The sequence below is a fragment of the Burkholderia sp. APQ4-4ca genome (genome assembly GCF_057837105.1).
The window spans coordinates 61,758-174,340 of sequence record NZ_JBYQCG010000220.1; the positions used below are offsets into that span (position 1 = coordinate 61,758).

Annotated in this window: 103 protein-coding genes, 2 tRNA genes, 1 other RNA gene and 3 pseudogenes (1 of these 109 only partly in view); 65 read left to right on the top strand and 44 right to left on the bottom strand. The window is 67.7% G+C overall.

The features are described 5' to 3' along the window. Positions 1-146: 146 nt before the first annotated feature. The 3 genes from AC3IFE_RS23955 to AC3IFE_RS23965 all read left to right on the top strand — a co-directional run bounded on the left by AC3IFE_RS23955 (position 147) and on the right by AC3IFE_RS23965 (position 2,454). Positions 147-222: transfer RNA gene (locus AC3IFE_RS23955), tRNA-Val, on the top strand. Between the two features lie 23 nt (positions 223-245). Further along, positions 246-322, top strand: a tRNA-Asp gene (locus AC3IFE_RS23960). Positions 323-516: 194 nt separating this feature from the next. Beyond that, entirely contained in the window at positions 517-2,454 is a 1,938-nt protein-coding gene (locus AC3IFE_RS23965) for a SurA N-terminal domain-containing protein (protein ID WP_489192412.1), read from the top strand. A gap of 72 nt (positions 2,455-2,526) precedes the next feature. On the opposite strand, the gene AC3IFE_RS23970 is transcribed toward AC3IFE_RS23965, so the two are convergent. Next, on the bottom strand, positions 2,527-3,195 hold the full coding sequence (locus AC3IFE_RS23970) for an arylesterase (RefSeq protein ID WP_089467665.1): 669 nt from the start codon (positions 3,193-3,195) through the stop codon (positions 2,527-2,529). On the opposite strand from AC3IFE_RS23970, the gene AC3IFE_RS23975 reads away from it, so the two are divergent. Then, entirely contained in the window at positions 3,194-3,907 is a 714-nt protein-coding gene (locus tag AC3IFE_RS23975; protein ID WP_489192414.1) for an ABC transporter ATP-binding protein, read from the top strand. The two genes, AC3IFE_RS23970 and AC3IFE_RS23975, sit on opposite strands and share 2 nt — an antisense overlap. Positions 3,908-3,974: 67 nt before the next feature. On the opposite strand, the gene pgi is transcribed toward AC3IFE_RS23975, so the two are convergent. The 3 genes from pgi to AC3IFE_RS23990 form a co-directional block, all read right to left on the bottom strand. Further along, on the bottom strand, positions 3,975-5,597 hold the full coding sequence (pgi, locus tag AC3IFE_RS23980; RefSeq protein WP_489192416.1) for a glucose-6-phosphate isomerase: 1,623 nt from the start codon (positions 5,595-5,597) through the stop codon (positions 3,975-3,977). Positions 5,598-5,708: 111 nt separating this feature from the next. Continuing rightward, positions 5,709-7,253 carry an NAD(P)H-hydrate dehydratase gene (locus AC3IFE_RS23985; protein WP_489192418.1) on the bottom strand — a complete coding sequence of 515 codons (1,545 nt, stop codon included), beginning with the start codon at positions 7,251-7,253 and terminating at the stop codon, positions 5,709-5,711. A gap of 52 nt (positions 7,254-7,305) precedes the next feature. Continuing rightward, a complete protein-coding gene (locus tag AC3IFE_RS23990) occupies positions 7,306-8,607 on the bottom strand; it encodes an FAD-dependent oxidoreductase (RefSeq protein WP_489192420.1) in 1,302 nt (433 codons plus the stop codon). A gap of 329 nt (positions 8,608-8,936) precedes the next feature. On the opposite strand from AC3IFE_RS23990, the gene purL reads away from it, so the two are divergent. Both purL and AC3IFE_RS24000 read left to right on the top strand, forming a co-directional pair. Beyond that, on the top strand, positions 8,937-13,001 hold the full coding sequence (gene purL, locus AC3IFE_RS23995) for a phosphoribosylformylglycinamidine synthase (protein ID WP_489192422.1): 4,065 nt from the start codon (positions 8,937-8,939) through the stop codon (positions 12,999-13,001). Between the two features lie 5 nt (positions 13,002-13,006). Further along, complete coding sequence (locus tag AC3IFE_RS24000; RefSeq protein WP_489192546.1) at positions 13,007-13,555, top strand: GNAT family N-acetyltransferase; 549 nt, start codon at positions 13,007-13,009, stop codon at positions 13,553-13,555. A gap of 169 nt (positions 13,556-13,724) precedes the next feature. Here the strand turns inward: AC3IFE_RS24000 and AC3IFE_RS24005 are convergent, their stop codons facing one another. The 5 genes from AC3IFE_RS24005 to AC3IFE_RS24025 form a co-directional block, all read right to left on the bottom strand. After that, positions 13,725-14,507 carry a peptidylprolyl isomerase gene (locus tag AC3IFE_RS24005; protein ID WP_089467659.1) on the bottom strand — a complete coding sequence of 261 codons (783 nt, stop codon included), beginning with the start codon at positions 14,505-14,507 and terminating at the stop codon, positions 13,725-13,727. Between the two features lie 18 nt (positions 14,508-14,525). Then, positions 14,526-14,834, bottom strand: a complete 309-nt coding sequence (locus tag AC3IFE_RS24010) for a BolA family protein (RefSeq protein WP_050013273.1) — start codon at positions 14,832-14,834, stop codon at positions 14,526-14,528. A 1-nt stretch (position 14,835) separates the two neighbouring features. Beyond that, entirely contained in the window at positions 14,836-15,366 is a 531-nt protein-coding gene (locus AC3IFE_RS24015; RefSeq protein WP_069617784.1) for a septation protein A, read from the bottom strand. 129 nt (positions 15,367-15,495) lie between these two features. Then, entirely contained in the window at positions 15,496-15,927 is a 432-nt protein-coding gene (gene msrB, locus AC3IFE_RS24020; RefSeq protein WP_031399272.1) for a peptide-methionine (R)-S-oxide reductase MsrB, read from the bottom strand. A gap of 43 nt (positions 15,928-15,970) precedes the next feature. After that, positions 15,971-17,539: a protein adenylyltransferase SelO gene (locus AC3IFE_RS24025; protein WP_489192426.1), complete on the bottom strand. Its 1,569-nt coding sequence runs from the start codon at positions 17,537-17,539 to the stop codon at positions 15,971-15,973. A gap of 177 nt (positions 17,540-17,716) precedes the next feature. On the opposite strand from AC3IFE_RS24025, the gene AC3IFE_RS24030 reads away from it, so the two are divergent. The 5 genes from AC3IFE_RS24030 (at position 17,717) to AC3IFE_RS24050 (ending at position 25,222) form a co-directional block, all read left to right on the top strand. Beyond that, entirely contained in the window at positions 17,717-19,360 is a 1,644-nt protein-coding gene (locus AC3IFE_RS24030) for a 3-(methylthio)propionyl-CoA ligase (RefSeq protein ID WP_489192428.1), read from the top strand. 217 nt (positions 19,361-19,577) lie between these two features. Next, a complete protein-coding gene (locus AC3IFE_RS24035) occupies positions 19,578-21,662 on the top strand; it encodes a 3-hydroxyacyl-CoA dehydrogenase NAD-binding domain-containing protein (RefSeq protein WP_489192430.1) in 2,085 nt (694 codons plus the stop codon). A gap of 46 nt (positions 21,663-21,708) precedes the next feature. Beyond that, entirely contained in the window at positions 21,709-22,341 is a 633-nt protein-coding gene (gene pncA, locus AC3IFE_RS24040; protein ID WP_023475610.1) for a bifunctional nicotinamidase/pyrazinamidase, read from the top strand. Between the two features lie 39 nt (positions 22,342-22,380). Continuing rightward, positions 22,381-23,559 carry an acetyl-CoA C-acyltransferase gene (locus AC3IFE_RS24045; RefSeq protein ID WP_489192432.1) on the top strand — a complete coding sequence of 393 codons (1,179 nt, stop codon included), beginning with the start codon at positions 22,381-22,383 and terminating at the stop codon, positions 23,557-23,559. Positions 23,560-23,821: 262 nt separating this feature from the next. Further along, positions 23,822-25,222 (top strand): sensor domain-containing diguanylate cyclase, encoded by a 1,401-nt coding sequence (locus AC3IFE_RS24050; RefSeq protein WP_489192434.1) that lies wholly within the window; start codon positions 23,822-23,824, stop codon positions 25,220-25,222. A gap of 103 nt (positions 25,223-25,325) precedes the next feature. Here AC3IFE_RS24050 and AC3IFE_RS24055 read toward each other — a convergent pair whose 3' ends face one another. Next, on the bottom strand, positions 25,326-27,467 hold the full coding sequence (locus tag AC3IFE_RS24055) for a glucosidase family protein (RefSeq protein WP_489192436.1): 2,142 nt from the start codon (positions 27,465-27,467) through the stop codon (positions 25,326-25,328). A gap of 598 nt (positions 27,468-28,065) precedes the next feature. Between AC3IFE_RS24055 and AC3IFE_RS24060 the strand changes: the two are divergent. Together AC3IFE_RS24060 and AC3IFE_RS24065 are read left to right on the top strand one after the other, a co-directional pair. Further along, positions 28,066-28,338, top strand: a pseudogene (locus tag AC3IFE_RS24060) (IS3 family transposase); the annotation flags it as partial. A gap of 178 nt (positions 28,339-28,516) precedes the next feature. After that, positions 28,517-29,995, top strand: a complete 1,479-nt coding sequence (locus AC3IFE_RS24065; RefSeq protein ID WP_489192438.1) for a sensor domain-containing diguanylate cyclase — start codon at positions 28,517-28,519, stop codon at positions 29,993-29,995. Here the strand turns inward: AC3IFE_RS24065 and AC3IFE_RS24070 are convergent. Beyond that, the gene (locus AC3IFE_RS24070; RefSeq protein WP_489192440.1) at positions 29,941-30,444 is read right to left on the bottom strand and encodes an Arm DNA-binding domain-containing protein; all 504 of its coding nucleotides are present in this window, start codon (positions 30,442-30,444) and stop codon (positions 29,941-29,943) included. The genes AC3IFE_RS24065 and AC3IFE_RS24070 overlap by 55 nt on opposite strands. Here AC3IFE_RS24070 and AC3IFE_RS24075 point away from each other — a divergent pair. The 4 genes from AC3IFE_RS24075 to AC3IFE_RS24090 all read left to right on the top strand — a co-directional run bounded on the left by AC3IFE_RS24075 (position 30,425) and on the right by AC3IFE_RS24090 (position 32,826). Beyond that, positions 30,425-30,739 (top strand): Dabb family protein, encoded by a 315-nt coding sequence (locus tag AC3IFE_RS24075; RefSeq protein WP_012328683.1) that lies wholly within the window; start codon positions 30,425-30,427, stop codon positions 30,737-30,739. The genes AC3IFE_RS24070 and AC3IFE_RS24075 overlap by 20 nt on opposite strands. Further along, positions 30,736-31,215 carry a PaaI family thioesterase gene (locus AC3IFE_RS24080; RefSeq protein ID WP_489192443.1) on the top strand — a complete coding sequence of 160 codons (480 nt, stop codon included), beginning with the start codon at positions 30,736-30,738 and terminating at the stop codon, positions 31,213-31,215. Before AC3IFE_RS24075 ends, AC3IFE_RS24080 begins: the two co-directional genes overlap by 4 nt. A 163-nt stretch (positions 31,216-31,378) precedes the next feature. Next, positions 31,379-32,338: an alpha/beta hydrolase gene (locus tag AC3IFE_RS24085; RefSeq protein ID WP_489192548.1), complete on the top strand. Its 960-nt coding sequence runs from the start codon at positions 31,379-31,381 to the stop codon at positions 32,336-32,338. A gap of 41 nt (positions 32,339-32,379) precedes the next feature. Next, positions 32,380-32,826: a GNAT family N-acetyltransferase gene (locus AC3IFE_RS24090; RefSeq protein WP_489192445.1), complete on the top strand. Its 447-nt coding sequence runs from the start codon at positions 32,380-32,382 to the stop codon at positions 32,824-32,826. A 16-nt stretch (positions 32,827-32,842) separates the two neighbouring features. Here AC3IFE_RS24090 and AC3IFE_RS24095 read toward each other — a convergent pair whose 3' ends face one another. Both AC3IFE_RS24095 and ygfZ read right to left on the bottom strand, forming a co-directional pair. Continuing rightward, positions 32,843-33,688 (bottom strand): NRDE family protein, encoded by an 846-nt coding sequence (locus AC3IFE_RS24095; RefSeq protein ID WP_089467633.1) that lies wholly within the window; start codon positions 33,686-33,688, stop codon positions 32,843-32,845. A 76-nt stretch (positions 33,689-33,764) separates the two neighbouring features. Then, positions 33,765-34,799 carry a CAF17-like 4Fe-4S cluster assembly/insertion protein YgfZ gene (gene ygfZ / locus AC3IFE_RS24100; RefSeq protein ID WP_489192447.1) on the bottom strand — a complete coding sequence of 345 codons (1,035 nt, stop codon included), beginning with the start codon at positions 34,797-34,799 and terminating at the stop codon, positions 33,765-33,767. A 77-nt stretch (positions 34,800-34,876) separates the two neighbouring features. Between ygfZ and mltG the strand changes: the two genes are divergently transcribed. The 9 genes from mltG to AC3IFE_RS24145 all read left to right on the top strand — a co-directional run bounded on the left by mltG (position 34,877) and on the right by AC3IFE_RS24145 (position 43,527). Then, positions 34,877-35,896: an endolytic transglycosylase MltG gene (gene mltG, locus AC3IFE_RS24105; RefSeq protein ID WP_089467631.1), complete on the top strand. Its 1,020-nt coding sequence runs from the start codon at positions 34,877-34,879 to the stop codon at positions 35,894-35,896. Further along, positions 35,897-36,517, top strand: coding sequence for a dTMP kinase (tmk, locus tag AC3IFE_RS24110; protein WP_489192450.1), 621 nt, complete (start codon positions 35,897-35,899; stop codon positions 36,515-36,517). It abuts the gene before it with no gap. A gap of 19 nt (positions 36,518-36,536) precedes the next feature. After that, entirely contained in the window at positions 36,537-37,565 is a 1,029-nt protein-coding gene (locus AC3IFE_RS24115) for a DNA polymerase III subunit delta' (RefSeq protein ID WP_489192452.1), read from the top strand. Between the two features lie 126 nt (positions 37,566-37,691). Beyond that, complete coding sequence (locus tag AC3IFE_RS24120) at positions 37,692-38,471, top strand: TatD family hydrolase (protein WP_489192454.1); 780 nt, start codon at positions 37,692-37,694, stop codon at positions 38,469-38,471. A 43-nt stretch (positions 38,472-38,514) separates the two neighbouring features. Continuing rightward, entirely contained in the window at positions 38,515-39,225 is a 711-nt protein-coding gene (locus AC3IFE_RS24125) for an ankyrin repeat domain-containing protein (protein ID WP_089467627.1), read from the top strand. Between the two features lie 121 nt (positions 39,226-39,346). After that, positions 39,347-39,703: a Rap1a/Tai family immunity protein gene (locus AC3IFE_RS24130; protein ID WP_006485939.1), complete on the top strand. Its 357-nt coding sequence runs from the start codon at positions 39,347-39,349 to the stop codon at positions 39,701-39,703. A gap of 89 nt (positions 39,704-39,792) precedes the next feature. After that, positions 39,793-40,965 (top strand): mechanosensitive ion channel family protein, encoded by a 1,173-nt coding sequence (locus tag AC3IFE_RS24135; RefSeq protein WP_489192457.1) that lies wholly within the window; start codon positions 39,793-39,795, stop codon positions 40,963-40,965. Between the two features lie 33 nt (positions 40,966-40,998). Further along, positions 40,999-42,174, top strand: coding sequence for an AAA family ATPase (locus tag AC3IFE_RS24140; protein WP_489192459.1), 1,176 nt, complete (start codon positions 40,999-41,001; stop codon positions 42,172-42,174). Positions 42,175-42,462: 288 nt separating this feature from the next. Continuing rightward, positions 42,463-43,527 carry a glycosyltransferase family 4 protein gene (locus AC3IFE_RS24145; RefSeq protein WP_089467624.1) on the top strand — a complete coding sequence of 355 codons (1,065 nt, stop codon included), beginning with the start codon at positions 42,463-42,465 and terminating at the stop codon, positions 43,525-43,527. 113 nt (positions 43,528-43,640) lie between these two features. On the opposite strand, the gene AC3IFE_RS24150 is transcribed toward AC3IFE_RS24145, so the two are convergent. The 3 genes from AC3IFE_RS24150 to AC3IFE_RS24160 form a co-directional block, all read right to left on the bottom strand. Continuing rightward, complete coding sequence (locus AC3IFE_RS24150; protein ID WP_050013250.1) at positions 43,641-44,228, bottom strand: BPSL1445 family SYLF domain-containing lipoprotein; 588 nt, start codon at positions 44,226-44,228, stop codon at positions 43,641-43,643. Positions 44,229-44,467: 239 nt separating this feature from the next. After that, positions 44,468-44,917 (bottom strand): hypothetical protein, encoded by a 450-nt coding sequence (locus AC3IFE_RS24155; protein WP_489192462.1) that lies wholly within the window; start codon positions 44,915-44,917, stop codon positions 44,468-44,470. 259 nt (positions 44,918-45,176) lie between these two features. Next, complete coding sequence (locus tag AC3IFE_RS24160) at positions 45,177-45,467, bottom strand: PsiF family protein (RefSeq protein ID WP_059233960.1); 291 nt, start codon at positions 45,465-45,467, stop codon at positions 45,177-45,179. A 270-nt stretch (positions 45,468-45,737) separates the two neighbouring features. Between AC3IFE_RS24160 and AC3IFE_RS24165 the strand changes: the two genes are divergently transcribed. After that, positions 45,738-46,760: an asparaginase gene (locus AC3IFE_RS24165; RefSeq protein ID WP_301739008.1), complete on the top strand. Its 1,023-nt coding sequence runs from the start codon at positions 45,738-45,740 to the stop codon at positions 46,758-46,760. 88 nt (positions 46,761-46,848) lie between these two features. Here the strand turns inward: AC3IFE_RS24165 and lysM are convergent, their stop codons facing one another. The 4 genes from lysM to gcl form a co-directional block, all read right to left on the bottom strand. Then, positions 46,849-47,319 carry a peptidoglycan-binding protein LysM gene (gene lysM / locus AC3IFE_RS24170; RefSeq protein WP_089467972.1) on the bottom strand — a complete coding sequence of 157 codons (471 nt, stop codon included), beginning with the start codon at positions 47,317-47,319 and terminating at the stop codon, positions 46,849-46,851. Between the two features lie 462 nt (positions 47,320-47,781). Then, entirely contained in the window at positions 47,782-48,675 is an 894-nt protein-coding gene (locus AC3IFE_RS24175) for a 2-hydroxy-3-oxopropionate reductase (protein WP_089467621.1), read from the bottom strand. Positions 48,676-48,716: 41 nt separating this feature from the next. After that, positions 48,717-49,526 (bottom strand): hydroxypyruvate isomerase, encoded by an 810-nt coding sequence (gene hyi, locus AC3IFE_RS24180; protein ID WP_489192466.1) that lies wholly within the window; start codon positions 49,524-49,526, stop codon positions 48,717-48,719. A gap of 44 nt (positions 49,527-49,570) precedes the next feature. After that, the gene (gcl, locus tag AC3IFE_RS24185) at positions 49,571-51,346 is read right to left on the bottom strand and encodes a glyoxylate carboligase (protein ID WP_489192468.1); all 1,776 of its coding nucleotides are present in this window, start codon (positions 51,344-51,346) and stop codon (positions 49,571-49,573) included. 170 nt (positions 51,347-51,516) lie between these two features. Here gcl and AC3IFE_RS24190 point away from each other — a divergent pair, with 170 nt between their 5' ends. The 10 genes from AC3IFE_RS24190 (at position 51,517) to AC3IFE_RS24235 (ending at position 59,135) form a co-directional block, all read left to right on the top strand. Beyond that, positions 51,517-52,428: a LysR family transcriptional regulator gene (locus AC3IFE_RS24190; protein WP_089467618.1), complete on the top strand. Its 912-nt coding sequence runs from the start codon at positions 51,517-51,519 to the stop codon at positions 52,426-52,428. A 167-nt stretch (positions 52,429-52,595) separates the two neighbouring features. Beyond that, complete coding sequence (locus tag AC3IFE_RS24195; RefSeq protein WP_489192470.1) at positions 52,596-53,237, top strand: RNA polymerase sigma factor; 642 nt, start codon at positions 52,596-52,598, stop codon at positions 53,235-53,237. Further along, on the top strand, positions 53,227-54,117 hold the full coding sequence (locus tag AC3IFE_RS24200; RefSeq protein ID WP_489192472.1) for an anti-sigma factor family protein: 891 nt from the start codon (positions 53,227-53,229) through the stop codon (positions 54,115-54,117). Before AC3IFE_RS24195 ends, AC3IFE_RS24200 begins: the two co-directional genes overlap by 11 nt. A gap of 232 nt (positions 54,118-54,349) precedes the next feature. Next, positions 54,350-54,724 carry a 30S ribosomal protein S6 gene (rpsF, locus tag AC3IFE_RS24205; RefSeq protein ID WP_006486255.1) on the top strand — a complete coding sequence of 125 codons (375 nt, stop codon included), beginning with the start codon at positions 54,350-54,352 and terminating at the stop codon, positions 54,722-54,724. Positions 54,725-54,764: 40 nt separating this feature from the next. Beyond that, complete coding sequence (gene priB, locus AC3IFE_RS24210; protein ID WP_011549649.1) at positions 54,765-55,064, top strand: primosomal replication protein N; 300 nt, start codon at positions 54,765-54,767, stop codon at positions 55,062-55,064. 4 nt (positions 55,065-55,068) lie between these two features. After that, positions 55,069-55,344, top strand: a complete 276-nt coding sequence (rpsR, locus tag AC3IFE_RS24215) for a 30S ribosomal protein S18 (protein ID WP_004193360.1) — start codon at positions 55,069-55,071, stop codon at positions 55,342-55,344. 27 nt (positions 55,345-55,371) lie between these two features. Then, positions 55,372-55,824: a 50S ribosomal protein L9 gene (rplI, locus tag AC3IFE_RS24220; RefSeq protein WP_006486256.1), complete on the top strand. Its 453-nt coding sequence runs from the start codon at positions 55,372-55,374 to the stop codon at positions 55,822-55,824. Between the two features lie 142 nt (positions 55,825-55,966). Continuing rightward, on the top strand, positions 55,967-57,349 hold the full coding sequence (locus tag AC3IFE_RS24225) for a replicative DNA helicase (protein ID WP_006486249.1): 1,383 nt from the start codon (positions 55,967-55,969) through the stop codon (positions 57,347-57,349). Between the two features lie 138 nt (positions 57,350-57,487). Then, the gene (locus AC3IFE_RS24230) at positions 57,488-58,114 is read left to right on the top strand and encodes a DUF47 domain-containing protein (protein ID WP_089467615.1); all 627 of its coding nucleotides are present in this window, start codon (positions 57,488-57,490) and stop codon (positions 58,112-58,114) included. Between the two features lie 10 nt (positions 58,115-58,124). Next, complete coding sequence (locus AC3IFE_RS24235; RefSeq protein WP_489192482.1) at positions 58,125-59,135, top strand: inorganic phosphate transporter; 1,011 nt, start codon at positions 58,125-58,127, stop codon at positions 59,133-59,135. Positions 59,136-59,269: 134 nt separating this feature from the next. Here AC3IFE_RS24235 and AC3IFE_RS24240 read toward each other — a convergent pair whose 3' ends face one another. After that, entirely contained in the window at positions 59,270-60,358 is a 1,089-nt protein-coding gene (locus tag AC3IFE_RS24240; RefSeq protein WP_489192484.1) for a C40 family peptidase, read from the bottom strand. A gap of 235 nt (positions 60,359-60,593) precedes the next feature. Next, on the bottom strand, positions 60,594-62,396 hold the full coding sequence (locus tag AC3IFE_RS24245; RefSeq protein ID WP_489192486.1) for a PhoH family protein: 1,803 nt from the start codon (positions 62,394-62,396) through the stop codon (positions 60,594-60,596). On the opposite strand from AC3IFE_RS24245, the pseudogene AC3IFE_RS24250 reads away from it, so the two are divergent. After that, positions 62,292-62,533, top strand: a pseudogene (locus AC3IFE_RS24250) (hypothetical protein); the annotation flags it as partial. The gene AC3IFE_RS24245 and the pseudogene AC3IFE_RS24250 sit on opposite strands and share 105 nt — an antisense overlap. 198 nt (positions 62,534-62,731) lie before the next feature. Here AC3IFE_RS24250 and AC3IFE_RS24255 read toward each other — a convergent pair. From AC3IFE_RS24255 to AC3IFE_RS24295, 9 genes are all read right to left on the bottom strand, one after another. Then, positions 62,732-63,193 (bottom strand): peroxiredoxin, encoded by a 462-nt coding sequence (locus AC3IFE_RS24255; protein WP_089467611.1) that lies wholly within the window; start codon positions 63,191-63,193, stop codon positions 62,732-62,734. 109 nt (positions 63,194-63,302) lie between these two features. After that, the gene (locus tag AC3IFE_RS24260) at positions 63,303-64,199 is read right to left on the bottom strand and encodes a polysaccharide deacetylase family protein (protein WP_489192488.1); all 897 of its coding nucleotides are present in this window, start codon (positions 64,197-64,199) and stop codon (positions 63,303-63,305) included. Positions 64,200-64,212: 13 nt separating this feature from the next. Beyond that, positions 64,213-65,268, bottom strand: coding sequence for a bifunctional UDP-4-keto-pentose/UDP-xylose synthase (locus tag AC3IFE_RS24265; RefSeq protein WP_011352307.1), 1,056 nt, complete (start codon positions 65,266-65,268; stop codon positions 64,213-64,215). Beyond that, positions 65,265-66,212: a formyltransferase gene (locus AC3IFE_RS24270; RefSeq protein ID WP_489192490.1), complete on the bottom strand. Its 948-nt coding sequence runs from the start codon at positions 66,210-66,212 to the stop codon at positions 65,265-65,267. Before AC3IFE_RS24270 ends, AC3IFE_RS24265 begins: the two co-directional genes overlap by 4 nt. Next, positions 66,209-67,252, bottom strand: a complete 1,044-nt coding sequence (locus AC3IFE_RS24275) for a glycosyltransferase (protein WP_489192492.1) — start codon at positions 67,250-67,252, stop codon at positions 66,209-66,211. The genes AC3IFE_RS24270 and AC3IFE_RS24275 overlap by 4 nt, the downstream gene beginning before the upstream one ends. A 6-nt stretch (positions 67,253-67,258) precedes the next feature. Then, on the bottom strand, positions 67,259-68,410 hold the full coding sequence (locus AC3IFE_RS24280; protein ID WP_489192494.1) for a DegT/DnrJ/EryC1/StrS family aminotransferase: 1,152 nt from the start codon (positions 68,408-68,410) through the stop codon (positions 67,259-67,261). Positions 68,411-68,539: 129 nt separating this feature from the next. Further along, on the bottom strand, positions 68,540-68,911 hold the full coding sequence (locus AC3IFE_RS24285) for an EamA family transporter (RefSeq protein WP_050013231.1): 372 nt from the start codon (positions 68,909-68,911) through the stop codon (positions 68,540-68,542). A gap of 13 nt (positions 68,912-68,924) precedes the next feature. Then, complete coding sequence (locus AC3IFE_RS24290; RefSeq protein ID WP_489192496.1) at positions 68,925-70,601, bottom strand: glycosyltransferase family 39 protein; 1,677 nt, start codon at positions 70,599-70,601, stop codon at positions 68,925-68,927. Positions 70,602-70,724: 123 nt separating this feature from the next. After that, a complete protein-coding gene (locus tag AC3IFE_RS24295) occupies positions 70,725-71,099 on the bottom strand; it encodes an Mth938-like domain-containing protein (protein ID WP_012328660.1) in 375 nt (124 codons plus the stop codon). A 316-nt stretch (positions 71,100-71,415) separates the two neighbouring features. On the opposite strand from AC3IFE_RS24295, the gene AC3IFE_RS24300 reads away from it, so the two are divergent. From AC3IFE_RS24300 to AC3IFE_RS24325, 6 genes are all read left to right on the top strand, one after another. Then, positions 71,416-72,654 (top strand): pyridoxal phosphate-dependent aminotransferase, encoded by a 1,239-nt coding sequence (locus AC3IFE_RS24300; protein WP_089467606.1) that lies wholly within the window; start codon positions 71,416-71,418, stop codon positions 72,652-72,654. 53 nt (positions 72,655-72,707) lie between these two features. After that, complete coding sequence (locus AC3IFE_RS24305; RefSeq protein ID WP_089467605.1) at positions 72,708-74,036, top strand: homoserine dehydrogenase; 1,329 nt, start codon at positions 72,708-72,710, stop codon at positions 74,034-74,036. Between the two features lie 10 nt (positions 74,037-74,046). Then, entirely contained in the window at positions 74,047-75,498 is a 1,452-nt protein-coding gene (gene thrC, locus AC3IFE_RS24310) for a threonine synthase (RefSeq protein ID WP_089467604.1), read from the top strand. A 247-nt stretch (positions 75,499-75,745) separates the two neighbouring features. Then, the gene (locus AC3IFE_RS24315) at positions 75,746-76,993 is read left to right on the top strand and encodes a molybdopterin molybdotransferase MoeA (protein ID WP_301738997.1); all 1,248 of its coding nucleotides are present in this window, start codon (positions 75,746-75,748) and stop codon (positions 76,991-76,993) included. Positions 76,994-77,012: 19 nt separating this feature from the next. Further along, complete coding sequence (moaD, locus tag AC3IFE_RS24320; RefSeq protein WP_011352296.1) at positions 77,013-77,270, top strand: molybdopterin converting factor subunit 1; 258 nt, start codon at positions 77,013-77,015, stop codon at positions 77,268-77,270. 10 nt (positions 77,271-77,280) lie between these two features. After that, on the top strand, positions 77,281-77,757 hold the full coding sequence (locus AC3IFE_RS24325; RefSeq protein ID WP_089467602.1) for a molybdenum cofactor biosynthesis protein MoaE: 477 nt from the start codon (positions 77,281-77,283) through the stop codon (positions 77,755-77,757). Positions 77,758-77,837: 80 nt separating this feature from the next. On the opposite strand, the gene AC3IFE_RS24330 is transcribed toward AC3IFE_RS24325, so the two are convergent. Further along, positions 77,838-78,398, bottom strand: coding sequence for a group III truncated hemoglobin (locus AC3IFE_RS24330; RefSeq protein WP_489192500.1), 561 nt, complete (start codon positions 78,396-78,398; stop codon positions 77,838-77,840). 252 nt (positions 78,399-78,650) lie between these two features. On the opposite strand from AC3IFE_RS24330, the gene AC3IFE_RS24335 reads away from it, so the two are divergent. Beyond that, the gene (locus AC3IFE_RS24335) at positions 78,651-79,169 is read left to right on the top strand and encodes an Rrf2 family transcriptional regulator (RefSeq protein WP_489192502.1); all 519 of its coding nucleotides are present in this window, start codon (positions 78,651-78,653) and stop codon (positions 79,167-79,169) included. Between the two features lie 157 nt (positions 79,170-79,326). Then, positions 79,327-81,924: an ATP-dependent chaperone ClpB gene (clpB, locus tag AC3IFE_RS24340; RefSeq protein WP_089467599.1), complete on the top strand. Its 2,598-nt coding sequence runs from the start codon at positions 79,327-79,329 to the stop codon at positions 81,922-81,924. 111 nt (positions 81,925-82,035) lie between these two features. Here the strand turns inward: clpB and AC3IFE_RS24345 are convergent, their stop codons facing one another. Then, entirely contained in the window at positions 82,036-82,467 is a 432-nt protein-coding gene (locus tag AC3IFE_RS24345; protein WP_301738993.1) for a YidB family protein, read from the bottom strand. Between the two features lie 88 nt (positions 82,468-82,555). Then, the gene (locus AC3IFE_RS24350) at positions 82,556-83,167 is read right to left on the bottom strand and encodes a ComEA family DNA-binding protein (protein ID WP_489192504.1); all 612 of its coding nucleotides are present in this window, start codon (positions 83,165-83,167) and stop codon (positions 82,556-82,558) included. Positions 83,168-83,464: 297 nt separating this feature from the next. Here AC3IFE_RS24350 and AC3IFE_RS24355 point away from each other — a divergent pair, with 297 nt between their 5' ends. Continuing rightward, on the top strand, positions 83,465-83,926 hold the full coding sequence (locus tag AC3IFE_RS24355; RefSeq protein WP_489192506.1) for a MerR family transcriptional regulator: 462 nt from the start codon (positions 83,465-83,467) through the stop codon (positions 83,924-83,926). After that, positions 83,910-84,344 carry a carboxymuconolactone decarboxylase family protein gene (locus AC3IFE_RS24360; RefSeq protein WP_489192508.1) on the top strand — a complete coding sequence of 145 codons (435 nt, stop codon included), beginning with the start codon at positions 83,910-83,912 and terminating at the stop codon, positions 84,342-84,344. Before AC3IFE_RS24355 ends, AC3IFE_RS24360 begins: the two co-directional genes overlap by 17 nt. Positions 84,345-84,363: 19 nt before the next feature. Here the strand turns inward: AC3IFE_RS24360 and AC3IFE_RS24365 are convergent, their stop codons facing one another. Then, positions 84,364-86,280 carry a sigma-54-dependent Fis family transcriptional regulator gene (locus tag AC3IFE_RS24365; RefSeq protein ID WP_489192510.1) on the bottom strand — a complete coding sequence of 639 codons (1,917 nt, stop codon included), beginning with the start codon at positions 86,278-86,280 and terminating at the stop codon, positions 84,364-84,366. A gap of 535 nt (positions 86,281-86,815) precedes the next feature. Between AC3IFE_RS24365 and AC3IFE_RS24370 the strand changes: the two genes are divergently transcribed. The 6 genes and pseudogenes from AC3IFE_RS24370 to lipA all read left to right on the top strand — a co-directional run bounded on the left by AC3IFE_RS24370 (position 86,816) and on the right by lipA (position 92,245). Further along, a complete protein-coding gene (locus tag AC3IFE_RS24370) occupies positions 86,816-87,874 on the top strand; it encodes an ATP-NAD kinase family protein (protein ID WP_489192512.1) in 1,059 nt (352 codons plus the stop codon). A 57-nt stretch (positions 87,875-87,931) separates the two neighbouring features. Beyond that, positions 87,932-88,018 (top strand): annotated as a pseudogene (locus AC3IFE_RS24375) (SDR family NAD(P)-dependent oxidoreductase); the annotation flags it as partial. A gap of 96 nt (positions 88,019-88,114) precedes the next feature. After that, positions 88,115-89,098 carry a thiamine pyrophosphate-dependent dehydrogenase E1 component subunit alpha gene (locus tag AC3IFE_RS24380; protein ID WP_089467591.1) on the top strand — a complete coding sequence of 328 codons (984 nt, stop codon included), beginning with the start codon at positions 88,115-88,117 and terminating at the stop codon, positions 89,096-89,098. 54 nt (positions 89,099-89,152) lie between these two features. Then, positions 89,153-90,157 carry an alpha-ketoacid dehydrogenase subunit beta gene (locus AC3IFE_RS24385; protein ID WP_089467590.1) on the top strand — a complete coding sequence of 335 codons (1,005 nt, stop codon included), beginning with the start codon at positions 89,153-89,155 and terminating at the stop codon, positions 90,155-90,157. Positions 90,158-90,161: 4 nt separating this feature from the next. Next, a complete protein-coding gene (locus AC3IFE_RS24390; RefSeq protein WP_489192515.1) occupies positions 90,162-91,277 on the top strand; it encodes an acetoin dehydrogenase dihydrolipoyllysine-residue acetyltransferase subunit in 1,116 nt (371 codons plus the stop codon). Between the two features lie 2 nt (positions 91,278-91,279). Further along, complete coding sequence (gene lipA, locus AC3IFE_RS24395; RefSeq protein ID WP_489192516.1) at positions 91,280-92,245, top strand: lipoyl synthase; 966 nt, start codon at positions 91,280-91,282, stop codon at positions 92,243-92,245. 11 nt (positions 92,246-92,256) lie between these two features. Here the strand turns inward: lipA and AC3IFE_RS24400 are convergent, their stop codons facing one another. The 8 genes from AC3IFE_RS24400 to trxA all read right to left on the bottom strand — a co-directional run bounded on the left by AC3IFE_RS24400 (position 92,257) and on the right by trxA (position 100,852). Beyond that, positions 92,257-93,609, bottom strand: a complete 1,353-nt coding sequence (locus AC3IFE_RS24400; RefSeq protein WP_301738986.1) for an MATE family efflux transporter — start codon at positions 93,607-93,609, stop codon at positions 92,257-92,259. A gap of 2 nt (positions 93,610-93,611) precedes the next feature. After that, positions 93,612-95,444, bottom strand: coding sequence for an ArnT family glycosyltransferase (locus AC3IFE_RS24405; RefSeq protein ID WP_489192518.1), 1,833 nt, complete (start codon positions 95,442-95,444; stop codon positions 93,612-93,614). A gap of 144 nt (positions 95,445-95,588) precedes the next feature. Continuing rightward, positions 95,589-95,855, bottom strand: a complete 267-nt coding sequence (locus AC3IFE_RS24410; RefSeq protein WP_050013208.1) for a type B 50S ribosomal protein L31 — start codon at positions 95,853-95,855, stop codon at positions 95,589-95,591. A gap of 160 nt (positions 95,856-96,015) precedes the next feature. After that, positions 96,016-96,849: a M90 family metallopeptidase gene (locus AC3IFE_RS24415; RefSeq protein ID WP_489192521.1), complete on the bottom strand. Its 834-nt coding sequence runs from the start codon at positions 96,847-96,849 to the stop codon at positions 96,016-96,018. Positions 96,850-96,887: 38 nt separating this feature from the next. Then, on the bottom strand, positions 96,888-98,441 hold the full coding sequence (locus tag AC3IFE_RS24420; RefSeq protein WP_489192522.1) for an MFS transporter: 1,554 nt from the start codon (positions 98,439-98,441) through the stop codon (positions 96,888-96,890). Next, the gene (locus tag AC3IFE_RS24425; RefSeq protein WP_089467583.1) at positions 98,438-98,938 is read right to left on the bottom strand and encodes a MerR family transcriptional regulator; all 501 of its coding nucleotides are present in this window, start codon (positions 98,936-98,938) and stop codon (positions 98,438-98,440) included. The genes AC3IFE_RS24420 and AC3IFE_RS24425 overlap by 4 nt, the downstream gene beginning before the upstream one ends. Positions 98,939-99,067: 129 nt before the next feature. Further along, complete coding sequence (gene rho / locus AC3IFE_RS24430; protein ID WP_006478662.1) at positions 99,068-100,330, bottom strand: transcription termination factor Rho; 1,263 nt, start codon at positions 100,328-100,330, stop codon at positions 99,068-99,070. Between the two features lie 195 nt (positions 100,331-100,525). After that, on the bottom strand, positions 100,526-100,852 hold the full coding sequence (trxA, locus tag AC3IFE_RS24435) for a thioredoxin TrxA (protein ID WP_006402348.1): 327 nt from the start codon (positions 100,850-100,852) through the stop codon (positions 100,526-100,528). Positions 100,853-101,242: 390 nt separating this feature from the next. Here trxA and ffs point away from each other — a divergent pair. The 10 genes from ffs (at position 101,243) to AC3IFE_RS24485 (ending at position 110,832) form a co-directional block, all read left to right on the top strand. Next, positions 101,243-101,341, top strand: an RNA gene (ffs, locus tag AC3IFE_RS24440) — signal recognition particle sRNA small type. Between the two features lie 127 nt (positions 101,342-101,468). Then, positions 101,469-103,844: a DNA polymerase III subunit gamma/tau gene (locus AC3IFE_RS24445; protein ID WP_489192527.1), complete on the top strand. Its 2,376-nt coding sequence runs from the start codon at positions 101,469-101,471 to the stop codon at positions 103,842-103,844. 95 nt (positions 103,845-103,939) lie between these two features. After that, positions 103,940-104,266 (top strand): YbaB/EbfC family nucleoid-associated protein, encoded by a 327-nt coding sequence (locus tag AC3IFE_RS24450; RefSeq protein ID WP_006482124.1) that lies wholly within the window; start codon positions 103,940-103,942, stop codon positions 104,264-104,266. Between the two features lie 31 nt (positions 104,267-104,297). Continuing rightward, positions 104,298-104,894 (top strand): recombination mediator RecR, encoded by a 597-nt coding sequence (recR, locus tag AC3IFE_RS24455; protein WP_006478665.1) that lies wholly within the window; start codon positions 104,298-104,300, stop codon positions 104,892-104,894. A 48-nt stretch (positions 104,895-104,942) separates the two neighbouring features. Beyond that, positions 104,943-106,148 carry a CaiB/BaiF CoA transferase family protein gene (locus AC3IFE_RS24460; RefSeq protein WP_050013203.1) on the top strand — a complete coding sequence of 402 codons (1,206 nt, stop codon included), beginning with the start codon at positions 104,943-104,945 and terminating at the stop codon, positions 106,146-106,148. 217 nt (positions 106,149-106,365) lie between these two features. Further along, on the top strand, positions 106,366-107,127 hold the full coding sequence (gene surE / locus AC3IFE_RS24465) for a 5'/3'-nucleotidase SurE (protein WP_489192531.1): 762 nt from the start codon (positions 106,366-106,368) through the stop codon (positions 107,125-107,127). Next, positions 107,124-108,056, top strand: coding sequence for a protein-L-isoaspartate(D-aspartate) O-methyltransferase (locus AC3IFE_RS24470; protein ID WP_089467970.1), 933 nt, complete (start codon positions 107,124-107,126; stop codon positions 108,054-108,056). Before surE ends, AC3IFE_RS24470 begins: the two co-directional genes overlap by 4 nt. A gap of 5 nt (positions 108,057-108,061) precedes the next feature. Then, positions 108,062-108,952: a peptidoglycan DD-metalloendopeptidase family protein gene (locus AC3IFE_RS24475; protein WP_489192533.1), complete on the top strand. Its 891-nt coding sequence runs from the start codon at positions 108,062-108,064 to the stop codon at positions 108,950-108,952. 11 nt (positions 108,953-108,963) lie between these two features. After that, the gene (gene rpoS / locus AC3IFE_RS24480) at positions 108,964-110,052 is read left to right on the top strand and encodes an RNA polymerase sigma factor RpoS (protein ID WP_089467579.1); all 1,089 of its coding nucleotides are present in this window, start codon (positions 108,964-108,966) and stop codon (positions 110,050-110,052) included. 3 nt (positions 110,053-110,055) lie between these two features. Then, positions 110,056-110,832, top strand: coding sequence for a 3'-5' exonuclease (locus AC3IFE_RS24485; RefSeq protein WP_059645787.1), 777 nt, complete (start codon positions 110,056-110,058; stop codon positions 110,830-110,832). Between the two features lie 30 nt (positions 110,833-110,862). Here the strand turns inward: AC3IFE_RS24485 and AC3IFE_RS24490 are convergent, their stop codons facing one another. Further along, complete coding sequence (locus AC3IFE_RS24490) at positions 110,863-111,717, bottom strand: endonuclease/exonuclease/phosphatase family protein (protein ID WP_489192536.1); 855 nt, start codon at positions 111,715-111,717, stop codon at positions 110,863-110,865. 327 nt (positions 111,718-112,044) lie between these two features. Between AC3IFE_RS24490 and rlmD the strand changes: the two genes are divergently transcribed. Further along, on the top strand, positions 112,045-112,583 hold the beginning of the coding sequence (rlmD, locus tag AC3IFE_RS24495) for a 23S rRNA (uracil(1939)-C(5))-methyltransferase RlmD (protein WP_489192550.1). Its footprint extends 766 nt past the window's final position; 539 of the gene's 1,305 nt are visible here — the first part of the coding sequence; it begins with the start codon at positions 112,045-112,047; its stop codon lies beyond the right edge, outside the window.

Consider the following 112,583-nt stretch of genomic DNA (forward strand, 5'->3'; position numbering starts at 1 on the left):
TTTTTATGCGCATCGGAGTCGTGCGAGCATGTGCGTTAAAAAATTCGCGCGCAGGCTTGGCAAAATGTTCGGGGATGAATTAAACTTGCGGGCTCGCTGATTGTTGATGCGCAAAACGCAGATCGCAGTCGGAACGAATCGGAAACGGGTGCTTAGCTCAGCTGGTAGAGCGGCGCCCTTACAAGGCGTAGGTCGGGGGTTCGAACCCCTCAGCACCCACCAGTTTCACGATTCAGCCAGACCAAGGAGCGGTAGTTCAGTCGGTTAGAATACCGGCCTGTCACGCCGGGGGTCGCGGGTTCGAGTCCCGTCCGCTCCGCCAGAAATAAGAAAGCCCGCCTTGTGCGGGCTTTTTCATTTGTATCGTTCGTTGTGCCCGCTTGCGGGCACGTGACCGCGGAGTGGAGGAGCGGCTGCGGAATTCCAGTTCCATTCGCGCACGGCATGACCTGCTTTTTTCCCGTCCCACCCCGTATGTTGTAATATCGGTCGTTTTGTCCAATTTTTCCGTCACGCATGCTCGATTTCTTCCGTAATCACCAGCGCCTGATGATGGCGCTCCTGCTCCTGATCGTGTTGCCGGGGCTGGGTTTCGTCGGGATCCAAGGCTTCCGCGGCTTCTTCGACGACAGTGCGAACGTCGCGGCGGTCAACGGGCACAAGATCACGCGGGTCGAATTCGACGGCGCGTTCCGCCAGCAGATCGACCAGGCGCGCCAGGCGCTTGGCGGACAGTTCGACATCAAGATGTTCGATACGCCCGAGCACCGCAAGCAGGTGCTCGACGGCCTGATCCAGCAACGCGTGCTGGCCGACGAGACGCAACGTCTGCACCTGACCGCGTCCGACAACGCGGTGCGCGACGCGCTGATGAGCGACCCGATGATCGCGTCGCTGAAGAAGCCCGACGGCACGATCGACGTCGAACGCTATGCGCAACTGCTGTCGTTCCAGGGGATGACGCCCGAGCAGTACCAGGAGCGCGTGCGTTACAGCCTCGCGCTGCAGCAGATTCCGGCCAGCATCGTGTCGAGCGCGTTCACGCCTAAGAGCCTCGCGCAACGCCTGTCCGAACTCGCCGCGCAGCAGCGCGAAGTGCAGGCGCTCGTGCTGAAGACGAGCGACTTCGCAGCGAAGGTCCAGCCGACTGACGCGCAGCTCACCGCGTACTACGACGCGCACAAGCAGAGCTTCGCGACGCCGGAAACCGCGACGATCCAGTACCTCGTCTATTCGCCGGCCGCGGCGGCCGCGAGCGCGCAACCGACGGAAGCGGACATCAAGAAGTTCTACGACGACAACCCGACGCACTTCCGTACCGAAGCGCAGGTGCGCGTGAGCCACATCTTCATCGCCGCGCCGGGCAGCGCCAGCGCGGCCGACAAGGCGGCCGCGAAAGCGAAGGCCGAGCAACTGCTCGCCGACGTGAAAGCGCATCCGGATCAATTCGCGCAGATCGCGCAGAAGAACTCGCAGGACGCACCGTCGGCGGCGAAGGGCGGCGACCTCGGCTTCATCACGCGCGGCTCGGCCGCGGGCGGCAAGGCGTTCGACGATGCCGCGTTCTCGCTCAAGCAGGGCGACGTGAGCGGAATCGTGCAGTCGGATCTCGGTTTCCACATCCTGAAGGCGACCGAAGTGAAGCCGGCCGTCGTCAAGCCGTTCGCGGAAGTGAAGGACCAGATCGCGGTCGACCTGAAGCAGCAGTACGCAGCGAAGGCGTTCTCGGACAACGCGGAAGGGTTCACGTCGACCGTCTACGAAAAGGCGAAGACGCTGCAGCCGGCCGCGGACAAGTACAAGCTGACGATCCAGACGGCCACCGTCACGCCGACGCCGAATCCGCAGCTGCCGCCGACGAGCCCGTTGAACAATCCGAAGTTCCTGGCCGCCGTGTTCGCGAACGACTCGGTGAAGAACCAGAACAACACGCAGGCGATCGACGTCGGCAACAACACGCTGATCTCGGCGCGCGTGACCGACTACAAGCCGGCGGCGGTGCCCGCGCTCGACGCGATCAAGGACGTCGTGCGTCAGAAGGTCATCGCCGAGCAGGCGGCGGAACTCGCGAAGAAGGACGGTGCGGCGAAGCTGGCCGAGTTGCAGAAGTCGAAATCCACCGACGGGTTCGCGCCCGTGCAGAAGGTGTCGCGCACGCAGTCGCAGGGCCTGACGCCGGCTGCGCTGAGCGCCGTCTACAAGGTCGACGCGAAGACGCTGCCGGCTTACGTCGGTGTCGACCTCGGCGCGGACGGCTATGCGATCTACCGCGTGAACGCGGTGATCCCCGGTTCGGCGGTCGATCCGCAGCAACTGGCGGCCGCGCAGCAACAGATGGCGCAGGTCGATGCGCAAAGCGAAGGCGAAGCGTACCTCGCCGCGCTGCGCGATCGCTCGAAGGTGAAGCTGTACGGCAGCACGACGGCCAGCCAGCAGCAGGACGGCGACAACTGAGCATCGTTTCGCCCGCAACCATCGAAAAGCCCCGCTCGAAGCGGGGCTGTTCGTTTTCCGGTGCGGCCGCGGTCAGCCGTGCGGCTTGCCGAGTAGCGGCTTCAGCGCCGGCCATACATTGTCGAGCAGGACGCCCTGGGCCTGCTGCGCGGGGTGCATCTGGTCGGCCTGGAACATGTCCGGCTTGTTCTCGATGCCGGCGAGCAGGAACGGCACGAGCGGCACGCCGAGATCCTTCGACAGCCGCGTATAGACCGCATGGAACTTCTGCGTGTAGTCGGGGCCGTAATTGGGCGGCACGTACATGCCGACCAGTACGACTTTCGCCTGCGCACGTCGCGCGCCGGCGATGATGTCGCGCAGGTTCTGCTCGGTCGTCGCGAGCGGCACGCCGCGTAGCGCATCGTTCGAACCGAGCTCGACGACGACGATCGACGGCTTGAGCCGCTGCAGCACCGCGGGCAGCCGCGCACGGCCGCCGCTCGTGGTGTCGCCGCTGACGCTGGCGTTCGCGACGCTATAATCGATTCGCTCGGTCGCGAGCCGTTGCCGCAGCAGCGCCACCCAGCCGGTATCGCGCGGCAAGCCGTATTCGGCCGACAGACTGTCGCCGAGCACGACGATCACGGGCGTGTTCGATGCCGGCGCCGTCGCGGCGCGTGCGGGCACGGTGACGGCCAGCAGGGTGCCCAGCAGCGCGGCGGCCGCCGCGCGTCTTTTCCAGCGAAATGTGGTGTCCATGTTCAAGATTACCGATCCGATCATCGAAGTCCATGACGTGTGCAAGCGGGTTGCCGATGCAACGGGCGAGTTGACGATCCTCGACGGCATCACGCTCGCCGTGCAGCCGGGCAGCAGCCTCGCGATCGTCGGCGCGTCGGGGTCGGGCAAATCGACGCTGCTCGGCCTGCTCGCAGGATTGGACAGCGCGACGAGCGGCACGGTTCGCCTGCTCGGCCGCGCGCTCGATCAGCTCGACGAGGACGAACGCGCGGCGCTGCGCAACGGCGCGGTCGGTTTCGTGTTTCAGTCGTTCCAGTTGATGCCGCACCTGACCGCGCTCGAAAACGTGATGCTGCCGCTTGAACTGCAGGGCGGCATCAGCGCGCGCGACGCGGCCGACCGCGCCCGGGCGCTGCTCGTGCAGGTCGGTCTCGGCGAGCGCACCGCGCATTACCCGAAGCTGCTGTCGGGCGGCGAACAACAGCGCGTCGCACTCGCACGCGCGTTCGTCACGCGCCCGGCGATCCTGTTCGCCGACGAGCCGACCGGCAGCCTCGACGCGGCAACCGGCCATGCGGTCATCGACCTGATGTTCGCACTGAACCGCACGCACGGCGCGACGCTCGTGCTCGTCACGCACGATGCCGAACTCGCGCGCCGCTGCGCGACGACCGTCACCATCGACGCCGGGCGCATCGTCGCGCCGCACGCGGCGTCGCGCAACGCGTGAACGTCCGTGCCGGCCGCGTAGCGCGGAGCGCGCGGTCGACACGGCATGACGCCGTCGCGTCAGAGATTCAACGCTCGAGCGCCGCGCGGGCGCGCTCGATCAGCGCGGTGGTCGACGAGTCGTGCTTGGCCGGATCGACCGAGTCCGCCGACAGGTCGGCCTCGACGACCTTGCCGAGAATCTTGCCGAGCTCGACGCCCCACTGGTCGAATGGATTGATGTCCCACACCGTCGCCTGCACGAGCACCTTGTGCTCGTAAAGCGCGATCAGCGCGCCGAGCGTGCGCGGCGTCAGCGCATCGACGAGCAGCGTCGTGGTCGGGCGGTTGCCGGGGAACGTCAGGTGCGGCGCGAGCGCTTCCTTGCCGGGCCCGGCGACCTTGCGCGCTTCCTCGAGCGTGCGGCCGAGCATCAGCGCTTCGCTCTGCGCGAAGCAGTTCGCGAGCAGCTTCGGATGGTGGCTCGCGAGCGGATGCTCGGGCGTCAGCACCGCGATGAAGTCGATCGGCACGATCGTCGGCCCCTGGTGCAGCATCTGGAAGAACGCGTGCTGGCCGTTGGTGCCCGGCTCGCCCCACGTGACGGCCGACGTCGGGTAGTCGACGAAGGTGCCGTCCAGGCGCGCGGATTTGCCGTTGCTCTCCATTTCGAGCTGCTGCAGGTACGACGGCAGGTAGTGCAGCGCTTCCGAATACGGCGCGACGAGATAGCTCTGCGAGCCGAAGAAATTCCGGTACCAGATGCCGATCAGGCCGAGCAGCACCGGCAGGTTGCGCTCGAGCGGCGCTTCGCGGAAGTGGCGGTCCATGTCGTTCGCGCCGGCCAGCAGTTCGTCGAACTGTTCGGGGCCGACCGCGATCATGATCGACAGGCCGACCGCCGACCACAGCGAATAGCGGCCGCCGACCCAGTCCCACATTTCGAACACGTTGTCGGCGGCGATGCCGAACTTCACGACTTCGGCCGGGTTCGCCGACACGCCGACGAAGTGCTTCGCGAGCGCCTCCTCGGGGCAGCCGCGCGCGACGAACCAGTCGCGCAGCGAGCGTGCGTTCGTCATCGTCTCGAGCGTCGTAAACGTCTTCGACACGATGATCGCGAGCGTTTCCTCGGGATCGACCTGTTCGAGCACGCGCGCGAGATCGGCGCCGTCGACGTTCGACACGAAGTGCGTCGAGATCTCGGGCGTCGCGACGTGGTGCAGCGCATGCACGACCATCTTCGGGCCGAGATCCGAGCCGCCGATGCCGATGTTGATCACGTGGCGGATGCGCTTGCCCGTATAGCCCGTCCACGTGCCGCTGCGCACGGCGCGCGCGAACGTCGCCATCTTCGCGCGCTCGGCGCTCACCTGTGCGTGGAACGGCGCCTGCGGATCGGTCGCGCGCAGCGCGGTGTGCAGCGCCGCGCGGCCTTCGGTCGGGTTGACGATCTCGCCCGCGAACATCGCGTCGCGGCGCGCCTCGACGCCAGCCTCGCGCGCGAGCTGCACGAGCAGGCGCAGCGTTTCGTCGTCGATGCGGTTCTTCGAGAAATCGGCCGCGAGACCGCCGCCCGGAATCGTGAAGCGTTCGGCGCGGGTCGGCGCGCGGTCGTTTTCCGGCGCGAACCAGTCGCGCAGCCGCGCGTGGCGGATCTGTTCGAAGTGGGATTGAAGGGCAGTCCAGGCGGGGAGCGATTTCAGCGTCATGGCGGTTCGAGTGAAGCGTGAATCGGGAGGAATGCCGCGCCGGCTCATCGTGATCGGAAAGCCGGCGGACGAGAAGGCCCGCCGTGCGGCGGGGCAGTCAGTATAGCGGCGTTACGTGTCGGCGCGCGGCGACGGATAAAAAAGGCGATTGATCAGCGTGCGCACCATCGGCGCGAGCTCGCCCGCGGTGAGCCCGGCCGGGCCGGCGCCGTTCGCGGTCAGCGTGTCGGCCGCGAGGCCGTGCAGGTAGACGCCGGCCAGCGCGGCTTCGTACGGCGCGATCCGCTGCGCGAGCAGCGCGCCGATCAGGCCGCCGAGCACGTCGCCGGTGCCGCCGGTGGCGAGCGCCGCGTTGCCGGTCGGATTGATCGCCACGCGGCCGTCGGGCGCCGCAATCACCGTGCCCGAGCCTTTCAGCACGACGATGGCCGCGTAACGGGCGGCGAGCGTCTGCGCGGCCGCGACGCGATCGCGTTGCACGGCGGCCGTGTCGCCGCCGAGCAGACGCGCGGCTTCGAGCGGATGCGGCGTCAGCACGCACGGATGGCCGCGGGCGCCGCGCGCGGCGACGGCGGCCGCGAGGTCCGCGTGCGTCGCGACGAGGTTCAGCGCGTCGGCATCGAGCAGCGCCGCCGTGTCGAGCGCGAGCACGTCGCGCACGAGCGTCGCCGCGGCCTCGCGCGTGCCGAGCCCGCAACCGGCCGCGATCGCGGTCATCGCGCCGAGGTCGACGGTGTCGGCCGGATGCAGCATCAGTTCCGGAAACGGCGGGTCGTACGGTGGCGCACCCGCGCCAAGGAAGCCGACGTGTACCTTGCCGGCGCCCGCGAACAGCGCGGCGCGGGCGGCCAGGATCGGTGCGCCGCACATGCCCGTGTCGCCGCCGAGCACCGCCAGGCTGCCGTACGTGCCCTTGTGCGATGCGAAGGCGCGTGCGGGCAGCGCCGCGGCGAATCGCGCGGGCGCATTCAGCACGATGGCCGGTGCGGCGGGCGGCGCGACATCGAGCGACGCGACATGGATCTCGCCGGCGAGATCGCGGCCGTCGCCCGTGTAGAGGCCGGGTTTCGCGCCGATGAAGGTGAGCGTGTGGGTGGCCGCGACGGCGATGCCCGTGTCGACGATGCGGCCCGTGTCGCTGTCGAGCCCGCTCGGCACGTCGAGCGCGAGCACGCGGCCGCCGCTGCGCGCATGGGCGGCGATGCGTTCGGCCTGTTCGGCGAACACGCCGTCGAGCGCGCGGCCGAGACCGATGCCGAACAGCCCGTCGACGACCCACGCGTAGCCGTCCAGCGACGCGGGCGGGGTGGCCGACAGCGGCACGCCGGCCGTGCGTGCGAGACCGAGCGCCCATTGCGCGTCGTCCGGCTTGACCGGCACCGGCATCCACGCATGGGTCGCGACGCCGAGCTGCTGGAGCCGCGCGGCGGCCACGAGCGCGTCGCCGCCGTTGTTGCCGGGGCCGACCGCGAACCAGACGGGGCGGTCGTCGCCGGCGACGCGTTCGGACAGCCAGCGCGCGGCGGCCGCGCCGGCGCGGCCCATCAGTGTGTGCGGCGGCAGCGCGGCGGTGGCGTCGGCTTCGGTGGCGCGCAGGTCGGCGACGCGCAAGAGCGCGATCGGATCGGAATCGGGGAACGGGTGGGTAACGGTCATCGCGGAATCGTGGCGGCTGGCAAGGACGCCGCCACGGGCGGGCCCGCGGCGGTCAGGTCGTGAAGCGGCCGGCGTTCAGCGCGGCAAGCGTGTCGGCGGGCCAGTGCTGGACGTTGCCGCCCAGATAGTCGCTCACCACTTTAGCAGACCCGCACGCGAGGCCCCAGCCGGCCGGGCCATGGCCGAAATTGACGAACACGCGCGGATGCGGGGTCGGACCGACGACGGGCAAGCCGTCCGGCGACAGCAGTTGCGTGCCTTGCCACGACAGCGCGGCCGAGATCTTTGCGGCGCCGGGCACCCAGTCGTGGACGGCCTGGCCGAGCAGCGCGAGCGCGGCCTCGGACAGCGGCTCGGCGAGCGGCTTCGCGGTATCGGCGAGGCTCTGCAGCACGGCGGCCCCGCCGATGCGCAGCCGCTGATGGGTGCGCGTGATGGAGATCCGCTTGATCGAATCGACGATGCTCAGATGCGGCGCATGTTCTTCGTACGCGACCGGCGCGGTGAGCGTATGGACGCGCACCGGGTGCAGCGGCAGGCGCCAGCCGAGTCGATCGAGCAGCGGGAGGCTGCCCGCGCCGGCGGCGACCACGATCGCGTCGGCGGACATCACGTCGACTTCGCGCGCGTGCGCCGCGCTCCGGTTGCCGGGCGGCGCGAGCTCGACCGCGACGCGGCCGTTGTCGACGCGGATCGCGGCGACGTCCGCGCCGAAGCGGAACTGCACGCCGTGCTCGTCGAGCGTCTGCTTGACCAGTTTCGCGAACAGCGGGCAGTTGCCGGTGCGCTCGGTTTCGAGCAGCACGCCGCCGGCAAAGCCGGGTTCGGCCGGCACCGACGGTTCGAGCGCCACGCATTCGTCCGCGGTGAGCGTGCGATACGGCTGGTCGAGCGTGCGCAGCAGGTCGAGCGCGGGTTGCAGCGCGTCCCAGTCGCGCGGATCGCGCACGACGTGCAGGATACCGGGCTTCTGCTCGAATTCGAGCTCGAGGCGCGCCTCGATATCGGCGAGCGTGGCGCGCGCCACGTCGATCAGCGGGCGCAGCCGCGCGTACTGCGCGGCGAACGCGTCGGGCTCGCGCAGCATGCCGAGCTGCTTGACGAAGCGGCGCACGCCGCCGTTGAAGCCCGGCTTGTAGACGATGCCGCTGTCGCGCGGCTGGCGCTCGCGCATGAAAGTCGGGCCGAACCAGACGTCGAGCGGGCTCGGCAGCAGCGCGCCGCCGTCGCCGTAGGTCGCGCCTTGCGCGACGGTCGCGTGGCGTTCGACCACGCACACGCGATGGCCGGCCGCGCGCAACTGGTAGGCGGTGGCGACGCCGCTGATTCCGCCGCCGATGACGATGACATCCATTGGATTGCTTCGATGACGGGCGGCGCGCACGCCGCCCGGTGAGAATTCGCTGAGGGCCCGGGCCCGGTGAACCCGGAATGATAGCGCCAAAAGTGCGCGAACCGGCGGCGGCCGAGCAGGGGCCGTGCGGCCGCGCCACGGCGGCCGGCGCGCGGGCCCGCGCAGGCTGGCCCCGCGGGCGGGCGGGTGCGCCGCCCGCCCGGGCATCGTGGCGGTGCGTGCGGACTACCGATTGGCCGGTCTTGGGCGGCCGACTTCCGGGTATAATTACGGCCTTCCTTTCGCCCCACGTCGCCACCTCGCGCGACTCATCGACGTCAGTCCAGCCCATGGCTCACTTCTCGTGTTTTCCCGGCGCTTCGGCCCTCTCCGATTTCCGTCAAACCCGTCTGCTCGACACGCTCAGGCAAATCGACGCCAACATCGTCGCGGTGCGCGGCCAGTTCCTGCACTTCGTCAATGCGGCCGAGCCGCTGTCGGCGGACGACAGCGCGCGCATCGACGCGTTGATGCACTACGGCGCGCCGTTCCAGCCGGCGGGCGAGAAGGGCGCGACCGAGACCTTCGTCGTGCTGCCGCGCTTCGGCACGGTTTCGCCGTGGGCGAGCAAGGCGACCGACATCGCGCAGCATTGCGGCCTCACACAGGTGCGCCGCATCGAGCGCGGCGTCGAATTCACGGTCACGCTGAAATCGGGCCTGCTCGGCGGCAAGAAGGCGCTGTCGGACGACGCGCGCGCGGCCGTCGCGGCCGCGCTGCATGACCGGATGACCGAAAGCGTGGTCGCGGCGCGCGACGACGCGAAACACCTGTTCGACGAACTGCCGGCCAAGCCGCTGTCGACCGTCGACGTCCTGGGCGTCGGCCGCGGCGCGCTGGAGCGCGCGAACGTCGAGCTGGGCCTCGCGCTCGCCGACGACGAGATCGACTACCTGGTCGACGCGTTCCGCAAGCTCGAACGCAACCCGACCGACGTCGAGCTGATGATGTTCGCGCAGGCGAACAGCGAACACTGCCGCCACAAGATCTTCAACGCGCAGTGGACGATCGACGGCGAAGCGCAGGACATGTCGCTGTTCGCGATGATCCGCAACACCGAGAAGCTCAGCCCGCAGGGCACGATCGTCGCGTATTCGGACAACTCGTCGATCATGGTCGGCGCCGAAGCCGAGCGCTGGTTCCCGCGCAAGACGGGCGCGGCCGGCGAGCCGGGTGAACGCTACGGCCGTCACACCGAATTGACGCACACGCTGATGAAGGTCGAGACGCACAACCACCCGACGGCGATCTCGCCGTTCCCGGGTGCCGCGACCGGCGCGGGCGGCGAGATCCGCGACGAAGGCGCGACGGGCCGCGGCGCGCGTCCGAAGGCCGGCCTCACGGGCTTCACCGTGTCGAACCTCGACCTGCCCGATGCCCGCCAGCCGTGGGAAAACGCGCGCGACGCCGCACAGCCGGTTAGCGAGCGCAACCCGAACGAGCAGCATGGCCCGTACGGCCGTCCGGACCGCATCGCGTCGCCGCTGCAGATCATGATCGACGGCCCGCTCGGCGGCGCCGCGTTCAACAACGAATTCGGCCGCCCGAACCTCGGCGGCTACTTCCGCGTGTACGAGCAGAACGTCGGCGGCACGGTGCACGGCTATCACAAGCCGATCATGATCGCGGGCGGCCTCGGCAACATCGCGGATCAGCACACGCACAAGCACGACGTGCCGGCCGGCTCGCTGCTGATCCAGATCGGCGGCCCCGGCATGCGGATCGGGATGGGCGGCGGCGCCGCGAGCTCGATGGCGACCGGCGCGAACACCGCCGAACTCGACTTCGACTCGGTGCAGCGCGGCAACCCCGAAATCGAGCGTCGCGCGCAGGAAGTGATCAACGGCTGCTGGCAGCTCGGCGCGGAAAACCCGATCCTGAGCATCCATGACGTCGGCGCGGGCGGCCTGTCGAACGCATTTCCCGAAATCGTCGACGGCGCGGGCAAGGGCGCGCGCTTCGAACTGCGCAAGGTCGCGCTCGAGGAGTCGGGCCTGTCGCCGCGCGAAATCTGGTCGAACGAGGCGCAGGAGCGCTACGTGCTGGCGATCGCGCCGGCCGACCTGCCGCGCTTCGAGGCGATCTGCGCGCGCGAGCGCTGCCCGTTCGCGGTGGTCGGTGTCGCGACCGACGAACGGCAGCTGAAGCTCGTCGACGACGAAGCGACGGGCGCCGACGCATACCCGGTCGACATGCCGATGGAAGTGCTGCTCGGCAAGCCGCCGCGCATGCATCGCGATGTCACGCGCGTCGCGGCCGAGCGTGCGCCGGTCGACGTGACGGGCATCGCGCTGTCGGCCGTCGCGCTCGACGTGCTGAAGCACCCGACGGTCGGCAGCAAGTCGTTCCTGATCACGATCGGCGACCGTTCGGTCGGCGGCACGTCGGTGCGCGACCAGATGGTCGGCCCGTGGCAGGTGCCGGTGGCCGACTGCGCGATCACCGCGCTCGACTACGCGGGCTTCAAGGGCGAGGCGATGACGATGGCCGAGCGCACGCCGCTCGCGGTGATCGACGCGCCGGCATCGGGCCGCATGGCCGTCGGCGAAGCGATCACGAACATCGCGAGCGCGCCGATCGCGTCGCTCGACAAGCTGAAGCTGTCGGCGAACTGGATGGCCGCGTGCGGCACGGTCGGCGAGGACGCCGCGCTGTTCGACACGGTCAAGGCGATCGGCATGGAGCTGTGCCCGGCGCTCGGGATCGGCATCCCGGTCGGCAAGGACTCGCTGTCGATGAAGACGAAGTGGGACGAGCAGGGCGTCGCGAAGGAAGTCGTGTCGCCGGTGTCGCTGATCATCTCGGCGTTCGCGCCGGTCGAGGACGTGCGCCGTCATCTCACGCCGCAACTGCGCCGCGTGGCCGACGCGGGCGACACCGTGCTGATCGCGATCGATCTCGGCCGCGGCAAGAATCGCATGGGCGGCAGCATCTTCGCGCAGGTCACGCAGCAGGTCGGCGACACGACGCCGGACGTCGACGACGCGGAAGACCTGAAGCGCTTCTTCAACGCGATCCAGTCGCTCAATGCGCAAGACAAGCTGCTCGCGTACCACGACCGCTCGGACGGCGGCCTGTGGGCGACGGTGTGCGAAATGGCATTCGCGGGCCATGCGGGCGTGTCGCTGAACGTCGACATGCTGACGCTCGACCCGAACCACGAATCCGACTACGGCGACGCGAAGGACTGGGCGAAGCAGACGAGCGGCCGTCGCGACGACCGCACGCTGCGCGCGCTGTTCTCCGAAGAACTCGGCGCCGTCGTGCAGGTGCGCGCGTCCGACCGCGACGCGGTGCTGAGCGCGCTGCGCGAGTTCGGCCTGTCGACGTGCTCGCACGTGATCGGTTCGGTCAACGATCGCGACGTGATCGAGGTGTACCGCGATGCGAAGAAAATCTTCGACGCGCCGCGCACCGAACTCCATCGCGCCTGGAGCGAAGTGAGCTGGCGCATTGCGCGCCTGCGCGACAACCCGGCCTGCGCGGATGCCGAATACGACGCGCTGCTCGACGCGGCCGATCCGGGCATCTCGCCGGTGCTGACGTTCGATCCGGCCGACGACATCGCCGCGCCGTTCATCGCGACGGGCGCTCGGCCGCGCGTCGCGATCCTGCGCGAACAGGGCGTGAATTCGCATCTGGAAACCGCGTATGCGTTCGATCGCGCAGGTTTCGATGCGCACGACGTGCACATGAGCGACCTGCTCGCGGGCCGCGCGTCGCTGGCCGATTTCGCGGGTGCGGTGGCGTGCGGCGGTTTCTCGTACGGCGACGTGCTGGGTGCGGGCGAGGGCTGGGCGAAGACGATCCGCTTCAACGCGAATCTCGCCGACATGTTCTCGGCGTTCTTCGCGCGTCCCGATACGTTCGCGCTCGGTATCTGCAACGGCTGCCAGATGCTGTCGAGCATCGCGTCGATGATCCCGGGCGCGGAAGCCTGGCCGAAGTTCACGCGCAACAAGTCCGAGCAGTTCGAGGCTCGCTTCTCGTTCGTCGAAGTGGAGAAGTCGCCGTCGATCTTCTTCGCGGGGATGGAAGGCTCGCGGATTCCGGTCGCGGTCGCGCACGGCGAAGGCTATGCGGACTTCTCGCAGCAAGGCGACATCGATCGCGTCGCGGTCGCGATGCGTTACGTCGATCACCGCGGCGAGGCGACCGAGCGCTATCCGTTCAACCCGAACGGGTCGCCGGCCGGCATCACGTCGGTCACGACGGCCGACGGCCGCTTCTCGGTGCTGATGCCACACATGGAGCGCGTGCATCGCACGGTCACGATGAGCTGGCACCCGGAAGGCTGGGGTGAAGCAAGCCCGTGGCTGCGCGTATTCCGCAACGCGCGCCGCTGGATCGGCTGATCGGGATGATGTTCGACCCGAACGCGCCGGTCGAGGTCGTCACGCTGCGTGACGCGCGTGCGAGCGAGGCCGACGCGATCGGTCGCGTGATCCGGGCGGCGTTCGCGGGCGAGCCGCAGGGCGGCGAGTTCGAGCAGCGCATCGTCGACACGCTGCGCGCCGACGGTGCGCTGAGCGTATCGCTCGTCGCGGAGCGCGACGGACGTATCGTCGGGCACGTCGCATTCTCGCCGGTCTCGATCGGCGGCGAGCCGGCCGGCCGCCAGCAGTGGTACGGGCTCGCGCCGCTCGCGGTGCGGCCCGATTGCCAGCGGCAGAGCATCGGCGCGGGGCTCGTGCGCACGGGGCTCGACGCGTTGCGTCGGCTCGGCGCGCGCGGCTGCGTGGTGCTCGGCGAGCCCGCGTATTACACGCGTTTCGGGTTCGAACCGCACGGCGACATCGTGTTTCCGGGCGTGCCGTCCGAGTATTTCCTCACGTTGTCGTTCGACGAATCGGCTCCGCTGCCGGCGGGCGACGTGCGTTATCACGACGTGTTCTATCCCGCCGCGTAGCGAACGCTGCGGCCGGTAACGCCGGGCATGGAAAGCCGCTCTCCGGAGCGGTTTTTTATTGCGCGTCGGCTTGGCACCATCGCGTCGCGGTACATCTGTTTCGTGCACGCCAAAAGAAAAAGCCGCTCCGGAGAGCGGCTTTTCGATGCACGTATGACGCGCGCCGGCGTTACTGGATCTTCGCCTGCTGGCGCAGACCTTCCTCGAACGCCTGCAGCTTCTGCTGCACGAGCTGCTGCGCGATCTGCGCCTTCACCTGGTCGAACGGCGGCGGCGCGATGTCGCGGATGTCGTCGACGCGGATGATGTGCCAGCCGAACTGCGTCTTCACCGGCGTGTCGGTCATCTGGCCTTTCTGCAGCTTCTGTGCCGCCGCCGCGAATTCCGGCACGTACGCCTTCGGGTCCGACCAGTCGAGGTCGCCGCCGTTCTTGCCCGAACCCGGATCCTTCGAGTATTGCTTCGCGAGATCCTCGAACTTTGCGCCGGCCTTGATCTTCGCGATCAGGTCCTTCGCCTGCTGCTCGTCGCTGACGAGGATGTGGTGCAGGTGATATTCGCGGTTGCCGCCCGCGCCCTTGACGAGTTCGTCGTAGCGCGCCTTCACTTCGGCGTCGGTCGGCTGGTTCTTCTTCAGGAAGCTCTCGATCATCGAGCGCAGCACTACGGTCTGCTGTGCGACGGCGACTTGCGCCTTCACGTCCGGACGGTTCGGGATGCCTTCGCGGATCGCTTCCTGCATCAGGATTTCGCGGTTCACGAGTTCCTGGCGCACGGCCTGCTGCAGTTGCGGGCCGTCGGTCTGGCCTTGCTGGACGAGTTGCGCGACCATCGCGTCGGCGCGCGACTTCGGAATCGGCGTGCCGTTGACGACGGCGATGTTCTGGGCAAATGCCGGTGCCGCTGCAAACGCAGCCGCCGCGACCCACAGGCGGGGGGATTTCAGGATCATCGGGAATTCCTAATGAGACTAGATTGAAGATTCGTTGAATTCTTCGGGCGTGTAAGCCACGATCGCGAGCGCGTGAATGCCGCGCTGCATCGCATCAGCGAGCGCATCATACACCAGCCGGTGCCGCGCGACGCGCGGCTTGCCCGCGAACGCGGACGATACGATCGTGACCGTGAAATGGCCGCCGGCGGCCGCGCCCGCATGGCCCGCGTGTTGCGCGCTGTCGTCGCGCACGGTGAGCGACAGCGGTGCGAGCGACGCGGTGAGGCGCGCCTCGATCAGCGCGATGCGTTCGTCGGCGGAGGCGTGGAGAAAGGCGTCGCTCATGTCATTCGTCCTTGAGATATTTCGTGAGCCACAGGCTCTGCAGGATGATGAACACGACCATCGCGCCCGTCGTACCGAACAGCTTGAAGTTCACCCATTGCGATTCGGTGAAGTTGTGCACCACGTACAGGTTCGCGACGCCGAGCACCGCGAAGAACAGCGCCCATGCGACGTTCAGCTTGTCCCACACGGGGTGCGGCAGCGTGAGCTGCTTGCCCATCATCTTCTCGATCAGGTTCTTGCTGAACGCATAGCGCGCGGCGAGCAACCCGATCGCAAACAGCCAGTACAGCACAGTCGGTTTCCATTGAATGAATTTCTCGTCATGCAGCACGAGGGTGGCGCCGCCGAACACGACGATGACGCCGAGGCTGACCCACAGCATCGTGTCGACCTTCCGGTGCCGGAAGGCGACCCAGGCGACCTGGGCCAGCGTCGCGACGATCGCGACGGCGGTGGCGGTAAAGATGCCCCAGACCTTGAAGGCGACAAAAAACAGGATGATCGGAAACAGATCGAACAGGAATTTCATGGCGCTCGCAGCTGCGTGACGGGCCGCTGGCGCAGCCTGTCACCGTTGTAGGGACCCGCCAGGCATCGCCGTCGCGGAGCGGGGCGGCCGGCCCGCGGCTGGCCGCCCGGCAGATCCGCCCGGCGCCGCTCATTCGTTTTCGGGTCGGGACTCGAAGTTTAACGCAGCCGAATTGATGCAGTACCGCAAACCGGTCTGGTCGCGCGGGCCGTCCTCGAACACGTGGCCCAGATGGGCGCCGCAGTGGTTGCAGCGCACCTCGACGCGCACCATCCCGTGCGAGTAGTCGACCTTCTCGTCGATCACCTCGCCGTTGAGCGGCTTGAAGTAGCTGGGCCAGCCGCAGCCCGAATGAAACTTGGCGCCGGATTCGAACAGCGGCGTGCTGCACACGACGCACTTGTAGATGCCGGCATCCTCGGTGTCGGTGTATTCGCCGGTAAACGCGCGCTCGGTCGCCGCGTGCTGCGTGACCTCGTACTGCATCGGCGTGAGCCGGCGGCGCAGCTCGGCGTCGTCCTTCCGGTACGGGAAGGTCTTGTCGTCGGAATCGTGGGACATGGGGTTCTCCTGATCGGTCGGTCGAGATGCGCGGGTTGCGGGCTCAGGACGAGCAGCTCACTTCGAGCGTGCCGGCCCAGTCGGGCGGCAACGCCGCGTACGCTTCATGCTCCGGTTGTTCGTCGAACGGGCGGCGCAGGATCCGCGCGAGCCGCTCGACTTCCGAAAAATCCTTTTCCTTCGCGCGCCGGATCGCCACTTCGGCCAGATGGTTGCGAAGCACGTATTTGGGGTTCGCGCGGTTCATTGCAACCGCGCGCGCCGCGTCGTCGCGCGTTTCCTCGGACAGCCGCGCGCGGTAGAGGTTCGCCCATGCGTCGAACGCTTCGCGGTCGATGAACAGGTCGCGCACGGGCGCGTCGCGGCTCGCGTCGTGCTTCGAGAGTTGCGCGAGCCGGCGGAACGTCAGCGTGAAATCCGCGTGGCTCGCGTGCATCGTCTCGAGCAGCTTGTTCGCGAGGTCGGCGTCGCCCTCGCGTTCGAGCGCGAGGCCGAGCTTCGCGCGCATCACGCGTTCGAGCGCGGGGCCGAAGCGTTCGGGGAAGGTCGCGAGCACAGCCTGTGCGTCCTCCACCGCGCGCTCGGCGCGCGCGTCGTCGTCGGCGATGCCGTGCTGCAGCCCGATCAGCGGCAGCAGCGCCTGTGCGAGGCAATAGCAGTTCCAGTGCGCGATGCGCGGCTGCATCCGGTACGCATAGCGGCCGCTCGTGTCGGAGTGGTTGCAGATGTGGTTCGCGTCGAATGCATCGACGAAGCCGAACGGACCGTAGTCGATCGTCACGCCGAAGATCGACATGTTGTCGGTGTTCATCACGCCGTGGCAGAAGCCGACGGCCTGCCATTGCGCGACGAGGTCGGCCGTGCGCAGCGTCGCGGCCTCGAGCAGCGCGAGGTACGGATCGTCCGCGTCGCGGCACGCCGGATAGAAGCGGTCGATCACGTGATCGGCCAACTGGCGCAGCAGGTCGGGGCGATCGTTCGAGAAGAAGTGCTCGAAGTGGCCGAAGCGCACGAAGCTTTCCGACACGCGCGTGACGACGGCCGCCGTCTCGATCTCCTCGCGCACCACCGGTTGGTCGGAGCCGATCACCGTCAGCGCGCGCGTGGTCGGGATGCCGAGGTGATGCATCGCTTCCGAGCACAGGAATTCGCGAATCGACGAGCGCAGCACCGCGCGGCCGTCGCCCATCCGCGAATACGGCGTGCGGCCGCCGCCCTTGAGCTGCAGTTCGTAGCGCCGGCCGTCGGCGCCGGGCAACTCGCCGATCGTCAGCGCGCGGCCGTCGCCGAGCTGGCCGGCCCACACGCCGAACTGATGGCCGGAATAGACCGACGCGTACGGCATCGCGTGCGCGGGCCAGTCGCGCGTCGGGTTGCCGGCGAACAGCTCGGCGAAGCCGGGCTGCGCGGCGATCGCGGGCGGCAGGTCGAGCAGTTGCGCGACTTCGTCGGAAAAGCCGACGACGTACGGCGCGGCCAGCGGCGCGGCCGGCAGCCGCGTATGAAACGCATCGCCGAGCGTGACGAACGCGCGTTCGGCGGGCGCGCCGAGCGTCGCGGCGAGGTCGGGAAGGGTGTCAGCCGCATCGGCTGCGCTTCGGGAAAACGACATGTTGAGCGCCTCTGGGTAAGCCGATATTGTAAGGCGGCGTCGCGCCGCCCGCATGGCGGCCCGCGCATCGTGCGCCACGCCCGTCCGGGCCGCCGACGGGCGCGCACGCGGGCGGCTTCCGGAGGGAAACGGCCGCCAGGCTGGTCACCGATTCGCATCCTCACGGAGAACAAGACGATGGGTAAGCCGTTGCTGGGCCAGATGATGGATGTGCCGTTGCTGGTGTCGTCGCTGATCGCGCATGCCGCGCGGCACGCGGGCGACACGGAAATCGTGTCGAAGCGCGTGGAAGGCGACCTGCATCGCTACACGTACCGCGATTGCGAGCGCCGCGCGAAGCAACTCGCGCAGGCGCTCGCGCGGCTCGGCGTCGAAACCGGCGAGCGCGTCGGCACGCTGGCGTGGAACGGCTACCGGCATCTGGAAGCGTATTACGGGATCGGCGGGATGGGCGCCGTGTGCCACACGATCAACCCGCGCCTGTTTCCCGAGCAGATCGCGTACATCGTCAATCACGCGGAAGACCGCTACGTCTTCTTCGACATCAATTTCGCGCCGCTCGTCGATGCGATCGCGCCGCAATGCCCGCACGTGAAGGGCTGGATCGCGATGACGGACGCCGCGCACCTGCCGTCCGGCGCGACGCCGTTCCTCTGCTACGAAACGCTCGTCGAAGCCGAGGACGGCCGCTACGACTGGCCGCGCCTCGACGAGCAGCAGGCGTCGGGGCTCTGCTACACGTCGGGCACGACCGGCAACCCGAAAGGCGTGCTCTACTCGCATCGCTCGACCGTGCTGCATGCATACGGCGCCGCGTTGCCCGATGCGATGAACCTGTCCGCGATGGACGCCGTGCTGCCCGTCGTGCCGATGTTCCACGTCAACGCGTGGGGGCTGCCGTACGCGGTGCCGCTCACCGGCGGCAAGCTCGTGCTGCCCGGCAAGGATCTCGACGGGAAATCGCTGTACGAACTGATGGAAGCCGAGCGCGTGACGTTTTCCGCGGGCGTGCCGACCGTGTGGCTCGGCCTGCTGAATTACATGCGCGAGGCCGGCGTGCGTTTCTCGACGCTGAACCGCACGGTGATCGGCGGCTCCGCGTGCCCGCCCGCGATGCTGCGCACGTTCGAGGACGAATACGGCGTGCGCGTGATCCATGCGTGGGGGATGACCGAACTGTCGCCGCTCGGCACGCTCGCGAAGCTCAACTGGGCGCAGTCGCAGCGGCCGCTCGACGCGCAGCGCCGGCTGCTCGAGAAGCAGGGGCGCGTAATCTGCGGCGTCGACATGCGGATCGTCGGCGAGGACGGCCGCGAGCTGCCGTGGGACGGCGTCGCGTTCGGCGAACTGCAGGTGCGTGGGCCGTGGGTGATCGATCACTACTTTCGCGGCGAGGCGTCGCCGCTGTCGGACGGCTGGTTCCCGACCGGCGACGTCGCGACGATCGACCCCGACGGCTTCCTGCAGATCACCGATCGCAGCAAGGACGTGATCAAGTCGGGCGGCGAGTGGATCAGCTCGATCGACATCGAGAACGTCGCGATCGCGCACCCCGGGGTGGCCGAAGCTGCGTGCATCGCGTGCGCGCACCCGAAATGGACCGAGCGGCCGCTGCTCGTCGTGGTGCCGCGCGAAGGCGCGAACCTGAGCCGCGACGCGCTGCTCGCGTTCTACGAGGGCAAGGTCGCCAAATGGTGGATTCCCGACGACGTCGTGTTCGTCGAGTCGCTGCCGCACACCGCGACCGGCAAGCTGCAGAAGCTGAAGCTGCGCGAGACGTTCCGCGATTACGTGTTGCCGACGGCGGTGTGCGCGCCGTAAGCCCCATGCCCGGGCTGCCGCCGGCCCGCGAGCCGGTCGCCCGCCGCCGGTCGCCCACTGCCGGCCGCCCGATCCGTCCCCGGATCGGGAGCGAAATTCAAATTGAACGATCGTGCTTTTCCGTTGTATGCTGCCTGCGTTCATTCGGACATGCGGCCGTTCGACCGCGCACAATGAAGCGCAGCCAATCCGGCGCGCGATGCATGGAGGCAGGCAGATGGCAGTGGATTACTCGACTCGCGACGGCGTGGCCGTCATCACGCTCAACAATCCGCCCGTCAACGGGCTCGGCCTGTCGACCCGCCAGGGTGTCATGGACGCGCTCGATCGCGCCGCGCAGGATCCGTCGGTCACGGCCATCGTGCTGACCGGCGCGGGCCGCGCGTTCTCGGGCGGCGCCGACATCACCGAATTCAATACGCCGAAAGCGCTGCAGGAGCCGACGCTGCACACCGTGATCCGCGCGGTGGAGGCGAGCGCGAAGCCGGTCGTCGCGGCGCTGCACAGCGTCGTGATGGGCGGCGGGCTGGAGCTCGCGCTCGGCGCGCACTACCGGGTCGCCGCGCCCGGCGCGCAAGTCGCGCTGCCCGAGGTGAAGCTCGGGCTGCTGCCGGGCGCGGGCGGCACGCAGCGCCTGCCGCGCGCGGCCGGACTCGAAACCGCGCTGAACATGATCGTGTCGGGCGCGCCGGTGCCGTCGGAGCAGCTCGCGAAGAGCGAGCTGTTCGACGAAATGGCCGACGGCGACCTGCTCGACGCGGCCGTCGCGTTCGCACGCAAGGTCGGCGCGCAGAAGGGGCCACATCCGCGCGTGCGCGATCGCAAGATCGTCCACGAGAACGTGGCGGGCTTCATCCAGTTCGCGCGCAATTCCGCGCGGGCCGCCGCGCCGAATTTCCCCGCGCCGCACAAGTGCATCGACGCGATCGAGGCCGGCGTGCTGAACGGCTTCGACAAGGGCAGCGTTGCGGAACGCGACGGTTTCGTCGCGCTGATGATGACGCCGGAAAGTCGCGCGCTGCGCCATGCGTTCTTCGGCGAGCGCGCGGCGAGCAAGATCCCCGACGTGCCGGCCGACACGCCGCTGCGCGAGATCCGCCGGGTCGGCGTGATCGGCGCGGGCACGATGGGCGGCGGGATCGCGATGAACTTCATCAACGCGGGGCTGCCCGTCACGCTGCTCGAGACGAAGCAGGACGCGCTCGAGCGCGGCCTCGCGACGATCCGCAAGAACTACGACGCGCAGGTGAAGAAGGGCAAGCTCACGCAGGAGAAGCTCGACGCGCGCATCGCGCTGATCACGCCGACGCTGTCCTACGACGACCTGAAGGACGCCGACCTGATCGTCGAAGCGGTGTTCGAGGAACTCGGCGTGAAGGAGCAGGTGTTCCGCCAGCTCGACGAAGTCGCGAAGCCGGGCGCGATCCTCGCGTCGAACACGTCGACGCTCGACGTCGACAAGATCGCGGCGTTCACGAAGCGTCCGCAGGACGTGGTCGGCATGCACTTCTTCAGCCCGGCGAACGTGATGAAGCTGCTCGAGGTCGTGCGCGGCGCGCAGACCGCGAAGGACGTGCTCGCGACCGTGATGGCGGTGGCGAAGAAGATCCGCAAGACGGCGGTCGTGTCGGGCGTGTGCGACGGCTTCATCGGCAACCGGATGATCGAGCAGTACATCCGCCAGGCGCTGTTCATGCTGGAGGAAGGCGCGCTGCCCGCGCAGGTCGATCGCGCGATCGAGAAGTTCGGCTTCGCGATGGGGCCGTTCCGGATGAGCGACCTCGCCGGCAACGACATCGGCCGGGCGATCCGCAAGCGCCGCTACGTCGAGCAGCCCGACCTGCACTATTCGAAGATCGCCGACCGCCTGTGCGAACAGGGCCGCTTCGGCCAGAAGACGGGCGCCGGCTGGTACGACTACGTGCCGGGCGACCGCAAGGCGAAGCCGTCGTCGCTCGTCGACGAGATGGTCGTCGCGTATTCGAAGGAGCGCGGCGTCGAGCGGCGCAAGATCGGCGACGACGAAATCGTCGAGCGGCTGGTGTTCGCGCTCGTCAACGAAGGCGCGAAGATCCTCGAGGAGAAGATCGCGTCGAAGGCGTCCGACATCGACATGGTGTACCTGACCGGCTATGGCTTCCCGCTGTGGCGCGGCGGCCCGATGCTGTACGCGGACATGGTCGGCCTCTACAACGTCGAGCGCGCGATTCGCCGCTATGCGGCCGCGCCGAACGGCGACGCCTGGCAGCTCGCGCCGTCGATCGCGGAACTGGCGAAGGCCGGCCGCGGGTTCAACGGCTGACGCGGCCGCATCGCGGCGCGACCGATCCTCTGTCTGGAGAGACGCAATGAAACGCACCGACGACGTCCTGCTCGTGATCGACGTGCAATACGACTTCATGCCCGGCGGCGCGCTCGCGGTGCCGGACGGCGATGCGGTCGTGCCGGTGATCAACGCGCTCGCGCAACGCTTCGACCAGGTCGTGCTCACGCAGGACTGGCACCCGCGCGAGCACGTGTCGTTCGCGGCGAACCACCCGGGCCGCGAGCCGTTCTCGACGCTGGCGCTGCCGTATGGCGAGCAGGTGCTGTGGCCCGTGCACTGCGTGCAGGACACCGACGGCGCGGCGCTGCATCGCGACCTCGACATCCCGCACGCGCGGCTCGTGATCCGCAAGGGCGGCGACGCGCAGGTCGACAGCTATTCCGCGTTCGTCGAAGCCGACCGCACGACGCGCACGGGGCTCGCGGGCTATCTGCGCGAACTCGGCGCGAAGCGCGTGTGGTGCTGCGGGCTCGCGACCGACTATTGCGTCGCGTGGTCGGCGCTCGATGCGCGCGCGGCCGGCTTCGAAGCCGCGGTGATCAACGATGCATGCCGGGCGATCGACCTGAACGGGTCGCTCGCGCACGCGTGGCAGCAGATGCAGGCAGCGGGCGTCGTGCATGCGACGTCCGCGGGCGCACGCCCGGCGGCGTAGCGCGGACCCCAACATGAAGCAGGACCGAAGGAGACTCGCATGACCGAAGCCGTAATCGTATCGACCGCACGCACGCCGCTCGCGAAATCCTGGCGCGGCGCCTTCAACATGACGCACGGCGCGACGCTCGGCGGCCACGTGGTCGCGGCCGCGCTCGAACGCGCGAAGCTCGACCCGGCGCGCGTCGAGGACGTGATCATGGGCTGCGCGAACCCCGAAGGCGCGACCGGCGCGAACATCGCGCGGCAGATCGCGCTGCGCGCCGGGTTGCCGGTGAGCGTGCCGGGCATGACGGTGAACCGTTTCTGCTCGTCGGGGTTGCAGACCATCGCGCTGGCCGCGCAGCGGATCATCGCGGGCGAAGGCGAGATCTATGTGGCCGGCGGCGTCGAGTCGATCTCGTGCGTGCAGAACGAGATGAATCGGCACATGGTCCAGGAAGGCTGGCTCGTCCAGCACAAGCCCGAGATCTACTGGAACATGCTGCAGACCGCCGAGAACGTCGCGAAGCGCTACGGGATCTCGAAGGAGCGGCAGGACGCGTACGGCGTGCAGTCGCAATTGCGTGCCGCGGCCGCGCAGGAAGCCGGGCGTTTCCGCGACGAGATCGTGCCGATCACCGTGCTCGCGGGCATCGCCGACAAGGCGACGGGCCGCCTGTTCACGCAGGAAGTGACGGTCTCGGCCGACGAAGGCATCCGCCCCGACACGACGCTCGAAGGCGTATCGAAGATCCGTTCGGCCGTGCCGGGCGGCGTGATCACCGCGGGCAATGCGAGCCAGTTCTCGGACGGCGCGTCGGCATGCGTCGTGATGAGCGCCGAGGCCGCGCAGCGCGAAGGGCTGCAGCCGCTGGGCGCGTTCCGCGGCTTCGCGGTGGCCGGCTGCGAACCGGACGAAATGGGCATCGGCCCGGTGTTCGCCGTGCCCAAGCTGCTGAAGCAGGCCGGGCTGACAGTCGACGACATCGGCCTGTGGGAGCTGAACGAGGCATTCGCGGTGCAGGTGCTGTACTGCCGCGACACGCTCGGGATTCCTGAGGACCGCCTGAACGTGAACGGCGGCGCGATCGCGGTCGGCCATCCGTACGGCGTGTCGGGCGCGCGCCTGGCCGGCCATGCGCTGATCGAGGGCAAGCGGCGCGGCGTGAAGTACGTGGTCGTCACGATGTGCATCGGCGGCGGGCAGGGCGCGGCCGGCCTGTTCGAAATCCTCTGATCTTTGAACGGCGGCCGCCGCGGTTGCGCTTCGGCGTGACCGCGCGCCGCCGCGGCGAATCGGCGCGGTGGACGCGCCATTCGCGACGATCAGGAAGCAAAGGGCATGCGCCCGGCAGTGCCGTTTCCCCTGACTTGTCAAACGAATTCCCCCTCCTATACTTGCTCTGACATTTGCCTTTCGGCACGATGGGCCGGATCATGCGTCGCGCGATCCGGGCCGCGAAGATTCGAACCAACGCAGCAGACCGACCGGGGACCGAATGGGTACGACCTATGCAGCCGGGGAACCGCCGCGCGTCGTCAGCGCGGCCGCCAGGCTCTACGCGAAATGCCTGCTGGTCGGATTCGCGTTGCTGCCGGCCTATCTGATTGCCTATCTGTGGTTCTTCAGCGACCGGAGCGTCGTGTTCGAGAACCACGCCTTCCATGAAATCGCGATCGCGGCGGCGACGATCGAAGGCGCGTTCGTCACCTACGTGACGTGGGTGTGTTACCGGTCGTCCGGCGAGCCGCTGCTGCGCTGGCTGACGCTCGGCTTTCTCGGCTTCGCGATGATCTACGCGCTGCACGGCGCGTTCACCGGGATGGCGCACCACAATATCTGGCTGTTCCTGCTGTACGGGCCCGCGTCGCGGTTCGTGATGTCGGCCCTGCTGCTCACGGGGCTGCTGTCGTATTCGCGTCCGCCCGACCGGCTCGACAAGCGCACGAGCGTGCGGACGTGGCTGCCGTGGATCGTGTTCTTCCTGATCGTCAACGTGGCGGTCGCGTACATCGCGTATTCGCCGGTCGCGGGGGCGCTCGGCACGCGGCTGTCGATGGAAGGCGGCGCGCTGGTGTTCTCGCTGCTGAACGTGTGCCTGCTGCTCGCACGGCGGATCCGCTCGCCGCTGATGGTGATCTACGGCATGTCGATCATGGCGTTCGCGCTGTCGTCGCTCGCGTTCATCCTCGGCAAGCCGTGGAATCACATGTGGTGGCTCGCGCACGCGATCTTCGCGGGCGGGTTCTTCCTGCTGAGCTACGGCGTCGTGCAGGCGCTGCAGACGACGCGTTCGTTCTCGGCGATCTACAGCCAGGAAGACCTGATGAGCCGGCTGTCGGAATCGATGGCGCGTACCGAAAGCGCGCTGCAGGAGTTGCGGCGCACGAACCAGAAACTCGAGTACATGGCCGCGACCGACCCGATGACGGGCGCGTCGAACCGCCGTCAGTTCATCGCGCAGGTCGAGCGCGAAATCGTGCGGGCCGAGCGCGACGGCACGCCGTTCTGCCTGCTCGCGCTCGATCTCGACGATTTCAAGACCATCAACGATGCGTACGGGCACCAGATCGGCGACGAGGTGCTGCGCGGCGTCGTGCGCCAGTGCCTCGAGGCGATCCGGCCGGCGGGCGCGCTCGCGCGGGTCGGCGGCGAGGAATTCATGGCGCTCCTGCCCGAGATGCCGCTTGAAGGCGCGCGGATGACGGCCGAGCGCGTGCGTTCGTCGATCGCGAGTGCGCCGTTCGGGCTGGACTTCAAGCGCGTGCAGGTGACGGTCAGCGTCGGCGTCGCGCAATACGGCGTCGACGGCGGCACGGTCGATGCGCTGCTGCGGGCGGTCGACGAGCGGCTGTACCAGGCGAAGCGGGAAGGGCGCAACCGCGTGGTGGCGCGATGATCCGCCTTTCGCCGACGCCCCGGCGGCGGGCGTGCCCCCGGGGCTTTTGCCGGCTGGTGCGAGTGCCGGTGCCGCTCCCGGCCGGCATGCGCGCGGCGATGCGCTAGCGCGTCGCCACCGCCGTCGCCTGCTTCGGCTGCCCGTCCTGCATCGACTGCGACGCCTGCCACCAGTACTTGCCCGCGCGCTGCTGCGGATCGCGGATCGCGAGATACGTCGTACTCCAGAGCTGCGCCGCGTTGGCTTCGGTTGCATCGGCGCTGCGCGTGCCGAATGCGTCGGTCTGGTACTTGCCGTTCACGTAGGACCACGTCCACATTTCCGACGTGCGCATGTCGCGTCCGTTCGAGATCACCTGCCAGATCGTCTGCCGCGCCTGCGCGAGCAGCGTGCGTGTCGCGGCCGACAAATCCTGGCGCGCCAGTTGCCGATCGAGCCCGGCCACCCACATCGCCTGCTGCCACGACCAGATCACCGTGCCGTGATACGCGGAACTCGTGAATTTCGGCCACAGCGACGGATTCGCATATGCGGGGTTCGCGATCAGCATCCCGACATCGGTCACGAGCCCGGTCGGGAACGGCCGCGTGACGTCGGCGACGATCCGCTGGAGCTGATCGTCCGGCGGCGTGCCGAACAGCAGCGCGAAGCCGCCGTCCGAATTCATCACCGGGATCGGGTTGCCCTGCTGGTCGAGCGACAGCGCGTAGAAGGCCAGCGGCGCGTTGGGCGCGGCGCCGGCCGGCACCCCGGCGGACGGCGCATAGGCCGACACGTCGGTGGCCGCCTGCGCGGCCGGCACGCTGACCTGGAACAGCGGCGGCGCCTGCGTTTCCCACGTGGCCGCTTCGTTCGCGGTGTTGGCGAGCGTCGCGCGCTGCCCGGCATCGAGATAGGGATCGAGCAGCCCGCGGGCGAGGAACGCGTTCGCCGCGCGCAGCGCGGCCGGCACGAGCACCGCGTTCACGTCGTACGGGTACACGCCGCCGCCGAGGCCGTCGGTACTGTCGCGCCAGTTGCCGACGATTTCGCCGGGCCGCAGGTGAATCAGGTTGGCGACCGACGGCTGCTGCGCGAACGGCTGCGCGGTCGTCGCGACGTGCAGCAGATTGACGACGAGGCGGCTGCCGTTGGTCTGCCCGTCGCTGCCGCGCTGCGCCAGATACGCGGCCGCACGCGCCTGGCCGCGCGTATCGTCGATCAGCCACGCGGCCGCGATCGGCGCGAGCAGGTAGTCGCTGTCGATCATCTTGTAGTCGTAGGTCGGTGTCGCGTCGTTCGGCCGCCCGTTCTTCTGGTTGTCGACCAGCGCGAATTCGCCGATGCCTTCCTCGTGCGCGACCTTGCCGTCGGCCGACAGGCGGCTCAGCACCGACGACAGCCCGGCCTCGATCGCGGCCGGTTCGAGTACGGGCATCAGCATGCGGACCGAGATCAGCGTATCGCGGCCGAAGTACGTGTCGTACTGCCACGAGCCGGCCAGCAGCTTGTCGTTGAAGCTCAGGAATTCGAGCACGTTCTGGCTGACCGGGTCGGGATTCACGGACGGGGCGAACAGGTCGGCGTGCGTGATCGGCGACAGCGGTGTCTCGCCCGTCAGCGCATCGATGTGCAGCTTCAGCGTATGCGAGCCCGCCGGCGCGTTCAGCACGAGCTTGCCGCCCGCTGCCGGCGCGATGCTTCCGCCGTCGCGCAGCGTGATGCGCAGCGCATAGCCGGGCGCGCCGTCGAGTCGGTCGCGTTGCCATTGCGCGGTGCTGCCCTGCACCGTCGGCGCGGTGAGGATCTGCTGCGGAATCGTCGCGCCGCCGTTGAAGTCGCGCAGGAAGCGCACGTTGCTGAGCACGCCCTGGCGGATCGTCAGCGTAGCGGTGTCGACCGACACGTCGGCACCGATCCCGTACAGCGGGCGGCCGTGTGGGTCCGGCGCCGACAGCGCGGACGGCGGCGTGTCGAGGCTCCAGCTCACCGGCTGCGCGGTGTCGTCGAACCACAGCCCGGTGCCGCTGTTGCCGGCGGGGAAGACCACGAGCAGGCGCGGTTTCGTCGACGAGCGCACCAGCAGGTGCGCGGCGACCTTGTCCTGCCGGTAGAACGCGTTGATCTGGCCGCCGGTATCCATGCGGAACGACAACGCGGCGGTGTTCGACGGCGGGGTGGTCGACTGGACGTCGTCGTCGTTGCAGGCCGACAGCAGGCCGGCGCAGACGAGCCCGAGACACAGCGACTTCGCAAGGCGATGCATGTTGATGTCCCTCCTGATGACTGGCGATTTTTTATCTGGATATCTAATCGGCGGATCTTGGGTCCGTTGGGTGCTGCTTTGCATTCACTGTCGAGAATGACTGGAATGAATGGGGCGTTGCGTTTATTTGAAAGGAAAATGGGTTGGCAAATAACCGGTGGCCGATAAATGCCGAAAGCTGAAAGCGACAGGGGCGCGCGTCGATGCGTCGCAGAAGGTCTATGCGACGGACCTTCGCACAGGTGAGTGGCGAATCCGGAGCGGCGAGGAAAACGATACGTAAGCCGTCGTAGGCGATTCTAAATTTACGGGAAAGTCGAAGTCAATAATGTTTTTGTTTTCCAATATTGAATCGAAAACCGGTTGCAATTATTACTCGATACGTCGGTAAAATATGCGATTCAATCGGGCGGATTAATGTATCGGTTGAAAAACGATCGGCAATACTCTATCGCACCGGCGATTGATGCCGGACGGGAAACGAATCGCCGCATTGTGTCGGTCGGTGTCGTGACCGGCCGACGTGCGCTGCAACCGTTCCGGAACGCCGCTCGGCAATCCGCGTTCCCGCGCATGCCCGCACGACGCCGCATCACCGCCGTCGACGCTTCGCCGGCTGAAGCGGCACGAGGACGAGAGGGCGAAGCTCGAGGGGCTCGTTCGTGGCCGATTTGTCGTCGGACACGGTCATGTTGCAGGAGGTGCCATCAAAAAACGCTGACGCGCTCCCGGCGCCATGAACGGATCACGGACTCGAAGCAGCGTTTCGGCGCAAGCCGGCGACAGGGGTTGCGCGTTGTTGCAACCGTCCCGTACGGTCTACCGTCACGAGTCGATCGCGCGGGATCGAAGCGCGCTGGAGCGGCGCGTGAACGGGTGTGTCAGGAGGCAGAAGCCCGCTACGAGCGGGCAGTTTTTCGTGCCGGGTATTTATAATCGCCCGCGGCTGAGCCTTTCCGTTCGCGCTGGGCGCGAATACTGGCCCAACTGATTTAGTATGAGCAATCCGCGCTCGACGGGAGCGGCGCGCATTCGCGGCGAGGAGACACATGCATCCCCGTAAGACTGCCCCTTACATCATCGTGGCGATTGCTTCCGTGATCGCATGCGCGCTCGTGGCGCTATGCGTGCTGCAACTCTTGCAGAGCCGCGACGACGCGATGGAGCGGGCAAAGGAAACGTCACGCAACCTCGGACTGATCGCCGAACGCGACATCGAACGCAATATCGAGTTGTACGACCTGTCTTTGCAAGCGGTCATCCATGGGTTGCAGCGCCGCGATGTGATGGACGCTGCGCCCGCTCTGCGCCGGTCGGTGCTGTTCGATCACGCGATGACCGCGGAATTTCTCGGTTCGATGCTCGTGATGGATGCAGGCGGCAATATCGTTCTGGATTCAGGCTACGACGAGCCGCGCAAGGGCAATTTCGCCGATCGCCGATACTTCACAGTCCACCGCGACAATCCGAACGTCGGACTCTATATCAGTGACCCGTTCGTCTCCCGTTTGCGTGGAGGAAAGCTCAGTATCGCGCTCACGCGGCGGATTTCGAACCCCGATGGATCGTTTGGCGGCATCGTCGTTATCGCGGTCAATCTTGATTATTTCCATCAACTCTTCGTCGGGCTTTCGCTTGGCAAGCATGGCTCGATTTCGCTGATCGGCGAAGACGGCAAGATGGTGATGCGGCAGCCGTACGATGTGCATACTATCGGCCGCGACATCAGCAAAGCCGCGACGTTCCGGCGGTTCCAGACCGCGCGAGAGGGCACCTTCTCCGAAACATCGTCGATCGACGGCGTGCGCCGCCTGTACTACTTCAAGCATTTGCCGAAACTGCCGCTGATCGTCATGGTGGCAGAGGCCGAGCAGGACATATACGCCGCATGGCGGCAACGTGCGATCAAGATCGGCGGATTGGTCGCGACGTTCGGGGCGGCGTTCATCGCGCTGTCCCTGCTGCTCGGTTCGCAGCTACGGCGCCGTATGCGGGCCGAGTCGGAACTCGTGCTGCTCGCCCGGACGGATGGTCTCACCGGCCTGAACAATCGCCGCAGCTTTGGCGAGGTACTGGACCAGGAGTGGCGCCGCGCGCGACGTGCGCATTCCGTCTTCTCGCTGCTGTTCGTGGACGTGGACCGGTTCAAGGCTTACAACGACACGTACGGTCATCAGGCCGGGGACGATGCGTTGGCGGCGGTCGCGCGGTGCATCGGCGACAATATTCGCCGGCCGGCCGATACGGCGGCTCGTTATGGCGGAGAGGAGTTCGTCGTGCTGCTTCCTGACACGCCGCAGAACGGAGCGGCGCAGATTGCCGAGCGGATCCGTGCGTCGATCGATGCGTTGGCCCTCGAGCACGCGGGCAGCGAATACGGACGTGTGACGGCGAGCATTGGCCTGGCGTGCTGGATGCCGGATCAGGAAGGGCAGCCGGATGCGGTGATCAAGGCCGCTGACGAGGCGCTGTACTACGCGAAGGCGACCGGGCGGAACAAGGTTGCCGCGCTGCAGCGGGGGGAGTGACGGAGAGAGCTGCATTGCGCCGCTCGTCGGATGCATGTTGGCGGTGACCGAAGCTGTTTGCGCGCGGATTCGCAAGCGTCTTGCGGACTGACCGTCGCGTATTCGCCGATCGCGAATACGTTCTCCTTCGGAGCCGTCCTGTATCGGGATCGCCAGCGCGTCGAACTTGACGGATGCGCCGCCAGATACCGTCCATTGCCGTCGGTAAGTTTGGTAGGCTTGTCGCCTGCCTTCGCTTGGCGGATCTCGATGTCGGTAAGTGATACGGTGAAAAAGCGGGTATCGTCCGTGAAGATTTCGACTGATACCCGCATTTTTCGACCGGGCGAGATCTCGAGCGAACGAGCGCGAACGGCGGACGGGCGCCAGGTGCCCGCTGGCAAGGGTTCCGGGCCAATCGCCGAACCAACACGAACAGGAGCGAACGAAGTGATCAGACATATCGTCATGTGGAAGTTGAAGGAATCGGCGGAAGGTGCCACGCGCGCGCAGAACGCGCTGAAGCTGAAGGAAAAGCTCGAAGGCTGCCGCGACCTCGTGCCGGGCACGTTACAGATCGACGTCGGCCTGGCGACCCCTGGCCTCGACGCGACCGCCGACATCGTGCTCGTCTCCGATTTCACCGACAAGGCCGCGCTCGACGCGTACCAGGTGCATCCGGTTCACCAGGAAGTGAAGAAGTTCGTCGTCGCGGTGGCCGAATCGCGCGAGTGTGTCGACTACATCGTCGACGTTGCCCGATGAGCGACGCGGCAACCCCGGCGGAAGGCCCGTCGATCGAAAGCCCGTTCGTCGATCTGCTCGGCGTTCAGCTCGTGTCCGCGAAGGACGGTGCGAGCGAGATCGTGCTGTCGCTCGAGGAGCGCCACATGAACACGTGGAGCATCGCGCACGGCGGCGTGACGATGACGCTCGCCGATATCGCGCTCGCGATGGCGGCGCGCAGCCTGACCGACGATGGCATCGGCGTCGTCACGGTCGAGATGAAGATGAACTTCATGCAGCCGGGCCGCGGCGAGCTGCGCGCTTACGGGCGCGTGATGCACCGCTCGACGACGATGGCCTACTGCGAAGGCGAAGTCCGCGACAGCGACGGCAATTTCGTCGCGAAGGCGCTCGGTACGTTCAAGTACATGCGGCGGCTCGCGGTCGGCCGCGACATCAAGCGGCAACGCTCGCGCACGGCGCCGGACGCCCACCCCGGCCCGAGCGACGCGTAAGCATCCGCCCCGCACGGCCCTGTCTCTTCGATGCGACAGGGCCGTTTCGTTTTGGCGGCGCGGAATGCCGGCACACGGCGCTGCGCGCACGCCGGCCCGGCCTTCGCGTGGCATCATGTCACGCTTGTCCGTTCACGGCGCCACGCCGGCGCCGTCCACACCGATGCCGCTGAATCCGAAGATCGCCCAGGTGCTCGACATGATCGAGCGTGCAAAACGTCCGTCGTATCACCACCAGACGCCGCAGCAGGCGCGCGCCGCGTACGAGAAAAGCGCGCCGATCCTCGACGTCGCGCCGGCCCCGATGCATTCGGTGGAGGAATGCGTGGTGCCGACACGCGACGGCCGCACGATCGGCGCGCGGCTGTATCTGCCGGTCGCGCCGAGCCTGGCGGAGCCGCTGCCCGCGCTCGTGTACTACCACGGCGGCGGCTTCACGGTCGGCAGCGTCGACACGCACGATGCGCTGTGCCGGATGTTCGCGCACGATGCGCAATGCGCGGTGCTGTCGGTCGGCTACCGGCTCGCGCCCGAACACAAATTTCCGACCGCGGTGAACGACGCGGACGACGCGCTGCAGTGGCTGCATCGCGAGGCCGCCGCGTTCGGCATCGACGCCGCCCGGCTGGCGGTCGGCGGCGACAGCGCGGGCGGGACGCTCGCGACGGTCTGCGCGGTGCTCGCGCGCGACGCGGGCATCCGTCTTGCGCTGCAGATGCTGATCTATCCGGGTGTGACGCGGAACCAGGACACCGAATCGCACGCGCGGCTCGCCAGCGGCCACCTGCTGACGCAGGACACGATCCAGTGGTTTTTCACGCAATACGTGCGCGATCGGGCGGATCGCGACGACTGGCGTTTCGCGCCGCTCGACGGCACGCGCGATGCGCCGTCGTTCGCGGGCGTCGCGCGGGCGTGGATCGCGACGGCCGAATACGATCCGCTGAGCGACGAGGGCGCCGCCTACGCGGACAAGTTGCGCGCGGCCGGCAACGCGGTCACGCTGGTCTGCTATCCGGGGATGATCCACGAATTCTTCAAGATGGGCGGCTACGTGCCGGAGGTGCGGGCCGCGCATGCCGATGCGGTCGCGGCGCTGAAGGCGGCATTCGACGAGGTTTGACGGCGGGTGGCCGACAGTGCGCACGCTGCGGGAGAATTGCGATGACGAACGGCGTGAGCGGGGTGGAAACGGGCGACTGGACGGTGCTGGGCGGCGACGCCGCACGCATCCGCGATGCGGTGTTCGTGCGCGAGCAGCAGATTCCGCCGGAATGGGAGCTCGACGACGACGATCCGCTGTCGCTGCATGCGGTCGCGTACCGGACCGACGCGGCGACCGGGCTGCGCCGCGCGGTCGCGACAGGGCGGCTGCTGCCGTCCGGCACGATCGGCCGCGTCGCGGTGCTGGCCGACATGCGCGGGCAGGGCGTCGGGTCGGCCGTGCTGAATGCGCTGCTGGACGCCGCGCGGCGCCGCGGCGAAGCCGTCGTGCGGCTGTACGCGCAGGATTCGGCGGTGTCGTTCTATCTGCGGCACGGCTTCGCGGCAGTCGGCGAACCGTTCGTCGAAGCCGGCGTGCCGCACGTCGAGATGGCACGCGCGCCGTAGCGCGCCGCGTGCGTGTTCAGCGCGGCCGCGCCGCGTCGATATCGAACGTAAACGCGCGTTCGAATGCGCCGGGGCGGACGGTGCGGTGCGAGCCGTCGTCGTCGCTGCGTTCCTTGACCTCGACCGTCAGCCGCACGCCTTCCTTCATCGTGACGCGCAGCGCGGTCGTGCCGCGCGTGCCGTATTCGGGCGTCTCGATGAACGCGGCCGACAGCGCGCGCTCGCGCTCGATCGGAATGCCCGTGTGCGGCAGCGCGTCGTCGTCCGCGACGTGCGGGTCGCGCATCAGCGCGATCAGCTCGTCGAGCGACGGGGTCGGGTTGTCGGTGAGCAGCGTGCCGAGCTCCGCGCGCTTGCGCACCACTTTGGGCCAGGGCGTATCGAGCCGCGCATTCGACAGCGCATGCACGCCCGGCGCGATCGCGACGGGCGCGGCGACACGGCTTTCGCCTTCGGGCGCGCGGTTGCAGAACCACGCGAGCTCGCGCCGGCGCCAGTCGCCGACGAGCAGGTTGAAGCCGTTGTACACGGCCGCATGCTCGGCAAGCTGCGCGAGATAGTCGAGCGGCGCGACGGACGTGCCGCCGAGAAAGTCGGAGACCAGCTTGCCGCGGGTCGGCGCGCCCGCGCGGATGTCGAACGGCGCGCGGTAGTTGGTCAGCGCGGCGAAGCGGCCGTCGCGCGAGACGCCGAGCCACGTGCCGCCCGCTTCGAGATCGCGGCCGGCCAGTACGCCCGGCACGTCCTCCCACCACGAGAGCGGCGCGCTGGTCCGGCGAAAGAACTCGTCGCGATTGGCGGCGAGGGTAAAGACGGGACCGGCGGCGGCATCGGGCTGCCAGTCGAAGGCAATCAGACACATCGGGCGAATCTCTCGCAGGAAACGTCGGGCGCCGGCTGCGACTCGCGAGCCGGCGCGCGAACGGGTTGTCAGTGCATCACGCTTCGGTCGGCCACGCGTACGGCAGCGCGTCGAACGAGAGCGCCGGGCCGTCGGCCGAACCGAGGTGCACCGTGCCGCTGTCGAGCGCGGCGAGCTTGATCTCGACGAGCGCGTCGACGCCGCCCGCCGGCGCGGCCGCCGCGTTGACGATCATCCCGCACGGCTGGCCCGGGTCGTCGCTGTGAAACAGCTCGACGCCGGCATGCACGGTATCGGTCTCGCCGGCGACGTGCGCGAGCGCGGTGCGGCGCTTGATCGTGCCGCGGTACTGGCTGCGCGCCACCACTTCCTGGCCCGGGTAGCACCCTTTCCTGAAGTTAACGGCACCGATCACGTCGAAGTTGACCATTTGCGGCACGAACTGTTCGACGGCCGGCTGCGTGATGCGCGGCTCGCCCGCGCGAACGTCGAGCCAGTCCCACACGGCGGGCGACACGACGGGCAGCGTGCCGGCCAGCGCGGCGAGGCGCGCGTCGACCTCGGCGCGCGGGCCGATCCACAGATACCGCTTGCGGCCGGCCGCATCGGGCACGCGGATCAGCGCGCCGGCCGGGCCGTCGACCTTCACGTGCACGCCGTCGGGCAGCGCATCGAAGATGCCCGACAGCGCGTCGCGTACGTCGCCCGCGAAGCCGGCCACCGCGAGCGCGTCGTTCGCGTCGGTCAGCTTCGCCTTCGCGCGCAGCACGAACATCGACAGCCGCTTCTGCACGGCCGGCTGCACGTCCTTCGACACGAGCAGGCGTACGTCGTGGCCGGCGCGCCACGTGAGGAACGACGCAAGCAGGCGGCCTTTCGGCGAGCAGTACCCGGACAGCCGCGCGCTGCCGGCATCGAGATGCTCGATGTCGTTGGTGAGCTGGCTGTGCAGGAACGTCGCGGCGTCGTCGCCGGCCACGTCGATCACGCCGAACTGCGGCAACGGCATGCAGGCGCCCGGCGCATCGAAATCGGCGGCGGACGGGCGGGGGAAAACGGGGAGCGAGGCAGATGCGGCCTGGGCAGCCGGTGAAGCGAACGGTGTGCTCATGGAATGAGGGAACAGTCAACCCTGACTTTGACGGAGGCGAGCAAGTATTATATGGGTCTTACCTGAGTCACGTTTCCATGTCCCTACTGAAGAAATGCGCCGCGACGATGGTGGCGCTGGCCGTCGTTGTGGCCGCTGCCGGCGCGGGCGGCGGGTATTACTGGGCAACCCGGCCGCTGTTGCTGGGCGCGGCATCGATCGACGTCACGATCAAGCCGCGCAGCAGCGTGAAGAGCGTCGCGCTGCAGCTCAAGCGCGGCGGCGTGCCGGTCGAGCCGTTCGCGTTCGTCGCGATGACGCGCGTGCTCGGGCTGTCGAGCCGCCTCAAATCGGGCAACTACGAATTCAAGACCGGCATCACGCCTTACGACGTGCTGCAGAAGATCGCGCGCGGCGACGTGAACGAGTATGTCGCGACGGTCATCGAGGGCTGGACCTTCAAGCGGATGCGCGCGGAGCTCGATGCGAACCCCGATCTGGTGCACACGACGGCCGGCATGAGCGACGCCGAGCTGCTGCGCGCGATCGACGCATCGGACAGCGCGGTGCGGCGCGGCAGCGGCGAGGGGCTGTTCTTCCCCGATACCTACCTGTTCGACAAGGGCACGAGCGACCTGAACATCTACCGGCGCGCGTACCGCCTGATGCAGACGCGCATCGACGAGGCCTGGGCCGCGCGCACGCCGGGGCTGCCGTACAAGACGCCTTACGAAATGCTGACGATTGCGTCGATCGTCGAGAAGGAAACGGGACACGCGGCCGACCGCGCGTTCGTCGCGGCCGTGTTCGCGAACCGGCTGCGCATCGGCATGCCGCTGCAGACCGATCCGTCGGTGATCTACGGGCTCGGCGACGCGTACGACGGCCGGCTGCGCAAGCGCGACCTGCAGACCGACACTCCCTACAATACCTACACCCGACGCGGGCTGCCGCCCACGCCGATCGCGTTGCCGGGTGTCGCCGCGCTGCAGGCGGCGATCAATCCGGCGCCGACGAGCGCGCTCTATTTCGTCGCGAAGGGCGACGGCACGAGCGTGTTCTCGGACACGCTCGGCGATCACAACAAGGCCGTGGACAAGTACATACGAGGTCAATAAATGGCGAGCGGTAAATTCATCACGTTCGAAGGCATCGACGGGGCGGGGAAGACCACCCACCTGCAATGGTTCTGCGAACGCCTCCAGGGCCGGCTGGCCGCGGCCGGCCGGCAGGTCGTCCTGACGCGCGAGCCGGGCGGCACGCAGCTCGGCGAGAAACTGCGCGACATCCTGCTGAACCAGCCGATGGATATCGAGACGGAAGCGCTGCTGATGTTCGCCGCGCGTCGCGAGCACCTCGCGCTCGTGATCGAGCCGGCGCTCGCGCGCGGCGACTGGGTCGTGTCGGATCGCTTCACCGACGCGACGTTCGCGTATCAGGGCGGCGGCCGCGGGCTGCCGCGCGACAAGCTCGAGACGCTCGAGCGCTGGGTGCAAGGCGGTTTCCAGCCCGACCTCACGGTGCTGTTCGACGTCGCGCCGCAAGTCGCGAGCGAGCGTCGCGGCGCCGCGCGCATGCCCGACAAGTTCGAAAGCGAATCCGACGCGTTCTTCTCGCGCACGCGCACCGAATACCTGCGTCGGGCGGAAGAGGCGCCGCACCGCTTCGCGATCGTCGACGCGACGCAACCGATTCCGGAGATCCGCCGGCAGCTCGAACGCGTGCTCGCCGCGCTGTAACCCGCAAGGAACGCACCCCATGATCTATCCGTGGCAAACCGACGACTGGAACCGCCTGCAGCAACTGCGTGCGCAATGGCCGCATGCGCTGCTGCTGCACGGTCAGGCCGGGATCGGCAAGCTGCAGTTCGCGCAGCATCTCGCGCAGGGTTTCCTGTGCGAATCGCCGCAGCCGAACGGCGAGCCGTGCGGCGCCTGCGCGGCGTGCAACTGGTTCTCGCAGGGCAACCATCCGGACTACCGGATCGTGCTGCCCGAGGCGCTGGCGGGCGAGGCGCCGGGCGCCGCCGACGACGCGAAGCCGGCCGACGCGGACGAAGGCGGCAAGAAGACGCGTGCGCCGAGCAAGGAAATCAAGATCGAGCAGGTGCGCGCGCTGCTCGACTTCTGCGGGGTCGGCTCGCACCGCGGCGGCGCGCGCGTCGTCGTGCTGTATCCGGCCGAGGCGCTCAATGTCGCCGCGTCGAACGCGCTGCTGAAGACGCTGGAGGAGCCGCCGCCGGGCATCGTGTTCCTGCTCGTGTCGGCGCGCATCGACCGCCTGCTGCCGACCATCATCAGCCGCTGCCGGCAGTGGCCGATGACCGTGCCGGCGCCGGAGGCCGCCTCTGCGTGGCTCGCGGCGCAGGGCGTGGACCATGCCAGCGCGCTGCTCGCCGAGGCCGGCGGCGCGCCGCTCGCCGCGCTGGCGCTCGCGAGCGACGAGAACCGCCCGCTGCGCGACTACACGCTGGGGCAGCTGGCCGCCGGCGCGGGCTGCGATCCTTTCGCCTGCGGCGAGGCGCTGCAGAAGCTGCCGGTGCCGCTGGTGCTCGGCTGGCTGCAGCGCTGGCTGTACGATCTGCTCGCGCAGCGGATGGCCGGCGCGCCGCGCTACTTCCCCACGCATGCGGCAGCCCTGGCGCGCTGCGCGGAAGCGGTCGACGCGAATGCATTCGCGCGCTTCATGAAGGCCGTGACGCGGCAGCGGACGGTCGAGAACCATCCGCTCAACGCGCGGCTCGTATTCGAGGAATTGTTTCTCGGATATCGGGAAATATTTGGTTGATCCGGTATTGTTTCCGATGAGTTGCGAAACGATGAACGGATCACGCGGCGGCCGGGCCGCGCACGTCGCCCGGCGCCGCATGCCGGCGGGCGCATGAGCGCCCGTCTCACGTATTCAGGAAACACGATGTTCGTCGACTCTCACTGCCACATCAATTTCAAGGGCCTGGCCGACCGCCTGCCGGCCGTTCTCGAGAACATGCGCGAGCACGAGGTCACGCACGCGCTGTGCGTGTCGGTCGATTTCGAGACGCTGCCCGACGTGCTCGCGATCGCCGAAGCGCACGACAACGTGTACGCGTCGGTCGGCGTGCATCCCGATCACGAGGACGCGCGCGAGCCGACGCTCGCGGAGCTGGTCGAGCTGGCCGCGCACCCGAAGGTCGTCGCGATCGGCGAAACCGGCCTCGACTACTACCGTCTCGAAGGCCGCTCGATCGCCGACATGGAATGGCAGCGCGACCGCTTTCGCACGCACATCCGCGCGGCGACCGCGACGATGAAGCCGCTGATCGTCCACACGCGTTCGTCGTCGGAAGACACGCTGCGGATCATGGCCGAGGAGCGCGCGGACGTGCCGGGCGGCGTGATGCACTGCTTCACCGAGCCGTGGCCGGTCGCGGAGCAGGCGCTCGCGCAGAACTTCCATATCTCGCTGTCGGGCATCGTCACGTTCAAGAACGCGACCGACGTGCAGGACGTCGCGCGGCGCGTGCCGCTCGACCGGCTGCTGATCGAGACCGACTCGCCGTACCTCGCGCCGGTGCCGTATCGCGGCAAGCCGAATGAACCTGCGTACGTCAGCCATGTCGGACGCTTTATCGCATCCGAGCGCGGTGTCGCCGTCGAGGCGCTCGCCGATGCGACGACGCAGAACTTTTTCCGGCTGTTCAAGATCGCCCGCTAACGACGTGCGCGCAGCCGACAACCGAGGGAAGGAGCCCACAACAATGACGAAGCCGACCAACCATCTGTCCAAACGCGTACTCGTTGCCGCCGCATTCGTCGCGAGCGGCCTGTTCGCCGCCGCCGGCGCGCATGCCGAGTCGCTCGACGCGGTCGTCAAGGCCGTCAAGTTCGACGACATCGCCGATATCGGCAAGCAGCTCAAGAGCGGCAAGCTCGATCCGAACACGGTCGCGCCGAACGGCGACCCGATCCTCGTGATCGCCGCGCGCGAGAAGTCCGACAAGGTCGCGGCGGCGATCGCCACGACGCCGAACGTCGATCTCGAGAAGGAAGACAAGGCCGGCGAAAACGCGCTGATGCTCGCGTCGCTGAACGGCGACCTCAACCTCGTCAAGCTGCTGATCGACAAGGGCGCGGAAGTGAGCAAGAAGGGCTGGGCGCCGCTGCACTACGCGGCGACCAACGGCCAGGACGCGGTCGTCAAGGTGCTGCTCGACCACGACGCGTACATCGACACCGCGTCGCCGAACGGCACGACGCCGCTGATGATGGCCGCGCGCGGCAACCATGCGTCGACGGTCACGCTGCTGCTCGACCAGGGCGCCGATCCGCAGGTGAAGAACCAGCTCGGCATCACCGCGCTCGAGTTCGCGAAGCACTACAACGCGCCGGACGCGATCGAGATCCTGAGCAAGCGGACGACGCGTATCGGTGCGGCGACGCCGGCAGATGCTCAAAAGAGTGCAAAATAACGGTTTTTGGTGCGGCGGCGCGTGTCCGCCCGGCCGGCTTCCGGCCGGAGCAGCGCGTCCGGCGCCGCACCGGCCAAGGCAGCAGGCGGTCTCCGGCCGCATTGACATAAGAAGGAACACCATGTTGCGCGCAATGTTTTGTGCCGCGGCGTTTGCCGTGCCGTTGTCGGCGGCGGCTTTCACGGGCGCGGATCTCGACCGGCTGTGCGCGAAGACGGACGTCAAGTCGCGGGCGTCGTGCGCGGCCTATATCGAAGGCGCCGCCGACGGCGTCTACAACACGATCGATGCGATCGGCGGCACCACGGGGCCGCGCGTCGGCCAGTACTTCTGCCTGCCGCCCGACATCCGGGCGCAACAGATGACGGACGCGGTGCGCAAGTACATCGCGGAAAATCCGAAGCTGGCCGACTACAACGCGAGCACCGCGGTGTCGCTCGGTCTCGGCAAGGCGTTTCCCTGCAGGAGCGGCAACTGATCTGACGCCGTGTCCGGGCGCGTGCGTGGCCCGGACGTCGCCGACGCATCCAGGACGAAGCCTGTGCGCTTCATCACTCGAGGGCGCCGATGATTTCAATCGAGGAACTGCAGCGCATCGCCGATGCGCCGTTGCATTCGTGGCTCGGCACGCTGGGCGTGTCGGTCATCGTCATACTGGTCGTCACGGTCGTGCACCGCCTCGGCGCACGCATCGTCAAGCGCATCGCGCAGCCGTATCCGCTGATGAGCGCGATCCTGCGCTACATCGACAAACCGTCGCTCGTCGTGCTGGCGCTGCTGGCGCTCGAGTTCCTGTGGGTCCAGGCGGACGACGGCATGTCGTTCGTGCGCGGCATGCGCACCGCGGCCGCGGTCGGCTCGATCGTGTCGCTCACGTGGCTGCTGGTGCGGCTCGCGGCCGGCGTCGGCGACGCGATCATCCAGGCCCATCCGATCGATACGGCCGACAACCTCCAGGCGCGGCGCGTTCATACGCAGGCCAAGGTGCTCGTGCGGACCGTGATGGTGTTGATCGTGATCATCGGCACGGGCGCCGCGCTGATGACGTTTCCGAACGTGCGCCAGATCGGCGCGAGCCTGCTGGCATCGGCCGGCGTGGCCGGGCTGGTCGCCGGTATCGCCGCGCGGCCGGTGCTCGGCAACCTGATCGCCGGGTTGCAGATCGCGCTCACGCAGCCGATCCGGCTCGACGACGTGGTCGTGATCCAGGGCGAGTGGGGGCGCATCGAGGAAATCACCGGTTCGTTCGTGTCGGTGCGGCTGTGGGACCAAAGGCGCCTCGTCGTGCCGCTGCAGTGGATCATCGAGAACCCATTCACGAACTGGACGCGCAGCAGCGCGGAAATCATCGGCACCGTCTATCTGTCGGTCGACTACCGCACGCCGCTCGCGCCGCTGCGCGAGGAACTCGCGCGGCTCGTCCAGGCCGCGCCCGAGTGGGACGGCCGCGTGCAGGTGCTGCAGGTGACCGACGCGACGGAGCGCACGATGCAGTTGCGCGCGCTCGTCAGCGCGGCCGATTCGTCGTCGTGCTGGGATCTGCGCTGCCGCGTGCGCGAAGGGCTGATCGCCTATTTGCAGAACCGCTATCCGCAATGCCTGCCGCGCAGCCGGATGGAACTGTACCCGCACGAATCCGCGCCGGACGCGCCGACTCCCGAACGGCCGCATGTGCGCTCGCCCGCCGCCAGCACGGCGGCCAACACCGCAGCCGATCCGCAGGCTGTCGACGGCCGCTGAATACGCCCGGCCTGCTGCCATTGCCCATTTCCCATGACCGCGCTGAAGACGCTCGCCATCGCCAATTACCGCTCGCTGCGCGAGCTGATCGTGCCGCTCGCGGCGCTCAACGTCGTCACGGGGCCGAACGGCAGCGGCAAGTCGAGCGTGTACCGCGCGCTGCGGCTGCTCGCCGATACCGCGCAGGGCCGCGTGATCCCGTCGCTCGCGCGCGAAGGCGGCTTGCCGTCGACGTTGTGGGCCGGCCCCGAGCGCTTCTCGCGCGCGATGCTGGCCGGCGAGGTGCCGGTGACGGGCACCGTGCGCAATGGCCCGGTGAGCCTGAAGCTCGGCTTCGCGTGCGACGATTTCGGCTATTCGATCGATCTGGGCTTGCCGGTGCCGAGCCATTCGCAGTTCGCGCTCGATCCGGTGGTCAAGCGCGAATGCATCTGGGGCGGCGCGGTGCCGCGCCCGTCCACGCTGCTGGTCGACCGGCAGGGCGCGCAGATCCGTGCGCGCACCGCATCGGGCGACTGGCAGACGATTCCGCAGCCGGTCGCGAGCTTCGACAGCATGATGACCGAGTTCGCCGACCCGACCGGCGCGCCCGAGATGATCGCAGTGCGCGAACGGATCCGCTCGTGGCGCTTCTACGACCATTTCCGGACCGATGCGCAGGCGCCGGCGCGCCAGTCGCACATCGGCACCCATACGCCGGTGCTCGCGGACGACGGGGCCGACCTGGCCGCCGCGCTGCAGACGATTCGCGAAATCGGCGACGCGGCGGCGCTCGACACGGCGATCGACGACGCGTTTCCCGGCGCGTCGGTCGAGATCGACAATCCGGGCGGCCGCGGCCGCTTCGACGTGCTGATGCGCCAGCCGGGGCTGCTGCGGCCGCTGGCGGCGGCCGAGCTGTCCGACGGCACGCTGCGCTACCTGCTGCTCGCGGCCGCGCTGCTGACGCCACGGCCGCCCGCGTTGATGGTGCTGAACGAGCCGGAGACGAGCCTGCATCCCGATCTGCTGCCGGCGCTCGGCCGCCTGATCGCGCGGGCGGCCCGGCACTCGCAGGTGCTGGTCGTGTCGCACGCGGCGCGGCTCATCGCGACGCTCGAGCGCGAGGCCGGCTGCGAATCGCTGGTGCTCGACAAGCGGCTCGGCGCGACCGCGCTCGTCGATGCCGATTCACGCGACCTGCCGGCATGGAAGTGGCCGTCGCGTTGACGGCCCGATCGTGTGCCTGGGGGCGAGATCGGCAGCCGGCGGCGCCGGATCGGCCCGGCCGGGGCCTGATGCGAGGTAGGCCCCGGGCCCGGGCGGCCGAATGTATCCGGTCTGTAACAACCCCCAAAAAATGCAAGACCTGCGGTTCCGCTCCTCGGGATCGCCAATAATAATGAGATATCCGGCTGGTGCCATGCCGGCCCGCGCTGAATGGACGCAGGGCGGGATCGCATGAGCGAGTGCTCCGCCGGCCGTGCCGCAACGGACAGGACACAGGAGACGTCGACCATGAGAATTGCCCAGATCGCCCCGCTGACCGAATCCGTGCCGCCGAAGCTGTACGGCGGCACGGAGCGCGTCGTGTCCTACATCACCGAGGCGCTCGTCGAGCTCGGCCATGATGTGACGCTGTTCGCGAGCGGGGATTCGACGACGCGGGCGAAACTCGAGCCCGTGTGGCCGCGCGCGCTGCGGCTCGATTCGTCGATCCGCGACCGCGTCGCGCCGCACATGCTGCTGATGGAGACGGTCGCGCGCCGCGCGAAGGATTTCGACGTACTCCATTTCCACATGGACTACTACTCGTTCTCGGTCTTCAACCGGCAGGAAACGCCTTACGTGACGACCCTGCACGGCCGGCTCGACCTGCCCGAGCAGCAACCGGTGTTCGACACGTTCAACACGGCGCCGGTGATCTCGATTTCGAATTCGCAGCGCCAGCCGTTGCCGCAGGCGAAATGGCTGACGACCGTCTATCACGGGCTGCCCGATACGCTGTACATGCCGCAGCCCGTCGAGCCGCGCTATCTCGCGTTCCTGGGCCGCATCTCGCCGGAAAAACGCGTCGACACCGCGATCCGCATTGCCCGCCAGTGCGGGCTGCCGATCCGGATCGCCGCGAAGATCGACACGGCCGACCAGGAATACTTCGACCGCGAGATCAAGCCGCTCTTCGCGTTGCCGCACGTCGAATACATCGGCGAGATTGCCGATCACGAGAAGGCCGAATTCCTGTCGGGCGCGCATGCGCTGCTGTTTCCGATCGACTGGCCGGAGCCGTTCGGCCTGGTGATGATCGAGGCGATGTCGTGCGGCACGCCGGTGATCGCATTCAACCGCGGCGCGGTGCCCGAAGTGGTGGACGAGGGGGTATCGGGTTTCATCGTCGAGGATGAAATCAGCGCGGTGGCCGCCGTGAACCGGCTGCACCTGCTGCCGCGTGCGCGCGTGCGGCAGCGCTTCGAGGAGCGCTTCACGTCGCGCCGGATGGCGCAAGAGTACGTCGACGTGTACCAGTCGGTGATCCGCGCGCAGAAGCGCTCGCGCTTCAAGGTGATCGACTCGACGACCTGATCCACCAGACCGATCCGGCGCGCGGCGCAGGCGGATAAAAAAACGGCGATGCCCGCAAGGACATCGCCGTTTGCGCATGCCCCGCGCGCCATGCGCGCGGGCGTGCGTCGACGTCAGATCTTGAGCTTCGTGACCTTCGTGCCGTTGATCGACACGTCGCCCATCAGGCCCGCGTTGGTCAGCACGACGACCTGGATCGGCGCCGTGGCCGTGTTGGAGTCGACCGCACCGTTCGCGCCCATCTTCACGAGTGCGACCGATGCGCCGGCGCCGGCCGCCCAGCCGTCCGAGTTGCGGAATTCGTCGAGCGCCTGCTGCGTCATGAACAGGAACACGACCGCCTTCGATTGCGCGCCGGCCTGCAGGCCGACCGACAGCGACGACGTGTTGTAGTAGCCGACGGTGCTGCCGCCCACGCGCAGCGCGCCGTTGCCGGACTGGGCGCCGACGATGAAGCCGGCCTGCAGCACTTCGGGGAAGACCAGCACGCCGCGCGATTTCGCGACGAGCTCGCGCGAACCCTTGACGGTGGAGTACATGCGCGACAGCGTGGCGTCGACGCTCGCGTCGATCGACTGACGCTTCGACGCGTTGGTCGCGGCGTTGTCCGGCTTGTCCGGGGTGGTGGTGCAACCGGTGAGCGCGAGGCTACCGACGATCAGCGCGGCGGCGGCTTTGAGCACAAGAGTCCGTTTTTGCATCGTTGTTCTCCATCGGATGATGTTCGGAGTGAGTCTCGCTCAAGGAGCGGATCACGTCGGCAGTTATATCACAGCGGATTGGCGCCTTTTTTCGTTGCCGTGTGAAAAAGCGTCAAATCGCGCGGCGGTGTCGCGGCGCGCCAACGACGCATCGACGCCGACGCGCAAGGCGCGCCCGGCGCGTGACCGGCTGGCGGCGAACGCGAAGGTCGAACAAAGGGCGGCGGCGCGCGCCGGTGTCAGTGCGTGACGGGCGGAACGGGCGGCTTGATCGGCGGGCGGCGCAGCGCGCGACGGATCAGCGCGATCACGACGCCGCACGCGAACAGGAACGCGGCCGGGACGACCCAGTAGCCGACGAACGCATGCCACAGGTAACCGGCGAGCGTGTTGCGGCGCACCACGTATTCGTCGCGGGCCGCCTGCTGGCGCGGCGCGTTGGCGGCGAGCACGTCGGCCGGGCAGCCGGCCGCGCGCGCCTCGTCAGGATCCCCGTGGCACTTCGCGGCGGCGCCGGCGGCCTGCTGCGCGTCGGTGAGCTGCCAGGTGGTCAGCGCAAGCTGCAGGTCCGTCTTGTTGTACGCCATTTCCTCGCGGATCTCGCGCACGGCGACGATCGCGACGGGCACGGCCCAGAACACGATCACGATCAGCCAGCGGCGGAACCAGCGGTGTTGTCTCCATGCCATCCAAGCCTCCGTTTGACGCGCGTGCGCGTCCGTCTCGAGGGCGGCCCGATGGCGCTTCTTGGTCTTGGATGGGCCGCGTTGCAGCCATCATAGAAGAAAACGCGGCGAATTGCCGCACCATGTGGCGACGCCGCGGCGGCGGGCCGGAAAAACGGGGTGGGAAGGGGGGGCAATGCGTGGGTCGATGCGCGTGCAACGAAAACGAAAATGCCGCGCCCGCCGAAGCGGTGCGCGGCAGTCGAGACGGGAGCGCCGGAACTCAGGCGGCCGGCTGGTTGCTCAGGCAGCTCTTCATGAACGCCTTGCGATCGTCGCCTTTCTTGCCGGTGGCCTGCGTGTTGCACGCCTTCATCTTTTCCTGCTGCGTCATCGCCTTCGCGGGCTTCGCCGACAGGCAGTCCTTCATGAACGCCTTGCGTTCATCGCCCGTCTTGCCGGTGGCCTGCGTGTTACAGGCCTTCATCTTGTCCTGCTGGCTGTTCGCCGCGAATGCGGGGGAAGCCAGCATGCCGCCGAGAAGCACTGCGGCTACGAGCGATTGAATTTTCATTTCGACACTCCCATGGGGTGAGTTGCGTGTGATCGACGCGTCACGAAGCACGACGCGATGAGGACGGGGCCACATCGCACCACGCGTTCCGATTATGGCAAATCAATGTGAAAACACCAAAACGGCACTTTCTATAACGTTGCGGACGCCACGGCCGTTGACGGCACGCGCGTGCCGGAGATCGGGACAAACCATGACGCGCGACGGCCGGCCACGGCCGCCGCGCGGGAACCTGCCGGCGCGCGGCCGCGAGCCATTACAATCGCGGCCATGAATACTCCGAACTCCGCATCTTCTCCGTCCGCGGCGGCGCTGCCGCGCATCGCCGTACTCGCTACCGGCGGCACGATCGCCGGCGCCGCGCCCGACGCGGCCAGCACGGCCGGCTATCAGGCCGGCGCGCTCGGCGTCAATTTTCTGGTCGACGCCGTGCCGGCGCTCGCATCGGTCGCACGCATCGACGCCGAGCAGGTCGCCAGCATCGACAGCAAGGATCTCGCGCTGCCGCTGTGGAACACGCTCGCCGCGCGGATCGACGCGCTGATGGCCGATCCGGCCATCGACGGCATCGTGATCACCCACGGCACCGATACGCTCGAGGAAACCGCGTACGCGCTGCATCTGGTCGTCCGGGGCGACAAGCCCGTCGTGCTGACGGCCGCGATGCGGCCGGCGACCGCGCTGTCGTCCGACGGCCCGCTGAACCTGTTGAACGCGGTGACGGTGGCCGCCCATCCGGCCGCGCGCGGGCAGGGCGTGCTGGTCGCGTTCAACAACCGGATCCATGGCGCGCGCGAGGTCGTGAAGACGAGCACGTACGCGGTCGACGCGTTCCAGTCGCCGGAGCTCGGTGCGCTCGGCTGGGTGCAGGACGGCCGCGTCGAATTCGCCCGCCGCGTCACGCGCACGCGCGACGCGCAACTGGCGATCGCGGCGACCTGGCCGCCGGTCGAAGTCGTCGCGAGCTATGCGGGCGTGACGCGCACGGCCGTCGACGCGCTCGTCGCGGCCGGCGTGCGCGGCCTCGTCGTCGCGGGGACCGGCAACGGGTCGATCCATGCGACGCTGCAGGCGGCACTCGCCGAGGCGGCGAGCGCGGGCGTGGCCGTGGTCCGTGCGTCGCGCGTCGGGTCGGGGCACGTGATGCGCAACGGCGCCGCGAGCGACGATGCGCTCGGTTTCGTGAGCGCGGGCTCGCTGCACCCGTTCAAGGCGCGCGTGCTGCTGATGCTCGCGCTCGCGAACGGCATTCACGATCGCGACGCACTGCAACGCGCATTCGACACGCTGTGACCGATGGCCGCCGCTCGGGCGGCGCGTAGAGCATAAAAAAATGGCAGGCCAATGGCCTGCCATTTTTGCGTCAGTGCTGCGCGAATGCTCAGGACTGCGGCGGAATCACGAGCTTCTGGCCCGGGTAGATCCGGTCCGGGCTCGACAGCATCGGCTTGTTCGCCTCGAAGATCACCGGATACTTGTTCGCGTCGCCGTACACTTCCTTGGCGATCGCCGACAGCGTGTCGCCCGGCTTCACGTCGTGGTACTGCACTTCCGGATCGTCCGGCTGCAGATCGTCGTCGTTGACGCCCGCGACACCCTGCACGTTGCCGGCCGCGACCTTGACCTTCGCCTTGGTGTCGAGATCGGCGACGCTGCCCGACAGCGTGACGGTGCGCGATGCGCCGTCGAACGCGACGGTCAGGTTCGACGTGTCGAGCCCTTGCGAGTTGATGTAATGCTTGATCGCATCGGCCGCGGTCTGGTTCGCGGCATTCGGATCTTCCGCTGCCTGTGCATCGGCGTGACCCAGCAGTTTTTCACCCGCCTCCTTGATAAACGAAAGAAGACCCATCGTTGCACTCCTTAGGTGGTTGAAAAGAAAACGCGCCGTGAAGTGGCGAAAAAAACACCGCGCTGGGTGCGGGCCCCGGAAGGGGCGCGCGGGCGCGGCGGTTTTCTCGAAAGGCGTGGCGAAAGTGTAGGCGTTCGACGCGACGAATGCATGAAAAATCGCTCGCTCGAACGTAAAGAAATGTAATACGCGAAATCCGACAGGCGGACACCCGACGACGACGTCTGACCGACCAAGGCTTCCCCGGCGCCGCCGGGTGCCGCTGCGGACCCCACCACGCCGCTCTCAGCCCAGAGCGGCGTTTTTTCGCCCCGTCGCGCACGCGTTTTTGCGATGCGCGGCGGGGCGCCCCACCGTGATGCGCGCGTGCATCGCGCATCGATGCGACCGGCCGCGGCCGGCTCGCGTGTGTTCGTCGCGCGCGTTTGCCGTTGCAGCGAAACGCGCGCTGTTGCATCCGCGTTACGCGGCCGGCGTCTGGCCGATCTCGAAGTTCGACATGATCTCGAGTGCGCGCACGAGGGCCGAGTGATCCCATGCCTTGCCGCCGTGCGAGGCGCACACGCTGAACAACTGCTGCGCGCTCGCGGTGTGCGGCAGCGCGAGGCCGAGCTTGCGTGCGCCGTCGAGCGCGAGGTTCAGGTCCTTCTGGTGCAGCTCGATGCGGAAGCCCGGATCGAACGTGCGCTTGGTCATCCGCGCGCCGTGCACTTCGAGGATGCGCGACGCGGCGAAGCCGCCCATCAGCGCCTGGCGCACGCGCTCCGGATCGGCTCCCGAGCGGGCGGCGAACAGCAGCGCTTCGCCAACGGCTTCGATGTTCAGCGCGACGATGATCTGGTTCGCGACCTTGCAGGTCTGGCCCGCGCCATTGTCGCCGACGAGCGTGATGTTCTTGCCCATCTTCTCGAACAGTGGCTTCGCGCGCTCGAACGCCTTTTCCGGGCCGCCGACCATGATCGTCAGCGTCGCTTCGCGTGCGCCCACTTCGCCGCCGGACACCGGCGCGTCGAGGTAGTCGCAGCCGAGCGCGTTGACCTGCTTCGCGAATGCCTGCGTGTCGAGCGGCGAGATCGAGCTCATGTCGATCACGAGCTTGCCGGCTGTCAGGCCCTTCGCGACGCCGTCGTCGGCGAACAGCACGTTACGCACGTCGGGCGTGTCCGGCACCATCGAGATGATGATGTCGGCGTGCTGCGCGACTTCGGTCGAGTTCGCGACGACCTTCGCGCTCGCGCGCAGATCGTCCGGCACCGGGAACGCGCCGTTCACGACGAGCTGATGATCGCCCTTGAGCAGGTTGCGCGCCATGTGCGCGCCCATGATGCCGAGGCCGATGAAACCGATGGTTGCCATGTGAAAGTCTCCTGTGGGGCTGAAAACGGGAGGGGCGCGACTCAGGCGGCGCGACGCGCCGAGGCCGGTGCGCAGCCGGCCACGCTTTGCAGCCAGCCGAGGCCCTCCGTCGTGGTGGTGCGGGGCTTGTATTCGCAGCCGACGTAGCCGGCATAGCCGAGCCGGTCGAGCAGCGCTAACAGGAACGCATAGTTGATTTCGCCGGTGCCCGGCTCGTTGCGGCCCGGGTTGTCCGCGAGCTGGACGTGGCCGATCGACGCGAGGTTGCGTTCGATCGTCGCGGCCAGTTCGCCTTCCATGCGTTGCATGTGATAGATGTCGTACTGCAGGAACAGGTTGTCCGAGCCGACCGCGCGGATCACGTCGAGGCCTTCCGACGAGCGGTTCAGCGCGAAGCCCGGGATGTCGAAGCGGTTGCACGGCTCGACGAGCAGGCGGATGCCTTCGCGCTTGAGCGCATCGGCGGCGAAGCGCAGGTTGTCGACGATCGTCACGAACGTCTTGTCGCGCGCGGTGCTCGCCGACGGGATGCCGACGAGGCAGTTCAGTTGCGGCGCCTTCAGCGCCTTCGCATACTCGATCGCACGGCCGACGCCTTCCTGGAATTCGCCGACGCGATCGGGCAGGCACGCGATGCCGCGCTCGCCCTGATCCCAGTTGCCGGCAGGCAGGTTGTGCAGCACGAGGCGCAGGCGGTGCGTCTCGAGCCGTTCGGCGAGTTCCTCTTTCGCGTACGGGTACGGGAACAGGAATTCGACGGCGTCGAAGCCCGCGTCCGCGGCCGCCTTGAAGCGGTCGAGGAACGGCACTTCGTTGAACAGCATGGTCAGGTTTGCAGCAAACTTCGGCATGAGCTAAGCCTCTTCGGTCGGTCAGTCAAAAAATGTCGTGCGATTCAGTCGAGCATCGAGATCGCGGTCGGTGCGTGCTCGGCCTTTTCGGCGAGATCCTCGAATTCGTTGATCGCGTCGATTTCGGTGCCCATCGAGATGTTCGTCACGCGCTCGAGGATCACCTCGACGACCACCGGCACGCTGAATTCTTCCGCGAGCGTTTGGGCCTGGCGCAGCGCCGGCTCGATCTCTTCCGGCTTGAACACGCGCAGCGCCTTGCAGCCGAGGCCTTCGGCCACCGCCACGTGGTCGACGCCATACCCGTTCAGCTCCGGCGCGTTCACGTTGTCGAACGCGAGCTGCACGCAGTAGTCCATGTCGAACGCGCGCTGCGCCTGGCGGATCAGCCCGAGGTACGAGTTGTTCACGACGACGTGCACGTACGGCAGCTTGAATTGCGCGCCGGCGGCGAGCTCCTCGATCATGAACTGGAAGTCGTAGTCGCCGGACAGCGCGACGATCGGGCGGCTCGGGTCGGCCGCGCGCACGCCGAGCGCGGCGGGGATCGTCCAGCCGAGCGGGCCGGCCTGGCCGCAGTTGATCCAGTTGCGCGCCTTGAACACGTGCAGGAACTGCGCGGCGGCGATCTGCGACAGGCCGATCGTGCTGACGTAGCAGGTATCGCGGCCGAACACCTTGTTCATCTCCTCGTACACGCGCTGCGGCTTGACCGGCACGTTGTCGAAGTGCGTCTTGCGCTGCAGCGTGTGCTTGCGTGCCTGGCAGTCGGCGACCCACGCGCTGCGATCCTTCAGCTTGCCGGCGGCCTTCCATTCCTGCGCGACCGCGACGAACAGCTCGAGGGCGGCCTTCGCGTCGGACACGATGCCGAGATCCGGGCCGAACACGCGGCCGATCTGCGTCGGCTCGATGTCGACGTGCACGAACTTGCGGCCCTTCGTGTAGACCTCGACGCTGCCCGTGTGGCGGTTCGCCCAGCGGTTGCCGATGCCGAGCACGAAGTCGGACGCGAGCATCGTCGCGTTGCCGTAGCGGTGCGAGGTCTGCAGGCCGACCATGCCGGCCATCAGCGGGTGGTCGTCGGCAATCGCGCCCCACGACATCAGTGTCGGGATCACCGGCACGCCGACCGTTTCCGCGAACTGCACGAGCAGGTCCTCGGCCGCCGCGTTGAGCACGCCGCCGCCCGACACGATCAACGGCTTGTCCGCGTCGTTGAGCATCGCGAGCGCCTTCTCGATCTGCGCGCGGGTGGCCGCGGGCTTGTAGACCGGCAGCGGTTCGTACGTGTCGATGTCGAATTCGATTTCGGCGAGCTGCACGTCGATCGGCAGGTCGACCAGCACCGGGCCCGGACGGCCCGAGCGCATCAGGTGAAACGCCTGCTGGAACACGCGCGGCACGAGCGCCGGTTCGCGCACGGTGACGGCCCACTTCGTGACCGGCTTCGCGATCGATTCGATGTCGACGGCCTGGAAGTCTTCCTTGTAGAGACGTGCGCGCGGCGCCTGGCCCGTGATCGCGAGGATCGGAATCGAGTCGGCGGACGCGGAGTAGAGGCCGGTGATCATGTCGGTACCGGCGGGGCCTGACGTGCCGATGCACACGCCGATGTTGCCCGGCGCCGCCCGCGTGAAGCCTTCGGCCATGTGCGATGCGCCTTCGACGTGGCGCGCCAGCACGTGGCTGATGCCGCCCGACTTGCGCATGGCCGAGTAGAACGGGTTGATCGCGGCGCCCGGCACGCCGAACGCGGTCTGGATGCCTTCCTTCTCGAGCACGAGTACGGCAGCGTCGACGGCTCTCATCTTGGCCATGAATGTCTCCTTGAATGGTGGAATCTTGCGAATCGATCTGTTGAGGACACTTTAGGGATGCAGGAAAGGTTTGATAAGATCAGCCGAAGTCGCTTATTTCGAAACTAAAAGTATGGAATGACGGCCGGACGGGGCTTCCCGCCGGTGTCGGAGCCGGGTGGAGACAGCAGATGGATCGTTTCAAGCAGATCGAGACGTTCGTGCGGGTGGCCGATGCCGGCAGCCTCGCGGCGGCGGCGCTCGAGGAGGGTGTGTCGCCGGTGGTGCTCGGGCGGCGCATCGACGCGCTGGAGAAGCGCCTCGGCGTGAAGCTGATGTACCGCTCGACGCGGAGGCTGGTGGTCAGCGAGGAGGGCGCCGCGTTTCTCGAGCGTTGCCGCGGGCTGCTGTCCGAATGGGATCAGGCCGAGAACGAGCTGGCCGCCGGGCGGCGCGCGGTCAGCGGGCACCTGATCGTGTCGGCGCCGGCCGCGTTCGGGCGCAAGCACGTCGCGCCGCACGCGCCCGGCTTCCTGGCCGACAAGCCGGAGATGCAGCTGTCGTTCAACCTGACCGACCGGGTCGTCGACCTGGTGCGCGAAGGCTACGACCTGTCGATCCGGATCGGCGGCGCGGTCGATCCGAACTTCGTCGCGGTGAAGCTCGCGTCGAACCGGCGCGTCGTGTGCGGCACGCCCGACTATTTCCGTCAGCACGGCCGCCCGAAGTCGCTCGACGACCTGCTCAAGCACAACTGTCTCGCGTTCAACCTGCAGGGCGGGCAGAACCGCGGCTGGTATTTCCAGCGCCACGGCAAGATCGCGACGATGCGCGTGACCGGCAATCTCGACTGCAACGACGGCGAGCTGCTGCACCGCTGGGTGGCCGAAGGGCTCGGGCTCGGCTGGCGCTCGACGTGGGAAATCGCCGCGCAGCTCGAGACGGGCGAACTCGAGACCGTGCTCGACGACTACGCGCTGCCCGACTACGACATCCTCGCGGTCTACCCGCAGCAGCGCTACGTGCCGGCGCGCGTGCGCTACTTCATCGACTACCTGCGCGAAGCGTACGCGCGCCCCGGCTACTGGAGCACCACGCCGTAACGGGCGGCCCGCCCGGCCGCCCGGCGATTTTTTACGCTTCATGCACGCGGCGCGGGAATAAACTCGACGCAGCAGCGGTAAGGTCATCGAGCGCGCACGTTGCCGGTCTGTCCGGGCGCCGTGCGCGGAACGGGCGCGGCGTCGGCCGCCGGGACCAGGGAGGCCATGTGGGGCAAGCCGGACAGGCGGTCGATGAACGGGCGGCGGACGATGCGCTCGTGCGCGGCGAGCGGTTTCGCGCGCTCGTGCTGCCGCATCTCGACGCCGCTTACAACCTCGCGCGCTGGCTGAGCGGCAGCGCCGGCGACGCGGACGACGTCGTGCAGGACGCGTGCATGCGCGCGCTGCGCTTCGTCGATTCGTGTCGCGGCGACAACGCGCGGCCGTGGCTGCTGACGATCGTGCGCCACACCTGGTACACCGAATGGCGGCGGCGCACGCATGCGCACGAGGTCGCGCTGCCCGACACGCTCGACGACGCCGACGTGCCCGACGACTGGCAGCCGGCGACGGAGGACCCGCTCGCGCACCTGCTGCGCGGCGAGAACGTGCGGCTCGTGAACGCGGCGCTCGCGAAGCTGCCGACCGAATACCGCGAGGTGCTCGTGCTGCGCGAAATGGAAGACTTGAGCTACCGCGAGATCGCGGCGATCGCGGACGTGCCGGTCGGCACGGTGATGTCGCGGCTCGCACGCGGCCGGCGCAAGCTCGCCGCGCTGCTGGCCGGCGAGCCGGCGCCGACGACCGAAGGCCGGCCGGGCCGTGCGTCGGCGGGCGGAACCGCATCGGAGGCGATCGATGGACTGTAACGAAGCGCGAGCGTTGCTGGACGCGGACGTCGACCGCGAGCTGTCGGCGCCCGATGCGTTGCGGGTCCAGCAGCATGTCGAAGGGTGCGACGCGTGCCGCCGCGAACGCGCGCGGATCGTCACGCTGGTGCAGGCCGTGCGGCAGGCCGAATATCACCGCGCGCCGGACGCACTGCGGGCGAGCATTCTCGCGAGCCTGCCGGCAGCGGCCGCGCCTGTTCACGAACCGTCGCGATCCGAGCCGCGGCCCGAGCCCCCGTCGCCGCGGCGGCGGCCGCCCGGACGCGAATGGTTCTCGTGGCTGGCCGGGCGGGGCGGGCCGGCACGACCGGGCCCGGTCGGCGCCGGCCCGCGCGTGGCCGCGTGGCCGGGCCTCGGCTGGGGCGTCGCGTTGCTGATGGCGGTCGCGGCGGCGGGCGGCATGGCGTGGTCCGCCCGCCACGCGGACACCGACCGAACGGTCGACGAACTGGTCGCGAGCCACGTGCGGGCCGATCTGTCGGCGCGCGACATCGACGTGATCTCGACCGACCAGCACACGGTCAAGCCGTGGTTCAACGGCCGGCTCGATTACGCGCCGCCGGTCGAGGATCTCGCCAAGGACGGTTTCGCACTGGTCGGCGGCCGGCTCGATTACGTCGGGCGGCGCCGTGTCGCGGTGCTCGTCTATCGCCACCGGCAGCACGTGGTCGACGTCTACGTGCAGCCGGCGGGCGAACGTCCGGCGGCCCCTTACGCGACCGTGTCGCAAGGCTATGCGCTGGATCGCTGGAACGCGGCCGGCATGACGTGGTGGGCCGTGACCGACGCCGAGCCGTCGGCGCTCGCGGCGTTCCGCACGGCGCTCGATGCGCGGCTTGCCGGCGCGCCTGACGAATGACCGTGGCGGCGGCGGGCGGGCGCATTGACGTTCCGACCCCGGCCCTCGCGAGGCCGATCCGTCGCCGCTTGCCCGGGCAATACCTGTTCAAGTCTTTGAAAACACGGCCGAATCCGGGGGCGAATCGTCGATTGGCCTTGCATGTGCCCCGTAACCGGGTTAAAATCTTCGGCTTCTCACTTGCCACACCGGTTCAGACGCCCGGGTGGCTTTAATCCACAAGGAGTGTGTAATGCGTCATTACGAAATCGTATTCATCGTGCACCCGGATCAAAGCGAGCAGGTGCCCGCGATGATCGAGCGCTACAAGTCCACGATCACGTCGCACGGCGGCCAGATCCACCGTGTCGAAGACTGGGGCCGTCGCCAGCTGGCCTACATGATCGAGAAACTCGCGAAGGCTCACTACGTCTGCATGAACATCGAGTGCGACCAGACGACGCTCGACGAACTCGAACACGCGTTCAAGTTCAACGACGCCGTGCTGCGTCACCTCATCGTCAAGATGAAGAAGGCCGAAACCGGCCCGTCGCCGATGATGAAGGAAGTTCAGCGCGAAGAAGCCAAGAAGGCGGCTGCTGCTCAGCCGGCCGAAGCGCAGGCTTAAGTTCGTCACTTATTAAGCCATCAAGGAGCGCGCCACTCACGTGAACAGGTTGCAATTGACGGCGAGCGTCGTCGAACGCGCACCGGTGCGATATACGCCGGCCGGTGTTCCGATCGCAAGCGCCACGTTGCATCACCGCACGGAAGTCGTCGAAGCAGGCATTCCCCGTCAGGTCGAAATGACGATCGAGGCGGTGGCGGCCGGTGAGGCGAGCGGCAAGCTGGAAAGTCGTGAAATGGGCGTCGAAACGCTGTTCACGGGCTTCCTGGCCAAGAAAAGCCGCAACGCGAGAACCTTGGTGTTTCACATCACTGCATTGCAGGACACAGGAAAGGACTGAAAACATGGCCCGCCCGACTGGTAAGAAATTCGACAAGCGTCGTCAGCAACAAAACCCGCTCTTCAAGCGCAAGAAGTTCTGCCGTTTCACGGCTGCCGGCGTCGAGCAGATCGACTACAAGGACACGGAAACGCTGAAGGACTTCATCGGCGAAAACGGCAAGATCACGCCGGCTCGCCTGACGGGTACGAAGGCGCACTATCAGCGTCAGCTGGATACGGCGATCAAGCGTGCGCGTTTCCTCGCGCTGCTGCCGTACACCGATCAGCACAAGGCGTAATCAGGCGACGCAATAAGGAGAATTCGAATGCAAATCATTCTGTTGGAAAAAGTCGCCAATCTGGGCAACCTCGGCGACATCGTCAAGGTCAAGGACGGTTACGCTCGCAACTTCCTGATCCCGAACCGCAAGGCTCGCCGTGCAACGAAGGAAGCGATCGCCGAATTCGAAGTGCGCCGCGCTGAACTCGAAAAGATCGCCGCTGAAAAGCTGGCGGCATCGCAGGCGGTCGGCGAGAAGCTGAACGGCCAGTCGTTCGAAATCACGCAGAAGTCGGGCGTCGACGGCCGTCTGTTCGGCTCGGTCACGAACGGCGACGTCGCGGAACTGCTGAAGAAGGCAGGCTACGAAGTCGAGAAGCTGCAAGTGCGCATGCCGGAAGGCCCGCTGAAGATGATCGGCGAGCACAACGTGCAAGTCGCGCTGCACACGGACGTCGTCGTCGACGTCACGATCAACGTGATCGGCGACCACGCGTAAGCGTAGACGCAAGCTTGCCGGGCGGCTTCCGCCGTCCGGACAAGGGCAGGCGCCCGGGCAACCGGGGCCTGCCTTTTTTATTGCCTGCTCGCCGGCAAGCGGTGGTAGCGCTGCCGCCATCTATTCGCGATAATCCCAACCCATGAACGCGCCGCAAGATCCCCAAATCGAATCGCTGAAAGTCCCGCCGCATTCGGTGGAAGCCGAGCAGTCGGTGCTCGGCGGCCTGTTGCTCGACAACGCGGCATGGGACCGGATTGCCGATTTCCTGTCGCAGGGCGACTTCTACCGCTACGACCACCGGATCATCTACGAGCACATCGGCCGCCTGATCGCGTCGACGCGCCCGGCCGACGTCGTGACCGTGTACGAAGCGCTGACCACGTCCGGCAAGGCCGACGACGTCGGCGGGCTCGCCTACCTGAACGCGCTCGCGCAGAACACGCCGAGCGCGGCGAACATCCGCCGCTACGCGGAAATCGTGCGCGACCGCGCGGTGCTGCGCCGGCTGGTGTCGGTCGCCGACGAGATCTCGGCCGACGCCTTCAATCCGCAGGGCAAGGAAGTCCGCCAACTGCTCGACGAAGCCGAATCGAAGGTGTTCTCGATCGCCGAAGAGGGCGCGCGCGGCAACCAGGGCTTCCTCGAGATCGGCCCGCTGCTCACGCAGGTGGTCGAGCGCATCGACACGCTGTATCACACCGCGAACCCGAGCGACGTCACCGGCACGCCGACCGGCTTCGTCGACCTCGACCGGATGACGTCCGGGATGCATGGCGGCGAGTTGATTATCGTGGCCGGAAGACCGTCGATGGGTAAGACGGCCTTCTCGATGAACATCGGCGAATACGTCGCGGTCGAGTACGGGTTGCCGGTCGCGGTGTTCTCGATGGAAATGCCGGGCACCCAGCTCGTGATGCGTATGCTCGGCTCGATCGGCCGGCTCGACCAGCACCGGATGCGTACCGGCCGCCTGACCGACGAGGACTGGCCGAAACTGACGCACGCGGTGCAGAAGATGAGCGAGGCGCAGCTGTTCATCGACGAGACGGGCGGGTTGAACCCGATGGAACTGCGCTCGCGCGCGCGGCGCCTGGCGCGGCAGTGCGGCAAGCTCGGCCTGATCATCGTCGACTACCTGCAGCTGATGTCGGGTTCGTCGCAGGGCGAGAACCGTGCGACCGAAATTTCGGAAATCTCGCGATCGCTGAAGAGTCTCGCGAAGGAACTCGACGTGCCGGTGATCGCGCTGTCGCAGCTGAACCGCGGCCTCGAACAGCGCCCGAACAAGCGTCCGGTGATGTCGGATTTGCGCGAATCGGGCGCAATCGAACAGGATGCGGACGTGATCCTGTTCATTTATCGCGATGAGGTCTACAATCCGGACAGCCCTGACAAGGGGACGGCCGAAATCATCATCGGCAAGCAGCGTAACGGCCCGATCGGGCCCGTTCGGCTCACGTTCCTGGGGCAATACACGAAGTTCGACAATTTTGCCGGGGCGCAAACTTTCTACGGCGAGTAACGCCGGTTGTAAACATCTATTTCGCCAATTGTTGTATCCAATCCCGGCGTGCGCATATGCGCACGTCGCGTCGCGACCGAAACCGGTACAATGTCGCCCGTTTTCGTGACAGTAGTTTGACAATCTCTCAGGAATCCCATGTTCGGTCGATTCATGCCCACCGAGGGCAAGTTCTTTGAACTCTTCAACGCGCACGCGAAGCACATCGTTTCCGGTGGCCGCGAGCTCGAACTGCTGATCGACAATCTCGCCGACGCCGAGATTCACAAGCAAAACGTGCAAATCGCCGAGAAGGCCGCCGACAAGCTCACGCACGAGGCGATCGATCTGCTGCACAAGACCTTCATCACGCCGCTCGATCGCGACGAGATCCACAAGCTGATCACGACGATGGACGACATCCTCGACCTGATGGAAGACGTCGCGACGGCCGTGTCGCTGTACGACGTGCAGTCCGTCACGTCGGAGGCGAGCCAGCTCGCGCACATCGTCACGCAGTCGGCGCAACACGTGCAGCAGGCCGTCGGCCTGCTGTCCGACATGAAGCAGTCGGCGCAGATCCTCAAGCAGTGCGAGGAAATCGACCGCTGGGAGTCGGAGGCCGACCGCGTGCTGCGCTCGGCCATGTCGAAGCTGTTCCGCGAGGAAGACGACGTGAAGACGCTCATCAAGCTGAAGGCGATCTACGAGCTGCTCGAGGAGATCACCGACAAGTGCGAGGACGTCGCGAACATCATCGAAGGCATCGTGCTGGAAAACGCCTGAGCGGACCACGATGCATTCGATACAACTCGCCCTATGGATGGTCGCGACGCTGGTGCTCGTCGCGCTCGTATTCGACTTCATGAACGGCTTTCACGACGCGGCGAACTCGATCGCCACCGTCGTGTCGACCGGGGTGCTGAAGCCCCAGCAGGCCGTGGTGTTCGCGGCCGCGTTCAACGTGATCGCGTACTTCATCTTCCACCTGAAAGTCGCGCAGACCGTCGGTAAAGGCACGATCGATCCCGAGATCGTCGACCATTACGTCGTGTTCGGCGCGCTGGTCGGTGCGATCGGCTGGAACGTGATTACCTGGTACTACGGGATTCCGTCGAGCTCGTCGCACGCACTGATCGGCGGCCTCGTCGGCGCGGCGCTCGCGAAGTCCGGCTGGGATGCGCTGAACGTCGACGGTCTGTTGAAGACGATCGCGTTCATCTTCATTTCGCCGCTGCTCGGTTTCATCCTCGGTTCGCTGTTCATGCTCGGCGTGTCGTGGCTGTATTTCCGTACCGCGCCCAGCAAGGTCGACCGGCGCTTCCGCCGGCTGCAGCTGCTGTCGGCCGGCCTGTACAGTCTGGGCCACGGCGGCAACGACGCACAGAAGACGATCGGTATCATCTGGATGCTGCTGATCGCGAGCGGCTACGCGTCGGCCACCGCCGATGCGCCGCCGGCGTGGGTGATCGGCGCGTGCTATCTGTCGATGGGCCTCGGCACGCTGTTCGGCGGCTGGCGCATCGTGCGCACGATGGGCCAGAAGATCACGAAGCTCAAGCCGGTTGGCGGCTTCTGCGCGGAAAGCGGCGGTGCGATCACGCTGTTCGTCGCGTCGTTCCTCGGCATTCCGGTGTCGACCACGCACACGATTACCGGCGCGATCGTCGGGGTCGGCGCGACGCAGAAGTTGTCGGCCGTGCGCTGGGGCGTCGCCGGCAACATCGTGTGGGCGTGGGTGCTGACACTGCCGGCGGCCGCGCTGTTCGCGGCCGGCGGGTGGTGGCTCGGGCATCAGATCTTCTGAGCGCCGGCGCTGCCGGATCGACCTGAAATGCGCCGCAAGCCGAAAGGCTGCGGCGCATTTTCTTTGGGAGCGGCGCCGAGAGGGAGGGTGGTGGATGCCGCCAACGTCGCGGCGGTTGGGGTTCGGGCAACCGCTCAGTAACTGCCGTTCGCGAACCGCGCGATTGGATCGTCAGCCGTACTCGTACGCGGGCTGACGGGCGCGGATTGCGTCGACGCACGCCACACCTGAACGGGCGCGGGCTCGATACTGCGTGGGGGCGCCGACGCGGCAGCGGGCGGCGGCTCGGCATCGAACGCGGCGGCCTGGGCGGCCGTCAGCGCGGTCGTCGGAATCTGCGTGCCGACTTCCGCCGGCGCGGCCGGTGCGGCATTGGCCGTCATTGCGGTCGCGTCGTCATTTGCCGACGTGGCCTGCTGCTGGGCCGTCCGCATCCGCGGTGGCGGCGGTTCGTACGGATCGGCGGTCTGGGCTGCCGGGGCAGTTGCGGCAGCCGTCACGACGGGCGTGCTCGGCGCGAATGCCTGCGCCTGCGTCGCTCTCGCTTGCGACGGCACGGTCGCCGACTGTCGCGGCGTGGCCGCGGCCGTCACGACCACCGGAGCGGCCGCGACCGCCGGCGCATTGCGCGGCGCGTCGCGCTTGGCCTCGTAGGTCGGCGCATCGAACGGCGTCGGGGCCGAGCGCGGCGGCGCGACGCGGCGAATGCCGTCGAATCGCTTGGCCCAGTACGGGTTCGTCAGATAGTCGAGCCGCACGGTGCCACCCGTCGACGGCGCGTTGACGAAGCGCAGCTTGCCGACATAGATACCGACGTGCGAATGCGGCCGCCCGGTCGTATTGAAGAAAATCAGGTCGCCCGGCGCGATCTCGTCGGGTTCGACCGACACGCCGCGGCCGCTCATGTCGGCGGTCGTGCGCGGCAGGTTCACGTCGGCCGCGCGGCCGATCACGTAGCGCACGAGCCCGCTGCAGTCGAAGCCGCTCGTCGGCGTGTTGCCGCCCCAGCGATACGGGACGCCGACGAGGCTCATCGCCTGGATCGAGATTTCTTCCTGACCGACGCTGTGGTCGACGAATTTCGGGAAATTGGCGGGCGCCGGGAACGCACGCGGCGTCGTGATCTTCATGCCCGACGCGGAACGCGATGCCGACTGCGGCGGCACGCTGGAACAGGCCGCAAGCAGGGAGACGACGGCGACGGGAACCCAGATTCGAAGCATGGCAAGGCGGGCGAGCGCGACGCGCTCGCGAATCGTATGACAACAGACAGACCCGATGGTAGACGCTCCGGCGGGGCTTAAGCAACCATTCTTGAGAATTTACTTGAAGTTTCGCGCGTAAACGGGGTTGTTGCGTGACGAAGTGTTACTTCGGTATTCGACCCCAAATAAAAACGGCGCTCCGAAAATGGAGCGCCGCGTGGCGTCGAAAGCCGGCCGATCGGCCGGGGGCGCGTTACAGAATGTCCGACGCGTAGTCGGCGAGCCGCGAGCGTTCGCCGCGTGCGAGGGTCACGTGGCCGCTGTGGCCCCAGCCCTTGAAGCGGTCGACGACGTAGGTCAGGCCCGAGCTGCCTTCGGTCAGATAAGGCGTGTCGATCTGCGCGATGTTGCCGAGGCACACGATCTTCGTGCCGGGGCCCGCGCGCGTGACGAGCGTCTTCATCTGCTTCGGCGTCAGGTTCTGCGCCTCGTCGATGATCAGATACTTGTCGACGAACGTGCGGCCGCGCATGAAGTTCATGCTCTTTACCTTCAGGCGCGAGCGGATCAGCTCCTGCGTCGCGGCACGGCCCCATTCGCCGGCCGCGTCGTCGGTCTTCTGCAGCACTTCGAGGTTGTCGTCGAATGCGCCCATCCACGGCTGCATCTTCTCTTCCTCGGTGCCGGGCAGGAAACCGATGTCCTCGCCGACGGGCACGGTCGCGCGCGTCACGATGATCTCGTTGTAGCGCTTGTCGTCGAGCACCTGGGCGAGGCCGGCCGCGAGCGCGACGAGCGTCTTGCCGGTGCCGGCCTGGCCGAGCAGCGTGACGAAGTCGATCTCGGGGTTCATCAGCAGGTTCAGCGCGAAATTCTGCTCGCGATTGCGCGCGGTGATGCCCCACACGTTGTTCTTGTGGTGGCTGTAGTCGCGCAGCGTCTGCAACAGCGCCGTCTTGCCGTTCAACTCGCGGACGATCGCATGGAACGTCGGTTCGCCGTTCTGCGGCTCGAGATAGACGAACTCGTTGACGAGCATCGACGCGACGAGCGGGCCGGTCACGCGGTAGTACGTGGTGCCCGTCTTCGTGTCCTGCCAGCTCTCCATGCCCTTCGCATGCCTGGTCCAGAAATCCTGCGGCAGTTCGCGCACGCCGTTGTACAGGAGATCCGAATCCTCGAGCACCTGGTCGTTGAAGTAGTCCTCCGCGGGCAGGCCGAGTGCGTGCGCCTTGATCCGCATGTTGATGTCTTTCGACACCAGCACGACCTGGCGGTCGGGCCGGTCGCGCTGCAGCGCGCGCACGACGCCGAGGATCTGGTTGTCGGCCTTGCCTTCGGGCAGGCCTTCGACGGGCGCGATGTCGGCGAGCTTCGTCTGGAAGTACAGGCGGCCGAGCGCGTCGCGGCTGCCGAGGCGCGACAGCGGAATACCGCCCGTGATCGGGCCGCCGTCGGCGACGAGCGCGTCGAGCGTGCGGCTGACCTGGCGGGCGTTGCGCGCGACTTCGGACATCCCCTTCTTGTGGTTGTCGAGTTCCTCGAGCGTCATCATCGGCAGATAGACGTCGTGTTCCTCGAAGCGGAAGAGGCTGCTCGGGTCGTGCATCAGCACGTTGGTGTCGAGCACGAACAGTTTCTGCTGTTCGGTTTCGGCGGGCTTGCGGCTGCGCGACTTCGTCGCGGCGCCGGCATCGCGCGCGGGCGCGGCGGCCGGTTTGCCGGCGGCCGGCTTGTCGTTGCGTGCGACGACCGGCGCCGCGGGTTCGGCGGGCGCCTGCAGCGGCTGCAGCAGCGCGGCCGTCTGTTTGGTCTTGCGGCCGCGCGCGGGTGTGCTCGCGGCGTCGGGCGCCGAAGACGCGACGGCGCGCAGCGGCGCGGCCGTGTTCGCGGCTTCGATCATCGGTTGGGCCACGCTGGCCGGACCATAGTCACCGGCTGTGGATGCGTCCCCTTCGGCGGATTTCTTCGCGGCTTTCGCGGGCCGCGCTTTCGCCTTGTATTCGTCGGGCGGCAGCAGGCTGCCGAGCTTGCTGGGGGGAGTAGGCAAAGGCATGGTGTCCCTCGGGAGGAATCGTGTCGCATGGCGTGCGCCGCTGATCGCATCCTGCGTGACGTAGACGCATGCAGTTTGCGCGCGGTGGCGCACAGGAATTTCGTCTAGCCGGTTCGCCTAAGTGTCGATCAGCTCCTCGATGCGGTAAAGGCCGGACCGGGGAGGGCCGGCGCGCGTTCCATAAAAAAAGCCGCTGCCCCGTCGACAGGGACATGCGGCTCGGCTGATGCCGTCGTGATGCGCGTCAGGTGCCGGGAGACAATGCAACGGGCACCGGCGCAGCTACGAGAAATATGGGGCGAACGGGCATTCATTGCGGCCCAATATAACGCGCCTCAAAGCGCTTGTACAGCCTTTAGCACGTCGTCCACGTGACCCGGTACCTTGATGCCGCGCCATGCCTGGCGGAGCACGCCGTCGGCGTCGAGCAGGAACGTCGAGCGCTCGATTCCGCGTACTTCCTTGCCATACATTTTCTTCATCTTGATGACATCGAACAACGCGCACAGCGCTTCGTCGGCATCGGAGATCAGCGGGAACGGCAGCTCGAGCTTGGCCTTGAAATTGTCGTGCGAGCGCAGGCTGTCGCGCGACACGCCGATGACTTCCGCGCCGGCTTTCTTGAACTTCGGATAGAGATCGCGGAACTGCAGCCCTTCGGTCGTGCAGCCGGGCGTGTTGTCCTTCGGATAGAAGTACAGCACGAGCTTCTTGCCCTTCAGGCCGGACAGCGAAATGTCGCCGCCCGTGGCCGGTGCGGTGAAATCGGGAACTTGACGGTCAACTTCGACGGACACGTGTTTCTCCTGTTGTTATGGAATGGCGCCGCTGCGGCGGCGCGGTTCGGCGGGGCGTCGCGGCAGCGCGCCGCAAGGGCGGAGCGGCGACGCCGGCTCGCGCGCGGACTCAGTCGGGCTGGACGACCAGTTCGCCGGAGCGACCGGGGATTTCGCCCCACGCGACAGGGTACGATGGCAGCGAGCCGCGGTCCAGCGTCGCGTGGTAGTCGCCCATCGTCGCGAACGTATGGCCTTGCGCGCGCCAGCCGGCGAGCAGTTGCTCGAACACGGGCGCGAGCTTCTGGCCTTCCAGCTCCGCATGCAGCGTGAAGACCTGGTCGTGCGGATTGGTTTCGGTGAACCGGAGGATGTGCGCGGCGACGTTGTGCGTGTCGATGCCGTCGACGCCGAGCACTTCGTCGAGCGTCGGCAGCGTGGTCGGCATCTGCACGTGCGACAGCGTGCGGCCGCCGACGACGGGCAGGTACGGCGAATGGCCGCGACCGTCGGACGCGTAGCGCATCCCCCATGCGTCGATCTGCTCGAACGCGGCGTCGTTCATCTGCCAGCCGGCCGCGCCGTGCGTGACGGGCGGCGCGCCGAAGATCTCGACGAAGCGCGCGTGACTCTTCTGCATTTCACGCGCGGTCCAGTCGCGATCGCGTGCGCGCACGTTGTCCTGCCAGACCACGTGATCCCACGTGTGGATCCCGCATTCGAAGCCGGCCTCGTGAATCGCGCGCATGTCGGCGATCGCGCGGCGGCCGATGTCGGGGCCGGGCAGCAGCACGCCGTACATCAGCTGCTTCACGCCGTAGTGTTCGACCACCGACGTGCGCGATACCTTCTTCAGGAAGCCCGGGCGGAACACGCGTCGCAGCGCCCAGCCCGTGTGATCGGGCCCGAGGCTGAAGAGGAAAGTCGCGCGCGCGTTGAAGCGGTCGAAGATGCGCGCGAGGTTCGGCACGCCTTCACGCGTGCCGCGCAGCGTGTCGACGTCGATCTTGAGGACGATGCGAGCCAAGCGAACGTCCCGATCAGCCTTGCTGTTCGACGAGCGCGCGCGCGTCGGCGACGTGGCCGCGATACGCTTCGAAGATGTTGCGCAGCGCGTCGTCGAACGTCGCTTGCGGCGCCCAGCCGAGTTCCTGCATCGTGTTGTCGATCTTCGGCACGCGGTTCTGCACGTCCTGGTAGCCGTTGCCGTAGTAGGCGCCGGACGTCGTTTCGACGAGCTTCACCTGCTTGGCCGAATCGGCGTACTCCGGGAATTCCGCCGCCAGTTCGAGCATCTTGTGCGCGAGTTCGCGAACCGAGAAGTTGTTCTTCGGATTCCCGATGTTGTAGATCTTGCCCGACGCGACGCCGTCCTTGTTGTCGATGATCTTCATCAGCGCGCTGATGCCGTCGCCGATATCGGTGAACGCGCGCTTCTGCGAGCCGCCGTCGACGAGGCTGATGTTCTCGCCGCGCACGATGTGGCCGAGGAACTGCGTGACCACGCGCGAGCTGCCTTCCTTCGGCGTGTAGATCGAGTCGAGGCCCGGGCCGATCCAGTTGAACGGACGGAACAGCGTGAAGTTCAGGCCTTCCATCCCGTAGCCCCAGATCACGCGGTCCATCAGCTGCTTCGAGCACGCGTAGATCCAGCGCGGCTTGTTGATCGGGCCGTAGGTGAGCGCCGACGCGTCCGGGTCGAACTGCTCGTCCGAGCACATGCCGTAGACCTCGGAGGTCGACGGGAACACGAGGTGCTTGCCGTACTTGACGGCCGAACGCACGATCGGCAGGTTCGCCTCGAAGTCGAGTTCGAACACGCGCAGCGGCTGCTGGACGTAGGTGGCCGGCGTGGCGATCGCGACGAGCGGCAGGATCACGTCGCACTTCTTCACGTGATACTCGACCCACTCCTTGTTGATCGTGATGTCGCCTTCGAAGAAATGCATCCGCTCGTGGTTGACGAGGTCGCCCAGCCGGTCGGTCTGCATGTCCATGCCGAACACTTCCCAATCGGTGGTTTCAAGAATGCGCTTCGACAGGTGATGGCCGATGAAGCCGTTCACACCCAGGATCAGGACTTTTTTTGCTTTCATGAATGACGGGAAGAATGAATGAACTGCGCGAATTCCGCGGGCGTCACGACGGTTTCGCTGCCGTCGCGCTGCTGCCGGAGTTCGAGAATGGATAGGGCGCGGCTGTCGCCGCAGACGCCGAATAGCGCATTATCGCTTACGTGCAGGCCGGGCGGCAAATCTGCCGCGGCGGCCGCTGCCGCGCTGCCGGGCGCCGCGAGGCGCGCACGCGCGATGATGAAGCGCGCGCCGTCGATGTCCGTGAAGGCGCCCGGATACGGGGGCGCGACCGCGCGCACCAGGTTGTAAACCTGCGCGGCCGGCTTCGACCAGTCGACGCGGCCGTCCTCGGGCTTGCGCCCGCCGTAGTAGCTGCCGGTAGCGAGATCGTTCGGCAGGTGCGGCGCCTCGCCCGCGAGCAGCGCGGGCAGCACGCGCCACAGCGTCTGTTCGGCGGCCACCGTGACCTTGTCGAACACCTGCGCGGCCGTGTCGTCCGGCAGGATCGGCACCGCGGTCTGCGCGACGATCGCGCCCGCGTCGGGCTTGGCGGCCATCTCGTGCAGCGTCGCGCCGGTCTCGGTCTCGCCGTTCAGCACGGCCCAGTTGGTCGGCACCCGACCCCGGTATTTCGGCAGCAGCGAACCGTGCATGTTGTACGCGCCGCGCGGCGCGATCGCGAGCAGGTCCACCGGCAGCATGTGCCGGTAGTAGAACGAGAAGATGAAATCGGGCCGCGCGTCGGACACCGCGCGGCGCAGCGCCGGATCGGCGGGGTCGGCCGGCGTGAGCACCGGAATGCCGTGCTCGGCCGCGACGGACGCGACGCTGCCGAACCAGATGTTCTCGTTCGGATTGTCGTCGTGCGTGACGACCAGCGCGACGTCGACGCCGCGCGCGAGCAGCACCTGAAGGCAACGCACGCCGACGTTGTGATATGCGAAGACGACCGCGCGCGGCTTCATTGCGCGGCTCCCGGGCCCGGGCGATTCGCGGCGGCCGGCACCGGCGGCATGCCGTCGTGCTGCTCGAGCACGGCCTGGATCAGGTAGCGGGGGCGCGCGCGCACCTGCTGGTAGATGCGGCCGACGTATTCGCCGAGCAGGCCGAGCGCGAAGATGATCACGCCGAGCAGGAAGAACGTGATCGCGAACAGCGTGAACACGCCTTGCACTTCCGCGCCGACGATGAAGCGGCGCACGAGCAGCAGCACGAACAGCGCCGCGGAGCCGAGCGACAGGATCACGCCGATGAACGACAGCCACTGCAGCGGCACGACCGAGAAGCCCGTCACGAGGTCGAAGTTCAGCCGGATCAGGCTGTACAGCGAATACTTCGATTCGCCCGCGAAGCGTTCCTCGTGCGCGACCTCGATCTCGGTCGGGTTCTGCGCGAACGTGTACGCGAGCGCGGGGATGAACGTGTTGACTTCGCCGCACACGTTGATCGTGTCGATGATGCGGCGGCTGTACGCGCGCAGCATGCAGCCCTGGTCGGTCATCTTGATGCGCGTGATGCGCTCGCGCAGCCGGTTCATCATCTGCGACGCCTTGCGCCGCCACAGGCTGTCCTGGCGCTGCTTGCGGATCGAGCCGACGTAGTCGTAGCCCTCGCGCATCTTCGCGATCAGCTTGCCGATTTCCTCGGGCGGGTTCTGCAGGTCGGCGTCGAGCGTGATCACGATCTCGCCGCGCGACTGCGCGAAGCCCGCGAGGATCGCCATGTGCTGGCCGTAGTTGCCGTTGAGCAGCACGACGCGCGTCGTGTCGGGCCGTACGTGGAACTGATCGGCGAGCATCGCCGCCGAGCGGTCGCGGCTGCCGTCGTTGATCAGGATCACTTCGTACGACGTGTCGAGTGCGTCGAGCGCCGGATACAGTCGCGCGAACAGCGCGGCGAGGCCGTCTTCCTCGTTGTACACGGGGATGATGACCGATACTTCGGGCCGGCCGGCGTCCAGGTGCGCGGCGCCCGGGTGCCCGGCGCGTGCTTCAAGGTGACTCATGTACGCTTATTTTCCGTATTGTTCGCAAATCTGATTGACGGCGTCGGCCACGCGACGCACGTCGCCTTCCGTCATCTGCGTAAACAGCGGCAGCGTGACGGTCGACGCACCGTACCGTTCGGCGTGGGGGAACATGCCCTCCTTGAAACCGCGCGCACGGTACAGCGTGAAAAGATGGATCGCCGGGTAGTGGATGCCCGTGCCGATGCCGCGTTCCTTCAGTTGCGCCATGAATTCGGCGCGCGTGATCGTCAGCCGCTCGAGCGGCAGCGTGACCAGGAACATGTGCCAGTTGCCGTTCTCGAATTCGGCGACCGGCAGGCCGAGGCCGAGCTTCACGGCCGCGCCGCCGTCGAACGCGGCGAAATACGCGCGGGCGAGCGCGCGGCGCTGCGCGGTGAAGCGCTCGATGTGCGGCAGCTGGCCGAGGCCGACGCGCGCGGCGACGTCGGTCAGGTTGTACTTGCCGCCGAGCACGTCGCAGTCCATCCCGTCGAAGCCGGTGCGCGTGATGCCCTGCAGCCGGTACTTCTGCGCGAGCACGGCTTCGTCCTCGTTGTTCAGCACGAGCGCGCCGCCTTCGATCGTCGTCAGGTTCTTGTTCGCGTGGAAGCTGAACGACACGATGTCGCCGATCACGCCGATGCGCTTGCCGTGCCACGTCGAGCCGAACGCCTGCGCGGCATCCTCGATCACGCGCAGGTTGTGCGCGCGGGAGATCGCGTACAGGCGGTCCATGTCGACCGGCAGGCCGGACAGGTACACGGGGATGATCGCCTTCGTACGCGGCGTGATCGCCTGCTCGAGCTTGTCGAGGTCGATGTTGCGCGTGACGGGATCGATGTCCGCGAACACGGGCGTCGCGCCGGTTTCGATGATCACGTTGCTGGTCGAGACCCACGACGCCGGTGTCGTGATCACCTCGTCGCCGGGGCCGACGCCCGCGATGCGCAGGCCGATCTCGAGCGTGCAGGTGCCCGAATTGAACGCGCGGACCGGACGGCCGCCGCAGTACTCGGACAGCGCGGCTTCGAATTTCTGGCACTGCGGGCCGGTGGTGATCCAGCCCGAGCGCAGCACGTCGACGACGCCCTGGATGGTTTCCTCATCGATCTCGGGGCGGGTGAACGGCAGAAACGGAGCGGTAGTCTGGCTCATGAACGCGTTGGGCCTGTAATGGCGTGTAATAAAAGGGTCGGGCGATCCGTCCGAAACCGGCATTAAACACCGGTTGGCCGATTCGCACCGTGATTTTTTGTAGGCGGACGCTTAACGCCGCGGCCGTGCTCAACTGCGCGCGAGCACGAGCACGCCGATCAGGATGATGCCGATGCCGACGAACTTCTGGATCGACAGCACCTCGCCGAACAGGTACCACGCCGCGAACGCGTTGACGACGTAGCCGAGCGACAGCATCGGGTACGCGATCGACACGTCGACCCGCGACAGCCCGACGATCCATACGACGACGCTCAGCACGTAGCAGCCGAGCCCGCCGATGATCGGCAACTGGGTCGCGATCTTGAACCCGACCGGGATGATGTTCGCACGGCTGAATTCGAAGTGTCCAACGGCGTTGACGCCGGCTTTCAGCAGAAGTTGCGCACAGGCGTTGAGCATCACGCCGGTGATGATGCAGACGAACGAAACGGGATTCATGCGAAGGACGTCCTTACGATTGCGGTTTCTCGACGATCACGCGGCGGTTGTCGCGCGCGATCACGCGCATCGGCACGCCTTCCTTGACCAGCGCGTCGTACTGGCCGGGCGGCATGATCGCGAGCGCATGGGCGTCTTGCTTCCAGCGCGTGACCCATTCGCCGACGGTCGGGATCCATTTGTTCGGCTCGACCGAGATCCCGAACGCCAGCTCGTCCTGGCGCTGCACCATGATCGTCGTGTGGCCCACGTAGAACGGGAACGTGTGATCGAGCATTTCGATCGAGTAGAACGGCGTGTCGGGCGGCAGTTTCGCCAGTTCGGCACGCACGGCCGGCGCGAGCAGCGCGCCCGAGCTGTAGCGGCCGAACTCGTCGTGCCCGGTGCCGCCGATCGTCCCGAACGCGAGCCATGCGGCGCCGAACGCGGCGAGCGCGGCGGCCACGCCCGCGCGGCGGTTCAGCCATGCGGCCGCGAGCGTCAGCGTGGCCGACACCGCGAGACCCGCGTACAGCCACATCTGGAACGCGCGGTACAGCGCGTTCGGCGTGCGGGCGTCGCCCTGGTACGCGAGGAAGATGATTCCGAACGCCGCGGCGACGAAGAACACGAGATAGCCGAGCAGGTGGCGGCGGAAGCGGTCGGCCGTCATCAGCGGCAGGTACGCGCCGATGATCAGCGCGAGCGCCGGCGCGACCGGCAGCACGTACGAGATCAGCTTCGAATGCGACGCGCTGAAGAACAGGAAGATGAACGCGCTCCAGATCAGCAGCACGAGCATCGGCGCGAAACCGTTCGGCTGGCGCGGCATGCGCAGCGCGTGGCGGATGCTCTGCCACGCGACCGACAGCCACGGCAGGAAGCCGACCAGCAGCACGGGCACGAAGTAGTACAGCGGGCCCGGGCGGTTCTGCTCCGGGGTCAGGTACCGGCGGAATTGCTGGACGACGAAGAAGAAATTGAAGAATTCGGGGTTGCGCTGCTGGACGAGCACGAACCACGGCGTGACGATCGCGAAGAAGATCACGAGGCCGCTGACGAGGTACAGGCGCTTCCACAGCGCCCAGTCGCGCGCGATCAGCGTATACAGCACGAGCACGGCGCCCGGCAGGATCAGCCCGACGAGGCCCTTGGACAGCACCGCGAACGCCATCGCGGCCCAGCACGCCCACATCCAGCCGCGCACCGCGGCGGGGCGTAGCCCGGGCCGCTGCGCGAGCAGCAGCGAGCAAAGCGACAGCGCCATCCAGAACGCGAGCCCCATGTCGAGCGCGTTGAAGTGGCCCATCAGGTTCCAGTACGGCGCGCTGGCCAGCACGACGGCCGCGAGGAAGCCCGACAGCTGATTGAACAGGCGCGCGCCGGTGTAGCCGACGAGCAGCACGCCGGCGAAGCTCGCAACGGCGGTGTACAGGCGCGCCTGCCATTCGCCGATGCCGAACCACGCGAACGTCAGCGCGTTCAGCCAGGTCTGCAGCGGCGGCTTCTCGAAGTACTTGTAGCCGTTGTAGCGCGGCGTGATCCAGTCGCCGGTGACGAACATCTCGCGCGCCATTTCCGCGTAGCGGCCTTCGTCGCTCGGGATCAGGTGGCGCAGCCCGAGCGGCGCGAACCAGACGATCGCGAACGCGACGAGCAGGAGGACGAGCGTGATGCGATTGAGCGGTAGCCTCGACGGCGTATCGTTCATGGGTTTTCAGCCTGTTGGTTGGTGTGACGGGCCGCCGGCGGGGTGCGCCGGGGGCGGGCGGTCTGGCCGGGGCGAGCGGGGGATCGACCCGCTGCGCCGGCCCGTGTTTTACCGCATCGGGGATTAACGTTCAATCAAGAGCGCGGCGGCGACTTTGCGGCCTTCGGCCATCAGGATGTTGTAGGTGCGGCAAGCGGCCTGGAAATCCATCGTCTCGACGCCGATGCGCTTCGCGGTGAGCGCCGCGACGAGCCGCGGGTGCGGGAAGCGCAGCCGCGCGCCGCTGCCGAAGATCACGAGTTCGGGCGTCGGGTCGAGCAGCATCGCGAAATGCTCGGGCGCGAGCGCGTCGAACGACGACACGGGCCACGCCTGGACCGGCGCGCCGGGCAGCACGATGACGCTCGTTTCATGGCGTTCGAGGTTGACGTCGACATAATCGGGGCCGTAGCCCGTAACGGTGTTGAGCGCGCCGCTCGTGTCCTGGTGCAGTTTCAAATCGGTATTCCGCGGTTCCGTAGGGGAATGGATTGGCCCGGCCGCAGGGGCCCGGCGGGCCGGTTTCGCGCGCCCCGGCACGCGCGGACGCCCGACGGCGCGGGCCCGGCGCGGCTATGGTGCATTGCGAAAGTCGGCCAAAATCCGCTAAATTATAACTTTTTGGTCGCCTGCGGGCGCCACTTGCGTCGTGCGTCGCCACAAGCCGCGTCCGACCGCCGCTTTTTCCCAGTCTAGACAGCGCGCACAGACCGGCCGCTTTCCAGTTTTGATCCCGTCCCCCCGGCCGCAAGGCCAACCCAGGAACCGTGTCGTCGTGAAACCGATTCAGAAGTCGAACAAGCTGCTCAACGTCTGCTACGACATCCGTGGCCCGGTGCTCGAGCACGCGAAGCGCCTCGAGGAAGAAGGCCACCGCATCATCAAGCTGAACATCGGCAACCTCGCGCCGTTCGGTTTCGACGCGCCGGACGAAATCATCCAGGACATGATCCGCAACCTGCCGGCGTCGTCCGGCTATTCGGATTCGAAGGGCGTGTTCTCGGCGCGCAAGGCCGTGATGCACTACACGCAGGAAAAGGGCGTCGTCGGCGTCGGTCTCGACGACATCTACATCGGCAACGGCGCGTCCGAGCTGATCGTGATGGCGACCCAGGCGCTCCTGAACGACGGCGACGAAGTGCTGCTGCCCGCGCCCGACTATCCGCTGTGGACGGCGGCCGTGAGCCTGTCGGGCGGCACGCCCGTGCACTACGTGTGCGACGAGCAGAACGCGTGGATGCCCGATCTCGACGACATCCGCAGCAAGATCACGCCGAACACGAAGGCGATCGTCGTGATCAACCCGAACAACCCGACCGGCGCGCTTTATTCCGACGAATTGCTGCTGGAGCTGCTCGAGATCGCGCGCCAGCACGGGCTGATCGTGTTCGCCGACGAGGTCTACGACAAGATCGTCTACGACGGCCTCGAGCACACGGCGCTGGGTTCGCTGTCGGAGGACGTGATCACCGTCACCTTCAACAGTTTGTCGAAGAGCTATCGGTCGTGCGGCTATCGCGCGGGCTGGATGGCCGTGTCGGGCCTCGGCGGCGACAACCGCCGGCGCGCGAAGGATTACCTGGAAGGGCTCGGCATCCTGTCGTCGATGCGCCTGTGCGCGAACGTGCCCGGCCAGTTCGCGATCCAGACGGCGCTCGGCGGCTACCAGAGCATCAACGAGCTGATCGTGCCGAGCGGGCGCCTGTACAAGCAGCGCGAACTCGCGTATGACATGCTGACGTCGATCCCGGGCGTGACCTGCGTGAAGCCGCAGGCCGCGCTGTACATGTTCCCGCGCCTCGACCCGAAGCTCTACCCGATCCAGAACGACCAGCAGTTCATTCTCGACCTGTTGCTCGAGGAGCGCGTGCTGCTGGTGCAGGGCACGGGTTTCAACTGGGGGGCGCCGGACCACTTCCGCGTGGTCTTCCTGCCGAACCTCGACGACCTGACCGATTCGATCAACCGGATCGCACGCTTCCTCGACGGCTACCGCAAGCGCCATTCGGTCTGAGCGGGCAGCGTCACACGGAACTCACTACTTCTTACTCATCGATCACACGCAGCATGGAACCGATCAAAGTTGGCCTGTTGGGCTTCGGCACCGTCGGCAGCGGCACCTTCACGGTGTTGCACCGCAACCAGGAAGAAATCAAACGACGCGCGGGGCGCGGCATCGAGGTCGCGCGCATTGCCGTGCGCAACCCGGCCAAGGCGCAGGCGGCGCTCGGCGCTGACGCCGGCACCGCGCAGATCACCGACGATTTCAATGCGGTCGTCGACGACCCGTCGATTTCGATCATCGCCGAGATGATCGGCGGCACGGGCATCGCGCGCGAGCTCGTGCTGCGCGCGATCGCGAACGGCAAGCACGTCGTGACGGCGAACAAGGCGCTGCTCGCGGTGCACGGCACCGAGATCTTCGAAGCCGCGCGCGAGAAAGGCGTGATGGTCGCGTTCGAGGCGGCCGTCGCCGGCGGCATCCCGATCATCAAGGCGCTGCGCGAAGGCCTGACCGCGAACCGCATCCAGTACATCGCCGGCATCATCAACGGCACGACGAACTACATCCTGTCGGAAATGCGCGACCGCGGGCTCGACTTCGCGACCGCGCTGAAGGCCGCGCAGGAGCTCGGCTACGCGGAAGCCGATCCGACCTTCGACATCGAGGGCGTCGACGCCGCGCACAAGGCGACGATCATGAGCGCGATCGCGTTCGGCGTGCCGGTGCAGTTCGACCGCGCGTACGTCGAGGGCATCAGCAAGCTCGACGCGACCGACATCCGCTACGCGGAAGAGCTCGGCTACCGGATCAAGCTGCTCGGCATCGCGCGCCGCGCCGCAAACGGCATCGAGCTGCGCGTGCACCCGACGCTGATCCCGGAAAAGCGGCTGCTCGCGAACGTCGAGGGCGCGATGAACGCGGTCGTCGTGCACGGCGATGCGGTCGGCACGACGCTGTACTACGGCAAGGGCGCGGGTGCGGAGCCGACCGCGTCGGCGGTCGTCGCGGATCTCGTCGACGTCACGCGCCTGCATACGGCCGACCCCGAACACCGCGTGCCGCACCTCGCATTCCAGCCGGACAGCCTGTCGAACACGCCGATCCTGCCGATCGAGGAAGTGACGAGCGGCTACTACCTGCGCCTGCGCGTCGCGGATCAAACCGGCGTGCTCGCCGCGATCACGCGCATCCTCGCCGAATCGGGGATCTCGATCGACGCGCTGCTGCAGAAGGAATCGGAGCAGATCGACGGCGCGAACGGCGAAACCGACATCATCCTGATCACGCACGAGACGGTCGAGAAGAACGTCAATGCGGCGATCGCGCAAATCGAGAGCCTCGCGACCGTCGTGTCGAAGGTGACGAAGCTGCGCATGGAAGCGCTGAACTGAGGCTGACGACATGAACTACATTTCCACGCGCGGCGCCGGTATCGGCGAGCGCCATACGTTCTCCGACATCCTGCTCGGCGGTCTCGCGAAGGACGGCGGGCTTTACCTGCCGGCCGACTATCCGAAGGTGTCCGCCGACGAGCTCGCGCGCTGGCGCACGCTGCCGTATGCGGATCTCGCGTTCGAGATCCTGTCGAAGTTCTGCGACGACGTGCCGGCCGACGACCTGCGCGCGATCACGCGCCGCACGTACACGGCCGCCGTGTACAGCAACACGCGCCACGGCGAGAACGCGTCCGACATCACGCCGCTGAAGACGCTCGGCACCGAGCACGGCACGGCGCTGTCGCTGCTCGAACTGTCGAACGGCCCGACGCTCGCGTTCAAGGACATGGCGATGCAGTTGCTCGGCAACCTGTTCGAGTACACGCTCGCGAAGCACGGCGAAGCGCTGAACATCCTCGGCGCGACGTCGGGCGACACGGGCAGCGCGGCCGAATACGCGATGCGCGGCAAGGCCGGCGTGCGCGTGTTCATGCTGTCGCCGCACAAGAAGATGAGCGCGTTCCAGACGGCGCAGATGTTCAGTCTGCAGGATCCGAACATCTTCAACCTCGCGGTCGAAGGCGTGTTCGACGACTGCCAGGACATCGTGAAGGCCGTGTCGAACGATCACGCGTTCAAGGCGCAGCAGAAGATCGGCACGGTCAACTCGATCAACTGGGCGCGCGTCGTCGCGCAGGTCGTGTACTACTTCAAGGGCTATTTCGCGGCGACGCAGTCCAACGACGAGCGCGTGTCGTTCACGGTGCCGTCGGGCAACTTCGGCAACGTCTGCGCCGGTCACATCGCACGGATGATGGGGCTGCCGATCGCGAAGCTGGTGGTCGCGACCAACGAGAACGACGTGCTCGACGAGTTCTTCCGCACCGGCGCCTACCGCGTGCGCAGCGCCGAGAACACCTATCACACGAGCAGCCCGAGCATGGACATCTCGAAGGCATCGAACTTCGAGCGCTTCGTGTTCGACCTGCTCGGCCGCGATCCGGCCCGCGTGATGCAACTGTTCCGCGACGTCGAGGAGAAGGGCGGCTTCGATCTCGCGGCGAGCGGCGATTTCGCGCGCGTCGCCGAATTCGGCTTCGTGTCGGGCCGCAGCAGCCATGCCGACCGCATCGCGACGATCCGCGACGTATTCTCGCGCTACGACACGATGATCGATACGCATACGGCCGACGGCGTGAAGGTCGCGCGCGAGCATCTGGAGGCCGGCGTGCCGATGGTCGTGCTCGAGACGGCGCAGCCGATCAAGTTCGGCGAGACGATCCGCGAAGCGCTCGATCGCGAAGCCGAGCGGCCGGCCGCCTTCGACGGGCTCGAGGCGCTGCCGCAGCGTTTCGAGGTCGTGAAGGCCGACGCGCAGCAGGTAAAGGACTTCATCGCCGCCCATACGCGCGCATGACGCATGGCCGGGCCTGCGGGCCCGGCGGCGCACGACGGCCGGAATGCCGATTCGTCGAACGGATCGGGGTTCCGGCCGTTTCGTTTGGCCCGCGGGTTTGGCCCGCGGACATCGCATTCGGTGCGAAACAAGTGCCAGACCTGAAGGTGCGCGCCGATCACAGTCTTCGCATGCTCGCCATATCGCGCGTACGCGTGGCGGCGTCGCTACAATGACGTACTGACTCCAACGATTCCCGATGCCATCGATGTCGAACCCGAATCCCGCGGCGCCGCGCGCGCCGATGCTGTCGACCGCCGAGGCGCTCGCCGCGTTGCTCGACGCCGCGAAGCCGCTGCCCGGCGCGGAAACCGTCGCCACGCTCGACGCGCTGGGCCGCGTGCTGGCGGCCGACGTGAGCTCGCCGCTCGACGTGCCGCCGATGCATACGAGCGCGATGGACGGCTACGCGGTGCGCGTCGCCGACCTGCTGCACGGCGATCGGCGCTTGCCGGTGTCGCAGCGCATTCCGGCCGGGCATCCGGCCGCGCCGCTGGCAGCCGGCACGGCCGCGCGGATCTTCACCGGCGCGACGGTGCCGCCCGGTGCCGACGCCGTCGTGATGCAGGAGCAGACGTCGGCAGACGGCGACGCGGTCGAGATCCTGCACACGCCGAAGGCCGGCGAATGGATCACCGCGCAGGGCGCTGACATCCGCCAGGGTTCGGTGATCCTGCCGGCCGGCACGCGGCTCACGCCGCAGGCGCTGGGTCTTGCCGCATCGGTCGGCTGCGCGCAGTTGTCGGTCGCGCGGCGGATTCGCGTGGCGGTGTTCTTCACCGGCGACGAACTGACGATGCCGGGCGAGCCGCTGAAGCCCGGTGCGATCTACAACTCGAACCGCTTCACGCTGCGCGGGCTGCTCGAGCGACTCGGCTGCCACGTGACCGACTACGGGATCGTGCCCGACTCGCTCGCCGCGACGCGCGACACGTTGCGCGAGGCCGCCCGCGACCACGACGTGATCGTGACGAGCGGCGGCGTGTCGGTCGGCGACGAGGATCACGTGAAGCCGGCCGTCGAGGCCGAAGGGCGGCTCGCGCTGTGGCAGATCGCGATGAAGCCCGGCAAGCCGCTCGCGTACGGCGCGGTGCGCCGCGGCGACGAGCGCGCCGACGCGCACTTCATCGGGCTGCCCGGCAATCCCGTCTCGAGTTTCGTCACGTTCCTGCTGTTCGTGCGGCCGTTCCTGCTGCGCCTGTCCGGCGTGCGCGACGTCGCGCCGCGCGCGTTGTCGCTGCGTGCCGATTTTTCGCAGAGCAAGGGCGACCGGCGCAACGAATTCCTGCGCGCGCGCGTCAATGCGGCCGGCGGTCTCGACCTGTTCCCGAACCAGAGCTCGGCCGTGCTCACGTCGACGGTCTGGGGTGACGGGCTGATCGACAATCCGCCGCAGCACGCGATCAGTGCAGGCGAGACCGTGCGTTTCATTCCGTTTTCCGAATTGCTGTCGTAACGCGGCGGCTTCCCGAACCATGAAGATCCAGCTGAAGTTTTTTGCAAGCGTGCGCGAGGCACTGGGCGTCGCCGACGAACAGGCCGACGTGCCGGACAGCGTGACGACCGTCGGCGACGTGCGCGCGTGGCTGCGCGTGCGCGGCGGTGCGTGGGCCGAGACGCTCGCCGAAGGGCGCGCGTTGCGCATGGCGTGCAACCACGAGATGACCGATCCCGACACGCGGCTCACCGAAGGCTGCGAGGTCGCGTTCTTCCCGCCGGTGACGGGCGGTTGAGGCGGGCGTGATGGCGACGATACGAGTCCAGACCGACGATTTCGACCTGAACGCCGAAGTGGCGGCATTGCGGGCGCGCAACCCGAGGATCGGCGCGGTCGCGTGCTTCGTCGGCACGGTGCGCGACCTGAACGAAGGCGATGCGGTTGCCGCGATGGAGCTCGAACACTATCCGGGCATGACCGAGAAGGCGCTCGAGAAGATCGCGGCCGAGGCCGGCCGGCGCTGGCCGGGCATCGACGTCGCGATCGTGCATCGCGTCGGCAGGCTGCTGCCGCTCGACCAGATCGTGATGGTCGCGACGGTCGCGTCGCACCGCGGCGATGCGTTCGCGTCGTGCGAGTTCGTGATGGACTATCTGAAGACCGAAGCGCCGTTCTGGAAGAAGGAAACGACGCCGGATGGCGAGCGCTGGGTCGATGCGCGCAGTACCGACGACGCCGCGCTCGCGCGCTGGGGCGTCGAGTCGGGCAACACGCGGCGCTGAGCGCGGCGCGCGGGCGATGCGGCGATGTGCCGCAAGTTCCGCTTGAACCGCAGATGCCGCATCGTCGCGCGTGACGGGCGTTACGCGTCCGGGTCGGCGCCGCGCCCGATGATCTTCGTCGGAAACGGCTCGCCGCGCTCGCGCGACGGCAACGCGTGCGGATCGTCGCCCGCGTCGCGGCGGCGCGGCGCGATCGCGTCGAGCAGCGCCTGCTGTTCGGCCGGAATCCGGTAGTCCCAACCGAAGCGGCTCAATTGCAGGCTCTGCGCGATCCGCAGCGCGGGCTCCATGAAACGGATCGCCGCGGCCGGCGCGTAACGCGCTTCGACGGTGTTCAGAAACAGCGACAGCCAGCGGCTGAAATGGGCCGGCTCGACGCCGTCGAGCGGCTGGTGCGCCTGCTGCACGTTGCCGCGATAGCCCTTGGTGCCGAGCACGAGGCTCGACCAGAACGTCACCATCTTCGGCAGATGATCGTCCCAGCGGCCGGCGAGCTTCGCGGCGAACACGGGCCCGAGCAGCGGATCGGCGCGCACGCGGTCGTAGAACGCGTAGACGAGATCGCGGATGTTGTCTTCGGTCGGCTCGGCGTCGCGGGGGCGGGCCGGTACGGGTTCGGGCGAGGCGGGCAGGGCGGTCATGACAAAAAGGGCTGGTGGAGCAGGGCGCCGACGGGGCACCGGGGTGGGCAACGAGCAGGACGCCGGCCGGATTTTGACGCAAAATAGCGTGCTGTCACCCTTGGAAAACGTGCGGATATCACGCATGTTATTGCGCGCCCGCGATCCCGGCAACCCGGGGCCGCGCCGCGGGACCTTCGGTCGGCCCTGCACGCATCGCGATCGGCCCGCCTCACGTCATCGGGGCACGATCGATCTTTTCCGTATTCGCTCATGAGACTCACCGACTACACCGACTATTCGCTGCGCGTGATGCTGTACCTGGCCGTGCGCGGCGAGGGGCTGGCGACGATCCAGGAGATCTCGGACGCCTACGGCATCTCGAAGAACCATCTGATGAAAGTCGTCCAGCGGCTCGGCGAGCTCGGCTGGGTCGACACCGTTCGCGGCCGCAACGGCGGGCTGCGGCTATTCGCCGATTCGCTGCGATTGACGGTCGGCCAGGTCGTGCGGGCGACCGAGAACGACTTCGCGCTGGTCGGTTGCTTTTCGTCCGACGGCAGCGACTCGCGCGGCTGCGTGATCGAGCCGCAGTGCCGGCTGAAGGGCGTACTGGCGGCCGCGCTCGATGCGTTCTTCGCGGAACTCGATCGTCACACGCTCGGCGAACTGGCCGAGCCCGGCTCGCCGCTCACGGCGCTGCTCGGCATTCGTCCGGTCGCGCTCGTGCGCGCCGCGCCGGCGCCGGACGAAGCGCCGGCGGCTGCCGAGCCGTCGTCGCAGGCCCGCTGACACGCGGGCGCCGCGTATCCCGAGCCCATCCCATCACGCCGCCGGGCCGCTTGCCGGAGATCCGGCAATTTTTGCGCTGAATCAACCCGAATTTCGCTTGAAAGCCGCATAACCATCCTCATCTTGGTGTTAATCGAAAATTGGAGGTCTCAACCAAATGAGAATCGACAAGCTCACCACCAAGTTCCAGGAAGCACTCGCGGACGCGCAAAGCCTCGCGGCAGGCCGCGACAATCAATACATCGAACCCGTTCACGTGCTCGCGGCGCTGGTCGCGCAGCAGGACGGGTCGGCCCGCTCGCTGATGTCGCGCGCGGGCGTTCACGTGCAGGCGCTGCAAGGCGCGCTGAACGAAGCCATTTCGCGCCTGCCGCAAGTGACGGGCACGGGCGGCGACATCCAGATCGGCCGTGAGTTGGCCGGGCTGCTGAATCAGGCCGACAAGGAAGCGCAGAAGCTCAACGACACGTTCATCGCGAGCGAGATGTTCCTGCTCGCCGTGTCCGACGACAGGGGCGACGCGGGCAAGCTCGCGCGTCAGCACGGCCTCACGCGCAAGGCGCTCGAAGCCGCGATCGCCGCGGTGCGCGGCGGCTCGCAGGTGCACAGCCAGGACGCCGAAAGCCAGCGCGAGGCGCTGAAGAAATACACGGTCGACCTGACCGAGCGCGCCCGCGCGGGCAAGCTCGACCCGGTGATCGGCCGCGACGACGAAATCCGCCGCTCGATCCAGATCCTGCAGCGCCGCACGAAGAACAACCCGGTGCTGATCGGCGAGCCGGGCGTGGGCAAGACCGCGATCGTCGAAGGGCTCGCGCAGCGGATCGTCAACGGCGAGGTGCCCGAGACGCTGAAGGGCAAGCGCGTGCTGTCGCTCGACATGGCCGCGCTGCTCGCCGGCGCGAAGTATCGCGGCGAGTTCGAGGAGCGCCTGAAGGCTGTGCTCAACGACATCGCGAAGGACGAAGGCCGGACGATCGTCTTCATCGACGAGATCCACACGATGGTCGGCGCGGGCAAGGCCGAAGGCGCGATGGATGCGGGCAACATGCTGAAGCCGGCGCTGTCGCGCGGCGAGCTGCACTGCATCGGCGCGACCACGCTCGACGAATACCGCAAGTACATCGAGAAGGATGCCGCGCTCGAACGCCGCTTCCAGAAGGTGCTCGTCGACGAGCCGAGCGTCGAGGCGACGATCGCGATCCTGCGCGGGCTGCAGGAGAAGTACGAACTGCACCACGGTGTCGACATCACCGACCCGGCGATCGTCGCCGCGGCCGAGCTGTCGCATCGCTACATCACCGACCGCTTCCTGCCCGACAAGGCCATCGACCTGATCGACGAAGCCGCTTCGAAGATCAAGATGGAAATCGATTCGAAGCCCGAAGAGATGGACAAGCTCGACCGTCGTCTGATCCAGCTGAAGATCGAGCGCGAAGCCGTGAAGAAGGAGCAGGACGAAGCGTCGCAGAAGCGCCTGCAACTGATCGAGGAAGAGATCGACCGCCTTGGCCGCGAATATGCGGACCTGGAAGAGATCTGGACCGCCGAGAAGGCCGCGGTGCAGGGCAGCGCGCAGCTCAAGGAAGAGATCGAGAAGGTGCGGGCGGACATCGCGCGCCTGCAGCGTGAAGGCAAGCTGGAGAAGGTCGCCGAGCTGCAGTACGGCAAGCTGCCGCAACTCGAGTCGCAGCTCAAGCAGGTCACGCAGGCCGAAGAGCAGGAGCAGCACAACCCGACGCGTCCGCGCCTGCTGCGCACACAGGTCGGCGCCGAGGAAATCGCGGAAGTCGTGTCGCGTTCGACGGGCATTCCCGTGTCGCGGATGATGCAGGGCGAACGCGAGAAGCTGCTGCACATCGAGGAAAAGCTGCACGAGCGCGTGGTCGGCCAGGATGAGGCGATCAGCGCGGTGGCCGATGCGATCCGTCGTTCGCGCGCGGGTCTCGCCGATCCGAACCGTCCGTACGGCTCGTTCCTGTTCCTCGGGCCGACGGGTGTCGGCAAGACCGAGCTGTGCAAGGCGCTGGCGTCGTTCCTGTTCGATTCGGAAGAGCATCTGATCCGCATCGACATGAGCGAGTTCATGGAGAAGCACAGCGTCGCGCGGCTGATCGGCGCGCCGCCGGGCTATGTCGGCTACGAGGAAGGCGGCTACCTGACGGAAGCCGTGCGCCGCAAGCCGTACAGCGTGATCCTGCTCGACGAGATCGAGAAGGCGCATCCGGACGTGTTCAACGTGCTGCTGCAGGTGCTCGACGACGGCCGCATGACCGACGGGCAGGGGCGCACGGTCGACTTCAAGAACACGGTGATCGTGATGACGTCGAACCTCGGCTCGCAGGTGATCCAGGCGATGACGGGCGCGCCGCAGGACGAGATCAAGGACGCGGTGTGGCTCGAGGTGAAGCAGCATTTCCGCCCCGAGTTCCTGAACCGGATCGACGACGTCGTCGTGTTCCATGCGCTCGACCGCAGCAACATCGAGTCGATCGCGAAGATCCAGCTCGCCCGCCTGCACGACCGGCTCGCGAAGCTCGACATGGCGCTCGACGTGTCGCCGTCGGCGCTCGAGCAGATCGCGAAGGTCGGCTACGATCCGGTGTTCGGCGCGCGGCCGCTGAAGCGCGCGATCCAGCAGGAGATCGAGAACCCGGTCGCGAAGCTGATCCTCGCCGGCCGCTTCGGTCCGAAGGACGTGATCCCGGTCGACGTCAACGACGGCCAGTTCGTGTTCGACCGCGTCGTGCACTGATCGCCTGCCGTCGGCAGCGTGCCCGGTTCGCACCGGGCGCAAAAACGAACACCCCGCCTCGGCGGGGTGTTTGCTTATGGAGCGGCCGAACGGGCCGCCCGATGGCGGTGGTCAGCCCTGCTTGTTGCCGCCGAACATGCCGGCGAGCTGCGTGAGCGTGCCGAGCACGTTCGACGTGTCGACCTGGCCGCTGGCCGGCACTTCGCCGTTCGGCGTCGCGCCGTTGACGACGTGCGGCAGTACCTGCGCGAGGATCGACGAGGCCTGCGACGGATCGATGCCGACCTTGCTCGCGAGCGCGCCGACGACGTCCGAGCCGAGCACGTTTTGCAGCGTATCCGGCGAGATCGGCTGGTTTTCGCCGGTGCCGACCCACGAACCGATGATCTCGCCGGCGCCGCCGGCCTTGAACTTCTCGATCAGCCCGTTCAGGCCGCCCGGCTGGTTGTTGATGAATTCGAGCGCGGTCGCGATGAGCGCGCTTTGCGAGTTGCCGCCGGCCTGGCCGCCGATGAGACCGCCAACGATGTCGAGGAGACCCATGGTTCTTCACCTTCACTGAAAAGGGCGCCGTGACGACGGCGCCCGTTGAACGAATGCCGCGCGTACGCCGTCGCGCGCGCGGCGCACATCAGGCGCCCGACGCCGCGGCGGCGGAGGCGGCCTTGTCCTTCTTGCTCTTCTTCTTCGAACCCTTTGTCGCCTTCGCGGACGATGCGGCGGCCGGTGCGCTCGCGCCGGCGTCGGCGGATGCCGCGGCAGCCGCTGCGGCCTTTTCCTTCTTCGAGGCGCGCTTGGTCTTGGCCGGCTTGCTCGCCGCTTCCGGTGCGCTCGCCGTCGGCGCGGGCGCCGCGGTCGTCGTGCCGGCCGTCGCGGTCGTGGACGTCGATGCGGTGCCCGCCGACGTCGTGGTCGACGGGGTCGCCGACGTCGTCGCGGCCGGCTTCGACAGCTTCACGCCCTTCGGCGGCGTGGATGCGCCGCCGATCGTCAGGCCGTTTTCCTCGAGATGCCCGACCGACTTCGTGCCGAGGCCCTTCACGCGGTTCGCGAGATCGTCGGCGTCCTTGAACGGGCCGTTCTTGGTGCGTTCGTCGATGATCGCCTTCGACTTCACGGGCCCGAGCCCCTTCACGGATTCGAGCGCGGCCTGGTCGGCCGTGTTGACTTCGACGGCGGCGGCAAGGCCGGCGGCGAGCGACAGCGATAGCGCGACGAACAGCATCAGCAGCTTTTTCAGCATGGCGAGGGCTCCCTGGTTCTGACGGATGAATGGTTGTTGCAACGGACGGCGGCGCGCGAGCCGGCCGAGCGTCGCCGTTAAGCATAGGACAAATGCGTGCCCTTTTTGAGACAGGCTGACCGAATCTTGCTGAAGGCTTGCGGTGCTGTAAAGGCCGAAACCGGTGCCGGGCGCCGATTTTGACCATTCTTTACGGTGTCGCCGCGGTATCGCGGGCGTATCGAGCGTGAATGTCGCGCTGGCCGACAGACAATGCTTGACTTAGAGTGAACTCTAACTCCTAACCTTGTTCCTGCCATGTCGAAAACCGTATCCCAACCCGCCGCCGCCGGTCCGCTGACGATCGGGCAAGTCGCCGAACTGACCGGCGTGTCGACGCACACGTTGCGGTACTACGAGCAGGCCGGGCTGCTGCGCGCGATTTCGCGCACGGCGGCCGGGCACCGGCTCTATGCACCGGCCGACCTCGACTGGCTGGCCTTCGTGATGCGCCTGAAGGCGACCGGCATGCCGATCGCGCAGATGCAGGCGTTCGCGGTGCTGCGCGAGCAGGGCGCGTCGACGTTCGGCGCGCGGCGCGACTTGCTGGTCGCGCATCGCGACGCGGTGCGCGCGCATATCGCGGAGCTGCAGGCGAGCCTCGAGGCGATCGGCGACAAGATCGCGTACTACGAGGCGCAGGAACGGGAAACGGCACGACGGGCGAAACCTTCTCACTCTTTATCGGAACAGGACGGACACGATGGAACGACTCGTTGAGGATCGCTACACGCGCGGCTGGAACAAACTGAAGGAAATCGACGGCGAAGCGGGCGAACGCGTGATCGCGGCGCTGGCGCCGATCGCGCCGGATTTCGGGCGGCTGCTGGTCGAATTCAGCTTCGGTGATATCTACAGCCGGCCGCAGCTCGACCTGAAGGCGCGCGAAATCGCGACGATCGCGGCGCTGGCCGCGCTCGGCAACGCACAGCCGCAACTGAAGGTGCATATCGAGGCCGCGCTGAACGTCGGCTGCACGCGCGACGAGATCGTCGAGGTGTTCATGCAGATGGCCGTGTATGCGGGGATGCCGGCCGCGCTGAACGCGCTGTTCGCCGCGCACGAGGTGTTCACGCGGCGCGACGAAGCGGCCGGCGTGACGGACGACGCGAACGAAGCGGCCGGGCAGCCCGCATGACGCGGCGTGCGCCGGTGCGTCATGCGCGGTGCGGCGCGACGATCCGGTACTTCGCGATGCGCCGGTACAGCGTCGCGCGCGACATGCCGAGCGCCCGGGCGGCCGCGTCGGGCCGCCAGCGATGCGTGGTGAGCGCGGCGACGATGCGGCCGCGTTCGTCGTCGGGCAGCGCGCCGGGCGGCGCGCCGCCGAGTTGCGCGGCGAGGTCGGCCGGCAGGTCGCGCCGCGTCACGCGCGCGGCGTCGCACACCGCGCACGCATAACGCAGCACGTTGCGCAGTTGCCGCACGTTGCCCGGCCATGCATACGCGGCGAGCTGTTCGGCGAGCGTCGCGTCGAGCGTGAGCACGTGGCCGGTCGCCTGCGCTTCCTCGGCGAACACGGCGGCGATCACGTCGCGCACGTCCGCGCGTTCGCGCAGCGGCGGCAGGTCGAATGTCGCGCCGCTCAACCGGTAGTACAGATCTTCGCGGAACGTGCCGTCCGCGACCATTCGCGCGAGATCGCGGTGCGTCGCGCAGATCACGTCGAGATCGACGCGCACCGGCGTATCGCTGCCGAGCGGCACGACCTCGCCGTCGGCCAGCACGCGCAACAGGCGCGTCTGCAGCGCGAGCGGCATGTCGCCGATTTCATCGAGAAACAGCGTGCCGCCGTCGGCGAGTGCGATCTTGCCGCGCGCGCCGTGCTTGCGTGCGCCGGTGAACGCGCCGGCCGCATAGCCGAACAGTTCGCTCTCGATCAGCGCTTCCGGCAGCGCGCCGCAGTTCACGGCGACGAATGGCCGCGCGCGCCGCGCGCCGGCGTCGTGGATCGCGCGGGCGAACACTTCCTTGCCCGCGCCGGTTTCGCCGAGCACGAGGATCGGCAGCCGTTTGCTCGCGACGCGCAGCGCGAGTTCGGCCTGTTGCGCGATGCGTGCATCGCTGCTGTGCAGGAACGGCGTCAGCGCGCCGACGTGACGCGGCGCGGTGCCCGGGCGCCGCGAGGCCGCGCCGGGTTCGCGGCCGGCGCGCCGCAGCGGCGCACGCAGCCGCGCGTAGAGCGGGGCGCCGGTCGCGCGCACGCGCAGCGCGACGATCGTATCGAGCCGCGCGGCGTCGCGCAGCGGCATCTCGGTCGCATCGAAGATCTCGTCGATATGGCGCGGCTCGCGCAGCGCCGGCAGCGCATCGCGCGCCTGCCGGTTCGCGGCGACGATGTTGCCGCATTCGTCGAATGCGATCAGCCACTCGGGCTGCGCCTCGACGTAGTGACGGTTCGGATGCCCGAACAATATCCAGTGCTGCGCGGTGCTGTGCACGAAGTAGCCGTCCTCGATCAGCGCCGCGCTCTGCCGCACGAGCTGATAGACGAGGCGCTGACTGTCGCGGCCGTCGGGCGAATGCACGGCCGACGCGTCGAGCACGCCGATCAGTTCGCCGCCCGGCGAGAAGATCGGCGCCGCGCTGCACGTGAGCGTCGTGAACGCCGCGCGAAAGTGATCGGTCTTGTGCACGGTGATCGGCGCGAGATCGGTCAGCACGCTCGCGACGCCGCACGTGCCTTCCTCGCTTTCGGACCAGCACGAGCCGATGTGCAGCCCCGCATGGCGGAAGTCGTTGCGGCGTTCGCGGTCGATCCGGTAGTCGATGGTCACGCCGTGCGCGTCGGTCAGCATCACGCAGTAGTCGGCGACGCGGATCATGTCGTGCAGCCGCGTCAGGCACTGGCCCGACGCGCGCAGGAAGGCCTCCTCCTTGTCGCGCACTTCGCGCAGCTCCGCCGCGGTCAGCACGCGTGGGCCGATCGACGACGCGGGGTCGAGACGGTAGCGCTCCAGCGACCGTTGCCACGACGACACGAGGCGCGCGGAATCCGCCGGCGCGGGCAGGCGTCCGGCGAGCGCGCCGAGTACACGGTCGGCGTGCTGGGCCTGGGGGACGGCGTAGGGCATGGTCGGCTCCGGTTCCGTACGGCGGGGATGTCGCTGTTCTTGTAGCACATCCGGTTCGGCGAATCACATTGCATCGCAGCACGCGGCGCGCATGAGACGGTCGTCTCACCGGTATCGCGCCGTGTCTCGCGCAGTTGAGACGGCCGCATGCGCACGGCGTGACGGTCGTCCGGCCGCGCGTCGCACGCGCGGCGCCGCGCGAACGCAGGGTTTGCGGGCAGAACGGCGCGCATGCGCGGGCGTCGCGGCGATCGCGTCGCCGTATCGACGACGTGAGACGTCCCAGCGAATTCGCCGCGCGCTGTGTCGTCGCGGTCGCGCATCCCGAACACGTGCAAGCCCGCCGAACCAGTGCGGACGCGGGTTTCGCGGCGATCGCGCGCACGATGGCACGCCGCTTGCAGAGATGACGTGCAAGCCGCCGCGATCGCGTCGGCGACGACGATCCGCCGCCCGTCGATGGCAGCGGACGAAACAGGCGGAGCCGGCGCGCGTATCGATGCGCCGGCTCCGTCGACTGGATGGAGACGAACCCGTGACGACGCCCGTTACCGTCGGCGTGATCGCGAACCCCGCATCGGGGCGCGACATCCGCCGCCTCACGACGCATGCCTCCGTGTTTCCGACGGCGGAGAAGGCGAACATGATCGTGCGCCTGCTGGCCGGTCTCGGCGCGATGGGCGTCGAGCGCGTGCTGACGCTGCGCGACCGCACGGGCATCGCGACGCTGCTGCTGCGCGCGATCGACACGCATCGCGCGGTCGCGCCGAACGAGCGCTGGCCCCAGGTCGAATTCGTCGACTTGCCGATCACCGATAGCGTTGCCGATACGCAGGCGGGCGCGGCCTATCTGCACCGGATGGAAGTGTCGCTGATCGTCGTGCTCGGCGGCGACGGCACCCATCGCGCGGTGGCCGCGCATTGCGGCGCGACGCCGCTCGTCGCGCTGTCCACCGGCACCAACAACGCGTTTCCCGAACATCGCGAGGCGACCGTCGCTGGCGTCGCCGCGGGGCTCGCCGCAACCGGCGCCGTGCCGGCCGAGGTCGCGTTCGTGCGCAACAAGCGGCTCGTCGTGCGCTGCGTCGCGGGCGCGCAGCCGGCGCGCGAGGAGATCGCGCTCGTCGACGTGTGCGCCGCGCGGCAGCGCTTCATCGGCGCGCGCGCGATTTCCGGCTCCGACGACATCGACTCGCTCTACCTGACGTTCGCGGAACCGGACGGCATCGGGCTGTCCGCGCTCGGCGGCGCGTGGGCGCCGCTCGAACGCAGCGCGCCGCACGGGCTCGCGATGCGCTTCGCGCAAGGCGGCAACGCGTCCGGCACGCCGCTCGTCGCGCCGATAGCGCCGGGGCGCGTCGACCGTGTCGTGATGCGCAGCTGCGAGCGGCTGGAACCGGGCACGTGGCACGCGATTCCATTCGAGCACGGCACGCTCGCGTTCGACGGCGAGCGCGAGATCGAGGTCGCGCGCGGCGATCGCTACGAGATTGCGCTCGACTGGCACGGGCCGTTGACGGTCGACGTCGGCCGCACGCTGCGCTACGCGTCGTCTCGGCAACTGCTGCGCGACGCCGGTGCGTGGCACGACTGATACACCGGTTTTACGAAAATTCTTCGCCATCCGTAACGATCATCCAGGAGACATCGCATGACAGCCCCGCTCGAAGGACAGGTCGCTGTCGCCACGGGCGGCGCGCGTGGCATCGGCCGCGGCATCGCGCCGACGCGGGCCGGCGGCTTCACGTTCCACTGACGGCCGCAAGGCCGTGCAATCCGCCGCCACGGCACGGCCGGGGCGGCATTCGCAGTCAGACCTAACCAGGAGACACACATGACCGCTTCGACACAGCTCGGCAGGGACACGCTGCTGGACGCCTATCGGCTGATGCGCACGATCCGCGAATTCGAGGAACGCCTGCACGTCGAATTCGCGACCGGCGAGATTCCCGGCTTCGTTCACCTGTACGCGGGCGAGGAGGCGTCCGCCGTCGGCACGATCCTGCACCTCGGCCTCGACGACTACGTGGCCACCACGCACCGCGGCCACGGCCATTGCATCGCGAAGGGCGTCGACGTGCACGGGATGATGGCCGAGATCTACGGCAAGAAGACGGGCGTCTGCCGCGGCAAGGGCGGCTCGATGCACATCGCCGACCTGTCGATGGGGATGCTCGGCGCGAACGGGATCGTCGGCGCGGGCGGCCCGCTCGTGTGCGGCGCGGCGCTCGCGGCCAAGCACAAGAAGACGGGCGGTGTCGGCGTGTGCTTCTTCGGCGACGGCGCATCGAACCAGGGCGTGATCTTCGAATCGATGAACCTCGCGTCGGTGTGGCGGCTGCCCGCGATCTTCGTCGCCGAAAACAACGGCTACGCGGAAGCGACGTCGTCGAGCTGGTCGGTCGCGACCGACAACATCGCCGATCGTGCGAACGGCTTCGGGATGCCGGGCGTGATCGTCGACGGCTTCGACTTCTTCGCGGTGCACGAGGCGCTCGGCGAGGCCGTCGAGCGCGCGCGCAACGGCGGCGGCCCGACGCTCGTCGAGGTGAAGTTCACGCGTTATTTCGGCCACTTCGAGGGCGACGCGCAAACCTACCGCGCGCCGGGCGAAGTGCAGAAGCTGCGCGACGAGAAGGACTGCCTGAAGCATTTCGAAACGCGCGTCGTGCGCGCCGAAGCGCTGACGACCGCCGACCTGCGCGCGGTGGACGCACAGGTGAAAGCGCTGATCGACGACGCGGTCGCGCAGGCGAAGGCGGCGCCGCTGCCGGATGCCGCCGACCTGCTGGCCGACGTCTACGTGTCGTATCCGTGAGCGCGGGCTGACCCCGCAGCCGGCACGGCGAACCGAACATTCCAGGAGACAGACATGGCAAGGAAGATCACTTATTCGCAGGCGATCAACGAGGCGCTCGCGCAGGAAATGGCGCGCGACGACAGCGTGATCGTGATGGGCGAGGACAACGCGGGCGGCGCGGGCGCGCCGGGCGAGGACGACGCGTGGGGCGGCGTGCTCGGCGTGACGAAGGGGCTGTTCCACAAGTTTCCGGGCCGCGTGCTCGATACGCCGCTGTCGGAGGGCGGCTACATCGGCGCGGCGGTCGGCGCGGCCGCGTGCGGGATGCGGCCCGTCGCGGAACTGATGTTCATCGATTTCATGGGCGTGTGCTTCGACCAGATCTTCAACCAGGCCGCGAAATTCCGCTACATGTTCGGCGGCAAGGCCGTGACGCCGGTCGTGATCCGCGCGATGTACGGCGCGGGCCTGCGCGCGGCCGCGCAGCACTCGCAGATGCTCACGTCGCTGTTCACGCACATTCCCGGGCTGAAGGTCGTGTGCCCCGCGACGCCGTACGACGCGAAGGGGCTCCTGATCCAGGCGATCCGCGACAACGATCCCGTGATCTTCCTCGAACACAAGCTGCTCTATACGCGCGAGGGCGACGTACCGGAGGAATCCTATGCGATTCCGTTCGGCGAGGCGAACGTGCTGCGCGACGGCGACGACGCGACGATCGTCACGTACGGCCGCATGGTGCATCTCGCGATGGACGCGGCCGCGACGCTCGCGAAGGACGGCGTCCAGTGCGACGTGATCGACCTGCGCACGACGTCGCCGCTCGACGAGGAAACGATTCTCGAAAGCGCGGAACGCACGGGGCGCGTGGTCGTCGTCGACGAAGCGAACCCGCGCTGCTCGATCGCGACCGACATCGCCGCGCTCGTCGCGCAGCGTGCGTTCCGTTCGCTGAAGGCGCCGATCGAGCTCGTCACCGCGCCGCACACGCCCGCGCCGTTCGCCGGCGTGCTGGAAGACCTGTATATCCCGTCCGCCGATGCGATCGCGCAGGCGGTACTCAAGACGAGGAGCTGACACGATGTCGATTCACATGATCACGATGCCCAAGTGGGGGCTGTCGATGGAGCAGGGGCAGGTCAACGGCTGGCTGAAGGCGATCGGCGAACGCGTGGCGAAGGGCGACGAGGTGCTCGACGTCGAGACCGACAAGATCTCGTCGGGCGTCGAATGCGCGTTCGACGGCACGCTGCGCCGGCAGGTCGCGCAGGAAGGCGAGACGCTGCCCGTCGGCGCGCTGCTGGGCGTCGTCGCCGCCGCCGATGCGAGCGACGCCGACATCGATGCGGCGATCGCCGACTTCCAGCGCGATTTCGTGCCGAGCGCGGCGTCGGACGAGGCGGCCGGCCCGCAGCCGGAGAAGGCGCAGATCGGCGGACGCACGATCCGCTTCCTGAAGCTCGGCGACGGTTCGCGCACGCCGGCCGTGCTGATCCATGGCTTCGGCGGCGACCTGAACAACTGGCTGTTCAATCATGCGGAGCTCGCCGCGCACCGGCCGGTGTGGGCACTCGATCTGCCCGGCCACGGCGAATCGGGCAAGGCGGTCGAGACCGGCAGCCTCGACGAGCTGGCCGACGCGGTGCTCGCGCTGCTCGATGCACAGCATATCGAGCGCGCGCACCTGATCGGCCATTCGATGGGCGGCGCGGTGGCGATGACGTTGGCCGACAGCGCGCCGGAGCGCGTGGCGTCGCTGACGCTGATCGCGAGCGCCGGGCTCGGTACCGACATCAACCGCGCGTACATCGACGGCTTCGTCGCCGGCAACAGCCGCAACACGTTGAAGCCGCACCTCGGCGCGCTGTTCGCGGACAACGCGCTGGTCACGCGGCAACTGGTCGAGGATCTCGTCAAGTACAAGCGGCTCGAAGGCGTGCAGGGCGCGCTCGAGAAGATCGCGAACGCCGCGTTCGACGGCGCCGCGCAGCGGCGTGTGTTCCGCGACCGGCTCGCGTCGCTGGCGCCGCGCACGCTCGTGATCTGGGGCGAGCGCGACCAGGTGATTCCCGTGCAGCACGCGCAGGGCTTGCCGGACGGCGTGCGCGCCGAGGTGATCGCCGCCGGCGGCCACATGGTGCAGATGGAGGCGGCCGCCGACGTGAACCGCCTGATCGTCGCGTTCCTCGGAGACTGACGATGGCCGCCGCGCTCGAACGACCCAGCCTCACGGCGCTCGGCCAGCCCGGCGCGAGAAGCCGCGACAAGCTCGCGCGCATTCCGGTGCGCGTCGAGCCCGCGGCCGGCGCGGCGCTGCCGAAGCCGCCGTGGCTGCGCGCGCGGCCGATGATGAGCGCGGCGGTGGCCGACATGGCCGCCGTGCTGCGCGAGCATCGGCTGCATTCCGTCTGCGAGGAGGCGATGTGTCCGAACATCGGCGAATGCTTCGCGCAGCGCACCGCGACTTTCATGATCATGGGTGGGCTGTGTACGCGGCGTTGCGCGTTCTGCGATGTCGCGCACGGCCGTCCCGAGCCGCTCGATCCCGCCGAGCCAGCGCGGCTGGCCGACGCGGCGGCGGCGCTCGGGTTGCGCTACGTCGTGATCACGTCGGTCGACCGCGACGATCTGCGCGACGGCGGCGCCGCGCATTTCGCCGCATGCATCGCGGCGGTGCGCGCGAGCGTGCCGGGTATCGGCGTCGAGGTGCTGACGCCCGACTTCCGCGGCCGCGCGGCCCGTGCGCTCGACGCGCTGTCGTCGGCGTGGCCCGACGTGTTCAATCACAACATCGAGACGGTGCCGTCGCTGTACCGGGCGGCGCGGCCGGGCGCCGACTATCGCGGCTCGCTGGAGCTGCTCGCGCAGGCGAAGGCCGCGCGGCCGACGCTCTTGACGAAATCGGGATTGATGCTCGGGCTCGGCGAACGCGACGACGAGGTGCGCGACACGTTGCGCGACCTGCGTGCGCACGAGGTGGACGTGCTGACGCTCGGCCAGTATCTCGCGCCGTCGGCGCACCATTTGCCGGTGCGGCGCTACGTGAGCCCCGACGCGTTCGCCGCGTGGCGCGACGAGGCGCTCGCGCTCGGTTTCAGGGAAGTCGTCGCCGGCCCGCTCGTGCGGTCGTCATATCACGCAGCCGACGTGCTGGAGGATGCGTAGCGCGCCGCGCGTCAGGCCGCGGCGGCGTGCGCGCGACTGATGCGGCGCAGGTACAGCACGAGCCCCGCGCCCGCCAGCATCAGGCTGACCGTGTTCGCGAACCAGAAGCCGCGCGCGCCGGTCAGCCACGCGGGCGCGATGCCGCCGACGTCGAAGCCGAGCACGTAGCCGCCGCTGAGTCCGACGCCCCACAGCGCGACCGCATAGATTACGGTCGGCACGACCGCCACCTTGTACGCGCGCAGCACGAACGCCGACGTGACCTGCAGCGCATCGAACACGTGGTAGCACGCGACGATCGCGACGAGCGGCATCGCGGCCGCGGCGACGGCCGGGTTCGGCGTATACCCGCCGATGATCAGCGGGCGCAGCGCGAACACGAGCACGCCGTAGGCGGCCGCGATCGCGCAGGCGAACATCACGCTGTGCCGGCCGAGCAGCCGGGCTTCTTCCGGACGTCCGGCGCCGAGCGCGCGCGCGACCAGCGTCGACGAAGCCACGCCGATCGACAGCGGCGTCATGTACAGCACCGCGCCGATGTTGCCGGCGATCTGATGGCCGGCGAGCGTCGTCGTGCCGAACTGCGCGATGAACAGCGCCATGCAGGTGTACGATGTGACCTCGATCAGGTACGACAGGCCCATCGGCACGCCGAGCTTCAGGATGGCCTTCTGCCGTTCCCACACGGGCCAGCAGAAGCGCGAGAAGATCGCGAGCGGCGCGAACACGTCGAGCTTCGCGAGCAGCGTGTAGCCGATCAGCGCGAGCGCCCAGTTGATCAGCGTGCTCGCGAGCCCGCAGCCGGGGCCGCCGAGCGCCGGTACGCCGAAGCCGCCGAAGATGAACCACACGTTCAGCGGAAACTTGAGCAGCAGCGCGCCGATCTGCAGGATCATCGCGAGCCGCGGCTTGCCGGCCGCGTTGGTCAGCGCGTTGTAGATGCGGAACACGAGGCTGGCGGGCAGCCCGTACGACAGGATGCGCAGGTAGTCGACGGTGCGCTCGTGCAGCGCGGCGGGGGCGTGCGCGACACGCAGCAGCGGTTCGGGAAAATGCAGCAGCAGGAAGCCCGGAATCGCGAGCAGCAGCGCAAGCCACAGGGCCTGGCGCACTTCCTCGCCGATCTCGGCATAGCGGCGCGCGCCGTACAGTTGCCCGGTGATCGGCTGCAACGCGGACAGGATGCCCGTCAGCCCGATATAGATCGATACGTAGATCGACGAGCCGAGCCCGAGCGCGGCGAGATCGACGGCCGAGTAGCGGCCGACCATCGCGGTGTCGATCACGCCGAACGCGATGATCGCGAGCTGGCCGACCAGCACCGGCCACGCGAGACCGACGATCCGGCGGATGTCGCCGAACATCGTCAATCGGCCGCCTGGCGGCGCGGCGGACGCCGCTTGACGGGTGTCTTCGGCCGTTCGATGCGCTCGTACAGGCGGAAGCGCTCGTCGCGGTCGGCGACGCGGCGGCCTTCCCAGACGAGACGCCATACGTATTGCGACATCGCGCTCGGCTCGCCGAAGTCGGAGCGGTCCTGACGCAGGATCACGTCGCAGTCGCCGGAGAAATCGAAGTGCATGTTGCCGAAGTAGGCGAAGGTCGCGATCTGCGCGTCGCCGAGCCGCACCGGCGAGATGCACTCGTAGTCGGACGGCAGGTGCACGGCGATCTGTTGCGCGACGTCGCGATAGGTCCGGCCGTAGTTGACGATCGGCAGCCACAGCGTCATCAGCAGCACCCACATCAGCGTGGTGCCCGCGCTCGACAGCACGACGCTGCGCCACAGCACCTTCGGCTGTCGCGACACGCGCCAGCGCGCGAGGAAGCACCAGCACACGGTGACGATCACCGCGCAGATGAACGACAGGATCTTGAAATGCGGCTCGTAGCCGGGCACGAGGCGCGCGAGGTTGCGCGCGAGCGGATGCGGGAAGCCGGTGAGCGACGCGAGCCACACGAGCCACACGAAGGTGCCGAGGATCGTGAAGCTCAGCACCGCGAACCAGTCGATCGCGTTGATCGCGCCGCGCTTGAGGGTCGGCAGCGCGAACGTCGCGAGCACCGCGAGCGGCGGCAGCAGCAGCATGTACATGCGGTTCGACTGCTGGCTTTGCAGGATCACGAGCGCGACGAGCGGCACGGCGACCGACAGCGGAATCGCGATGTGCGCACGGCGACGCATGCCGGCCCAGCTCCACCACGCCCAGATCGCGAGCGGCCACGCGGGCCACGTAAACAGCGGCAGGTTCTTCGCCGCATAGCCGAGCACGGCCGTCGGCGGGCCCGAAAAGCGCATCAGGCTGCCGTGGATCCACTGGTTGAAGAACCATGCGGCGTCGTCGGGCGCCGCGACGAACGCGGCGAGCGGCCACAGCGCGAAGATCGCGGCCGCGAGCGGCAGGCCGACCAGCGGCAGGCGCAGATTGCGCATTTCGGGTGTGACGAGCCACAGCGCGGCCGTGCCCGCGAGCAGCGCGACGACCAGCACCGGGTTGCCGGACAGCGCGACGAGCCCCATCGCGAGGCCCCACCACAGTGCGCCCTGCAGCGGCTTGTCGATGCCGCGCACGATCCCGTACACGAGCATCGCGATCCACGCGAACTGTGCGAGCTGCGGCGTCGTTTCGTGCCCGCGTTCCGCGAGGCCGAAGCAGGCGACGAGCACCAGCAGCGCGCCATCCGCGAGCGTGCGGCCGTAGTCGCGCGGCTCGGGTTCGCCGCCGAATGCATATTTGAACGGTTGAACTTCGGCGCGCCGGCCGAGCAGGTAGGCCGCGTACCAGACGAACGCGCACGCGATGCAGAACAGCACGCCGGTATCGACGCGCGACGCGTTGCTCGCATCGACCCACGGATCGAGACCGCGGATCGACAGCGCGCCGAGCCAGTAGCCGAGCGGCCCGTCGGTCGTGATGAACTTGCCGACCAGGTTCGGCAGCAGCCAGTCGTGCCAGCCGCCCTTGGCCATCGTCCACATCACGCCGAAGCCCGCCGCGTCCTCGTTTTTCCACGGGTCGCGGCCGAACAGGCCGAACGCCGCGTAGACGAGGCAGAGCGTGAGCAGCAGCCAGCGCGGCAGCGCGCGCGTGGCGGAGGCGGTGAGACGGACGACAGGCTTCATGCAGATGAGCGATTTGTTATGGGCGGGCGGCCGGCGCGATCGCACGCGGCCGAGCCGGTTTCGAGCATCCGGCATTGTAGTCGCGCCCGCTGTTGTGCGTCAGGTCGTTTCCCGGGCGCCGGCCGGCGCGTGCCGGGCGAGCAGAGACAAAAAAGGGCAGCCTGGGCTGCCCTTTCGTGCGGTACCGGGTGCGTTGCCGCCGCCGGATCGGTGCAAAGCTTACTTTGCAGCAGCCTTGCCGTTGGCGCGTGCGCCGAACTTGTTCTTGAACTTCTCGACACGGCCTGCCGTGTCCATGATCTTTTGCTGACCCGTGTAGAACGAGTGCGATTCCGACGACACTTCGATCTTGGCGAGCGGGTAGGTCTTGCCGTCGAGTTCGATGTTTTCACGCGTCTGGATCGTCGAGCGCGTGATGAACTTGAAGCCGTTCGACATGTCTTGGAAGACGACTTCGCGGTAATTCGGGTGGATGCCTTCTTTCATGGTCTTTCCTTGGTGAGAGCGGTAGCCAACCCGCCGCTTGCCGTGCCGGGGGTACGCCAATTTGCGTATCACCAGACGACGCCAAGCCCGGCGCGAGCCACTTGCCTAAGGTCGAAAAACGGCGATTATGCCAGAAAATCAGACGGTTGACGAATAATTTTCACGGTGTGTCGAGCGCGCCGGTGCCGGCCGGATCCTGCCGGTAGTAGCGCGCGAGCAGCCGGTACAGCTCCGGAAATTCGGACTCGAACGCTTTCGGCCGAACGAACAGCGCCTCGCTGCACACCGCGAAGAATTCCGACGGGTGGTCGGCCGCATAGGGATCGATCAGCGAATCCCGCTCGAAGCGCGCCCATGCGCGATCCGGCACCGCGTCGACGCGCGCGCAGAACTGGTCGTACGCATGTTCGAACACGTCGGCCCACGTCTGCGCGTCGAGGTGCGGCGCATGCCAGCGGCGAAAAAGGGGCGGATAACCGTCGGCCGCGCCGTTGACCATGTCGATCTTGTGAGCGAACTCATGGATCACGACGTTGTACGCGTCCCGGCCGTCCGTCATCTGCGCGTCTTCCCACGACAGGATCACGGGGCCGCCTTCCCATGCTTCGCCGCTCGCGTCCTGCTCGACTTCGTGGACGACGCCGTCCTCGTCCTGCACGGTCTTGCGGATCACGAATTCGCCCGGATACACGACGACGCCGACCCAGCCGTCGTACAGCGACAGGTCGAGATTCAGCACGGGCAGGCAGGCCTGCGCGGCGATCGCGACGATCATCGCGTCGGTCAGCTCGAGCCCGTGCGCGGTCGAAAACGACTTTTTCGCGACGAACAGGCTCGTCAGCTCGCGCAGCCGGCCGAGCGCGTCGGGCGGCAGGGCGCCGAGGAACGGCAGGCGCTCGACGGTTTCGTGCCACAGCGCGTCGGGAATCGGATGGCTGCGCAGCGCGCGGTCGCGGCGGCGGTCGTCGAACCAGCGGGTCAGTTTCGAGAGCATGGAGGCGGCGGACGAAAATCCAAAGCCTGTCTTTTAACTCAATCGATCTGTTTTTGCCATGCCGCGAAGAGGCCGCCGACGAGCGCGACGCCCGCGAGGAAGTAAAAGCCGTCGAGCGACGCGAGGAACGACGCCTGTTGCGCGACCATTCCCGCGATCGACGCGATCGCGAGGCCGTGCGCGTCGTTCAGCGCGTGGCCGGCGGCCGCATAGCTGCGCGTCAGCGCGTCGGCGGTCTGCTGGAACAGCGGATCGAACACGTTCGCGCGCTCGACGAGCCGCGTCCGATGCATGGCCAGCCGGTGCTGCTCGACGATGATCACCGACGACGTCGCGAACGAGATCGTCAGTTGCCGCACGATGTTCTTCACCCGGTAGCCATGCGTATATTCGTCGATCGCGAAGATCCGGAACGTGAGGTTGGCCACCGGCAGCACGATGAACAGCAGCAGCAACCCGCGCAGCAGCAGCGGGACGACCAGCGCCGCTTCGCCGACCTGCGGCGTCATCCGCGTCATCCACAGCGCGGCCGTGACGGCGATCGCGAATCCCGGCACGACGAACCACTTCTTGTGCGTGACGAATTTCGCGTAGCGCAGGTAGGCGAACAGCGCGATGGCCGAGAGCAGCGACATCGTGCCGACCAGGCGCCCGGCATTCTCGACCGGATAGCCGAGGCCGCTCTCGAGCAACCGTGCCGTCAGGTAGCTGAAGCCCGTCGTCTCGTAGTAATAGAACATGTAGAGCAACAGCCCGACCTGGAACGTCCGCTCGCGAAACGCATGCAGCCGCACGAGCGGCGTCGGGTGATGCCACTGGTGATACGCGAACCACGCGAGCGCGCCGAGCCCGGCAAACGTCAGCAGAATCAGCATCGGCGAGCCGCTGTAGAGCTGGTAATGCACCTGCTGCAGCACGATCTGCAGCGCGCCTTGCGCGAGCGCGAACACGACGTATGGCCAGAAATGTCCGGAGCCGCGCTCGTCGTCCGGCGTGCGGCCCGAATCGGGCAGCGTGAGCAACGCGAGGATCGCGAGCGCGATGCCGGCCGGCGCCGTGCACGCGAACAGTGCGCGCCACGTCGAATGCGCGACCAGCAGCCCGCCGACGATCGGCGCGAGCGCGCTGCCGAGCAGGATCATGATCAGGAACGCGCGCGTCGCGGGCGGCCGTGCCTGCGGCTTGAAGCTGATCTGGATCAGGATCCGGCACGCGCCCATCATCGGGCCGATGCAATAGCCCTGAAAGCCGCGCGCGAACGCCAGCTCCAGCGACGTGTCGGCGAGCGCCGCCGCGATCGCGCCGAACGAGAACATCAGCATGCAGCCCGCGACGTAGCGGCGATGGCCGAGCCGGTCGACCCACCATTGCTGCTGCAGGATGCCGAGCACGGCCGCGACCGCGTACGCGCTCGACGACCACACGAGTTCGTCCGGCGATGCGTTGATGCCGCCCGCGATGTAGCTCGCGAAGAACGAGAAGACGGCGTTGTCGAAGTAGTCGATGCCGGTGACGAGCGCGAGCGCCCATGGAAACAGGTCCGCGCGCAGGTTCGCGCGGCTCCACGGCGCCCGGCCCGGCACCGCGTTCATTCGCGATCCTTGCGGGCGCGCCGTGTGCCGGCCTCGGCCCGCCGCTGCGCGATCAGCGCATCGGCGTTCTCGCCGGCGAGACGCCGCTCGACGTAATCGATGTCGTGCTGCAATTCCTTGCGCAGCGTGACGGCTTCCTTCAGTTCGCGCTGGACGGCCGCGATGCGCCGGTCGAGCGTGTCGATCTGTTCGGCGAGGCCGGCGCGGATGTCGCGCAGCGATGCGTCCGAATAGCGGCGCCGGCCGTCGCCCGTTTCTTCCAGCGGGCGCTTCAGCATTTCGGTGATGCCGTGCAGCGAGAAGCCGAGCGCGCGCAATCGCAGGATGCGCGCGAAGCGCTCGAGGTCGGCTTCGTCGTAGAGGCGGTAGCGGCCTTCGCTGCGCGACGGCGTGACGAGCCCGCGCTCTTCGTAGTATTTCAGCGTGCGCGGCGTCACGCCGAGCCGCGACGCGGCGTCGCTGACGGTCAATAGCGGGGCGGAGGCGTCGTTCGGCATCGGGTGGAGGGATTGGGCGGGATAATGACGCGATTATAGGTCAACCTGTACGTTCACGTTCAGGTTGGGATCGAAAAACGGCCGCCGGGCAGGGTGCACGGGCGGCCGTGTTGCGGAGCGGGAGGGCGATCAGCCGCCGCGGCGCATCAGGTCGAAGAACTCGGAATTGCTCTTCGTCTGGCGGATCTTGTCGAGCAGGAATTCCATCGCCTCGACTTCGTCCATGTCGTGAATGAACTTGCGCAGCACCCAGATCTTCTGAAGGATCTCGGGCTTGATCAGCATTTCCTCGCGACGCGTGCCCGACTTGTTCAAGTTGATCGACGGGTACACGCGCTTTTCCGCGAGACGGCGCTCGAGGTGCACTTCCATGTTGCCGGTGCCCTTGAACTCTTCGTAGATCACGTCGTCCATGCGGCTGCCGGTTTCGATCAGCGCGGTGCCGATGATCGTCAGCGAGCCGCCTTCCTCGATGTTGCGCGCCGCGCCGAAGAAGCGCTTCGGACGCTGCAGCGCGTTCGCGTCGACACCGCCCGTCAGCACCTTGCCCGACGCCGGGATCACGGTGTTGTACGCACGCGCGAGACGCGTGATCGAGTCGAGCAGAATCACGACGTCGTGCTTCATTTCGACGAGGCGCTTGGCCTTCTCGATCACCATTTCGGCAACCTGGACGTGGCGCGTGGCCGGTTCGTCGAACGTCGACGCGATCACTTCGCCGGCGACCGAGCGTTGCATTTCGGTCACTTCTTCCGGACGCTCGTCGATCAGCAGCACGAACAGGATCACGTCCGGGTGGTTCTGCTTGATCGCGTGCGCGATGTGCTGGAGCATCACGGTCTTGCCCGACTTCGGCGACGCGACGAGCAGGCCGCGCTGGCCCTTGCCGATCGGCGCGATCATGTCGATGATGCGGCCCGTGACGTTTTCCTCGCCGCGCATTTCGCGTTCGAGCGACAGCGGCTTGTTCGGGTGCAGCGGCGTGAGGTTCTCGAACATGATCTTGTGTTTCGAGGCCTCGGGCGGCTGCCCGTTGACTTTGTCGACCTTCACCAGCGCGAAGTAGCGCTCGCCGTCCTTCGGCGTGCGGACTTCACCTTCGATGGTGTCGCCGGTATGCAGGTTGAAGCGGCGGATCTGCGACGGGCTGATGTAGATGTCGTCGGTGCTCGCGAGGTACGACATTTCCGGCGAGCGCAGGAAGCCGAAGCCGTCCGGCAGCACTTCGAGCGTACCGTCGCCGAAGATCGTCTCTCCCGTCTTGGCGCGCTTTTTGAGAATGGCGAACATCAGCTCCTGCTTGCGCAGGCGGTTCGCGTTTTCGATCTCCAGGCCGTTGGCCATTTCGATCAGTTCGGAGACGTGCAGAGACTTGAGCTCGGATAAATGCATACGGAGAACCCGCCAGGGAGGAGATGCGACGAAAGAAAATAAGGGAGGAGGGCGAGCGGAAGCGCTCAGAGACTTAAATGCGTCTTGTCGACGTTTTTTAATTCTAGCATAGGCCGATTCGCGCTTGAGCGAGCGATCGGCGGCTTGACGGCGGACGTGTTGCCGACTGACAACACGTCCGCGGACCTGCCGATATTACAGGTGGCTGTCCAGGAATGCGGTGAGTTGCGACTTCGACAGCGCGCCGACCTTCTGCGCGGCGGCCGCGCCGTTCTTGAACAGGATCAGCGTCGGGATGCCGCGCACGCCGAATTTCGCGGGCGTGGCCTGGTTGTCGTCGACGTTGATCTTCGCGATCTGCAGCTTGTCGCCGTAGTCCTTCGCGACTTCGTCGAGGATCGGGGCGATCATCTTGCACGGGCCGCACCACTCGGCCCAGAAATCGACGAGCACGGGCTTGTCGGACTTGACGACGTCCTGTTCGAACGATGCGTCGCTGATGTGTTTGATCTGTTCGCTCATTGGGTCAATACCTCTTACGGTTCGGGGACTGCCTGCTTGCGCGTTGCAGCGTACCGGCCTGCGCAAGGCTGCCGGCCGCTGCGGCAGGGCACTCCGCCTTCCGGGAAGGAGGGACGTAAGCGCTGCATGCCGCGGCTCGCGGGTCGTTCGGGCGTCATATTAGCCTAAATTGCTATCTGCTGCGGGCGGCGATAGTAGCCGCTACGCGAGTAGGGGTACGACGCGACGTTCGACCGTTGTGCGACGCAGATGGAGGCCGGCCCGCCAATTACAAGGGGCGGGCAGCGTGCGGCGCGTGCGCATGGACGACGCGCCGGTTTGCCCGGCGAGATTCGCATTGATGCGAACAAACGGTCGCATTCGTCCGGAAGCGGTGATAGAATATGCCGTGACGGGCCTCCTCGCATGGTGGGGCGGTGAACCTGGTCAGGTCGGGAACGAAGCAGCCACAATCGTTTTCTGCCAGTGCCGAGGGTTGGGCTCGTCACCTTCCTTCTCGCCCCGTTCGCAGGGCGTTTTTTATTTCTGCGTCACATTCCGTTCGACCTGCGCCTTGCCCGTGTTCCGCCCCGTTTCACGTGTCGGCGCGACGCAGCGTTACTGATACAATTTCCTGATGACCTATCAAGTTCTCGCACGCAAGTGGCGTCCGAAGGATTTCGCTTCGCTCGTCGGCCAGGAGCACGTCGTCAGGGCGCTCACGCATGCGCTCGACGGCGGGCGTCTCCATCACGCCTATCTGTTTACCGGAACCCGCGGTGTCGGCAAGACGACGCTGTCGCGGATCTTCGCGAAGGCGCTCAACTGTGAAACCGGCGTCACGTCGCAGCCGTGCGGCGTGTGTCGCGCCTGTCGCGAGATCGACGAGGGCCGTTTCGTCGATTACGTCGAGATGGACGCGGCGAGCAACCGCGGCGTCGACGAGATGGCCGCGCTGCTCGAGCGCGCGGTGTATGCGCCCGTCGATGCGCGCTTCAAGGTCTACATGATCGACGAAGTGCACATGCTGACGAACCACGCGTTCAACGCGATGCTGAAGACGCTCGAAGAGCCGCCGCCGCACGTCAAGTTCATCCTCGCGACGACCGATCCGCAGAAAATTCCCGTCACCGTGCTGTCGCGCTGCCTGCAGTTCAACCTGAAGCAGATGCCGGCTGGGCACATCGTGTCGCATCTCGAGCGGATCCTCGGTGAAGAGCGGATCACGTTCGAGCCGCAGGCGCTGCGTTTGCTGGCGCGTGCCGCGCAGGGCAGCATGCGCGACGCGCTGTCGCTGACCGACCAGGCGATCGCCTATTCGGCGAACGAAGTGACCGAATCGGCGGTGTCCGGCATGCTCGGCGCGCTGGACCAGACCTACATGGTGCGCCTGCTCGATGCGCTCGCGGCCGGCAACGGCCCGGAAATCCTCGCGATCGCCGACGAGATGTCGCTGCGCAGCCTGTCGTTCTCGACCGCGCTGCAGGATCTCGCGAGCCTGCTGCACCGGATCGCCTGGGCGCAGTTCGCGCCGGGTTCGGTGCTCGACGAATGGCCGGAAGCGGCTGACTTGCGCCGTTTCGCGGAGACGCTGAGCCCCGAGCAGGTGCAATTGTTCTATCAGATCGCGACGGTGGGGCGCGCCGAACTCGGCCTGGCGCCGGACGAATACGCCGGTTTCACGATGACGCTGCTGCGGATGCTCGCGTTCGAGCCGTCCGCTGGCGCCGGCAGCGCGCCGGGCGGTCAGCCGTCCGTGCCGCCGCGTGCGGTGCCGGCCCCGCGCGCTGCCGCGGCGCCGGCCGCCGCGGCAGCGAAGCCGGTAGCGGCCGCGCCGGCTGTCGCAGCGCGGCCGCAAGCCGCGGCGCCGGCTGCACCTGTTGCGCCGGTCGCGCGTCCGGCGCCGGCGCAGTCCGGTGACGACGCGGACCGCCCGGCCGCCAAGCCCGCAGCCGTTCCGGCACCGGCAGAAGCAGCAGCGCCGGCACCCGTAGCGGCCGACGCTCAAGCGATCGAGCCGCCGCAGCCGGAAGCGAAGGCTGCGCCCGCTGGCGACATGCCGCCTCCCGCCCGCAAGGAACCCGAGCCGACGGACGTTGCCGCCGTGCAGCGAAACGACGAACCGGCGCCGCAGCCGGAACCGGCACCGCGCGCCGTGTCGCCCGAGCCGGCCGCCGCGCGCCCCGCGGCGCGCGCGGGCGGTGCCGCCGCCGCGCTCGACGTGCTGCGCAATGCAGGGATGCGCGTGTCGTCGGACCGCGGGCGCGCGGGCGCAGCAGCCAAGCCGGCGGCGTCCCAGCCGGTCGCCGAAAAGCCGGCCGCGCCGCGTCCGGCCGTCCAGGTGCCCACGCCGCGTGCCGCTGCGCGTGCGCCGCAAGCAGCCGATTCGCGCCAGCCATCGCCGCCGTGGGAAGACATTCCGCCCGACGACTACGTGCCGCTCAGCGCCGACGAGATGTTCGGCGGTTCCGACGACGGTTTCGTGCCGGCGTTCGACAGCGGTCCCGACGATGTGCGCGTGACGCCGAAGCCGGCGGAGGCACGCCCGGCCGCGCCGATCGACACGCGCCCGTTGCCGCCCGCGATCGCGCTCGATCCGATCGGCTTCGACGGCGAATGGCCGGCGCTGGCCGCGCAGTTGCCGCTGAAGGGCGTCGCGTACCAGCTCGCGTTCAACAGCGAGCTGACGGCTGTCGATGCGAGCGCATTGAAATTGTCCGTGCCGGTGCCGCAGTATGCGGACGCCGCGCAGGTGGCGAAGCTGAAGGCCGCACTGGCCGACGCGCTCGGCAAGCCGGTCGAGGTGAACGTCGAGGTCGGGCCCGCACGGCGCACCGCGGCGGCGCTCGATGCGGCCGCACGCGCGGCGCGCCAGCGCGAAGCCGAGCAGGAGATTCACGGCGATCCGTTCGTCCAGCAGCTCGTGCGCGAGTTCGGTGCGCGCATCGTCGAGGGCTCGGTGCGCCCGCTGGCCGATTCGACGCCGGACGGCGCGCCGCCCACGCTGCATTGAACTGACCGCCCCGCGACAGGCACAATCACGCCCCGCACACATTGGCCGGCACGCGCCGCGTGCCGGTTTTCACACGATCAAGAAGGAGTATTCCCATGTTGAAAGGCAACCTCGCCGGACTGATGAAGCAAGCGCAGCAAATGCAGGAAAACATGAAGAAGATGCAGGAGCAGCTTGCGCTGATCGAAGTCGAAGGGCAGTCGGGCGCCGGCCTCGTCAAGGTGACGATGACGTGCCGCAACGAAGTGCGCCGCGTGTCGATCGACCCGAGCCTGCTCGCGGACGACAAGGACATGCTCGAGGATCTCGTCGCCGCTGCGTTCAACGACGCGGTGCGCAAGGCCGAAGCCACGTCGCAGGAAAAGATGAGCGGCATGACGTCGGGCCTGCCGCTGCCCCCGGGCTTCAAGCTGCCGTTCTGAGCGCCGCGTCCTTGCCACCGTTTGCCGCCGTATGAAACAGCCGTCTGCCTTGTCCGCTCTCGTCGAAGCGTTGCGCGTGCTGCCCGGCGTCGGGCCGAAATCCGCGCAGCGCATGGCGGTTCACCTGATGCAGCACGACCGCGAGGGCGCGGAGCGGCTCGGCCGGTCGCTGCTGTTCGCGACCGAGCACCTGCAGCACTGCGAGAAGTGCAATACGTTCACCGAGGCGCAGATCTGCGAGGTCTGCAGCGACGAGGAGCGTGATCCGACGCTGCTGTGCGTCGTCGAGACGCCCGCCGACCAGATCATGCTCGAGCAGACGATGACCTACCGCGGGCTGTATTTCGTGCTGATGGGGCGACTGAGCCCGCTCGACGGAATCGGCCCGAAGGAAATCCATTTCGACCGCCTCGTGCGGCGCGCATCCGACGGCGTCGTCAAGGAAGTCGTGCTCGCGACCAACTTCACGAACGAAGGCGAAGCCACCGCTCACTACCTCGGCCAGACGCTCAAGGCGCGCGGGCTGGCGGTCACGCGCCTCGCGCGCGGCGTGCCGGTGGGCGGCGAGCTCGAGTACGTCGACGCGGGCACCATCGCCCGCGCGATGCTCGATCGCCGCACGATGTAAGCCGGGCGCCGCCTGCCGGCGGCGCCGTTCCTCATGCCAGGGAGACACATGAGCACCAGCCAGGGCCCGCTCGCGGGCGTCAAAGTGCTCGAATTCGGAACGCTGATCGCGGGGCCGTTCGCGTCGCGGCTGTTCGCCGAATTCGGCGCGGAAGTGATCAAGATCGAGGATCCGAACGGCGGCGACCCGCTGCGCAAGTGGCGCAAGCTCCATCCGGAGCAGGGCGGTACGTCGCTGTGGTGGTCGGTGCAGGCGCGCAACAAGAAATCGGTCACGCTCAATCTGAAAGCCGATGCCGGCAAGGCGATCGCGCGGCAGCTCGCGAGCGAGGCCGACATCGTGATCGAGAATTTCCGCCCGGGCCTGCTCGAAAAGCTCGGGCTCGGCTACGACGTGCTGTCGGCCGACAATCCGGGCCTCGTGATGGTGCGTCTGTCCGGCTACGGGCAGACGGGCCCGTACCGCGACCGGCCCGGCTTCGGCGCGATCGCCGAATCGATGGGCGGGCTGCGCCACATCACCGGCTATCCCGATCTGCCGCCGCCGCGCATCGGCATCTCGATCGGCGATTCGATCGCCGCGCTGCACGGCGTGATCGGCGCGCTGATGGCGCTCCATCACCGCAAGGTCAACGGCGGCGCGGGGCAGGTGGTCGACGTTGCGCTGTATGAAGCCGTGTTCAACATGATGGAAAGCGTGGTGCCCGAATACGGCGTGTACGGGATGGTGCGCGAGCGCACCGGCGCGTCGCTGCCGGGCATCGTGCCGTCGAATACGTATGCATGCCGCGACGGCAGCATCGTGATCGGCGGCAACAGCGATCCGATCTTCAAGCGGCTGATGAAGGCGATCGAGCGCGACGACCTCGCCGACGATCCCGCGCTCGCGCAAAACGACGGGCGGGTGCCGCGCACGCAGGAAATCGACGACGCGATCGCCGCGTGGCTTGCGCCGCGCACGATCGACGAGGCGCTCGTCGTGCTCAATGCGGCCGACGTGCCGGCCGGGCGCATCTACAGCGCGGCCGACATGTTCACCGATCCGCAGTTCGTCGCGCGTCAGATGATCCAGCGTTTCAAGCTGGCCGACGGCACCGACATTCCGCTGCCGAACATCACGCCGAAGCTGTCGGACACGCCGGGCGAAACGCGCTGGCTCGGGCCCGAGCTCGGCGAGCATACCGACGAGGTGCTGCGCGGCCTCGGCTACGACGCGCACGCGATTGCCGCGCTGCGCGAGGCGGGCGCGATCTGAGCGCATCCGGCGTGGCGCTTTGCGCCGGGCCGCTCGACGAAGGGTTCCCCGAGGCGATTTGGTCCGGGCGGAAAACCCGGCGGCCCGGTGTTTTCCCCAGCGCGCGGAATGCCGCCGCGCAGTGCGGCGGCGCATCGCATGTCCATGCGTATACCCGGCCGTCCGCGGCGGCTGGACAGTCGCTCTCGCGCCATCTTTCCTCGGTTACAATCGCCGGATGCGAATCCTACTCAGCAACGACGACGGCTATCTCGCCCCCGGTCTCGCCGCGCTCAGCGAAGCGCTGCAGCCGCTGGCCGAGCTTACGGTGATCGCGCCCGAGCAGAACTGCAGCGGCGCGTCGAATTCCCTCACGTTGTCGCGGCCGCTGTCGGTGCAGCGCGCAGCGGGTACGGGTTTCTTCTACGTGAACGGCACGCCGACCGATTCGGTGCACGTCGCGCTGACGGGGATGGCCGACGCGAGGCCGGACATCGTCGTATCCGGCATCAACAACGGCCAGAACATGGGCGAAGATACGCTCTATTCGGGGACAGTTGCGGCCGCCACCGAAGGCGTCATGTTCGGCGTGCCGGCCGTCGCGTTCTCGCTGGTCGACAAGGGCTGGGCCCATCTGGCCGACGCCGCGCGCGTCGCCGCGGAAATCGTCGCGCACTATCTCGCGCATCCGCTGCCGGGCAACCCGCTGCTGAACGTCAATATTCCGAACCTGCCGTACGACCAACTGAAGGGCTGGAAGGTCACGCGTCTCGGCAAGCGTCATCCGTCGCAGCCGGTGATTCGCCAGACCAACCCGCGCGGCGAGCCGATCTACTGGATCGGCGCCGCGGGCGACGCGCTGGACGCCAGCGACGGCACCGATTTCCACGCCGTCGCAAACGGTTTCGTATCGATCACACCGCTGCAGCTCGATCTCACGCATACGCAGATGCTGCCCGCGACGCGCGAATGGGCGCGCGCCGGAGGGCGGGCTTCATGAGCGGCGAGCGCGCGAAGCGGTTCCCGCTCGCGCTCGAAGATCTCAAACGAGCGCCACGCAAATCGGAAGGTCGGGCCGGCGAACGCCAAGCGGCGGGCGCGGTGCCGAAGGCCGCCGACAAACCCGCAGCCGTACTGAAACCGGTTGCGGTGAAGCCGGCCGCCGCGCGGGTGCCGCTGTCGGGCATCGCCGCCGCGAAGCCGGCGACCGCACCGAAGCCGACCGCGCTGAAACCCGCACTGCCGAAGCCGGCTGCGCCGAGCATCGCGCCGGCCGGCGCGTTCGCCCTCACGTCGGAACGCGTGCGCGAGCGGATGGTCGAACGGCTGCGCGCGAACGGCGTGACCGATGCGCGCGTGCTGGACGCGATGGCCGCGGTGCCGCGCCACCTGTTCGTGGATCCCGGGCTCGCGACGCAGGCCTACGAGGATTCGGCGTTGCCGATCGGCCACCAGCAGACCATTTCAAAGCCGTCGGTCGTCGCGCGCATGATCGAGCTCGCGATGGCCGGCCGCACGCTCGAGCGCGTGCTCGAGATCGGCACGGGTTGCGGCTATCAGGCCGCCGTGCTGAGCCACGTGGCACGTGACGTGTATTCGATTGAACGCATCAAGCCGCTCTACGAGCGCGCGAAGCTGAACCTGCGACCGCTGCGCGTGCCGAACATCCGTCTGCATTACGGCGACGGGCGTGTCGGCCTGCCGTCCGCGGCCCCGTTCGACGCGATCGTGATCGCTGCGGCGGGGCTCGACGTGCCGCAGGCGCTGCTCGAGCAGCTCGCGATCGGCGGGCGGCTCGTCGCGCCGGTCGGCGGCCAGAGCGGGCAGCACCAGGTGCTCACGCTCGTCGAGCGCGTCGCGCACGCGCAATGGCGAGCGTCCCGGCTTGATCGCGTTTTCTTTGTCCCTTTAAAATCCGGAGTGATTTGAAACCGATGAGTATGTTGCGCGCGATGCAAAACAACCGATCCAGGGAACCGCTCACGCTCGCCCAGCGCGCGATCTGTGTGGCTGCGTTCTCCACGCTGCTGGCCGCCTGTGCGACGCGGCTCGACAACGCGCCCGTCGTCGATCGCTCCGGGTCGCTCGGCACGACCGCCGCCGCGCAGCCCGCGGCGCCGCTTCCGCCGGCGCCCCCGGGTTACTACCGGGTGAAGCCGGGCGACACGCTGTACCGGATCGCACTTGAAAACGGGCAGAACTATCGCGACATCGCCGCGTGGAACAATCTGGCGAACCCGAATCAGATCGAAGTCGACCAGCTGCTGCGCGTGTCGCCGCAAGCCGGCGCCGCGGTCGCGGGCACGCCGGCCGCCGCGCCGATCGTCGGCAGTGCGGTCGCGACCGCACCGCTGAGCAGCGGTCCGGCCGCGCCGGCTGCCGGCACGTCGTCCTCGCTCGCCGCCACGCCGCCGGCCGCGGCAACCGGCTCGAGCGATACGGCGGCGGCGCCGAGCGGCCCCGTGACGTTCGCGTGGCCTGCGCGCGGCCCCGTGCTGAACGGGTTCGACGATGCGAAGAACAAGGGTGTCAATATCGGCGGGACGGCCGGCGAGGCCGTGAAGGCGGCGGCGGACGGCCGTGTCGTTTACTCCGGCAACGGTCTGCGTGGTTACGGCAACCTCATTATCATCAAGCACGACGCAACTTACCTCACGGCGTATGCACACAATCGCGCTTTGATGGTAAAAGAGGGGGACGCGGTAACGAAGGGGCAGAAGATCGCCGAGATGGGTAACAGCGATGCCGACCGCGTGATGCTGCATTTCGAGGTTCGCCGGCAGGGTAAGCCTGTCGATCCGCTGAAGTATTTGCCGCCTCAATAACCGAGACGACCATGCCGAAATCGAAGCGCCACGAGCCGCAAGCCGAGTCTGAGAAGATCAGTCGTGCCACGCAAGCATCGGTGGGGCGAGCAGGTGCTTCGACGGACGACGAGGACGACGTCGCGGAAAACGAACGCGATCTCGAGGCCCGCGACGCCGAAGCGGACGGTGGCGACGACGAGCGCGAAGGCCGCCAGGAAGCGGCGCCCGACGTCGACGATTTCCGCACGCTGCTGCAGGCCGAGCTCACGGCCGACACGATCCAGCATTACCTGAACCGCATCAGCGTGAAGCCGCTGCTGACCGTCGAGGAAGAGCAGCGCTATTCGCGCCTGGCGAAGGCCGGCGAATTCGAGGCGCGGCAGGTGATGATCGAGCGCAACCTGCGTCTCGTCGTCAGTATCGCGAAGGGCTACCTGAACCGCGGCGTGCCGCTGCTCGACCTGATCGAGGAAGGCAACCTCGGCCTGATGCACGCGATCGAGAAATTCGACCCGACGCGCGGTTTCCGTTTCTCGACCTACGCGACGTGGTGGATCCGGCAGAGCATCGAGCGGGCGATCATGAACCAGGCCCGCACGGTGCGCCTGCCCGTGCACGTGATCCGCGAACTGAACCAGGTGCTGCGCGCGAAGCGCCATCTCGAAAAGAATTCGATGTCGACGGGCGAGGCGGCCGAGCGCCGCGAAGCCAGCATCGACGACATCGCCTATCTCACCGGCAAGACCGCCGAGGAAGTCACCGATATCCTCGCGCTCAACGAACACACCGCGTCGCTCGACGCGCCGCTCGATCTCGATCCCGCGAGCAGTCTGCTCGACCTGTTGCCCGACGACCAGAGCCAGTCGCCCGACGCCGAGGTGCAGCACCGCGAACTCGAAACGCTGACGCGCGCGTGGCTGTCGCGGCTGTCCGACAAGCACCGGCACGTGATCGAGCGCCGCTTCGGCCTGAACCACATCGAACCGGCGACGCTCGAGGAGCTCGCCGACGAGATGGGGCTCACGCGCGAGCGCGTGCGGCAGATCCAGCAGGAAGCGCTGGTGCGCCTCAAGCGGTTCTTCGCCTCCAACGGCGTGCGCAAGGACGCCGTTCTGTAACTGATGACCCCGATCCTTGTTTTTGACATCGAGACGATTCCCGATGTCGACGGCATTCGCCGTCTGGAAGACCTGCCCGCGACGCTCGACGATGCCGCGGTGGCCGAACATGCGTTTGCCGCACGCCGCGAGAAGACCGGCGGCGATTTCCTGCCGCATCATCTGCAGCGGATCGCGGCGATCTCGTGCGTGTTCCGCGACAACAACGGTTTTCGCGTGCGCTCGCTCGGGACGCCGCAGGACAACGAAGCGACGCTGATCCAGTCGTTCTACCGCGTGATCGAGAAGTACACGCCGCAGCTCGTGTCGTGGAACGGCGGCGGTTTCGATCTGCCGGTCCTCCATTACCGCGCGCTCGTGCACGGCATTCCCGCCACCCGCTACTGGGATCTCGGCGAGGACGACCGCGAATTCAAGTGGAACAACTACATCTCCCGCTATCACTCGCGGCATACCGACCTGATGGACGTGCTCGCGATGTATCAGGCGCGAGCGAACGCCCCGCTCGACGCGCTGGCGAAGCTGTGCGGTTTCCCGGGCAAGCTGGGGATGGACGGCAGCCAGGTGTGGCCGGCGTTCCGCGATGGCCGGATCGACGAAATCCGCAACTATTGCGAAACCGACGTCGTCAATACGTACCTGCTGTATTGCCGGTTCCAGTTGATGCGCGGCGGCCTGACGCCGAGCGAGTACGCGGACGAGATCCTGCTCGTGAAGAACGCGCTCGCGCTGGAGCCCGCGCCGCACTGGGCCGAATATCTGGCGGGCTTCGACGCGTAGCGCGGGCAGGCCGCGCCGCAACCGGTGCGATCAGGCGAGTTCGAGCAGCACCGGCTGATGATCGGACGCGCGTACGTCGCCGTCGATCTCGCAGCCGACGACGCGCGGCAACAGCGTGTCGGTCGCGAATACGAAATCGCACGCGAGCGGGCCTTCCGACCATTGTGCGGTGTCGTAGACGCCGGCCGTCGGCGGCGGCGTACGACCGGGATGCCGTGCGACCCACGCGTCGACGAAACCGGGTGCGTCGGCAATCGGCTCCAGAAAGCGCTGGTACGCATCGTTGCCGAACGCGCTGTTGAAATCGCCGCAGACGATCGCATCGCGCGGTTGTCCGGTCGCGGTGAACGGCCCGTCGGCGGTTTCGGCGGGAGCGGGATGGGTCGCATGCGCGCAGGCGTCGCGATGCCGGTCGCGTAGCGCGTCGACCTGCGCCAGCCGCTGGCGTGCCGAGTAATACTCCAGATGCGTGGTGACCACGCGCAACGCCCCGAACGGCGTATGCAGCTCGACATCGAGCGCGACGCGCGGCATCGACGGCGCACCGGCGTCGGCCGGCCACGGCAGCGAGTGACGCAGCACGCGCCCGATCGGCAGCCGCGTCGCGATCGCGTTGCCGAACTGGCGGCGCGGTGCGCGTGGCCGAATGGCCGGCAGGTCGGCGCCGATGGCGCCGACGATCGTATAGCCGGGCAGCAGCGCCGCGAGTTCGGCGAACTGGTCCGGGCCTGGCCGGCCCGGCAGGGCGTCGAAACCGCGCGTGACCTCCTGCAGGCACAGCACGTCGAAATCGCCGAGCCGGCGAATAGCCGCGACGGTGCCGGACAGATCGACCACGCCGTCGGCGTCCCGACCCCATTGGATGTTCCAGTCGATCAATCGCATGGTCGAATCTCCTTGGTCTGCTGCTGCGAGCAGAACCCGTGCCGCCGGTGGGCCGTGCCGCGAATCGCACGCGACCGGCCAGCCGGCGTGCAACGGGGTGCGCGATCGTCGGCCGCTCCGGCGCCACGCAGCGCGGCATGCGCATCGGCATCGGCGCTTGCGCGACGAAAGCGCGCGACGGGGGCCGTCGTCGTCTACAATCTCGCCTTCTTCAACGTTTGTCAGGAAAAGCTGGTGTCCGAAGCCGTCCCCACTTCTGCGCGCAAATCGAAAAACGCGCCCGTCGCGCCCGGTCCCGCCCCGGTTCTCGAGATCGAATCGCTCGACATGGAAGCGCGCGGTGTCGGCCGCACGATGACCGAGGACGGTCAGCCGGGCAAGGTGATCTTCGTCGAAGGCGCGCTGCCGGGCGAGCGCGTGACCTATTCGAGCTATCGCCGCAAGCCGAGCTACGACCAGGCGACGGTTGTCGACATTCTGCGCCCGAGCGTGATGCGCACGCAGCCGAAGTGCACATTCTTCGGCACCTGCGGCGGTTGCTCGATGCAGCATCTCGACATGCGTGCGCAGGTGGCGGTCAAGCAGCGCGTGCTGGAAGACAACCTGTGGCACCTGGCGAAGCTGCGCGCGGAAACGATGTTCGCGCCGATCCATGGACCGTCGTGGGGCTATCGCTACCGGGCGCGCCTGACCGTGCGCAACGTCGCGAAGAAGGGCGGCGTGCTGGTCGGGTTCCACGAGAAGAAGAGCAGCTACGTGGCCGACATGACGAGCTGCGAAGTGCTGCCGCCGCACGTGTCGGCGATGCTCGTGCCGCTGCGTCGGCTCGTCGAGGGGCTGTCGATTCGCGACCGGATGCCGCAGAT

What these genes read in the sequence shown, in the direction of transcription:
- AC3IFE_RS23965 (WP_489192412.1), top strand. Translation starts at nt 517, where the DNA reads ATGCTCGATTTCTTCCGTAATCACCAGCGCCTGATGATGGCGCTCCTG.
- AC3IFE_RS23975 (WP_489192414.1), top strand. Translation starts at nt 3,194, where the DNA reads ATGTTCAAGATTACCGATCCGATCATCGAAGTCCATGACGTGTGCAAG.
- AC3IFE_RS23970 (WP_089467665.1), bottom strand. Translation starts at nt 3,195, where the DNA reads ATGGACACCACATTTCGCTGGAAAAGACGCGCGGCGGCCGCCGCGCTG.
- pgi (WP_489192416.1), bottom strand. Translation starts at nt 5,597, where the DNA reads ATGACGCTGAAATCGCTCCCCGCCTGGACTGCCCTTCAATCCCACTTC.
- AC3IFE_RS23985 (WP_489192418.1), bottom strand. Translation starts at nt 7,253, where the DNA reads ATGACCGTTACCCACCCGTTCCCCGATTCCGATCCGATCGCGCTCTTG.
- AC3IFE_RS23990 (WP_489192420.1), bottom strand. Translation starts at nt 8,607, where the DNA reads ATGGATGTCATCGTCATCGGCGGCGGAATCAGCGGCGTCGCCACCGCC.
- purL (WP_489192422.1), top strand. Translation starts at nt 8,937, where the DNA reads ATGGCTCACTTCTCGTGTTTTCCCGGCGCTTCGGCCCTCTCCGATTTC.
- AC3IFE_RS24000 (WP_489192546.1), top strand. Translation starts at nt 13,007, where the DNA reads ATGATGTTCGACCCGAACGCGCCGGTCGAGGTCGTCACGCTGCGTGAC.
- AC3IFE_RS24005 (WP_089467659.1), bottom strand. Translation starts at nt 14,507, where the DNA reads ATGATCCTGAAATCCCCCCGCCTGTGGGTCGCGGCGGCTGCGTTTGCA.
- AC3IFE_RS24010 (WP_050013273.1), bottom strand. Translation starts at nt 14,834, where the DNA reads ATGAGCGACGCCTTTCTCCACGCCTCCGCCGACGAACGCATCGCGCTG.
- AC3IFE_RS24015 (WP_069617784.1), bottom strand. Translation starts at nt 15,366, where the DNA reads ATGAAATTCCTGTTCGATCTGTTTCCGATCATCCTGTTTTTTGTCGCC.
- msrB (WP_031399272.1), bottom strand. Translation starts at nt 15,927, where the DNA reads ATGTCCCACGATTCCGACGACAAGACCTTCCCGTACCGGAAGGACGAC.
- AC3IFE_RS24025 (WP_489192426.1), bottom strand. Translation starts at nt 17,539, where the DNA reads ATGTCGTTTTCCCGAAGCGCAGCCGATGCGGCTGACACCCTTCCCGAC.
- AC3IFE_RS24030 (WP_489192428.1), top strand. Translation starts at nt 17,717, where the DNA reads ATGGGTAAGCCGTTGCTGGGCCAGATGATGGATGTGCCGTTGCTGGTG.
- AC3IFE_RS24035 (WP_489192430.1), top strand. Translation starts at nt 19,578, where the DNA reads ATGGCAGTGGATTACTCGACTCGCGACGGCGTGGCCGTCATCACGCTC.
- pncA (WP_023475610.1), top strand. Translation starts at nt 21,709, where the DNA reads ATGAAACGCACCGACGACGTCCTGCTCGTGATCGACGTGCAATACGAC.
- AC3IFE_RS24045 (WP_489192432.1), top strand. Translation starts at nt 22,381, where the DNA reads ATGACCGAAGCCGTAATCGTATCGACCGCACGCACGCCGCTCGCGAAA.
- AC3IFE_RS24050 (WP_489192434.1), top strand. Translation starts at nt 23,822, where the DNA reads ATGGGTACGACCTATGCAGCCGGGGAACCGCCGCGCGTCGTCAGCGCG.
- AC3IFE_RS24055 (WP_489192436.1), bottom strand. Translation starts at nt 27,467, where the DNA reads ATGCATCGCCTTGCGAAGTCGCTGTGTCTCGGGCTCGTCTGCGCCGGC.
- AC3IFE_RS24065 (WP_489192438.1), top strand. Translation starts at nt 28,517, where the DNA reads ATGCATCCCCGTAAGACTGCCCCTTACATCATCGTGGCGATTGCTTCC.
- AC3IFE_RS24070 (WP_489192440.1), bottom strand. Translation starts at nt 30,444, where the DNA reads ATGACGATATGTCTGATCACTTCGTTCGCTCCTGTTCGTGTTGGTTCG.
- AC3IFE_RS24080 (WP_489192443.1), top strand. Translation starts at nt 30,736, where the DNA reads ATGAGCGACGCGGCAACCCCGGCGGAAGGCCCGTCGATCGAAAGCCCG.
- AC3IFE_RS24085 (WP_489192548.1), top strand. Translation starts at nt 31,379, where the DNA reads ATGCCGCTGAATCCGAAGATCGCCCAGGTGCTCGACATGATCGAGCGT.
- AC3IFE_RS24090 (WP_489192445.1), top strand. Translation starts at nt 32,380, where the DNA reads ATGACGAACGGCGTGAGCGGGGTGGAAACGGGCGACTGGACGGTGCTG.
- AC3IFE_RS24095 (WP_089467633.1), bottom strand. Translation starts at nt 33,688, where the DNA reads ATGTGTCTGATTGCCTTCGACTGGCAGCCCGATGCCGCCGCCGGTCCC.
- ygfZ (WP_489192447.1), bottom strand. Translation starts at nt 34,799, where the DNA reads ATGAGCACACCGTTCGCTTCACCGGCTGCCCAGGCCGCATCTGCCTCG.
- mltG (WP_089467631.1), top strand. Translation starts at nt 34,877, where the DNA reads ATGTCCCTACTGAAGAAATGCGCCGCGACGATGGTGGCGCTGGCCGTC.
- tmk (WP_489192450.1), top strand. Translation starts at nt 35,897, where the DNA reads ATGGCGAGCGGTAAATTCATCACGTTCGAAGGCATCGACGGGGCGGGG.
- AC3IFE_RS24115 (WP_489192452.1), top strand. Translation starts at nt 36,537, where the DNA reads ATGATCTATCCGTGGCAAACCGACGACTGGAACCGCCTGCAGCAACTG.
- AC3IFE_RS24120 (WP_489192454.1), top strand. Translation starts at nt 37,692, where the DNA reads ATGTTCGTCGACTCTCACTGCCACATCAATTTCAAGGGCCTGGCCGAC.
- AC3IFE_RS24125 (WP_089467627.1), top strand. Translation starts at nt 38,515, where the DNA reads ATGACGAAGCCGACCAACCATCTGTCCAAACGCGTACTCGTTGCCGCC.
- AC3IFE_RS24130 (WP_006485939.1), top strand. Translation starts at nt 39,347, where the DNA reads ATGTTGCGCGCAATGTTTTGTGCCGCGGCGTTTGCCGTGCCGTTGTCG.
- AC3IFE_RS24135 (WP_489192457.1), top strand. Translation starts at nt 39,793, where the DNA reads ATGATTTCAATCGAGGAACTGCAGCGCATCGCCGATGCGCCGTTGCAT.
- AC3IFE_RS24140 (WP_489192459.1), top strand. Translation starts at nt 40,999, where the DNA reads ATGACCGCGCTGAAGACGCTCGCCATCGCCAATTACCGCTCGCTGCGC.
- AC3IFE_RS24145 (WP_089467624.1), top strand. Translation starts at nt 42,463, where the DNA reads ATGAGAATTGCCCAGATCGCCCCGCTGACCGAATCCGTGCCGCCGAAG.
- AC3IFE_RS24150 (WP_050013250.1), bottom strand. Translation starts at nt 44,228, where the DNA reads ATGCAAAAACGGACTCTTGTGCTCAAAGCCGCCGCCGCGCTGATCGTC.
- AC3IFE_RS24155 (WP_489192462.1), bottom strand. Translation starts at nt 44,917, where the DNA reads ATGGCATGGAGACAACACCGCTGGTTCCGCCGCTGGCTGATCGTGATC.
- AC3IFE_RS24160 (WP_059233960.1), bottom strand. Translation starts at nt 45,467, where the DNA reads ATGAAAATTCAATCGCTCGTAGCCGCAGTGCTTCTCGGCGGCATGCTG.
- AC3IFE_RS24165 (WP_301739008.1), top strand. Translation starts at nt 45,738, where the DNA reads ATGAATACTCCGAACTCCGCATCTTCTCCGTCCGCGGCGGCGCTGCCG.
- lysM (WP_089467972.1), bottom strand. Translation starts at nt 47,319, where the DNA reads ATGGGTCTTCTTTCGTTTATCAAGGAGGCGGGTGAAAAACTGCTGGGT.
- AC3IFE_RS24175 (WP_089467621.1), bottom strand. Translation starts at nt 48,675, where the DNA reads ATGGCAACCATCGGTTTCATCGGCCTCGGCATCATGGGCGCGCACATG.
- hyi (WP_489192466.1), bottom strand. Translation starts at nt 49,526, where the DNA reads ATGCCGAAGTTTGCTGCAAACCTGACCATGCTGTTCAACGAAGTGCCG.
- gcl (WP_489192468.1), bottom strand. Translation starts at nt 51,346, where the DNA reads ATGGCCAAGATGAGAGCCGTCGACGCTGCCGTACTCGTGCTCGAGAAG.
- AC3IFE_RS24190 (WP_089467618.1), top strand. Translation starts at nt 51,517, where the DNA reads ATGGATCGTTTCAAGCAGATCGAGACGTTCGTGCGGGTGGCCGATGCC.
- AC3IFE_RS24200 (WP_489192472.1), top strand. Translation starts at nt 53,227, where the DNA reads ATGGACTGTAACGAAGCGCGAGCGTTGCTGGACGCGGACGTCGACCGC.
- rpsF (WP_006486255.1), top strand. Translation starts at nt 54,350, where the DNA reads ATGCGTCATTACGAAATCGTATTCATCGTGCACCCGGATCAAAGCGAG.
- rpsR (WP_004193360.1), top strand. Translation starts at nt 55,069, where the DNA reads ATGGCCCGCCCGACTGGTAAGAAATTCGACAAGCGTCGTCAGCAACAA.
- rplI (WP_006486256.1), top strand. Translation starts at nt 55,372, where the DNA reads ATGCAAATCATTCTGTTGGAAAAAGTCGCCAATCTGGGCAACCTCGGC.
- AC3IFE_RS24225 (WP_006486249.1), top strand. Translation starts at nt 55,967, where the DNA reads ATGAACGCGCCGCAAGATCCCCAAATCGAATCGCTGAAAGTCCCGCCG.
- AC3IFE_RS24230 (WP_089467615.1), top strand. Translation starts at nt 57,488, where the DNA reads ATGTTCGGTCGATTCATGCCCACCGAGGGCAAGTTCTTTGAACTCTTC.
- AC3IFE_RS24235 (WP_489192482.1), top strand. Translation starts at nt 58,125, where the DNA reads ATGCATTCGATACAACTCGCCCTATGGATGGTCGCGACGCTGGTGCTC.
- AC3IFE_RS24240 (WP_489192484.1), bottom strand. Translation starts at nt 60,358, where the DNA reads ATGCTTCGAATCTGGGTTCCCGTCGCCGTCGTCTCCCTGCTTGCGGCC.
- AC3IFE_RS24245 (WP_489192486.1), bottom strand. Translation starts at nt 62,396, where the DNA reads ATGCCTTTGCCTACTCCCCCCAGCAAGCTCGGCAGCCTGCTGCCGCCC.
- AC3IFE_RS24265 (WP_011352307.1), bottom strand. Translation starts at nt 65,268, where the DNA reads ATGAAAGCAAAAAAAGTCCTGATCCTGGGTGTGAACGGCTTCATCGGC.
- AC3IFE_RS24270 (WP_489192490.1), bottom strand. Translation starts at nt 66,212, where the DNA reads ATGAAGCCGCGCGCGGTCGTCTTCGCATATCACAACGTCGGCGTGCGT.
- AC3IFE_RS24275 (WP_489192492.1), bottom strand. Translation starts at nt 67,252, where the DNA reads ATGAGTCACCTTGAAGCACGCGCCGGGCACCCGGGCGCCGCGCACCTG.
- AC3IFE_RS24280 (WP_489192494.1), bottom strand. Translation starts at nt 68,410, where the DNA reads ATGAGCCAGACTACCGCTCCGTTTCTGCCGTTCACCCGCCCCGAGATC.
- AC3IFE_RS24285 (WP_050013231.1), bottom strand. Translation starts at nt 68,911, where the DNA reads ATGAATCCCGTTTCGTTCGTCTGCATCATCACCGGCGTGATGCTCAAC.
- AC3IFE_RS24290 (WP_489192496.1), bottom strand. Translation starts at nt 70,601, where the DNA reads ATGAACGATACGCCGTCGAGGCTACCGCTCAATCGCATCACGCTCGTC.
- AC3IFE_RS24305 (WP_089467605.1), top strand. Translation starts at nt 72,708, where the DNA reads ATGGAACCGATCAAAGTTGGCCTGTTGGGCTTCGGCACCGTCGGCAGC.
- thrC (WP_089467604.1), top strand. Translation starts at nt 74,047, where the DNA reads ATGAACTACATTTCCACGCGCGGCGCCGGTATCGGCGAGCGCCATACG.
- AC3IFE_RS24315 (WP_301738997.1), top strand. Translation starts at nt 75,746, where the DNA reads ATGTCGAACCCGAATCCCGCGGCGCCGCGCGCGCCGATGCTGTCGACC.
- moaD (WP_011352296.1), top strand. Translation starts at nt 77,013, where the DNA reads ATGAAGATCCAGCTGAAGTTTTTTGCAAGCGTGCGCGAGGCACTGGGC.
- AC3IFE_RS24325 (WP_089467602.1), top strand. Translation starts at nt 77,281, where the DNA reads ATGGCGACGATACGAGTCCAGACCGACGATTTCGACCTGAACGCCGAA.
- AC3IFE_RS24330 (WP_489192500.1), bottom strand. Translation starts at nt 78,398, where the DNA reads ATGACCGCCCTGCCCGCCTCGCCCGAACCCGTACCGGCCCGCCCCCGC.
- AC3IFE_RS24335 (WP_489192502.1), top strand. Translation starts at nt 78,651, where the DNA reads ATGAGACTCACCGACTACACCGACTATTCGCTGCGCGTGATGCTGTAC.
- clpB (WP_089467599.1), top strand. Translation starts at nt 79,327, where the DNA reads ATGAGAATCGACAAGCTCACCACCAAGTTCCAGGAAGCACTCGCGGAC.
- AC3IFE_RS24345 (WP_301738993.1), bottom strand. Translation starts at nt 82,467, where the DNA reads ATGGGTCTCCTCGACATCGTTGGCGGTCTCATCGGCGGCCAGGCCGGC.
- AC3IFE_RS24350 (WP_489192504.1), bottom strand. Translation starts at nt 83,167, where the DNA reads ATGCTGAAAAAGCTGCTGATGCTGTTCGTCGCGCTATCGCTGTCGCTC.
- AC3IFE_RS24355 (WP_489192506.1), top strand. Translation starts at nt 83,465, where the DNA reads ATGTCGAAAACCGTATCCCAACCCGCCGCCGCCGGTCCGCTGACGATC.
- AC3IFE_RS24360 (WP_489192508.1), top strand. Translation starts at nt 83,910, where the DNA reads ATGGAACGACTCGTTGAGGATCGCTACACGCGCGGCTGGAACAAACTG.
- AC3IFE_RS24365 (WP_489192510.1), bottom strand. Translation starts at nt 86,280, where the DNA reads ATGCCCTACGCCGTCCCCCAGGCCCAGCACGCCGACCGTGTACTCGGC.
- AC3IFE_RS24380 (WP_089467591.1), top strand. Translation starts at nt 88,115, where the DNA reads ATGACCGCTTCGACACAGCTCGGCAGGGACACGCTGCTGGACGCCTAT.
- AC3IFE_RS24385 (WP_089467590.1), top strand. Translation starts at nt 89,153, where the DNA reads ATGGCAAGGAAGATCACTTATTCGCAGGCGATCAACGAGGCGCTCGCG.
- AC3IFE_RS24390 (WP_489192515.1), top strand. Translation starts at nt 90,162, where the DNA reads ATGTCGATTCACATGATCACGATGCCCAAGTGGGGGCTGTCGATGGAG.
- lipA (WP_489192516.1), top strand. Translation starts at nt 91,280, where the DNA reads ATGGCCGCCGCGCTCGAACGACCCAGCCTCACGGCGCTCGGCCAGCCC.
- AC3IFE_RS24400 (WP_301738986.1), bottom strand. Translation starts at nt 93,609, where the DNA reads ATGTTCGGCGACATCCGCCGGATCGTCGGTCTCGCGTGGCCGGTGCTG.
- AC3IFE_RS24405 (WP_489192518.1), bottom strand. Translation starts at nt 95,444, where the DNA reads ATGCCGGATGCTCGAAACCGGCTCGGCCGCGTGCGATCGCGCCGGCCG.
- AC3IFE_RS24410 (WP_050013208.1), bottom strand. Translation starts at nt 95,855, where the DNA reads ATGAAAGAAGGCATCCACCCGAATTACCGCGAAGTCGTCTTCCAAGAC.
- AC3IFE_RS24415 (WP_489192521.1), bottom strand. Translation starts at nt 96,849, where the DNA reads ATGCTCTCGAAACTGACCCGCTGGTTCGACGACCGCCGCCGCGACCGC.
- AC3IFE_RS24420 (WP_489192522.1), bottom strand. Translation starts at nt 98,441, where the DNA reads ATGAACGCGGTGCCGGGCCGGGCGCCGTGGAGCCGCGCGAACCTGCGC.
- AC3IFE_RS24425 (WP_089467583.1), bottom strand. Translation starts at nt 98,938, where the DNA reads ATGCCGAACGACGCCTCCGCCCCGCTATTGACCGTCAGCGACGCCGCG.
- rho (WP_006478662.1), bottom strand. Translation starts at nt 100,330, where the DNA reads ATGCATTTATCCGAGCTCAAGTCTCTGCACGTCTCCGAACTGATCGAA.
- trxA (WP_006402348.1), bottom strand. Translation starts at nt 100,852, where the DNA reads ATGAGCGAACAGATCAAACACATCAGCGACGCATCGTTCGAACAGGAC.
- AC3IFE_RS24445 (WP_489192527.1), top strand. Translation starts at nt 101,469, where the DNA reads ATGACCTATCAAGTTCTCGCACGCAAGTGGCGTCCGAAGGATTTCGCT.
- AC3IFE_RS24450 (WP_006482124.1), top strand. Translation starts at nt 103,940, where the DNA reads ATGTTGAAAGGCAACCTCGCCGGACTGATGAAGCAAGCGCAGCAAATG.
- recR (WP_006478665.1), top strand. Translation starts at nt 104,298, where the DNA reads ATGAAACAGCCGTCTGCCTTGTCCGCTCTCGTCGAAGCGTTGCGCGTG.
- AC3IFE_RS24460 (WP_050013203.1), top strand. Translation starts at nt 104,943, where the DNA reads ATGAGCACCAGCCAGGGCCCGCTCGCGGGCGTCAAAGTGCTCGAATTC.
- surE (WP_489192531.1), top strand. Translation starts at nt 106,366, where the DNA reads ATGCGAATCCTACTCAGCAACGACGACGGCTATCTCGCCCCCGGTCTC.
- AC3IFE_RS24470 (WP_089467970.1), top strand. Translation starts at nt 107,124, where the DNA reads ATGAGCGGCGAGCGCGCGAAGCGGTTCCCGCTCGCGCTCGAAGATCTC.
- AC3IFE_RS24475 (WP_489192533.1), top strand. Translation starts at nt 108,062, where the DNA reads ATGAGTATGTTGCGCGCGATGCAAAACAACCGATCCAGGGAACCGCTC.
- rpoS (WP_089467579.1), top strand. Translation starts at nt 108,964, where the DNA reads ATGCCGAAATCGAAGCGCCACGAGCCGCAAGCCGAGTCTGAGAAGATC.
- AC3IFE_RS24485 (WP_059645787.1), top strand. Translation starts at nt 110,056, where the DNA reads ATGACCCCGATCCTTGTTTTTGACATCGAGACGATTCCCGATGTCGAC.
- AC3IFE_RS24490 (WP_489192536.1), bottom strand. Translation starts at nt 111,717, where the DNA reads ATGCGATTGATCGACTGGAACATCCAATGGGGTCGGGACGCCGACGGC.